Origin of the sequence: Enterococcus sp. DIV2453a, from assembly GCF_050533535.1 — a bacterium.
GTDB lineage: Bacteria > Bacillota > Bacilli > Lactobacillales > Enterococcaceae > Enterococcus > Enterococcus faecalis.
Map to the genome: position 1 here is coordinate 676,372 of NZ_CP172899.1, position 115,343 is coordinate 791,714.

General features: G+C 37.0%; 117 protein-coding genes, 1 tRNA gene, 1 pseudogene, 1 riboswitch and 2 other annotated features. Of the genes and pseudogenes, 85 read left to right on the forward strand and 34 right to left on the reverse strand.

Going from position 1 to position 115,343, the window contains the following annotated elements; translation table 11 throughout:
* Positions 1–87: 87 nt before the first annotated feature.
* On the reverse strand, positions 88–978 hold the full coding sequence (locus tag IGK03_RS03365; protein ID WP_202334782.1) for a ring-cleaving dioxygenase: 891 nt from the start codon (positions 976–978) through the stop codon (positions 88–90).
* 165 nt (positions 979–1,143) lie between these two features.
* Between IGK03_RS03365 and queA the strand changes: the two genes are divergently transcribed.
* Positions 1,144–2,175: a tRNA preQ1(34) S-adenosylmethionine ribosyltransferase-isomerase QueA gene (queA, locus tag IGK03_RS03370; protein WP_033624856.1), complete on the forward strand. Its 1,032-nt coding sequence runs from the start codon at positions 1,144–1,146 to the stop codon at positions 2,173–2,175.
* A gap of 344 nt (positions 2,176–2,519) precedes the next feature.
* On the opposite strand, the gene IGK03_RS03375 is transcribed toward queA, so the two are convergent.
* Positions 2,520–2,825, reverse strand: a complete 306-nt coding sequence (locus IGK03_RS03375; RefSeq protein ID WP_002355748.1) for a helix-turn-helix transcriptional regulator — start codon at positions 2,823–2,825, stop codon at positions 2,520–2,522.
* Positions 2,826–3,647: 822 nt separating this feature from the next.
* On the opposite strand from IGK03_RS03375, the gene IGK03_RS03380 reads away from it, so the two are divergent.
* Together IGK03_RS03380 and IGK03_RS03385 are read left to right on the forward strand one after the other, a co-directional pair.
* A complete protein-coding gene (locus IGK03_RS03380; RefSeq protein ID WP_002358801.1) occupies positions 3,648–6,293 on the forward strand; it encodes a calcium-translocating P-type ATPase, PMCA-type in 2,646 nt (881 codons plus the stop codon).
* 333 nt (positions 6,294–6,626) lie between these two features.
* Positions 6,627–8,633: a KUP/HAK/KT family potassium transporter gene (locus IGK03_RS03385; protein ID WP_002381294.1), complete on the forward strand. Its 2,007-nt coding sequence runs from the start codon at positions 6,627–6,629 to the stop codon at positions 8,631–8,633.
* 69 nt (positions 8,634–8,702) lie between these two features.
* Here IGK03_RS03385 and IGK03_RS03390 read toward each other — a convergent pair whose 3' ends face one another.
* Positions 8,703–9,401: a helix-turn-helix domain-containing protein gene (locus IGK03_RS03390; protein ID WP_430602468.1), complete on the reverse strand. Its 699-nt coding sequence runs from the start codon at positions 9,399–9,401 to the stop codon at positions 8,703–8,705.
* 126 nt (positions 9,402–9,527) lie between these two features.
* On the opposite strand from IGK03_RS03390, the gene IGK03_RS03395 reads away from it, so the two are divergent.
* The 17 genes from IGK03_RS03395 (at position 9,528) to IGK03_RS03475 (ending at position 30,782) form a co-directional block, all read left to right on the forward strand.
* Complete coding sequence (locus IGK03_RS03395) at positions 9,528–11,672, forward strand: heavy metal translocating P-type ATPase (protein ID WP_202334785.1); 2,145 nt, start codon at positions 9,528–9,530, stop codon at positions 11,670–11,672.
* Positions 11,673–11,795: 123 nt separating this feature from the next.
* Positions 11,796–13,220 (forward strand): helix-turn-helix domain-containing protein, encoded by a 1,425-nt coding sequence (locus tag IGK03_RS03400; RefSeq protein WP_202334786.1) that lies wholly within the window; start codon positions 11,796–11,798, stop codon positions 13,218–13,220.
* A 68-nt stretch (positions 13,221–13,288) separates the two neighbouring features.
* On the forward strand, positions 13,289–14,200 hold the full coding sequence (locus tag IGK03_RS03405) for an aldo/keto reductase (protein WP_002355754.1): 912 nt from the start codon (positions 13,289–13,291) through the stop codon (positions 14,198–14,200).
* A gap of 188 nt (positions 14,201–14,388) precedes the next feature.
* Positions 14,389–17,037: a DNA polymerase I gene (gene polA / locus IGK03_RS03410; RefSeq protein WP_002355755.1), complete on the forward strand. Its 2,649-nt coding sequence runs from the start codon at positions 14,389–14,391 to the stop codon at positions 17,035–17,037.
* Positions 17,038–17,136: 99 nt separating this feature from the next.
* On the forward strand, positions 17,137–17,979 hold the full coding sequence (gene mutM / locus IGK03_RS03415) for a DNA-formamidopyrimidine glycosylase (RefSeq protein ID WP_010713835.1): 843 nt from the start codon (positions 17,137–17,139) through the stop codon (positions 17,977–17,979).
* Positions 17,976–18,560 carry a dephospho-CoA kinase gene (coaE, locus tag IGK03_RS03420; protein ID WP_430602470.1) on the forward strand — a complete coding sequence of 195 codons (585 nt, stop codon included), beginning with the start codon at positions 17,976–17,978 and terminating at the stop codon, positions 18,558–18,560. Before mutM ends, coaE begins: the two co-directional genes overlap by 4 nt.
* Before the next feature lie 194 nt (positions 18,561–18,754).
* The gene (nrdR, locus tag IGK03_RS03425) at positions 18,755–19,237 is read left to right on the forward strand and encodes a transcriptional regulator NrdR (protein ID WP_002381296.1); all 483 of its coding nucleotides are present in this window, start codon (positions 18,755–18,757) and stop codon (positions 19,235–19,237) included.
* A 15-nt stretch (positions 19,238–19,252) separates the two neighbouring features.
* Positions 19,253–20,662: a replication initiation and membrane attachment family protein gene (locus IGK03_RS03430; RefSeq protein WP_010713833.1), complete on the forward strand. Its 1,410-nt coding sequence runs from the start codon at positions 19,253–19,255 to the stop codon at positions 20,660–20,662.
* Positions 20,662–21,591: a primosomal protein DnaI gene (gene dnaI, locus IGK03_RS03435; RefSeq protein WP_002355760.1), complete on the forward strand. Its 930-nt coding sequence runs from the start codon at positions 20,662–20,664 to the stop codon at positions 21,589–21,591. Before IGK03_RS03430 ends, dnaI begins: the two co-directional genes overlap by 1 nt.
* Positions 21,592–21,672: 81 nt before the next feature.
* On the forward strand, positions 21,673–22,881 hold the full coding sequence (locus IGK03_RS03440) for a hypothetical protein (protein WP_002390400.1): 1,209 nt from the start codon (positions 21,673–21,675) through the stop codon (positions 22,879–22,881).
* A 13-nt stretch (positions 22,882–22,894) separates the two neighbouring features.
* Positions 22,895–23,158, forward strand: a complete 264-nt coding sequence (locus IGK03_RS03445) for a hypothetical protein (RefSeq protein WP_430602612.1) — start codon at positions 22,895–22,897, stop codon at positions 23,156–23,158.
* Positions 23,159–23,171: 13 nt separating this feature from the next.
* Complete coding sequence (locus IGK03_RS03450) at positions 23,172–24,692, forward strand: membrane protein (RefSeq protein ID WP_033595124.1); 1,521 nt, start codon at positions 23,172–23,174, stop codon at positions 24,690–24,692.
* A complete protein-coding gene (locus IGK03_RS03455) occupies positions 24,682–26,265 on the forward strand; it encodes a hypothetical protein (protein WP_002355763.1) in 1,584 nt (527 codons plus the stop codon). The genes IGK03_RS03450 and IGK03_RS03455 overlap by 11 nt, the downstream gene beginning before the upstream one ends.
* Positions 26,262–27,524, forward strand: a complete 1,263-nt coding sequence (locus IGK03_RS03460; RefSeq protein ID WP_002355764.1) for a glycosyltransferase — start codon at positions 26,262–26,264, stop codon at positions 27,522–27,524. The genes IGK03_RS03455 and IGK03_RS03460 overlap by 4 nt, the downstream gene beginning before the upstream one ends.
* A 14-nt stretch (positions 27,525–27,538) precedes the next feature.
* A complete protein-coding gene (locus tag IGK03_RS03465; RefSeq protein ID WP_002373524.1) occupies positions 27,539–29,605 on the forward strand; it encodes a cellulose biosynthesis cyclic di-GMP-binding regulatory protein BcsB in 2,067 nt (688 codons plus the stop codon).
* On the forward strand, positions 29,595–30,455 hold the full coding sequence (locus IGK03_RS03470; protein WP_002385041.1) for a hypothetical protein: 861 nt from the start codon (positions 29,595–29,597) through the stop codon (positions 30,453–30,455). The genes IGK03_RS03465 and IGK03_RS03470 overlap by 11 nt, the downstream gene beginning before the upstream one ends.
* Positions 30,456–30,470: 15 nt before the next feature.
* Complete coding sequence (locus IGK03_RS03475; RefSeq protein WP_002366283.1) at positions 30,471–30,782, forward strand: hypothetical protein; 312 nt, start codon at positions 30,471–30,473, stop codon at positions 30,780–30,782.
* A gap of 46 nt (positions 30,783–30,828) precedes the next feature.
* Here the strand turns inward: IGK03_RS03475 and IGK03_RS03480 are convergent, their stop codons facing one another.
* Genes IGK03_RS03480 through IGK03_RS03490 form a run of 3 tightly spaced genes read right to left on the reverse strand, consistent with a single transcriptional unit; the run spans position 30,829 to position 34,177 of the window.
* Complete coding sequence (locus IGK03_RS03480; RefSeq protein ID WP_002355768.1) at positions 30,829–31,983, reverse strand: pyridoxal phosphate-dependent aminotransferase; 1,155 nt, start codon at positions 31,981–31,983, stop codon at positions 30,829–30,831.
* A gap of 15 nt (positions 31,984–31,998) precedes the next feature.
* On the reverse strand, positions 31,999–32,721 hold the full coding sequence (locus IGK03_RS03485) for an amino acid ABC transporter ATP-binding protein (protein WP_002355769.1): 723 nt from the start codon (positions 32,719–32,721) through the stop codon (positions 31,999–32,001).
* On the reverse strand, positions 32,714–34,177 hold the full coding sequence (locus tag IGK03_RS03490; RefSeq protein ID WP_016617483.1) for an ABC transporter permease subunit: 1,464 nt from the start codon (positions 34,175–34,177) through the stop codon (positions 32,714–32,716). The genes IGK03_RS03485 and IGK03_RS03490 overlap by 8 nt, the downstream gene beginning before the upstream one ends.
* Before the next feature lie 170 nt (positions 34,178–34,347).
* Between IGK03_RS03490 and IGK03_RS03495 the strand changes: the two genes are divergently transcribed.
* The 5 genes from IGK03_RS03495 (at position 34,348) to adhE (ending at position 40,539) form a co-directional block, all read left to right on the forward strand.
* Positions 34,348–35,454, forward strand: coding sequence for an iron-containing alcohol dehydrogenase family protein (locus IGK03_RS03495; protein WP_002358821.1), 1,107 nt, complete (start codon positions 34,348–34,350; stop codon positions 35,452–35,454).
* Between the two features lie 158 nt (positions 35,455–35,612).
* Complete coding sequence (tgt, locus tag IGK03_RS03500) at positions 35,613–36,758, forward strand: tRNA guanosine(34) transglycosylase Tgt (protein ID WP_002355772.1); 1,146 nt, start codon at positions 35,613–35,615, stop codon at positions 36,756–36,758.
* Between the two features lie 60 nt (positions 36,759–36,818).
* Positions 36,819–37,217, forward strand: coding sequence for a preprotein translocase subunit YajC (yajC, locus tag IGK03_RS03505; RefSeq protein WP_002383336.1), 399 nt, complete (start codon positions 36,819–36,821; stop codon positions 37,215–37,217).
* 261 nt (positions 37,218–37,478) lie between these two features.
* Positions 37,479–37,784, forward strand: coding sequence for a post-transcriptional regulator (locus IGK03_RS03510; RefSeq protein ID WP_002355774.1), 306 nt, complete (start codon positions 37,479–37,481; stop codon positions 37,782–37,784).
* Between the two features lie 157 nt (positions 37,785–37,941).
* Positions 37,942–40,539, forward strand: coding sequence for a bifunctional acetaldehyde-CoA/alcohol dehydrogenase (adhE, locus tag IGK03_RS03515; RefSeq protein WP_002388933.1), 2,598 nt, complete (start codon positions 37,942–37,944; stop codon positions 40,537–40,539).
* A 44-nt stretch (positions 40,540–40,583) separates the two neighbouring features.
* Here the strand turns inward: adhE and fni are convergent, their stop codons facing one another.
* From fni to IGK03_RS03545, 6 genes are all read right to left on the reverse strand, one after another.
* The gene (gene fni, locus IGK03_RS03520; protein ID WP_002381302.1) at positions 40,584–41,627 is read right to left on the reverse strand and encodes a type 2 isopentenyl-diphosphate Delta-isomerase; all 1,044 of its coding nucleotides are present in this window, start codon (positions 41,625–41,627) and stop codon (positions 40,584–40,586) included.
* Positions 41,611–42,717: a phosphomevalonate kinase gene (locus IGK03_RS03525; RefSeq protein WP_002355777.1), complete on the reverse strand. Its 1,107-nt coding sequence runs from the start codon at positions 42,715–42,717 to the stop codon at positions 41,611–41,613. Before IGK03_RS03525 ends, fni begins: the two co-directional genes overlap by 17 nt.
* Before the next feature lie 2 nt (positions 42,718–42,719).
* Entirely contained in the window at positions 42,720–43,715 is a 996-nt protein-coding gene (gene mvaD / locus IGK03_RS03530; RefSeq protein WP_002358822.1) for a diphosphomevalonate decarboxylase, read from the reverse strand.
* Positions 43,715–44,659 carry a mevalonate kinase gene (gene mvk / locus IGK03_RS03535; protein ID WP_010828617.1) on the reverse strand — a complete coding sequence of 315 codons (945 nt, stop codon included), beginning with the start codon at positions 44,657–44,659 and terminating at the stop codon, positions 43,715–43,717. Before mvk ends, mvaD begins: the two co-directional genes overlap by 1 nt.
* 269 nt (positions 44,660–44,928) lie before the next feature.
* The gene (locus IGK03_RS03540) at positions 44,929–45,564 is read right to left on the reverse strand and encodes a pentapeptide repeat-containing protein (protein WP_002355781.1); all 636 of its coding nucleotides are present in this window, start codon (positions 45,562–45,564) and stop codon (positions 44,929–44,931) included.
* Positions 45,561–46,634: an FUSC family protein gene (locus IGK03_RS03545; RefSeq protein WP_002355782.1), complete on the reverse strand. Its 1,074-nt coding sequence runs from the start codon at positions 46,632–46,634 to the stop codon at positions 45,561–45,563. The genes IGK03_RS03540 and IGK03_RS03545 overlap by 4 nt, the downstream gene beginning before the upstream one ends.
* A 243-nt stretch (positions 46,635–46,877) precedes the next feature.
* Between IGK03_RS03545 and opp1A the strand changes: the two genes are divergently transcribed.
* Entirely contained in the window at positions 46,878–48,548 is a 1,671-nt protein-coding gene (opp1A, locus tag IGK03_RS03550) for an oligopeptide ABC transporter substrate-binding protein Opp1A (protein ID WP_010816372.1), read from the forward strand.
* Positions 48,549–48,626: 78 nt separating this feature from the next.
* Here opp1A and IGK03_RS03555 read toward each other — a convergent pair whose 3' ends face one another.
* Positions 48,627–48,977, reverse strand: coding sequence for a DUF3899 domain-containing protein (locus tag IGK03_RS03555; protein WP_002355784.1), 351 nt, complete (start codon positions 48,975–48,977; stop codon positions 48,627–48,629).
* Positions 48,978–49,067: 90 nt separating this feature from the next.
* Here IGK03_RS03555 and opp1B point away from each other — a divergent pair, with 90 nt between their 5' ends.
* From opp1B to rplT, 8 genes are all read left to right on the forward strand, one after another.
* Positions 49,068–50,009: an oligopeptide ABC transporter permease Opp1B gene (gene opp1B / locus IGK03_RS03560; protein ID WP_002381304.1), complete on the forward strand. Its 942-nt coding sequence runs from the start codon at positions 49,068–49,070 to the stop codon at positions 50,007–50,009.
* On the forward strand, positions 50,009–51,061 hold the full coding sequence (opp1C, locus tag IGK03_RS03565) for an oligopeptide ABC transporter permease Opp1C (RefSeq protein ID WP_002355787.1): 1,053 nt from the start codon (positions 50,009–50,011) through the stop codon (positions 51,059–51,061). Before opp1B ends, opp1C begins: the two co-directional genes overlap by 1 nt.
* Positions 51,062–51,070: 9 nt before the next feature.
* On the forward strand, positions 51,071–52,129 hold the full coding sequence (gene opp1D, locus IGK03_RS03570) for an oligopeptide ABC transporter ATP-binding protein Opp1D (protein WP_002355794.1): 1,059 nt from the start codon (positions 51,071–51,073) through the stop codon (positions 52,127–52,129).
* Entirely contained in the window at positions 52,129–53,085 is a 957-nt protein-coding gene (gene opp1F, locus IGK03_RS03575; protein ID WP_002355795.1) for an oligopeptide ABC transporter ATP-binding protein Opp1F, read from the forward strand. Before opp1D ends, opp1F begins: the two co-directional genes overlap by 1 nt.
* A gap of 40 nt (positions 53,086–53,125) precedes the next feature.
* Positions 53,126–54,196, forward strand: coding sequence for an RNA-guided endonuclease TnpB family protein (locus tag IGK03_RS03580; RefSeq protein WP_010775667.1), 1,071 nt, complete (start codon positions 53,126–53,128; stop codon positions 54,194–54,196).
* 213 nt (positions 54,197–54,409) lie between these two features.
* Positions 54,410–54,541, forward strand: a sequence feature (ribosomal protein L20 leader region).
* Between the two features lie 54 nt (positions 54,542–54,595).
* On the forward strand, positions 54,596–55,117 hold the full coding sequence (infC, locus tag IGK03_RS03585; RefSeq protein WP_002355797.1) for a translation initiation factor IF-3: 522 nt from the start codon (positions 54,596–54,598) through the stop codon (positions 55,115–55,117).
* Between the two features lie 113 nt (positions 55,118–55,230).
* Positions 55,231–55,431 (forward strand): 50S ribosomal protein L35, encoded by a 201-nt coding sequence (gene rpmI, locus IGK03_RS03590; RefSeq protein ID WP_002355798.1) that lies wholly within the window; start codon positions 55,231–55,233, stop codon positions 55,429–55,431.
* Positions 55,432–55,491: 60 nt separating this feature from the next.
* Positions 55,492–55,851: a 50S ribosomal protein L20 gene (gene rplT, locus IGK03_RS03595; protein ID WP_002355799.1), complete on the forward strand. Its 360-nt coding sequence runs from the start codon at positions 55,492–55,494 to the stop codon at positions 55,849–55,851.
* Positions 55,852–55,898: 47 nt separating this feature from the next.
* Here rplT and IGK03_RS03600 read toward each other — a convergent pair whose 3' ends face one another.
* Complete coding sequence (locus IGK03_RS03600; protein ID WP_002393469.1) at positions 55,899–56,279, reverse strand: MmcQ/YjbR family DNA-binding protein; 381 nt, start codon at positions 56,277–56,279, stop codon at positions 55,899–55,901.
* A 67-nt stretch (positions 56,280–56,346) separates the two neighbouring features.
* Here IGK03_RS03600 and IGK03_RS03605 point away from each other — a divergent pair, with 67 nt between their 5' ends.
* From IGK03_RS03605 to IGK03_RS03615, 3 genes are all read left to right on the forward strand, one after another.
* On the forward strand, positions 56,347–56,706 hold the full coding sequence (locus IGK03_RS03605) for a DUF1304 domain-containing protein (RefSeq protein ID WP_002370721.1): 360 nt from the start codon (positions 56,347–56,349) through the stop codon (positions 56,704–56,706).
* A 65-nt stretch (positions 56,707–56,771) separates the two neighbouring features.
* Positions 56,772–57,266, forward strand: coding sequence for a GNAT family N-acetyltransferase (locus IGK03_RS03610; protein ID WP_002368164.1), 495 nt, complete (start codon positions 56,772–56,774; stop codon positions 57,264–57,266).
* A gap of 17 nt (positions 57,267–57,283) precedes the next feature.
* Positions 57,284–57,799: a GrpB family protein gene (locus IGK03_RS03615; RefSeq protein WP_010775668.1), complete on the forward strand. Its 516-nt coding sequence runs from the start codon at positions 57,284–57,286 to the stop codon at positions 57,797–57,799.
* 15 nt (positions 57,800–57,814) lie between these two features.
* Here IGK03_RS03615 and IGK03_RS03620 read toward each other — a convergent pair whose 3' ends face one another.
* Both IGK03_RS03620 and IGK03_RS03625 read right to left on the reverse strand, forming a co-directional pair.
* Positions 57,815–58,990, reverse strand: a complete 1,176-nt coding sequence (locus IGK03_RS03620; protein ID WP_010775669.1) for a SulP family inorganic anion transporter — start codon at positions 58,988–58,990, stop codon at positions 57,815–57,817.
* Between the two features lie 110 nt (positions 58,991–59,100).
* A complete protein-coding gene (locus tag IGK03_RS03625; protein ID WP_002383354.1) occupies positions 59,101–60,129 on the reverse strand; it encodes a YeiH family protein in 1,029 nt (342 codons plus the stop codon).
* A gap of 112 nt (positions 60,130–60,241) precedes the next feature.
* On the opposite strand from IGK03_RS03625, the gene IGK03_RS03630 reads away from it, so the two are divergent.
* The 9 genes from IGK03_RS03630 to IGK03_RS03670 all read left to right on the forward strand — a co-directional run bounded on the left by IGK03_RS03630 (position 60,242) and on the right by IGK03_RS03670 (position 69,271).
* Positions 60,242–61,072, forward strand: coding sequence for a LysR family transcriptional regulator (locus tag IGK03_RS03630; RefSeq protein ID WP_002361368.1), 831 nt, complete (start codon positions 60,242–60,244; stop codon positions 61,070–61,072).
* A 64-nt stretch (positions 61,073–61,136) separates the two neighbouring features.
* A complete protein-coding gene (locus IGK03_RS03635) occupies positions 61,137–62,009 on the forward strand; it encodes a VOC family protein (protein ID WP_430602474.1) in 873 nt (290 codons plus the stop codon).
* A 274-nt stretch (positions 62,010–62,283) separates the two neighbouring features.
* Positions 62,284–62,508, forward strand: coding sequence for a hypothetical protein (locus IGK03_RS03640; protein ID WP_002355808.1), 225 nt, complete (start codon positions 62,284–62,286; stop codon positions 62,506–62,508).
* 88 nt (positions 62,509–62,596) lie between these two features.
* Positions 62,597–63,271, forward strand: coding sequence for a two-component system response regulator SapR (sapR, locus tag IGK03_RS03645; RefSeq protein WP_002355809.1), 675 nt, complete (start codon positions 62,597–62,599; stop codon positions 63,269–63,271).
* A gap of 13 nt (positions 63,272–63,284) precedes the next feature.
* Entirely contained in the window at positions 63,285–64,310 is a 1,026-nt protein-coding gene (gene sapS / locus IGK03_RS03650; protein ID WP_002361370.1) for a two-component system sensor histidine kinase SapS, read from the forward strand.
* Between the two features lie 147 nt (positions 64,311–64,457).
* Positions 64,458–65,321 carry a GRP family sugar transporter gene (locus tag IGK03_RS03655; RefSeq protein ID WP_002355811.1) on the forward strand — a complete coding sequence of 288 codons (864 nt, stop codon included), beginning with the start codon at positions 64,458–64,460 and terminating at the stop codon, positions 65,319–65,321.
* 40 nt (positions 65,322–65,361) lie between these two features.
* A complete protein-coding gene (locus IGK03_RS03660; RefSeq protein WP_002361373.1) occupies positions 65,362–66,753 on the forward strand; it encodes an amino acid permease in 1,392 nt (463 codons plus the stop codon).
* A 187-nt stretch (positions 66,754–66,940) separates the two neighbouring features.
* Positions 66,941–68,950 (forward strand): methionine--tRNA ligase, encoded by a 2,010-nt coding sequence (gene metG / locus IGK03_RS03665; protein ID WP_002355813.1) that lies wholly within the window; start codon positions 66,941–66,943, stop codon positions 68,948–68,950.
* A gap of 99 nt (positions 68,951–69,049) precedes the next feature.
* The gene (locus IGK03_RS03670; protein ID WP_002366304.1) at positions 69,050–69,271 is read left to right on the forward strand and encodes a hypothetical protein; all 222 of its coding nucleotides are present in this window, start codon (positions 69,050–69,052) and stop codon (positions 69,269–69,271) included.
* A 58-nt stretch (positions 69,272–69,329) separates the two neighbouring features.
* On the opposite strand, the gene IGK03_RS03675 is transcribed toward IGK03_RS03670, so the two are convergent.
* Together IGK03_RS03675 and IGK03_RS03680 are read right to left on the reverse strand one after the other, a co-directional pair.
* Entirely contained in the window at positions 69,330–69,935 is a 606-nt protein-coding gene (locus IGK03_RS03675; RefSeq protein WP_002383359.1) for a hypothetical protein, read from the reverse strand.
* Positions 69,936–70,055: 120 nt separating this feature from the next.
* Positions 70,056–72,278, reverse strand: coding sequence for a HelD family protein (locus IGK03_RS03680; protein ID WP_430602477.1), 2,223 nt, complete (start codon positions 72,276–72,278; stop codon positions 70,056–70,058).
* Positions 72,279–72,412: 134 nt separating this feature from the next.
* On the opposite strand from IGK03_RS03680, the gene IGK03_RS03685 reads away from it, so the two are divergent.
* The 4 genes from IGK03_RS03685 to IGK03_RS03700 all read left to right on the forward strand — a co-directional run bounded on the left by IGK03_RS03685 (position 72,413) and on the right by IGK03_RS03700 (position 75,414).
* Complete coding sequence (locus IGK03_RS03685; RefSeq protein WP_002358846.1) at positions 72,413–73,183, forward strand: TatD family hydrolase; 771 nt, start codon at positions 72,413–72,415, stop codon at positions 73,181–73,183.
* Positions 73,180–73,764, forward strand: a complete 585-nt coding sequence (rnmV, locus tag IGK03_RS03690; RefSeq protein WP_002383361.1) for a ribonuclease M5 — start codon at positions 73,180–73,182, stop codon at positions 73,762–73,764. Before IGK03_RS03685 ends, rnmV begins: the two co-directional genes overlap by 4 nt.
* A gap of 18 nt (positions 73,765–73,782) precedes the next feature.
* A complete protein-coding gene (gene rsmA / locus IGK03_RS03695; protein WP_002358849.1) occupies positions 73,783–74,670 on the forward strand; it encodes a 16S rRNA (adenine(1518)-N(6)/adenine(1519)-N(6))-dimethyltransferase RsmA in 888 nt (295 codons plus the stop codon).
* Between the two features lie 126 nt (positions 74,671–74,796).
* Positions 74,797–75,414, forward strand: a complete 618-nt coding sequence (locus IGK03_RS03700) for a hypothetical protein (protein ID WP_002355821.1) — start codon at positions 74,797–74,799, stop codon at positions 75,412–75,414.
* Between the two features lie 50 nt (positions 75,415–75,464).
* Here the strand turns inward: IGK03_RS03700 and IGK03_RS03705 are convergent, their stop codons facing one another.
* Entirely contained in the window at positions 75,465–76,568 is a 1,104-nt protein-coding gene (locus IGK03_RS03705; RefSeq protein WP_002355822.1) for an ABC transporter ATP-binding protein, read from the reverse strand.
* Between the two features lie 185 nt (positions 76,569–76,753).
* Between IGK03_RS03705 and mgsA the strand changes: the two genes are divergently transcribed.
* Together mgsA and IGK03_RS03715 are read left to right on the forward strand one after the other, a co-directional pair.
* Complete coding sequence (gene mgsA, locus IGK03_RS03710; RefSeq protein WP_002355823.1) at positions 76,754–77,176, forward strand: methylglyoxal synthase; 423 nt, start codon at positions 76,754–76,756, stop codon at positions 77,174–77,176.
* Between the two features lie 66 nt (positions 77,177–77,242).
* Positions 77,243–77,410: riboswitch (THF riboswitch) on the forward strand.
* A 30-nt stretch (positions 77,411–77,440) separates the two neighbouring features.
* Positions 77,441–77,989 carry a folate family ECF transporter S component gene (locus IGK03_RS03715; protein ID WP_002385065.1) on the forward strand — a complete coding sequence of 183 codons (549 nt, stop codon included), beginning with the start codon at positions 77,441–77,443 and terminating at the stop codon, positions 77,987–77,989.
* Between the two features lie 51 nt (positions 77,990–78,040).
* Here the strand turns inward: IGK03_RS03715 and IGK03_RS03720 are convergent, their stop codons facing one another.
* Both IGK03_RS03720 and IGK03_RS03725 read right to left on the reverse strand, forming a co-directional pair.
* Positions 78,041–79,807 carry an ABC transporter ATP-binding protein gene (locus IGK03_RS03720; protein ID WP_002355825.1) on the reverse strand — a complete coding sequence of 589 codons (1,767 nt, stop codon included), beginning with the start codon at positions 79,805–79,807 and terminating at the stop codon, positions 78,041–78,043.
* The gene (locus IGK03_RS03725) at positions 79,797–81,524 is read right to left on the reverse strand and encodes an ABC transporter ATP-binding protein (protein ID WP_033624867.1); all 1,728 of its coding nucleotides are present in this window, start codon (positions 81,522–81,524) and stop codon (positions 79,797–79,799) included. Before IGK03_RS03725 ends, IGK03_RS03720 begins: the two co-directional genes overlap by 11 nt.
* A 125-nt stretch (positions 81,525–81,649) precedes the next feature.
* Between IGK03_RS03725 and IGK03_RS03730 the strand changes: the two genes are divergently transcribed.
* From IGK03_RS03730 to IGK03_RS03740, 3 genes are all read left to right on the forward strand, one after another.
* Positions 81,650–82,417: a putative ABC transporter permease gene (locus tag IGK03_RS03730; protein WP_002387023.1), complete on the forward strand. Its 768-nt coding sequence runs from the start codon at positions 81,650–81,652 to the stop codon at positions 82,415–82,417.
* 248 nt (positions 82,418–82,665) lie between these two features.
* Positions 82,666–83,886, forward strand: a complete 1,221-nt coding sequence (locus IGK03_RS03735; protein ID WP_002397936.1) for a 3D domain-containing protein — start codon at positions 82,666–82,668, stop codon at positions 83,884–83,886.
* Between the two features lie 96 nt (positions 83,887–83,982).
* Positions 83,983–84,546 (forward strand): GNAT family N-acetyltransferase, encoded by a 564-nt coding sequence (locus IGK03_RS03740; protein ID WP_002355832.1) that lies wholly within the window; start codon positions 83,983–83,985, stop codon positions 84,544–84,546.
* Between the two features lie 45 nt (positions 84,547–84,591).
* Here IGK03_RS03740 and IGK03_RS03745 read toward each other — a convergent pair whose 3' ends face one another.
* Together IGK03_RS03745 and IGK03_RS03750 are read right to left on the reverse strand one after the other, a co-directional pair.
* Positions 84,592–85,116 carry an LURP-one-related/scramblase family protein gene (locus IGK03_RS03745; RefSeq protein ID WP_002355833.1) on the reverse strand — a complete coding sequence of 175 codons (525 nt, stop codon included), beginning with the start codon at positions 85,114–85,116 and terminating at the stop codon, positions 84,592–84,594.
* Between the two features lie 51 nt (positions 85,117–85,167).
* Entirely contained in the window at positions 85,168–86,037 is an 870-nt protein-coding gene (locus IGK03_RS03750) for a Cof-type HAD-IIB family hydrolase (protein WP_002383369.1), read from the reverse strand.
* 133 nt (positions 86,038–86,170) lie between these two features.
* Here IGK03_RS03750 and IGK03_RS03755 point away from each other — a divergent pair, with 133 nt between their 5' ends.
* From IGK03_RS03755 to IGK03_RS03775, 5 genes are all read left to right on the forward strand, one after another.
* Positions 86,171–86,851: a uracil-DNA glycosylase gene (locus tag IGK03_RS03755; protein ID WP_002363309.1), complete on the forward strand. Its 681-nt coding sequence runs from the start codon at positions 86,171–86,173 to the stop codon at positions 86,849–86,851.
* 155 nt (positions 86,852–87,006) lie between these two features.
* On the forward strand, positions 87,007–87,990 hold the full coding sequence (pta, locus tag IGK03_RS03760; RefSeq protein ID WP_430602479.1) for a phosphate acetyltransferase: 984 nt from the start codon (positions 87,007–87,009) through the stop codon (positions 87,988–87,990).
* A gap of 141 nt (positions 87,991–88,131) precedes the next feature.
* Positions 88,132–88,626, forward strand: a complete 495-nt coding sequence (tsaE, locus tag IGK03_RS03765) for a tRNA (adenosine(37)-N6)-threonylcarbamoyltransferase complex ATPase subunit type 1 TsaE (RefSeq protein WP_002387026.1) — start codon at positions 88,132–88,134, stop codon at positions 88,624–88,626.
* Positions 88,619–89,140, forward strand: a complete 522-nt coding sequence (locus tag IGK03_RS03770) for a GNAT family N-acetyltransferase (RefSeq protein ID WP_002383374.1) — start codon at positions 88,619–88,621, stop codon at positions 89,138–89,140. The genes tsaE and IGK03_RS03770 overlap by 8 nt, the downstream gene beginning before the upstream one ends.
* 169 nt (positions 89,141–89,309) lie before the next feature.
* Positions 89,310–89,519 (forward strand): hypothetical protein, encoded by a 210-nt coding sequence (locus IGK03_RS03775; RefSeq protein ID WP_002368185.1) that lies wholly within the window; start codon positions 89,310–89,312, stop codon positions 89,517–89,519.
* A 73-nt stretch (positions 89,520–89,592) separates the two neighbouring features.
* Here IGK03_RS03775 and bopD read toward each other — a convergent pair whose 3' ends face one another.
* From bopD to IGK03_RS03795, 4 genes are read right to left on the reverse strand one after another with little or no spacing between them, the layout of a single operon-like run.
* Positions 89,593–90,603, reverse strand: coding sequence for a LacI family transcriptional regulator BopD (bopD, locus tag IGK03_RS03780; protein WP_002358859.1), 1,011 nt, complete (start codon positions 90,601–90,603; stop codon positions 89,593–89,595).
* 23 nt (positions 90,604–90,626) lie between these two features.
* Positions 90,627–91,634 (reverse strand): aldose epimerase family protein, encoded by a 1,008-nt coding sequence (locus IGK03_RS03785; RefSeq protein WP_049095722.1) that lies wholly within the window; start codon positions 91,632–91,634, stop codon positions 90,627–90,629.
* On the reverse strand, positions 91,624–92,292 hold the full coding sequence (gene pgmB, locus IGK03_RS03790; RefSeq protein WP_002355844.1) for a beta-phosphoglucomutase: 669 nt from the start codon (positions 92,290–92,292) through the stop codon (positions 91,624–91,626). The genes IGK03_RS03785 and pgmB overlap by 11 nt, the downstream gene beginning before the upstream one ends.
* Positions 92,285–94,579, reverse strand: a complete 2,295-nt coding sequence (locus IGK03_RS03795; protein WP_430602482.1) for a glycoside hydrolase family 65 protein — start codon at positions 94,577–94,579, stop codon at positions 92,285–92,287. The genes pgmB and IGK03_RS03795 overlap by 8 nt, the downstream gene beginning before the upstream one ends.
* A 280-nt stretch (positions 94,580–94,859) precedes the next feature.
* Between IGK03_RS03795 and IGK03_RS03800 the strand changes: the two genes are divergently transcribed.
* Together IGK03_RS03800 and mapP are read left to right on the forward strand one after the other, a co-directional pair.
* On the forward strand, positions 94,860–97,028 hold the full coding sequence (locus IGK03_RS03800) for a PTS transporter subunit IIBC (protein WP_016617468.1): 2,169 nt from the start codon (positions 94,860–94,862) through the stop codon (positions 97,026–97,028).
* A gap of 214 nt (positions 97,029–97,242) precedes the next feature.
* Complete coding sequence (gene mapP / locus IGK03_RS03805; RefSeq protein ID WP_033624871.1) at positions 97,243–98,067, forward strand: maltose 6'-phosphate phosphatase; 825 nt, start codon at positions 97,243–97,245, stop codon at positions 98,065–98,067.
* Between the two features lie 59 nt (positions 98,068–98,126).
* Here mapP and proC read toward each other — a convergent pair whose 3' ends face one another.
* Positions 98,127–98,942: a pyrroline-5-carboxylate reductase gene (gene proC / locus IGK03_RS03810; RefSeq protein WP_033624872.1), complete on the reverse strand. Its 816-nt coding sequence runs from the start codon at positions 98,940–98,942 to the stop codon at positions 98,127–98,129.
* Positions 98,943–99,068: 126 nt separating this feature from the next.
* Here proC and IGK03_RS03815 point away from each other — a divergent pair, with 126 nt between their 5' ends.
* The 6 genes and pseudogenes from IGK03_RS03815 (at position 99,069) to IGK03_RS03840 (ending at position 103,824) form a co-directional block, all read left to right on the forward strand.
* Positions 99,069–100,031: a helix-turn-helix domain-containing protein gene (locus tag IGK03_RS03815; RefSeq protein WP_033624873.1), complete on the forward strand. Its 963-nt coding sequence runs from the start codon at positions 99,069–99,071 to the stop codon at positions 100,029–100,031.
* Positions 100,012–100,311, forward strand: coding sequence for a hypothetical protein (locus IGK03_RS03820; protein WP_010816380.1), 300 nt, complete (start codon positions 100,012–100,014; stop codon positions 100,309–100,311). The genes IGK03_RS03815 and IGK03_RS03820 overlap by 20 nt, the downstream gene beginning before the upstream one ends.
* The gene (locus IGK03_RS03825) at positions 100,304–100,645 is read left to right on the forward strand and encodes a nucleotide pyrophosphohydrolase (RefSeq protein ID WP_033624874.1); all 342 of its coding nucleotides are present in this window, start codon (positions 100,304–100,306) and stop codon (positions 100,643–100,645) included. The genes IGK03_RS03820 and IGK03_RS03825 overlap by 8 nt, the downstream gene beginning before the upstream one ends.
* A 268-nt stretch (positions 100,646–100,913) precedes the next feature.
* Positions 100,914–101,114: pseudogene (locus IGK03_RS03830) on the forward strand (MerR family transcriptional regulator); the annotation flags it as partial.
* Between the two features lie 144 nt (positions 101,115–101,258).
* Complete coding sequence (locus IGK03_RS03835) at positions 101,259–101,690, forward strand: VOC family protein (RefSeq protein ID WP_025187508.1); 432 nt, start codon at positions 101,259–101,261, stop codon at positions 101,688–101,690.
* A gap of 241 nt (positions 101,691–101,931) precedes the next feature.
* Positions 101,932–103,824: a TPM domain-containing protein gene (locus IGK03_RS03840; RefSeq protein ID WP_002419353.1), complete on the forward strand. Its 1,893-nt coding sequence runs from the start codon at positions 101,932–101,934 to the stop codon at positions 103,822–103,824.
* Positions 103,825–103,911: 87 nt separating this feature from the next.
* Here IGK03_RS03840 and IGK03_RS03845 read toward each other — a convergent pair.
* Positions 103,912–103,985, reverse strand: a tRNA-Arg gene (locus tag IGK03_RS03845).
* Between the two features lie 172 nt (positions 103,986–104,157).
* Positions 104,158–104,233: a sequence feature (ribosomal protein L21 leader region), on the forward strand.
* Positions 104,234–104,252: 19 nt separating this feature from the next.
* Here IGK03_RS03845 and rplU point away from each other — a divergent pair.
* From rplU to rpmA, 3 genes are read left to right on the forward strand one after another with little or no spacing between them, the layout of a single operon-like run.
* Positions 104,253–104,561: a 50S ribosomal protein L21 gene (gene rplU, locus IGK03_RS03850; protein WP_002355866.1), complete on the forward strand. Its 309-nt coding sequence runs from the start codon at positions 104,253–104,255 to the stop codon at positions 104,559–104,561.
* 32 nt (positions 104,562–104,593) lie between these two features.
* Positions 104,594–104,938: a ribosomal-processing cysteine protease Prp gene (locus IGK03_RS03855; protein WP_002355867.1), complete on the forward strand. Its 345-nt coding sequence runs from the start codon at positions 104,594–104,596 to the stop codon at positions 104,936–104,938.
* A gap of 12 nt (positions 104,939–104,950) precedes the next feature.
* Positions 104,951–105,238 carry a 50S ribosomal protein L27 gene (gene rpmA / locus IGK03_RS03860; RefSeq protein ID WP_002355868.1) on the forward strand — a complete coding sequence of 96 codons (288 nt, stop codon included), beginning with the start codon at positions 104,951–104,953 and terminating at the stop codon, positions 105,236–105,238.
* Positions 105,239–105,325: 87 nt separating this feature from the next.
* On the opposite strand, the gene IGK03_RS03865 is transcribed toward rpmA, so the two are convergent.
* The 4 genes from IGK03_RS03865 to IGK03_RS03880 form a co-directional block, all read right to left on the reverse strand.
* A complete protein-coding gene (locus IGK03_RS03865; RefSeq protein ID WP_002390381.1) occupies positions 105,326–106,480 on the reverse strand; it encodes a site-specific integrase in 1,155 nt (384 codons plus the stop codon).
* A gap of 65 nt (positions 106,481–106,545) precedes the next feature.
* Positions 106,546–107,013, reverse strand: coding sequence for a hypothetical protein (locus tag IGK03_RS03870; RefSeq protein WP_002366325.1), 468 nt, complete (start codon positions 107,011–107,013; stop codon positions 106,546–106,548).
* Positions 107,014–107,054: 41 nt separating this feature from the next.
* Entirely contained in the window at positions 107,055–107,510 is a 456-nt protein-coding gene (locus tag IGK03_RS03875) for an ImmA/IrrE family metallo-endopeptidase (RefSeq protein ID WP_002364671.1), read from the reverse strand.
* Between the two features lie 35 nt (positions 107,511–107,545).
* Entirely contained in the window at positions 107,546–107,971 is a 426-nt protein-coding gene (locus IGK03_RS03880) for a helix-turn-helix domain-containing protein (RefSeq protein ID WP_002363332.1), read from the reverse strand.
* A gap of 234 nt (positions 107,972–108,205) precedes the next feature.
* Here IGK03_RS03880 and IGK03_RS03885 point away from each other — a divergent pair, with 234 nt between their 5' ends.
* From IGK03_RS03885 to IGK03_RS03895, 3 genes are read left to right on the forward strand one after another with little or no spacing between them, the layout of a single operon-like run.
* A complete protein-coding gene (locus IGK03_RS03885; RefSeq protein ID WP_002363333.1) occupies positions 108,206–108,406 on the forward strand; it encodes a helix-turn-helix domain-containing protein in 201 nt (66 codons plus the stop codon).
* Positions 108,407–108,418: 12 nt separating this feature from the next.
* Positions 108,419–108,703 (forward strand): hypothetical protein, encoded by a 285-nt coding sequence (locus IGK03_RS03890; RefSeq protein WP_002363334.1) that lies wholly within the window; start codon positions 108,419–108,421, stop codon positions 108,701–108,703.
* A 14-nt stretch (positions 108,704–108,717) separates the two neighbouring features.
* Positions 108,718–109,440: a Rha family transcriptional regulator gene (locus tag IGK03_RS03895; RefSeq protein WP_002366327.1), complete on the forward strand. Its 723-nt coding sequence runs from the start codon at positions 108,718–108,720 to the stop codon at positions 109,438–109,440.
* A 33-nt stretch (positions 109,441–109,473) separates the two neighbouring features.
* Here IGK03_RS03895 and IGK03_RS03900 read toward each other — a convergent pair whose 3' ends face one another.
* A complete protein-coding gene (locus tag IGK03_RS03900) occupies positions 109,474–109,656 on the reverse strand; it encodes a YegP family protein (protein ID WP_002364224.1) in 183 nt (60 codons plus the stop codon).
* Positions 109,657–109,708: 52 nt separating this feature from the next.
* Here IGK03_RS03900 and IGK03_RS03905 point away from each other — a divergent pair, with 52 nt between their 5' ends.
* The 11 genes from IGK03_RS03905 to IGK03_RS03955 all read left to right on the forward strand — a co-directional run bounded on the left by IGK03_RS03905 (position 109,709) and on the right by IGK03_RS03955 (position 115,217).
* Complete coding sequence (locus IGK03_RS03905) at positions 109,709–109,885, forward strand: hypothetical protein (RefSeq protein WP_164982051.1); 177 nt, start codon at positions 109,709–109,711, stop codon at positions 109,883–109,885.
* 6 nt (positions 109,886–109,891) lie between these two features.
* Positions 109,892–110,065 carry a hypothetical protein gene (locus IGK03_RS03910; RefSeq protein WP_002366328.1) on the forward strand — a complete coding sequence of 58 codons (174 nt, stop codon included), beginning with the start codon at positions 109,892–109,894 and terminating at the stop codon, positions 110,063–110,065.
* Positions 110,066–110,121: 56 nt separating this feature from the next.
* Positions 110,122–110,445, forward strand: a complete 324-nt coding sequence (locus IGK03_RS03915) for a hypothetical protein (RefSeq protein WP_002366329.1) — start codon at positions 110,122–110,124, stop codon at positions 110,443–110,445.
* Positions 110,445–110,672 (forward strand): hypothetical protein, encoded by a 228-nt coding sequence (locus tag IGK03_RS03920; RefSeq protein ID WP_085443376.1) that lies wholly within the window; start codon positions 110,445–110,447, stop codon positions 110,670–110,672. Before IGK03_RS03915 ends, IGK03_RS03920 begins: the two co-directional genes overlap by 1 nt.
* Positions 110,673–110,769: 97 nt before the next feature.
* Positions 110,770–111,711, forward strand: coding sequence for a YqaJ viral recombinase family protein (locus IGK03_RS03925; RefSeq protein ID WP_085443377.1), 942 nt, complete (start codon positions 110,770–110,772; stop codon positions 111,709–111,711).
* A 2-nt stretch (positions 111,712–111,713) separates the two neighbouring features.
* Positions 111,714–112,604 (forward strand): recombinase RecT, encoded by an 891-nt coding sequence (locus IGK03_RS03930; RefSeq protein WP_002366336.1) that lies wholly within the window; start codon positions 111,714–111,716, stop codon positions 112,602–112,604.
* A gap of 13 nt (positions 112,605–112,617) precedes the next feature.
* Positions 112,618–113,577: a Lin1244/Lin1753 domain-containing protein gene (locus IGK03_RS03935; protein ID WP_002366337.1), complete on the forward strand. Its 960-nt coding sequence runs from the start codon at positions 112,618–112,620 to the stop codon at positions 113,575–113,577.
* Positions 113,578–113,580: 3 nt separating this feature from the next.
* Complete coding sequence (locus tag IGK03_RS03940) at positions 113,581–113,880, forward strand: MazG-like family protein (protein ID WP_002366338.1); 300 nt, start codon at positions 113,581–113,583, stop codon at positions 113,878–113,880.
* A gap of 8 nt (positions 113,881–113,888) precedes the next feature.
* On the forward strand, positions 113,889–114,323 hold the full coding sequence (locus tag IGK03_RS03945) for a RusA family crossover junction endodeoxyribonuclease (protein ID WP_002366339.1): 435 nt from the start codon (positions 113,889–113,891) through the stop codon (positions 114,321–114,323).
* Complete coding sequence (locus IGK03_RS03950) at positions 114,320–115,081, forward strand: hypothetical protein (RefSeq protein WP_002366340.1); 762 nt, start codon at positions 114,320–114,322, stop codon at positions 115,079–115,081. Before IGK03_RS03945 ends, IGK03_RS03950 begins: the two co-directional genes overlap by 4 nt.
* Positions 115,074–115,217: a hypothetical protein gene (locus IGK03_RS03955; RefSeq protein ID WP_002382585.1), complete on the forward strand. Its 144-nt coding sequence runs from the start codon at positions 115,074–115,076 to the stop codon at positions 115,215–115,217. The genes IGK03_RS03950 and IGK03_RS03955 overlap by 8 nt, the downstream gene beginning before the upstream one ends.
* Positions 115,218–115,343: the final 126 nt, after the last annotated feature.

Sequence of the window (115,343 nt, forward strand, 5' to 3'; positions counted from 1 at the left end):
CAAACATTCAAACATAGGGGAAGAGAGACGGACGTAATTTTGTCACCGATTATTACGTCCGTCTTCCGTTGTTTTCTAAAGCGTTGGTTACATGTCTTTGTAGAGGTTGGCTTCAATTGCAGTCCGTTTTGGTTCTAAAAAAGGCGGTAAAGCCAATGTTTCCCCTAAATGTTCCAGAGGCTCATCCAATGTAAAGCCAGGAGTCAAAGTAGCAAATTCAACCCGATTCCCGCCTGGTTCACGAATGTATAAACTTTTAAAATATCCACGACTTACATACATTTCAATTTCCCAGCCTTGTGCTAAAGCGCGCGTGTGTAGTTCTTGTAATGTTTCATCATCAGCCACAGAAAAAGCAATATGATCCATACTGCCACGCCCCATTCGGCTTGTTTTATCCGACGTTGTTTGATGAACAGAAAAGCTTTCCGTCTCACTTAAAATAATCGTATTGCCAACTGCTTGCCAACCAAGAAATGTTTCAAAAAAGGCCAAGGTTTTTTCAGAATCTGGCACATGAAATTCAGTAGAGGCCAAACCGATAATTTGAACCGCTGCTGGAATGTCGTTAGAAACAACGAGTGTTTCTTTTAATGGATTTTCAGGAACTTCTGTCAGGATAATATGCGTATCATCTGGATCACTGAAATGTAGGCTCTTTTCTTTTTTGTTAAATGGAATTTTGTTTTCTGTTAAACGTTGTTCCCAAAAGGAAAGGCTGTTTTGGGGAATTTTTAAGCCAATCGTGGCTAAATAATTTTTTTCTTCATAGCGGTTGCCTAATAAGGGCACGATAAAAAAAGTTACTAAGCTTCCCGGCGTGCCTTGATAATCGCCATAAAAATAATGAGGCATGCGATTGTTGTCTTGATTGACGGTATTTTTGACAAAACGTAAGCCTAACAATTTTGTATAGAATGATTGGTTTTCTTGACCATGACGCGCTAATAGTGAAACATGATGAAATTGAGCATGCATTTTGAGTTCCTCCTCTAAATAACTATGTATACTTACTTAAAGTAAGTATAGTGCTTCTGACATTTTTTGACAACTATTTAGTTTGATTCAGAAGGCTGACATAGCCAGAAACAAGAAAAAGTGTTAGAATAACCAAGATAAAAACTAGTAGAAAGAGTGACGGAAATGCTAAGTACAGAAGATTTTGATTTTGATTTACCAGAAGAATTAATTGCTCAAACCCCACTAAAAGATCGCGCTAGTTCACGATTATTAGTTGTAAATAAAGAAACAGGGGACATGGAGGATAAACATTTCCATGATATTCTTGATGAATTACAGCCTGGGGATGCATTAGTCATGAATAATACACGGGTACTGCCGGCCCGTTTATATGGAGAAAAAACTGAAACAGGCGGTCATTTGGAAGTTTTACTTTTAACAAATACAGAAGGCGATACATGGGAAACCTTGATTAAACCCGCGAAACGTGCAAAAGTCGGCACGGAAATTCAATTTGGCGATGGTCGCCTAAAAGCGGTGGTTAAAGAAGAGTTGGAACATGGTGGTCGAATCATTGAATTTAAATATGATGGTATTTTCTTAGAAATTTTAGAATCGTTAGGAGAAATGCCATTGCCGCCATATATCAAAGAACGTCTAGATGACCCAGATCGTTATCAAACGGTTTATGCTGAAGAAAATGGTTCAGCTGCAGCACCAACAGCGGGTTTGCATTTTACAAAAGAACTATTAGAAGAGATCAAAGCAAAAGGTGTTCATCTCGTTTATTTAACTTTACATGTCGGTTTAGGAACATTCCGTCCCGTGAGCGTTGATAATATAGAAGAACATCATATGCATAGCGAATTCTATCGTTTAACTGAAGAAGCGGCTAAGCAATTAAATGAAGTACGCCAAGCAGGCGGTCGGATTGTTGCGGTTGGAACAACTTCTATTCGTACGTTGGAAACAATTGGCACAAAATTTAATGGTGAAATCCAGGCTGACAGTGGCTGGACCGATATTTTTATCACACCAGGGTATCAATTTAAAGTCGTAGAGGCTTTTTCAACGAACTTCCATTTACCAAAATCTACGTTAGTGATGCTTGTGAGTGCCTTTGCAGGAAAAGACTTAACATTGGCTGCTTACCAACATGCAATTGAGGAAAAATATCGTTTCTTTAGTTTTGGCGATGCAATGTTTATTAAATAAGCGACACTTTGTGAGCAGAATACTTGGGATTGAAACAAAAATATATTATGATAAACACGTGATTTTTGGAATCACAGTAAAGGTGTGCTTTATTTTTTCTTCCCCTGTAAATAATAAAGTTAGAAACCAAAACGCTACTAGAGTAAAAATGCTTAGTAGACAATCTTAGAATAAAAAGAACGACGCAACCAAGGTTGCGCCGTTCTTTTTTTATGTAAGAAAAGATTAATTATTGAAACAACAATACGAAGAAGTGCTTTCTTCGTATTGCCGGTACTAAGTTGTACCTCGGCAACTCCAAGTACAATCAGAAAAATTGTCTTGTTAAGTACAGCTTATACTGTTTAGGCTTCTTGTTCTACATCGTCATTCAGTGTTTCTTTGAAGGTGAACACATCATCAATGGTTACGCCAAAGACGTTCGCGATGTCATGCGCAAGAAGTAATGAAGGATTGTACTTGTTTCGTTCCAGTTGAATAATTGTTTGTCGAGAGACACCGACTCGATTGGCCAAATCTTGCTGGGTCATACGAGCCATAGCACGATAAACATGAATTGAACTTTCAAACGAAGATTTTTTCTTTTTTCGCATAGCATTCCCTCCTTTAAAAGAAGATAAAATAGAATGTGCACCTTGAATATAACACATATGATTATTTGATACAAATATATTTTATTGCCTGAAAGAAAAAACCGAGCTTAAATTTAAGCTCGGCCTTGTTAACGGGAAGACATCAATTGGTTGAATAAGTGTTTACATTTCGCGATACATGTAAAGCAAAAGGTGAACGTGATGTGGTGAAACTAAAACCTTGTTTTCATACAGTTTCGACGCTTGGATGGTGGATAACTTGCGTTAGGTGATAACAGATAGGGTAAATGCTTTATAGAAACTCCATCCTTCTATAACCTTTCCCTATTTTCCGATACGAGTTATCACTAACAATTACTCTACACGTATTGTTTACAGGTGAATCTTGCAATTCTAACAACTTTGAGTTTACCGATTTTTATCTACTGAGAAAATCTTCAACCAATTGATTTGCATGTCCTCCTTACACTTAAATAATAGCACCTTTTGGAAGCGTTTGCAAGTTATAACGCTTATTAATAAGATTAAATATAATATTTTTCTGGTTATTTTATAACATGTAAAATAAATAATCGTGCGAACCAAATAACATTGTATTTTTTGTTGTTTTTGTGTTGAATATATAGAAATAAACTATTTTTTTATCAGACAAAATGAAAAAAATGTCCATTGCTTTTTGGCTGAATTCGTTTCTTTTTTCATAAAATTCCCATAATCAAATAGAAACATTGCTGTAGCAACAACGAAAATACCAGTTTTTTCTGGACATATGAGAGAACGCTAAGCCAAAGATGAAAAAAGTTGCGTGTTCAAAAAAAATCATGTTATATTTAATAGAGACACTATTATATAGGAAGAAAAAATTAGAGGGGGAATAGGATGGAAGCTTACAAGCAAACTGTCGATACTGTCACAAAAGAAGTTTCAGTCAATACTGAAACTGGTTTAACACAACAAGAGGCCCAACAACGGCTGAAAGAAAATGGCCGCAATCAATTTGAAGAGGCTAAGAAGGATTCTGTGTTAAAGAAATTTATTCACAGTTTATCTGATTTTACAACGATTATTTTATTAGTTGCTGCGGCAATTTCGTTTTATACAGCAATCGTAACAGAACATGGCGAATATTTTGAAGGAATCTTAATTATTGCAATTGTGATTATCAATGCTGTTTTGGCCATTGTTCAAGAAGGAAATGCTGAAAAATCTCTGGCGGCTTTACAAGACATGAACAAGCAAAGTAGTGCAGTCTTACGAGATGGCAAGGTAATCGAAGTCGATGCTGAAGAACTAGTAGTAGGAGATGTTCTAGTTCTTGAAGCTGGTTCAATGATTACAGCCGATGCACGACTTATTCAAGCTTCTCAAATGCGCGTAGAAGAGTCAGCACTAACAGGTGAAAGTGAACCTGTTGAAAAAGATCCTACATACGTGGGGCATGACGATGATGGCTTAGGAGATCAAATAAATATGATTTTCAAAGGCTGTACCGTTGTGAATGGCCGCGGACGAGCAGTAGTAACTGCAACAGGAATGAATACGGAAATGGGTAAAATTGCTGGGTTACTGAATAACAGCGATCAGCAAAAAACACCATTACAAAAACGCTTGAATCAATTAGGCAAACGTATTAGTTTGTTAGCCTTAGGGGCTGCGGCAATTGTTTTCATTATTGGTGAACTGCAAGGAGAACCGCTTCTTGAAATGTTTATGACAGCCGTTTCCTTAGCGGTGGCAGCTGTACCAGAAACACTAACCGTGATTGTAACGTTAACCTTAGCATATGGTGTTCAAAAAATGGCTAAGAAACATGCGATTATTCGTCGATTGCCAGCAGTAGAAACGCTAGGAACTGCGAATGTTATCTGTTCTGATAAGACAGGAACACTGACACAAAATAAAATGCGCGTCCGCCGAGTATGGCATCGTGGTGATGAAGTAACGGATACGGAAGATGCCATGACCGATGAAGCCATGGAAGTATTGAAAATGGCTGCTTTATGTACAGATGTCATTGTGGAAAAAGAAGGCGATGAACTAACTGTTACAGGGAATCCGACAGAAGCGGCAATTGTTCGTGCTGTCGAAGAAAATTATCATACTAAAGAAGAACTTGAAGAAAAATATCCTCGTATTGGTGAAATTCCCTTTGATTCAGAACGAAAAATGATGACTACGGTCCATCAATGGGGGAAAAAGTACATCTCAATTACTAAAGGAGCCTTTGATGTGTTACTACCACGTTTTGGTTTCGGAGATGTCGATCAAGCGGCTATTGTTAATGATCGTTTCGGAAAACGAGCGTTACGAGTTATTGCTGTCGGTTATGCCGTATATGATGAACCACCCAAGGAAATTACATCAGAGGCTTTAGAAAAAAATCTTCGCTTGTTAGGCTTAATTGGCATGATTGATCCACCACGTCCAGAAAGTAAGGGCGCCATTGCTCGTGCGAAAAAAGCTGGAATTAAAACAGTCATGATTACTGGTGATCACGTGGTAACAGCCAGTGCAATTGCTAAAGAATTAGGAATTTTAAAAGATAAAAGTGAAGCCTTATCTGGTTCAGAACTGAAAAAAATGAGTGATGAAGAATTAGATAAACGTGTTAAAGATTTATCCGTTTATGCACGTGTAACCCCTGAAGATAAAATTCGAATTGTTCAATCATGGCAACGTTCTGGCGCTGTTGTAGCAATGACCGGAGATGGCGTGAATGATGCGCCAGCCTTGAAAGCTAGTGATGTCGGTTGCGCAATGGGGATTACTGGAACAGATGTGGCCCAAGGCGCTTCAGATATGATTTTGACGGACGATAACTTTGCAACTATTGTTGATGCGGTTGCACAAGGACGTGCCGTGTACCGAAATATTCGTAAAGCCATTAACTTCTTGTTAAGCTGTAATATTTCTGAGATTTTTATTGTTTTAATTGCCATGTTACTTGGTTGGGGTGCGCCATTTACTGCAGTTCAACTGTTGTTTGTTAACGTGGTCGCAGATGGGTTACCTGGTTTTGCATTAGGAAAAGAACCAGCGGAAAAAGGAATTATGGATGAGGCACCAATCCCTAAAAACGAAGGGATTTTTGCACGAGGCTTATGGCAAAAGATTGGGATTAATGCAGCAGTGTTCACAGTCATTACTTTGTTTGGTTTTTACCTAGGTGCTTTTGTACCAGGTGTTTCAGCCTATGTTTCAAACAGCTATGAAGTTGGACAAACAGTGGCATTTTTAATCTTAGCTTATTCCTCTATCTTACATGTCTTTAATGTTCGTAGTGCGAACTCTGTTTTCCGTGTAAAATTATCAAGCAACAAGTCGCTCTTTGAAATGGTCGTTTTAGCATTACTAATTACCACAACCATTGCTTTATTACCATTCACACAAGAACTATTTGGATTAGTGCATATTAGTTTAAATCATTGGATGTTAGCAATTTTCCTATCCTTTGTGCCAATTTTCGTCAATGAAATGATTAAGTTCCATTTCTCTGAAGTTGAAGAGGAAGAAGAAGTGATTTAAATTTAACAGGAATAAAAGAAGCTACTTTTGTTCAGAAAATTATCTTAATAGTTAGCAAGTGGGGCAGCAGTCGTTTCGACTGCTGCCCCACTTATTTTTGATTTTCCTTTTTTCAAAATAGGTGGGTTTCTTATCTAAGATGAACATTCTCTAATAAAAAGACTTGCTAAACGATTTAAAACGTATTATAGTGAGTAGCATCGTTAGTCAAAAAGCGCTTTTTGACTAATGAAAAAGATATATAAAACGTTATATAATAAAGAGTTTTAAAAGTTTTTATGGAGCTGTTGGTTAAACTAAACGAAGTCATTTCTTTTGTAGGAGGAAAGTATTGTGTTACACAAAGCAGAGGGGTTTGATCGTCGGAAATTTACGATGGCAGGGATCTTAGTTGCCATGGGCGTTGTCTATGGAGATATTGGAACGAGCCCTTTATATGTAATGAAAGCCATTGTAGGAGATAATGGTGGCTTGGCACGGGTTTCTGAATCGTTTATTTTAGGTTCGGTCTCGTTAATTTTTTGGACATTGACTATCTTAACCACGATTAAATATGTTGTTATTGCTTTAAATGCTGATAACCATGGAGAAGGTGGGATTTTCTCTCTTTATACATTGGTTCGTAAAAAAAGTAAGTATTTGATTATTCCCGCAATGATTGGCGGCGCCGCTTTACTGGCTGATGGCGTTTTGACCCCGGCTGTGACAGTGACGACAGCGATTGAAGGCTTACGGGGGATTCCAGCATTTTTTGAACGTTTTGGCAATGACCAAACGATTATAGTGGTTATTACGTTGACGATTATTTTAATTCTTTTTTCTGTTCAACGATTTGGAACAGAATTGGTCGGGAAAGCTTTTGGGCCGATTATGTTCTTGTGGTTTACTTTTTTAGGCATCATTGGTTTAATGAATTTTAGCCAAGATTGGACGGTTATTCGTGCATTAAATCCATATTATGCTTTGCAATTACTAGTCAGTCCAGAAAATAAATTAGGTCTATTTATTTTAGGGAATATTTTCTTGGCTACAACTGGTGCTGAAGCTTTATATTCTGATTTAGGGCATGTAGGAAAAATGAATATCCGCATTAGCTGGCCGTATATTAAGATTTGTTTGATTCTTAATTATTTAGGGCAAGCTGCGTGGTTGTTAACGGTCAAAGAAAACCCTGAAATGCAGGCATTAGCTGAAATTAACCCATTTTTCCAAATGATTCCACGAGGTATTCTCGTATTTGGCGTTGTTTTTGCAACAATCGCCGCAGTGATTGCTTCGCAAGCGTTAATATCAGGTTCGTATACTTTAGTTTCTGAAGCGATTAAATTGAAGTTATTACCAAGACTTAAAATTATTTATCCTGGGAGCAATATCGGTCAAATGTATATTCCAGCGGTAAATTTAATTTTGTGGTTAGCTTGTTCAGCAATCGTGCTGGCTTTTAGAACATCGACACACATGGAAGCTGCGTATGGTCTATCGATTACGATTACGATGTTAATGACAACCATTTTATTGTTGTTTTATCTTTTGGATAAAATTCCAGCTTGGTCTGCGTATCTAATTTCCTTGTTCTTTGCTGCCATTGAAGTTGTCTTTTTCTTTTCAAGTGCTGCGAAGTTTTTCCATGGTGGATATGTTGCTGTGGGAATGGCAGTCTTCTTGTTATGCATCATGATTATTTGGGAACGCGGCAACGAGATTAAAGAAGCAACGGCGGAACAAGTGTCGTTGGAAAAATATGTACCACAACTTAAAGCTTTGAAAGAAGATACATCTGTACCAATGTATCAAACCAACGTGGTCTTTTTAACCTCCGATCGAGTGGATGGCGAAATTAATCGTAATATTATTTATTCGATTTTGGACAAACAACCAAAACGAGCGAATGTTTATTGGTTTGTTAATGTTCAGGTAACAGATGAACCCTTTACTCAAGAATATTCTGTTGATATGTTAGGGACTGATTTTATTGTGCAAGTTCAGCTATATTTAGGCTTCCATATTTCTCAAGAAGTGAATGTATATTTAAGACAAATTGTTCATGACTTGATGAAAACAGGCCGCTTGCCAAAACAGCCACAACGTTATTCATTAACGCCAGGAAGAGAAGTTGGCGATTTCCAATTTGTATTAATTCAAGAAGAATTATCTAACGTTTCTGAACTGAAAAAATGGGATCGACAAATTATGCAGGCAAAATTAGCTATCAAAAACTTAACTACCTCTCCTGAAAGTTGGTTTGGCTTGGAATACAGTGAAGTCAAATATGAATCCGTTCCTTTAATCATTGGTCCACAACGGAAAACGCACTTAGTTGAACGAAAGAATCGTTCATAAATAGAAGAAATTTAACTAAAAGATTGAGCCTAAGTCCTTGAGATACATGGCTCAATCTTTTTTGTAGAATCAGAGTAAATACTGTAATTCCACAAAGAATTCATTTAAAAGTGTTTGGTCTTTAAAGGAATTCATTCGCTTAAAGATGGCCAGTAAGACTTCTTTTTGTGGTTCAGTTAATTGATCTACTTTTAACAAAGGAAGAAAAGCGATAATCAGAGAATAATCCAATTCTGGATTTTGAGAATGTGTAAATAATTCATGGAGTTCTGACAAAATAAACGGATGATAATAAGATTGGTCAGACTGTTCTTCTGCAGTTGTTGGTTCATAAATAGAAATACTCTCTCGGGAATGAGAGGGGGCTTCTACTGTTAAAGGAAAAGCATAAAAGGACTGCTGTAACTTTTGCGCTTGAATCATAATTTTTAAGGAATCGTGATAGGATAGCTGTTCTTTAGATAAACGTACCATCAACTGAGTAAAAAAAGGTGGTTTTAGCAGTTGTTTATTTTGAAAATTTTCTTTTAATAGCTGGCGCACAAATCGATAAAAATCACCATAAAGTAGCCAATCTACTGTTGTGTCACAGGCTTTAGCGATTTTTTTTAAGTATCGTTTATTGGGTAAATTCAAACCTAATTCCCAGTTACTAATTGTACTTCCACTAGATAAACCAATTTTATTGGCTAAATAACGTAAAGTGTACTTCTTCTTTTTTCGAGCTTCACGCATGCGCGCCCCGACTTGCTTTGTAGTAATTTTCATTGAAACACTCCTTTTGTAATAAATATGAGGATAAGGTGTTCTTAAAATATACATACGCAAAATTCGGCTCTTTTTTTTTTCTAAACTAAAAAAAGTAATTATTTCTAACAATTTTCATCTTGTGCTATGCTTAAGATGAAAATACTTAAGAAGAGAAGGGATCATATGTCAGCAAAACATAATCATGAACAACACCAGGAAAAACAGCCAACAGTGTCCCACGATAAAATGAATCACATGAATCATGATATGGCGCATGAACAAATGGCTATGTCACACCAACATGAAGGAATGAAGGGAATGGACCATTCAATGCATATGGGGAATTTTAAACAAAAATTCTGGCTGTCATTGATTTTAGCTATTCCGATTATTGTTCTTTCACCAATGATGGGTTTTCAATTACCTTTTCAATTTACTTTTCCAGGTTCTGATTGGTTGGTCTTAATTTTAGCAACTGTGCTATTTTTTTATGGTGGACAACCATTTTTAAGTGGCGCTAAAATGGAATTACAGCAAAAGAGTCCAGCAATGATGACTTTAATTGCGATGGGGATTTCGGTATCATATTTTTACAGCTTATATGCGTTTTACATGAATCATTTTACGAATCAGGCCCACGTGATGGACTTTTTCTGGGAATTAGCCACTCTGATTGTTATTATGCTTTTAGGCCATTGGATTGAAATGAATGCTATTTCTAATGCTGGTGATGCCTTGAAAAAAATGGCTGAACTGTTACCTGACACAGTCAAACGAATGACTGAACATGGGGAAGAAGAAATTCCTTTGCAAGATGTTCAAGAAGGCGATCGCTTGATTGTTCGTTCGGGAGATAAAATTCCGACAGATGGTAAAATTTTGAAAGGAAGCACAACAGTCGACGAATCGATGGTTACAGGGGAATCAAAAACAGTAGAAAAAAACATTGGTGACTCCGTGATTGGTGGAGCAGTCAATGGCAACGGAATGATTGAAATTTCAGTAACTGGCACGGGTGAAAATAGTTACCTGTCAAAAGTTATGGAGATGGTTAAACAAGCGCAGTCGGAAAAATCAAGACTAGAATCCATTTCAGACCGTGTAGCCAAGTGGTTATTCTATATTGCCTTATTCGTAGGTGTGTTAGCATTTATCGGTTGGTTACTCGTAACGAAAGATTTGTCTCTAGCATTTGAACGAATGGTTACAGTTTTTATTATTGCCTGTCCCCATGCGTTAGGCTTAGCAATTCCTTTAGTGATTGCTAGAAGTACCTCCATTGCTGCTAAAAATGGCTTACTTTTAAAAAATCGGAATGCATTAGAACAAGCCAATAAGGTTGAATATGTGTTGCTGGATAAAACTGGAACTTTAACAGAAGGACAATTTACAGTTATTGGCTTAGAATTAATGAGTAAGCAGTTTACTAGAGAAGAAGCACTTAAATATATTGGGGCATTGGAAAAAAATGCAAATCATCCGTTGGCAATTGGAATCATGAACTATTTAAATAAACAAGCCGTTCAACCTTATGAAGCCCATAATCTGCAAGCTTTATCAGGCGTAGGACTGGTTGCTACTGTTCAAAACCAAGAAGTCAAAATAGTCAATGAAAAAGAAGTTGCACGGTTACAGTTAACCTTCGATGAAACAATTAAAACAAACTATCAAGAGCAAGGAAATACCTTGAGCTATTTAATCATCGCTGGTCAATTAGTCGCACTGCTTGCTTTAGGAGATAAAGTCAAACCAGAAGCTAAAACATTTATTGCAGAGTTACAAGCGCAAGGAATTACGCCAGTCATGTTAACAGGGGATAATCAAACAGCTGCCAGTGCAGTTGCTAATTATTTAGGAATGAAGGAATACTACGCAGAGCTCTTACCAGAAGATAAAGAAAAAATTGTGCAACAGTATCTTACTGAGGGGCATCAGGTCATGATGGTAGGAGACGGTATTAACGATGCACCAAGTTTAGCCCGTGCTTCAATCGGCATTGCGATAGGCGCTGGTACAGATGTAGCGATTGATTCGGCAGATGTTGTACTGACGGATAGTGATCCTAAAGATATTTTAAGGTTCTTAGATTTAGCCAAACAAACACGACGTAAAATGATCCAAAATCTTTGGTGGGGAGCTGGGTACAATATTGTCGCCATTCCTTTAGCGGCTGGGGTTCTTGCACCAATTGGGATTGTTTTAAATCCAGCTGTAGGTGCTGTCTTGATGTCATTAAGTACAATTATTGTAGCAGCAAATGCTATGACACTGCATATTTCAAAAAAATAATTCGATATAATTGTAGAGAGCGGAAAGTAATCAATACTTTTTGTTCTCTATTTTTTTCTTCTTAAAAAAATTTTTGCCTTATTTGACGTATTCTTATAACAAGGGAGTGAAAGGGGACGATATATGGATTTCAAGGAATTATTGTCTTTTGAACATAAAAATATGTTGGAATTGTTGGATTTACTGCAACAAGAGCAGACATTTTCTGTTTTGATGGCTGCAGAAAAACTAAAGGTGAGCGACAAAACCATCCATTGTTACATTCAACGTTTTGAAAAAAAGCAGGAAACGTTTAAGATAGAAGGGCTTTGTAAGATTTATACAACGACCAAAGGAATTGTAAAATATCGTGAATTATGCGTTTGTGGCTTGGCTCGATTTAGACAAAAATTTTGTTATTTTATTCCCGAATTTTATATTTTACGTTGTCTAATTGAAGAGCGAATCAATTATGTGCAATTGACCCAGGTATTGGGATTACAGGAATCAACTCTTCGGAAGAAACTTTCTAATATTCGACGTTGGCTAGTTAATTTTGATATTATTGTACGTCAAAAACATTACGATTTAACTGGCAATGAATGGCAAATTCGACAGTTAATCCTTTGTTTTTATTTGTTTTTTCAAGAAAGCTGTCTGGAAGAAAACAGAGAAATGACTCGGAAAATCATTACCTTTTTTGAGTTGGATTTAAATGTAGCACAACAGAATCATCTTAGTTGGCTAATTTATATTTGGGAGAAACGATATAGAGGCGGGCATGAAATTTCAGTGCCAAATGCTAATTTATTTCAACAAACAAGTGCTTTTTTTTATTTATTTCGTGTGGAAGTGTTGAGCACTTCTTTTATGTCTCTTAAAGAACAAAAAGCGTTATTTGTGATTCTTGAAGCACATTTTGGTGGTTGTTTTGGCAAGAGAGCGCGAAAGTATTTTATTCATGAGCAAATGAAAATAGAAAGTTTATGCTTAAAAACAGCTATTTTTATTATGAAAGAAATTAGGAGAAATTTTACACAACATCATTTTAATTATCAAGAAATTCATTTATGTCGATTTTTAAGTACGCATATGAATAGTTTATTAGACGGACAAGCATGGTTGCCAGCTCATAAACAGGAACAAACACTTGCTGCTCGTTATCAACAAACCTGGCACAGATTACAAAAACTTATTAGGCTTTTAAAACGCCTATATCCAGTCTTTACTTCAGTAAAAGAACGGGAATTGACGAGTTGCTATTTTTATCACATCCTAGATTTATTTGACCCGATTTTATATGAAAAAAAATATATTATTTGCCTATTGACGGACTTTCCTCCAGAAAAGGAACAAGCGTTGGGACAATCTATAAAAAGCTATTTCAGTGAAAAAAAGAATATTACAATTATTTATGGAAAACCAACGTATCAACTTCACCAAGCACATCTAGTAATCGTCAATCATTTGTTTCAGATGAACGTAGCGCTTTCTTCTGAGACAGTTGTTTATTTGCCAGAGGAATTATCTCCTGCTTTTTTTGAAAAAGTCGAAGCGAATCTATCGTAAGAAGTCCAATTTTGTCTAAATAGTGTTAAAATGAAGAAGTAAGAGGAATGGATGAGGAGGATATTAAAATGAAACAACTGCAATTTGGTACAAGTGACGAAACAGTTTCTTCGGTTATCTTAGGATGTATGCGCTTAAATGGTGCTGAAAATCCTCAACAGGTAATTGAAACTGCTTATGATCATGGCATTACATTTTTTGATCACGCCGACATTTATGGTGGCGGCGACTGCGAAACCATTTTTGGTAAGGCCTTAAAAGAAAGTACCATTCGTCGTGAAGATATTTTTATACAAACGAAATGTGGGATTCGTCAAGGCTTTTTTGACTTTTCAAAAGCACATATTTTAGAAGCGGTTGAAGGGAGTTTACAGCGTTTAGGTGTAGATTCAGTCGATGCATTATTGTTGCATCGTCCAGATACTTTAGTAGAACCAGAAGAAGTAGCTGAAGCTTTTCATTTATTAGAAAAACAAGGGAAAGTTCGCTATTTTGGTGTAAGTAACCAAACGCCAGGACAAATTGAACTTTTAAAAACAGCTGTTAAACAACCATTATTAGCCAATCAATTACAATTTGGCATCAAGCATACTGGCATGGTGGATCAAGGCTTACAAACAAATATGGAAATATCAGGAAGCATTGATTATGATCATGGTATTTTAGATTATTCACGGTTGAAACAAATGACTATTCAAGCATGGTCACCGTACCAATATGGTTATTTTGAAGGTGTCTTTATTGGAAATGAAAAATTCCCTGAGTTAAATCAAAAATTAAGCGAATTGGCTGAAAAATATCAAACAACGCCAACTGGCTTAGCCAGCAGCTGGATTCTGCGCCACCCTGCTAATATGCAAGTCATCGCAGGAAGTATGAATCTTGGTAGAATTGAAGAAATTGCTAAAGCAGCAGACATTGTGATTAGTCGCGAAGATTGGTACGATATTTATCGTGCAGCGGGAAATGTTTTGCCGTAAAAAAGATTCTCATACTTGTGAAGATCCAGCGTGTATTGCTGATTGATTTTGGTATTTGATATAGTTGTCACTAAGGAACTATGTCAAATACCTTTTTCTTTCATTCTGCAATCGCCGTCTACTGCAAATTCTGTAGTTTTTTGTTAAAATAGAAAGGAAACTAGTTTGCTAAAGATGAGGGGAAAAAAATGACCAAAAAAAAATTATTACTCGTTGATGGAAACAGTGTAGCCTTTCGTGCATTTTTTGCGCTACATAACTCATTAGAACGATTCAAAAATAAGAACGGCTTGCATACAAATGCTATTTATGCATTTAACAATATGTTTGAAAATGTAATGCAAAAAGAAATGCCTACTCATGTTTTAGTCGCTTTTGATGCAGGGAAAACCACATTCAGAACAGAATTTTATTCAGAATATAAAGCCGGACGTTCAAAAACACCGGGGGAATTTAAAGAACAAATGCCGTATATTCGTGAACTTTTAGAAGGTTTAGGCGTAAAATATTATGAACTACCTAACTATGAAGCAGATGATATTATTGGTACATTAGCCAACAAAGTTGATAAAGATGAATTTGATGTTGTTGTGTTATCAGGGGACCGAGATTTGACGCAATTAGCGACGGACACTGTCAAAGTAGATATCACTGTTAAAGGAGTTAGCGATATTGAATCATATACGCCTGAGCATATTGCTGAAAAATATGATGGGTTAACGCCTAAGCAAATTATTGATATGAAAGGGTTGGCTGGCGACACGTCGGATAACATTCCAGGTGTAACGAAAATCGGTGAGAAAACCGCGATTAAGCTGTTAAAACAATATGGCTCAGTTGAAGGGGTTTATGAGAATATCGATGAAATGAAAAAAAGCAAAATGAAAGAAAACTTGATTAATGATAAAGAGCAAGCCTTTCTTTCTAAACGTTTAGCGACAATTGAAGTCAATGCACCAGTCGAAGTCAATGTGGAAGACTTGGCATATGAAGGGAAAAACTTAGAAAAATTGGTTCCTTTTTATAAAGAAATGGACTTTAAACAATTTTTAGCTAAGTTGGACATTACAGAAGAACCTGTTGAAATGGAAGATATTTTATTTGAAGTAGTCGAAGATCAGTTAACCAATGAAATGTTTACAGACGATATGGCTCTTTATGTTGAGATGATGGAAGATAACTATCATACGTCACCGATTGTCGGCCTTGCTTGGGGCAACAACAAGAAGATTTATACCACGAATAATTTAGCTGTTTTTGAAAGTCAGCCATTTATCGATTGGTTGATGGATGAGACACGTAAAAAAAATGTCTATGATGCAAAACGGACGTACGTTGCACTAAATCGCTATGTAGGAAAAATGACAGGGATTGCCTTTGATGTTTTATTGGCTGCTTATTTACTTGATACCAATGACAATAACGCTGATATTGAAGGTGTAGCACAACATTACGGATATGATGCGATTCAATCTGATGAAGCGATTTATGGAAAAGGGGCCAAAAAAGGCTTGCCAGAGGACGAAGAAGTTTTCTTTGGTCATTTAGCACGTAAGATTAAAGCAATTCAATTTTTAACAAGCAAATTAGATAGCGAATTAACAGAAAAGAATCAAGCTGATTTATTCTATAAAATGGAATTACCACTTTCTCGTATTTTAGGCGATATGGAAATAACTGGTATCCGTGTTGATGCCACGCGCTTAAAAGAAATGCAAGTAGAATTTTCAGAACGTCTGAAAGAAATCGAAGAAAAAATCTATGCAGAAGCTGGCGAAGAATTTAATTTGAATTCACCTAAACAATTAGGCGTTATTTTATTTGAAAAAATGGGCTTACCTGTGATCAAAAAGACGAAAACCGGCTATTCAACAGCGGTAGATGTTTTAGAACAACTAAAAGAACAAGCACCAATTGTGGCAGATATTTTAACTTATCGTCAAATTGCCAAAATTCAATCGACCTATGTTGAAGGACTCTTAAAAGTAATTCAGCCAGATAATAAAATTCATACTCGGTATGTACAAACACTGACACAAACAGGACGATTAAGCTCAGTAGATCCCAATTTACAAAACATTCCTATCCGTTTAGAAGAAGGCCGAAAAATTAGAGAAGCCTTCGTACCAAGAGAGGATAATTGGTTGATTTTCTCTTCTGATTACTCTCAAATTGAGTTACGTGTGCTCGCGCATATTTCTAATGATGAGCATTTAAAAGAAGCGTTTGTGGAAGGACAAGATATCCATGCCAGCACTGCAATGCGAGTTTTCGGTGTTGAAAAAGCAGAAGATGTCACACCTAACATGCGTCGTCAAGCTAAAGCAGTGAATTTTGGAATTGTCTATGGTATCAGTGATTATGGCTTGTCCCAAAACTTAGGCATTACTAGGAAGCAAGCACAACAATATATTGACACCTATTTTGAAAAATATCCAGGCGTGAAGCAGTATATGGAAGAGATAGTCCGCGATGCCAAAGACAAAGGCTATGTGGAAACATTGTATCATCGCCGTCGTTATTTAAGTGATATTAATTCAAGAAACTTTAATCTACGTTCGTTCGCTGAACGTACAGCGATTAATACACCGATTCAGGGAAGTGCCGCAGATATTTTAAAAATTGCGATGATTGAAATGGCGCGTCGTTTAAAAGAAGAAAAATTACAAGCGACAATGTTATTACAAGTGCACGATGAATTAGTTTTTGAAGTACCAGAATCAGAATTAGAACAATTAAATCAACTCGTCAAAGAAGTGATGGAGCACGCAGTTTCCTTACATGTGCCACTTATCACCGATAGCAGTTGGGGAAAAACATGGTATGAAGCAAAATAATAGCTTACCCATTAAGAACGATGAATAAAATAAGGATAAGTAGGATCTGGACGTTGATATCTAAGCGTTCAGACCTCTTTATATAAAGGAGCAAAAATAATGCCAGAATTACCAGAAGTAGAAACAGTGCGAAAAGGACTTGAAAAACTTGTTGTAGGAAAAACCATTCAAGAAGTCATTGTTTTTTGGCCAAGAATTATTGAATCACCAGAAGTTGATGTATTTCAAGGTCAATTAGCTGGTCAAACGATTGAAGGGATTGAGCGAAGAGGAAAATTTCTGATTTTTAAATTGTCTGATAATGATATGATTTCTCACTTACGGATGGAAGGAAAATATGAGTTTCATCAGGCTGATGATGAAATTGCCAAACATACCCATGTAATGTTTACTTTTACAGATGGCACGCAATTACGTTATTTAGATGTACGGAAATTTGGCCGTATGACATTGGTTCCTAAGAATCAAGGTCATCAATATAAAGGGATTTTAGCTTTGGGCCCAGAGCCAACACCAGACGTTTTTCAATTAGCTGCTTTTCAACAAGGATTGAAAAAGCATCATAAGGCAATTAAGCCATTACTGTTAGATCAAAAGCTAGTGACGGGCTTGGGGAATATTTACGTAGATGAAGCACTTTGGCAAGCGCAAATCCATCCAGAACAACCAGCAGATTCCTTAAAACCTGCGGAAGTTGCTACGTTGTATCAAGCAATCATTGACGTCTTGGCACGCGCTGTTGAAGCAGGTGGAACCACCATTCGCACCTATCTAAACGCGTTAGGAGAAGCAGGGACTTTTCAAGTAGCGTTGAATGTCTATGGGCAAACAGGCTTACCTTGCAATCGTTGTGGTACGCCAATTGTTAAAACAAAAGTGGCACAACGTGGTACGCATTATTGTCCACAATGCCAACAATTGAAAGGTCGTCGATTGAAATGACAAAAGTTTTAGGCATTACAGGAGGGATTGCGACAGGTAAAAGTACGGTTGTTGCTCTTTTTAAAAAAGCGGGTTATCCAATTGTTGACGGCGACATTATCGCCCGAGAAATTGTTGCAAAAGGGCAACCAGCCTTAGCCGCAATCGTTGAAACTTTCGGACCAGAAATAGTATTAACAACTGGTGAATTGGATCGGAAAAAGTTAGGACAATTAATTTTCGCTAGTCCTCAAAAAAGAGAGCTGTTAAATGAAACGCTGAAACCTTTTTTAAGAAAAGAAATTTTACGTCAAATTGAAGAAGCTAAAAAGAAAGCCGCCCTGGTTATTGTTGATATTCCTCTGCTTTATGAAGCTCATTATGAGGCGATCATGGATCAAGTTGCTGTGGTATATGTACCAGAAAAGATTCAAAAAGAGCGTCTGATGGCCCGAAACCAATTAACAGAAGAAGAAGCGCAACAACGAATTGCTAGCCAATGGCCGATTGAAATGAAAAAAGAACGAGCAGATATCGTGTTTGATAACCAAGGAACTAGAGAAGAAACGGAACAGCAAGTGAAGAAGTGGCTAGAGAAATAAACTGGAAAGAAGTGAATATTTTTTAAATGGCGTAAAATGTTTTGAAAATTTCAGAAAAAACAGTGAAAGTCTTTGTTTTTATTAAAGAATGGCAAAGATTCAACTAAGAACCAGTTCTAAAGACCTAGTAATAGCGCAATTTCATGTTATAATATAGGCAACAAAAATTATACAGAATAGAAGAGGTGAACGTTATGCGTTGTCCAAGATGTCATCATAATAATTCCCGTGTTATTGATAGCCGTCAAGCAGATGATGGACGTGCAATTCGCCGTCGTCGTGAATGTGAAAATTGCAGTTATCGGTTCACTACATTTGAAAGAATTGAAGCGGCGCCATTACTTGTAATCAAGAAAAATGGGGATCGTGAAGAATTTAATCGTGATAAAATTTTGCGTGGGCTCATTCGCTCTGCGGAAAAAAGACCTGTTGCTATGGAACAAATGGTTCAAATTGTCGATAATGTTGAAAATCGAGTGCGTAGTTTAGGGGAAAATGAAGTCTCTACAACGCTTATCGGTGAATATGTGATGGAAGATTTAGTCAATCTAGATGAAATTGCCTACATCCGCTTTGCGAGTGTTTATCGACAATTCAAAGATATGAGCGTGTTTTTGAAAGAGTTACAGGACATTGTCGACAAAGCAAAATCTTCTTCTCCTGACTCAGAAAATTAAAAAGGAGGTCTTTCTTTGAAAGGAAATCGGCAAAGAATCCAACCAAAAAATATTTTTCAAGCGGTTATTGATTCACCGCTTTCTGATCAAGAGAAAGAGGTTTTAACCTTTTTATATCAACCAATTGTCGGCGCCAATGCGTTTAGTTTATATTGGCTTTTGTTATCTGAAACAACAGATTCAGAGGAGAATGGCTCGCTGTTTCATGCAGATTTAATTAGTTTGCTGGACTTGAGTTGTCAACAATTAGAAGAAGCTTGCTACAAATTAGAAGGCATTGGGTTGCTAGAAACGTATAAAAAAACAGATCGGGAATTAGGAGATTGTTATTTATATTATTTAAAAGCACCTGAAACAGCCGCTCGTTTTTTTAAAGATGAAGTGTTAGCTTTAGTGTTATTTAATCGGGTTGGACAACGGAAATTTGATCAATTAGTGCAAAAGTTCCAACCGCATCCTACCAAAACAGAGGGCTATCAAAATGTTTCCGCTAGCTTTCAAGAGGTTTATGCCTTTAAAGAAGAACAAATTGTTTCCGAAGCGAACCGATTGACAACGATTCAAGAAACTTTTTCTCAACAAGAAAAAGCGAAGAAAATTTCTGTATCAACAGATTCTTTTGATTGGCACTATTTTGTGGAAGGTTTGCACCGCTTAGGTTTACAATTGCCTGAAGATGAGGCTAGTTTTCAAGAAGAAGTCTATGTTTTTCATCAATTATATGGCATCAATGAGTTAGATATGGTAGACTTTGCTTCGAAATCATTTGACTATTATACAAGTCGAATTTTGCCTAAGGAATTAGTGCGAACGATTCATCAAGCGTTTGATCCTGATAAAAAACCACAACCAACAAACATAGTGACAAACAAGCAAGTACAATTGACGGTGGAAGAGCAACAAACGTATCGATATAACGCATTAAAAATGAATGGTTTTTCTGAACTGGATATTCAAATGATTATGGATAGTGAAAAGAATCCGCCTATTCAATATTTAGAAGCTTTAAAAAATAGTCGAGGCGGCTATACGACACCACAAGAACGTTCATTAGTGAAATATTTGGTTGCTAAATCAGGCTTACCGACTAGTGTGATTAATATTTTGATTAACTATGTTTACAATATTCAACAACAACCGACTTTAAAAGCGGAGTATGTGAATCGAATTGCGAATGAATGGGGACAAAGTGGCATTCATTCACCAGAAAAAGCAATTGAACATGTCAGAGAATTGGCTAAACAAAGCCAAAACAAACAAAAACAGCGACAACAAAATTATTCAGGGAAACGCCAAACTGTTCGACAAGAGCGATTGCCAGAATGGGCCGATCAGCCAAACGATGAAACAAAACTTTCCCCAGAAGAACAAGCCGAGTTAGATCGACAAATTCAAGAATTTTTAAACCAAGGAGGTGACCAATGATGGAAGACGTAGGAAAAGAAATGTCAAAAATTATCCAGAAGCGTGACATCAATGAACGATATGAAGAGCTAGTTAACGAAGTATTGAAAGATCAAGATGTTCAAGCCTTTATACAAGCAAACCGAGAGCGTTTAACCGATGAAGATATTCGTAAAAGTTATGCTAAGCTGTATGAATTTGTTCAAGAAAAAAAGAAATTTCAATTAAACGATCCGGCAATGATTGCCCCCGGCTATGAGCCAAGATTAATGTTGAATTTTCATTACATTGATGTAACATATGTCCCAACGGCTGATTTAATCGCCCGTCAGAAGGAAGAAGAAATTCGTAATCGAGTAAGGGCAATGGACATGCCAAAAGATGTCCGAGAAGCAAATTTACGAGATTTCGATCCATCTTCTCAAGGTCGAGCCAAAGCGTTAGCAGAAGCAATGCAATTTTTAAGAGAATATCCTGCGACACCAAAAGAATTTCATAAAGGGCTCTATTTACAAGGCCCCTTCGGTGTAGGAAAATCTTTCTTATTAGGTGCGATGGCTAATGCTTTAGCAGAACGTGGATTTACTACGACAATTGTTCATTTTCCAACATTTACAGTAGAAATGAAGCAAGCCATTGGTCGCGATCAAGTTGGTGAAAAGCTCGATGCAGTAAAAAAATCCCCTATATTAATGATTGATGACATTGGTGCGGAATCCATGACTAGTTGGATTCGTGACGACGTTTTAAGCGTAATCTTGCAATACCGAATGCAAGAACAATTAGTTACTTTTTTCTCTTCCAATCTAGATTTAAAAGCTTTAGAAGAGCATTTAACCGTGACGCAACGAGGAGAACAAGAGCCGCTAAAAGCCAGACGAATTATGGAACGTGTGCGTTATCTGTCAAAAGAGATTACGATGACAGGAAATGATCGACGAAACGGTTAAAGCAATCCTTTTATTTTTATGGATTGCTTTTTTTCTTGCGCTTGAAGAGGTAGCGTAAGTTTCGCAAAAACAAGTACTTTTGTGTACACTGACAATAAAGAAGTGAGGAAAAGAGGCGTAACAATGAAGAGAAAACTTTGGATTTTTATTGGGGTATTCGTGGTGCTTCTGGGAGGATATTTTCTTTTGTTTAGAGAAAAATCCTATAAAGTAGAGGTGGAAAAAGTGAATCCAAAAATTCAACGCTTAATGTCGACAGACAAACAACATTTTTTAACAAAACATGAATTTCACACAAAAGAAACCGCTGAACGCAAAGATTTGTTGAAATTTTTTATTGAAACCCGGCTCAAAACAGACGGCGGTTTTTTAACCAATTATTTACCAGATGCTGAACGCAAAGATGTCGCCACAGGACATGAGTTGCTAAGTGAGTCTTCGGGTCTATATTTGCGTAATTTAGCTTTTGATACGCAGGGACGTTTTGATAATTTTTACAAGCAGACGAAAGACACCTTTTACGACGGCGTCCAATTTAGTTACCGAATTGACGAGCAAGGCAATAAATACAATGTCAATGCCTCGATTGATGATTTACGGATCATTCGTTCATTAATTGAAGCAGGGGGGCATTTTAAAACAGATCAGTATGATCAAGAAATTAAAAAATTAGGCAAGAGTTTTATGGAAACCTCTATGAAAGATAATATTCTAATTGATTTTTACGATAGTAAATCAAAACAACAGTCTTCAGAAACTTCTTTGTTTTATATTGACTTAATTACGCTGGGTTATCTATACAAAGAATTTGGGATTTCAGCAGACTACTTGCAGTATCATTACCAATTAATAGACGATGGCTATATTTCTGATGATTTACCTCTTTATCAAACGAAGTTTAATCATCAAACAAATAAATACGAAAACAACGGAACACTTAATATTATTGAATCTTTATTAACGATTGTCCATTTAAGTGAAGTGGGTATGGCGAAGCAGACTAGTATTGATTTTGTGCGAAAACAAGTTCAGCAAGGAACGCTTTTTAACTCGTATGATTTAAATGGATCGCCCGTGGATAAAAATCAATCTGCAGCTAGTTATGCGATAGCGGCTTTAATTGGTGTTGCCGAAAATGACAAAGAGTTGTATCGTGCGGCAATTACAGTACTTAATAATTTTCAAATTATGGATTCAAGCAGTCCGATTTATGGAGGATTTGGTGATAAAGTTACGAAACAAGTCTATTCCTATAATAACTTAATGGCTCTTTTGGCCTATGATTTCTAGATGAGGTGAAAGCATGGAAAAGATCAAAAAACACATGAACTCGGCTTTTAAATGGTTGAGTCGTTATATTTCTCCAAGTCTTTTGGCCGTTTTAGGGATTGGGTTAGTGACAAGCATTTTGTTATTTGTTTATCCGATTAATGGCTTGGGAGATAATGGCGAGTATTTTCGTGTGTTAAATTCAAGCAGTCCGATTTATGGAGGATTTGGTGATAAAGTTACGAAACAAGTCTATTCCTATAATAACTTAATGGCTCTTTTGGCCTATGATTTCTAGATGAGGTGAAAGCATGGAAAAGATCAAAAAACACATGAACTCGGCTTTTAAATGGTTGAGTCGTTATATTTCTCCAAGTCTTTTGGCCGTTTTAGGGATTGGGTTAGTGACAAGCATTTTGTTATTTGTTTATCCGATTAATGGCTTGGGAGATAATGGCGAGTATTTTCGTGTGTTAAATTCAAATAGTCTTTATCGTGTCAATGGTGATAGCTACGACAATGTGGCCTATTTTGTTAAGGACTTTTCAATTATGCGTTATTTTAATGAAACAACGACGCACTTTGTTTCCACTCAACAATTTTTCATCACCATTGCCATTTGGCTTAATAAACTTTTTTATAGTCAAACACTTTTCGATATTCGTTTCTTAGGTTTCGTTTATCTTAGTTGTTTTTTAGTGTCAATTTATATTCTGGTACGAGGCTTAACCGAAGGCGTATCTTTGAAAAAAAGTTATCTTATCTCCTTGTTGGTTATTTTCATCTTGGGGGATACCTCCTATACGATTTATTTTAATTCCTTTTATACAGAAGCGACGAGTTTTTTACTTTCTGTGAGTGTCTTAGCATTTTCAGTCTATTTTTATCGGGTGACGAAACCACGAACTTGGCTCAGAAGAATAGTTTTGGTTATCTTGGCACAAGCAGTAGTACTTTTAATAGGGACAACACGCCAAGAATATTTGCTGATTATTGGTGTAATTATTGCTGGATTAGGATTTTTTGTCTACTTGTCACAACGTTATCAACGATTGTCAATGACGGCCTTTTTAATTGCGTTGATTGGTTTTACAACGTTAGCAGCTTTTATCGTTCCTAACGATATCTATGAACGTGATGTCTACCACAGCATGACGCGCGGTGTAATGAAGGATAGTAAGGTTCCAGATAAACGGATGTCAGAGGGCGGAATCAACCCGCAATATGGGTTGCAAAAGGGACGTTCCTACTTTGAAGAATACAGTCCTGTATCACCAACTTCTGAACAAATGAAAAAAGATTTTTTTGATAAAACGAGTTTTGGATGGGTGTTATTGAATTATTTAAATTATCCATCTGAATTATGGCAAGGACTGAATTCAGCGGTCCCAAATGTTTACTTAGTAAAGCCTAATAATGTGGGGAATTTTGAGAAAACGACGGGGCGTGCACCGCTGGAACAATCTAAATTTTTTATGGTGTATAACCGTATTAAAGCCAGTTTTTTCCCTAAAAACTTTGCTTTCTATCTATTATTAGGCGTGATTCTGTTTGGTTTATATGGCGTTGGTTTATACAGAGGAATCAAGAGAAACGAACCCAGATTAGTTTTTCGCTTCTTTTTAATGACAGGAATTTATCTAAATTTATTAGTTGTTTTCATTTCAACAATTATTATTGATGGGGATAGTGACTTAGTACGTCATTTGTTTTTAGTCTCAGTATTTTTAGATTTTCTCTTGTTACAAATTGTTTCTGATGTTATTGGTAAACGAATGTGGCAAGATACAACACCACAAGTCATTGGGGAGGTAGAGGGAATTGAAAAATAAACAATATCTTATTGGCTGGGTGTGTTTCTTACTCTTTTTCGTTTTTTGTGGCTTTGCCAAACCGGCGCTGGCTGCACCAAGTAAACATGTCTTACTTGTCTATGACAGCTTGAATATTGCTGGGAAAAAAGAAAATGATGTGGATGCTTTACAACGAGTGTTGACGAGTTTTGGAGTAGAAGTTCAGAGTGTGGCGGTATCAGATTATGTGCCTGGCGAATTGCTAAATGATGGCTATGACAGTTTGATTTCTATGGTGAATTGGCCTGAACAAGCCGGCGTTATTGCCTCTGATTTTCTAGCAGATCGAGTTCATTTTAAAGGTAAACAATTACACATTGGTCGAAACATGCGTGACGATGAAAAACAATATTTTAGCGGTACATGGAAAGAATTAAGTCATCGTCAATATCGGTTAGAAGATGAAAAAAACCGCTTTTCTCAAGTATTGCCTTTTCAAGATCAATCAGTTGTGCTGGAAAATACGCAAGGTCAGACAGTTGGTCGATTAAAAACACAAGAATTAGCACCAGAAGAATATCCATTTGGTGTAATTGAGAATGGGCATGCTTTTCTCCCAATGTTTGAACGCAAAGGCGCTGTTTTTTTAGAAAGCTTGGACGTAATTAGTCAATGGCTGGAAAGTGAAAAAATGTCACGGCCGTTTTTGACGATTTCTGATTTTAACCCGTTAAGAGATATGTCTGTGGCAACCTATTTGCAAGAAGAATTAGTTAAAACCACGTATCCTTATATTTTATCCAGTACGAGCGTTTCACAAAACAATACGATTTTACCTTATAAACTATTTACGAATGCGTTACGTGCGTTTGCTTCGACGGGGGTTATTTTCTTAGAAACACCGGTCGTTAACAATGTTGATTTAAATGACCAACGTGCCTTGAAACAATTGATGGAGCAGCAGATTAGTTTATTGGTCGACAGACATGTCTATCCAGTAGGCATTTCTGCTCCAGGATACTGGAATCAAGACCTTCAATACCAAGAGGATGGTCTAGCAATTAGTGATACAGTGATTCTAAGAGAAAATCCGCCGATTGAACGCGTTTTTTATCGGAACCAAACGGGAGAATCAATCACTTATAAGAATGCTTTGTTTGATTTACCGTATGATTATTTATCGGGGATTGAATGGACGGATAAAGATAATCCGAATGACTATCGATTTCCAATGCCGACCACCATTAGTTTTTCATTTCCAAATTCTAAAAAAGAAGTGGATCATCTAATTCAAGAAGTCAAGGAAGCACCAATAGTGTTTAGTGTTTCAGAAGCGGATCAACATTTCACTGTTCAAACACAAACGCAGAAAATCGAATTTCGGAATAATCGGTTCTTCTTAAACAATCAAATTGTCAATGGTTTGGCTGATACAGGGGCCTCAACAGTTGAAAAACAACGATTTACAGGGTTATTTTCATTCTTTTTCAGTATCACAAACAATATTTTGATTGGCGTTGTCACGCTGACTTTAATCATCCTGATTATTTTGTTTATGATTGGACGAAAGAATTATCGGTCGAAATATATTAATAAGGAGGAAGACAAATGACCATTGCTGACATTGTAATGTTAACAGCAACTATCATTATTTGGAGTCTACTAATTGTAAATATTCTCTTAGTTATTTTTGGCTATGTTTATTATTTAAAAACAGATCCTGTCGCACCGCCACCTGTAGAGGACGAAGACGCGCCGTTTGTTTCAATTATGGTGCCGGCCCATAATGAAGGAATTGTCATTGTGCGGACAGTTGAAGCGTTATTGAATTTTAATTATCCGCAAGATCGCTATGAAATTATTGTGATTAATGACAACTCAAGTGATAATAGTGCTGAGCTTTTAGCGAACGTCCAAAAAAAGGCGGTTAATCGAAATTTGCAGATTATTAATACAGACAATATAACAGGTGGGAAAGGTAAGTCTAATGCCTTAAACATTGGTTTCAAGCAAGCCAAGGGGGACGTGATTGCCATTTATGATGCAGACAATACACCTGAACCGAATGCACTCCGTTATTTAGTTGGAGAGTTAATCGCTAGTGAGGAATACGGCGCGGTTATTGGTAAATTTAGAACGAGAAATCGCAATGCAAGCCTGTTGACACGCTTTATTAATATCGAAACACTGGCCTTTCAATGGATGGCACAAGCCGGTCGTTTTCAATTATTTAAGTTATGCACGATTCCTGGCACAAATTTCATTGTTCGTCGCAGTATTATTGAAGCCATTGGCGGCTGGGATGACAAAGCGTTAGCCGAAGATACAGAAATCAGCTTTCGCATCTATATGATGGGCTATAAAATTAAGTTTCAACCAAAAGCAGTGACGTGGGAGCAAGAGCCGCAAACTTTGTCAGTTTGGTTCCGGCAACGGACGCGATGGGTCAAAGGCAATATTTATGTTATTGTTAAAAATGCTAAATTATTGTTTAATCCTAAAGCGAGTCGGATTCGTTTTGATATTTTATATTTCTTGTCCATTTATTTTCTCTTAATGACATCGCTCGTTTTGTCAGACATCATGTTAGTTTTATCAATGTCTGGTTACTTAACAACGACCCTGCAAGGATTTAGCAATTCCTTATGGTTGTTAGCGATTTTGTTATTTATTTTCAGTACTTTTGTCAGTATTACGACCGAAAAAGGCGAAATGACTTTAGAGAATATCTTAATTATTGCCTTGATGTATATTACATACAGTCAGATGTGGCTAGTAGTCGCCGCTTATGGCATGGTGATGTATATTAAAGAAAATGTTTTTCATAAACAAACACAAACAAAATGGTACAAAACTGAACGATTTAAATAAGGAGGAAACGTGCAATGAAACAAAAAACAGTCACTTTAATAGGGTTGTTCTTTCTGGCAATTCTGATTGGTGTCGCAAGTCCGACCGTATACGCCGAAAACAAAGAACAAGACAACCATACCTTTACACAACCTTTTCAAAATAAAACAATCTCTTTAACAGGTACTTCTGTCCGTAGCACCATGTATTTTACAAAAATTGATTATTGGGACGTAAAAAAAGCATCATTCAATATGACCTACCAAATCACACAATTAAAAAATAATCAGACCTCAGATTTAACTGTGGCAGTTAATGGTGTGAAGTTTTATTCTTGGCGTCCTGAAAATACAACTGGTATTCAACAAAAGACGATTGAAATCCCTTTGGAACTGATTAAAGAGACAAATACATTGACTGTTGAGGGCCAAATTATTAATCAGGCAGGAAACGACATGTATAATTTAATTGAAACTCCGGCAAATTGGTTAACGATGTATGAAGGATCTAACGTAAACTTCCAATACGATTTACAATTACCAGAGAATACAATTCATTCTTTTTATAATCATTTTGTGGGAGCAGACACGATTGCGAATAAACACAGTGTTATTTTGACACCAGAAAATGCATCGGAAAAAGAATTAGCTGCAGCGACCCATGCGTTAGCTGGTGCTGCTCGTTTGATTACTACCTCAGAAGAATTGTTGCCAATGGCTTCTTTGAACAAAGAACAGTCAGCACCCTATCAGTTGATTATTGCCAGCTATGATAAATTACCAGATCAGTATAAAAGTCAAATTGATAGCAAACGCGTGGAGGACCAGGCTGTCTTAAAATTTTTCAATCAACCAGATAAGCATGTTTTAGTAGCTACTTCTAAAGATGAGGACTTACTTGTTCGTGCGGGACGTTATTTAGCCAATTATGAATTAATGACCCAAACAGATAAAGAAGAGACAACAGTTGATGAGAATACCGATACATTTAGTTCAACTTTAGAATTTGATGGTAATTATCCATTAACCTCAACGGGGGACAAGCTAGAAGGGGCCTATCACCAAGAACAAACGTACTTTGTCAATTTACCAGTGGATCGAAACAATGCCAATGGCAGTCGCGTGCATTTACATTTTAAATACGCTGAAAACTTAGATTTTGATTCTTCTTTAGTGACGGTTTACGCCAATGATAAACCAATTGGCAGCAAGAAATTAACCGCTGCTCGTGCGAACGGTGATGAATTAAATCTCGAATTTCCAAAGAACTTAGAAATTGCTGATAGTTTTGTTTTAAAAGTTGCTTTTGATTTGAATGTTAAATCACCAGAAGTTTTACGAAATGGTCAGACTCCATGGGCCTTTATTGAAAATAATTCGAATGCATTTATTCAAACAGAAGAACTGAATGACATATTATTTAACAACTATCCGAACATTTTTATCAGAAGCCGTTCTTTTGCTGATTTAGCGATTTTATTACCAGAAAAAATGGACGACAACTATTTTAAAGTGTTGACCAATTTATTTAACTTAATTGGTAATTATGCCGAAAGTAATGTCGGTGAGATTACGTATTATAAAAAAGCGCCTAAAAATGCGGCATTAGAAAATCATAACTTGATTATTTTTGGTACGCCTAAGGATAATCCGATGATTCGTAAGTTAAACGATCAGTTGTATTTCCATTATGATAAGGACTTCACACGTTTTGTTTCAAACGAGAAACTGAGTATCGAAAAAGATTATGGTAAACAAATCGGTACGGCGCAGCTAATGTTTTCTCCATATAATGCGAAAGCCGCGGCGTTAATCTTAACAGGAGCTAAATCACAAGGTGTCTTTTTAGCCTCTACACAAGTGAATACAGAGAAGAATACTTCTATGTACAAAGGAGATGCCATTGTGGTCGATCCGAACTATCGTCGCTATGATTATCGTTTCAAAAAACGTGTAAGCAACGTTAGCAACGAATCATTAGGTAAACGAATTGTCAATAATCATAAATTAATGATTTATCTATTTGTCTTCTTAATTGGTATGACCATTATTGGATTAAGTGCGTTCTTCATCGTGAAGAAGAATTTGAAAGGTGGGGAATAGAGTGAATCAAAAACGAGTGACCTTACTTTTGGATTTAACTTTGTTGGTAGGAATTGTTTTGGTTGTCGGCACAACCATCTTTATGGCCTTAGGAACGAATGATTTCTTTGTGGACTTAAGTTGTCTATTAATTTCAGTTATCTTAATTATTGTTACCTATTTTGTAGGAATTACAGCGGGGTTAACATTTTCGCTTATATTTATTTTTCTACAATTGACTTATGTTGTATATCAGTATGTCTATCATGATTTGTTTAGCTATGGCTCATTATTTTGGCTAATCATGCCGCCACTCTACTGTTTAACAATCTATGCAGTGACTTATCAAATTCGTACGATTGAAGAAGAAAATATTCGCTTACGTAAAGAAACTTCACGGTTAAATGCGTTAGATGCAGTAACTAATTTAAGAACAGCAAAAATGTACGAGGAAGGATTCGATTTATTTTCTGATATTTCTACACGTTATGAAGCGCCGTTATATTTAGTCGTAATCCGAGTGGCCTATTGGGAAAGTATTCGTAACTTATTAAGTCCTGAACAAAAGAATGAATTGCTACAAATCGTGACAGCGGCGATTAAAGAGACAACGGATGATCGCTTCTTACCATACTTTATCGACGGCACACCGCCGACTTGGGCGTTATTAATTTTCCGCGATGGGGATGACGGATACACTACTAGAAAAGAATTCAAACAACAAGCTCAAGAGAAATTTGCCCATTCTGAAACCTTAAGAAATATTACTTTGACATTACAAGTTTCCTATACCAAATATGATCCTGCCGAATTTAACAACGCTTCAGAATTTTTAGGGGATGGAATTAATTCTCTTCAATATGATGTTTAAAAAGGAGGCAAACAAATGACTGAAAAAATTGCTGTTTTTACAGGGAAATTAGCAGAGGCTGGTGTGTTAAATGAGACGCAGCCATTGTCAATGCGATTACATTTAGAAAATATCCAAGCAGAAAGTGATCCAGAATCCATTGTTCCCTTATTTTCTCATGGGGTAATTTTAAACATACTTGTTGAACAGTTAGAGGAAAGTATCCCACTGTCTCACTTGAAAAAAGGAACCAAAGTCCGTTTCACAGTCGTGGGCTTGCCACCGATGACTATGTCGATTCCACCGCATGTTGGTGGGCAAGCGATTGAATTGATAGAAGAAATCTAAAAAGCTTCTGCATTAGCTATGATTATTAGCTAATGCAGAAGCTTTTTTATTCAAAGGTCATTCTTTCAATTCGATCGAACGCTTCCTTTAATAAATCTAAATTTTGTGTTGCGGCTAAGCGAATGTACTCATCGCCCGTTGTTTCACCAAATGCTTTTCCAGGAATCACTAATACCTGTGTCTCTTTTAAAAGCTTTTCCACAAAAGGGACGGAAGTTAGTCCAGTTTTTTGAATATTAATGAAGGCGTAAATACTTCCTTTGACTGGATGAAGCGAAAGGAAAGGGATCTTTGCTACTCGTTGGGCCACATACTCTAAACGTGTTTGGAACACTTCAACGATTGGGTCTACAAATTCGTCAAAATGTTGTAACGCATAGATTCCTGCTTGCTGTGACAACGTAGGCGCAGAATACGTAACGCCTTCATTAATTAATTTGGCTACTTCGTTAATATAGTCTGGGGCAATCATATAACCAATACGCCAACCAGTCATTGCAAAGGCTTTTGAAAAGCTACCAAAAGTGATAGTATTTTCTGGAGCAAACGTAGCCATGGGAGTAAACGTTTCTTGGAAACAAAAGGCTTCATAAACTTCATCTGAAAGAATGTATAAGTTGTGTTCAATCGCTACCTGTGCAATTTCTCTGAAAGTTTCTTCAGAGAAAACAGCGCCTGTCGGGTTATTCGGTGAATTAAGAATAATCGCTTTGGTTTTAGGCGTGATTTTTTCTTTCAAAAGAGCTACATCAATTTGGAAACCATCTTCTTCATAGGTTGGCAAAAAGACCGGAACGCCATCTGCTAAAAGAACTTGGTCTTTATAAGGAGAGAAGTAAGGTTCATGAATAATCACTTCATCTCCAGGATTTAGAATCACTTGTAAGGCAAGGTACATTCCATGCAGAGCGCCAACTGTGGCCCGGACTTGATTCGGTTGAAAAGATAATTGATAATGTGACTGATAAAACTGAATGACCGCCTCAATGAATGCCTCGCTACCATCAGAAGCGGTATATTTTGTATGCCCGTTTTTGGCATCGTTAGCTGCTTGTTCGATAATCCGCTCATCGGTAATTAAGTCAGGGTCGCCAATCGATAAATCGATTAAATTTGGGGTCTTTTTCGCCAATGTTGCAATATCCATGAGTAAATTTTCAGTAGGTTGTTGGTAACGTGTTGCGATATTCTTGCGATCCATACCAGGTGCTCCTTTTTATAAAACTTTTCTTAGAAAATCTTGTGTTCTTGGGTTTTGTGGCGCATCAAAAATTTCTTCAGGTGTGCCTTCTTCTTGAATAATTCCTGCATCCATAAAAATGACACGGTCCGCGACTTCTTTTGCGAAACCCATTTCGTGGGTAACCACTACCATTGTCATCCCTTCAATAGCTAAATTTTTCATAACGGATAGCACTTCGCCCACCATTTCAGGGTCTAAGGCAGAAGTTGGTTCATCGAACAGCATCACGTCAGGGCGCATGGCTAAAGCACGAGCAATCGCTACCCGTTGTTGTTGCCCACCAGAAAGTTGAGCGGGATAATTTTCTTTTTTATCTGATAAACCAACTTGTTCCAGTAAAGAAAGAGCATGTTCTGTGGCTTCAGCAGCGGCTTCTTTTTTTACTTTAACAGGACTAATCGTTAAGTTTTCCAAGACATTTTTATGCGGGAAAAGATTGAAATTTTGGAATACCATTCCCATTTTTTGACGAAGTTGATCAATGTTGGTATTTTTATCTAATAAATTTTTTCCTTCAAATTCAACGCTGCCACCAGTTGGTGTTTCTAATAAGTTCAAGCAACGTAAAAAAGTACTTTTACCACTGCCAGAAGGGCCAATAATTACGACAACTTCACCAGCTTCAATTTCTAAGTCAATTCCTTTAAGTACTTCATTTTTTCCGAATGTTTTCTGTAAGTTTTTAATGTTAATCACTAGTACTCATTCTCCTTTCAGCAACACCTAATAGACGTGAGATAGTAAAGGTTAGGACGAAATAAATCAACGATACAATTAAGTAAGGTAGGAAGGGTTTAAAACTTGCTCCTTGAACGTTGCCAGCTTGGAAAATTAGTTCTGAAACACCAATGACTGAAACAACGGAAGATTCTTTAATTACTGTAACAAATTCATTGCCTAACGCTGGTAAAATATTTTTAATAGCTTGTGGGAAAATGATGTATCGCATTGCTTGGTTTTGATTCATTCCCAAAGAACGAGCAGCTTCCAATTGTCCTTTATTAACCGCCTGAATACCAGCACGAATAATTTCTGCTACATATGCACCACTGTTTAAAGAAAGAGCAATACAACCAGCTGCTACTTTTGATAAGTCTAAACCAAGAACGCCTGTCCCGAAATAGACAATAAAAATTTGAACAAGCAAAGGAGTGCCACGAACATATTCAATATAAGCAATGGCAATGCCACGTAAAATTTTGGAATTGGCTAACTTCATTAAGGCAAGTAATGCCCCTAAAATGGCACCAAACAAAACACCAATGAAAGCTAGGAAAATGGTATAGCCCGCACCGTTAAGGTAGAACTTTCCATACTTTTGTAAAAAGCTTTGATCTTTTTGGAACATTAATTGATTGGCTTCTTTTTTATAACCGTCCATTAATTTTTGATCATTAATTTGTTTAATAGAGGCATTTACTTTCTCCGTCAAAACGGGCGCATCTTTAGGAAAAGCAACGGCAGTATCTTTTGAGCCTTTTTCAAAGGTAACATCAGCAAAAGATAAATCCTCATTTTGAGAAACATAGGCTTCGCCAACCGGTTCTTCCATAACGACTGCATCTAATTTATTATTTTTTAGATTCATAATTAAATCTGGAATTTTTTGAAGAGAAGTAGGGACAGCACCGGTTAATTCGGTTTTAATTAATTCTTCTTGTGTCGTTTGCTTTTGGGCACCTGCACGAATGCCTTCGAAATCTTTAGTGGAATGAAATTTATCTTTGTCTTCTTTCCGAACAATGACTCTTTGTTGAACGTTCATATATGGTTGAGAAAAAGCTACTTCTTTTAATCGTTCAGGCGTTGGCGACATGCCAGAGATGACCATGTCAATCTTGCCAGTTTTTAAGGCCCCTAACAGAGCATCGAAGCCTAGTTCTTCGATTTTTAATTTAACGCCTAAATCGTCGGCAATTTTTTGAGCAATAGAAATATCAAAACCAACAATTTTATCTTCACCATCTACTTTTGCATGAAATTCATAAGGGGCATAGTCTGCGGATAAGCCGACAACTAGTTCTCCCTTTTGGATGATTTTGTCATAGACTGGATCGGTTTCGGCTGCAAAAGTTTCTTTAATAGGTAATAATGAGAGCAACAAGAATAAAATTGGTAAAATCGTCTGTAGCCATTTTTTACATTTGGTCATTTGCGTAAACTCCTTTTTGTATTATTTTTATAAATATTCAAAAAAAGCGAATAAATGTATAAAAATTTATTGTGTTATGATGTGGTTTATCATATCATAGAATATGTAAAAGGAAAAGTAGTAGAGTTGAAAAAATACAACTTTTTCAAAAAAATTTTCAAAAGTCAAAAATGAAGGGGATTTTCAAGATGGAACAATCATTAATTGTGAGAGGGACACCACAAGAGTATCTTTGCGAAATTGGTTCGTGGGAATTATTAGAAGGACAACTATTATGCAGAAATATTCATCGTGTATTCATTTTACACGGGACTGAGTCATGGCAAGCGGCAAAACCGTATTTTCCGACGTTTCAAAAAGTAACAGCTGTTTTTGAAAACTATGGAGGTGTTTGTACAGATCAACGTGTGCAAGAGTTAGAAGCGCAAGTGCTGGACAATCATTTAGAGGCCATCGTCGCTGTTGGTGGAGGAAAAGTGGCCGACTTGGGCAAAGCCTTAGCACACAAAATGGCGTTACCGGTAATTATTTTGCCCACTTTAGCAGCTACTTGTGCACCGTGCACGCCATTGAGTGTAATGTATCGAGAAGATGGAGCAATGGAACGATATGACGTTTTTCCGCAAGCAAACGCTTTGGTGTTGGTAGAACCAAGAGTGTTATTGCATTCGCCTCGGTCCTTAATGGTGGCAGGTATTGGGGATACATTAGCTAAATGGTACGAAGCAGATGCAATTATTTCGCAGTTAGATGTCCAAGTGTTACCTATTCAAGTTTCTCATTTTGCCGCGGAAAAATGTCGCGATATTTTGTTAAATGAAAGTATCAATGCTTTAAAAGCGATGGAAGAGCAACAATTAAATCAATCGTTTATTGATGTCATCGAAACAAATTTAATTATTGGTGGAATGGTGGGTGGCTTTGGCGATGATTATGGTCGGACAGCGGGTGCCCATTCCATTCATGATGCACTAACTTTGCTACCAGCTAGCCATCGACAATTGCATGGAAACAAAGTGGCGTATGGTGTGTTTGTTCAATTAGCCATTGAAGAGAAATGGCAAGAAATCGCTGAATTGATTCCTTTCTATCACCAACTAGGTTTGCCTATTTCTTTAAAAGAAATGGAGATGGACTTAACTGAAGCCGAGTATCAAGAAGTAGCAGAACGTGCTTGTATAGAAGGCGAAACGATTCATTATATGAAACAAAAAATTACCCCTGAAATTGTGAAAACAGCGATGCAAGATTTAGAAAAATATACAGCGACAAAATAAGTGCCAAACAGCAACTAGCTCATTTGAATTATTTGAACTAGTTGCTGTTTTTTAAGGATCCTTTTTTGAAAAAAGAAACCTTGAGAAATCCTTGCAAATTCAATAAAAAAAAAGTATGATGATGGGAGGACAAATTATAGTAGAAAGTAGGGAAATGAATGACGGAACCAGCCATTCGTTATCGTTTAATCAAAAAAGATAAACACACAGGTGCGCGTTTAGGTGAATTAATTACTCCTCACGGCACATTTCCAACACCAATGTTTATGCCGGTAGGTACACTTGCGACAGTTAAAACAATGTCACCAGAAGAATTAAAAGAAATGGGTGCCGGTGTTATTTTAAGTAATACTTACCATTTATGGTTACGCCCAGGTGAAGATTTAGTCGAAGAAGCAGGCGGTTTACACAAATTTATGAACTGGGATCAACCTATTTTAACTGATTCAGGTGGCTTCCAAGTCTTCTCATTAAGTGATATGCGGAAAATCGAAGAAGAAGGTGTGCATTTTAGAAATCATTTAAATGGTTCAAAAATGTTCCTTTCTCCAGAAAAAGCGATCAATATTCAAAATAAATTAGGATCAGATATTATGATGAGCTTTGATGAATGTCCACCATTTGATGAAAGCTATGAGTATGTCAAACGCTCGATTGAACGGACTTCTCGTTGGGCTGAGCGTGGCTTAAAAGCCCATGCGAATCCTGATAGACAGGGATTATTCGGTATTGTTCAAGGTGCGGGATTTGAAGATTTACGTCGTCAAAGTGCCAAAGATTTAGTGAGTATGGATTTTCCTGGCTATTCGATTGGTGGCTTATCTGTTGGTGAGTCTAAGGAAGAAATGAACCGAGTCTTAGACTTTACGACACCGTTAATTCCTGAAAATAAACCACGTTACTTAATGGGTGTGGGTGCCCCTGATTCATTAATTGATGGAGTGATTCGTGGGATTGACATGTTTGATTGTGTGCTACCAACACGTATTGCGCGCAATGGTACTTGTATGACTTCACAAGGTCGCTTGGTTGTTAAAAATGCCCAATATGCAAGAGATTTTCGTCCGCTTGATGAAAAATGTGATTGTTATGTTTGTCGTAATTATACGCGGGCCTATATTCGTCATTTGATTAAATGTGATGAAACATTCGGAATCCGTTTAACATCGTATCATAATTTATACTTCTTGTTAGACTTAATGAAAAATGTCCGTCAAGCAATTATGGACGACAATTTATTAGAATTCCGACAAGCGTTTTTTGAAGAATATGGCTTTAATAAAGCGAATGCAAAAAGTTTCTAAAAATTAGAGGAAAAAACTAGTTCTTCAAGCATTTTTTTGATACAGTTAGTAGTGTGAATAATGCAGAGTGAGGTGAAACAAATGGGTGGCGGATTTACAATGATTTTTACATTAGTCCTTTTAGGAGGAATGATGTTTTTCATGACACGTTCTCAAAAGAAACAACAACAAGAACGTCAAAAACAACTAAACGCAATGAAAACTGGCGATAGTGTTGTCACAATTGGTGGTTTACATGGTGTTTTAAGTGAAATCAACGAAAAAACAGTTTTAATCGATTGCGAAGGTATTGTCTTAGAATTTGACCGTGCAGCAATTCGAACTGTAACACCTGGAACTGCTGTTACAAATGATTCAGCAGTAACTAGTGTACCAGTCACAGAAGTTGAAGAGACAGTCACAGAAGAAGTAACTGAAGTTCCTGAAACATCAGATCCTTCAAAAGAAAAGAAAGACTAAACGATTCAACTAATTCATTTAATGGTTAAAGAGAGCGGAACAGGCTTTTCAAAGGCGAAACTGTGACCAGTAGTCACACGAGAAAGCCAATAAGAAGAGATAATTCCTATTCCGCTCGTGTCGTTTATCTTAAAATGTAGGACTAGGAAGGTAGGTCATTTGGACTTACGTCCTAAGTCCTTTTTAACTATTAAGTTTACAAAAAAGGTTCCTTTTTATAGTGTTGGAAGATAGTTAAAAAGTGAGCAATCTTTCGCTTGGTTGGAAGGAGAAGAGCCCATGACAAAGGAAAAATTAAGTTGGTTACAACAAAAAATGCTCAATAAAAGTATTAAAAAGAAGTGCCAAAATTTTCGTGAACTAGGTTATTCTTCCATCAACGAAGAAGATTTATTGACTTATTTACTCACCTATCGTTGGAAAAAACAAACCCATTTATCTGTCAAAGACTGTCGCAAAGACATTCAGAAGGTTAAGCCGAATGAATTTTTTGACTATCAACAATTATTGGCACAGACATCAAAAAATCCTTTAAGGGACTGGCATGATATTGAAGACTTATTCTAGAAAAAAGAATAGGTCTTTTTTTTTGAGATAAAAAAAATTATAAATAGTTGTGAAAAATATCACAAAAACTATTTACAAGATTCATTTTATGTTGTATGATGTGAATGTGAAATAGTTAACAAAGTTTTTTTAAAATGAAACTCTTAGGAGGATGAACATGGTTAAAACAGTAAAAAAAGAAAAGACAGAAACGGTTGATGTTTCATCAATGATTGATGAATTAGCAACAAAAGCGAATGTCGCTTTAAAAGCAATGGAAGATTTTACACAAGAACAAGTAGATCACATTGTCCATCAAATGGCGATGGCGGCGTTAGACCAACATATGCCTTTAGCAAAAATGGCTGTCGAAGAAACTGGCCGTGGAATCTATGAAGATAAAGCAATCAAAAATATGTATGCATCTGAATACATTTGGAATAATATTAAACATGATAAAACAGTGGGTGTAATTAACAAAGACGAACAAACCGGTTTAATGGAAATTGCTGAGCCAGTTGGCGTGGTATGTGGGGTCACACCAACAACAAACCCAACGTCAACAACTATTTTTAAATCACTAATTGCCTTAAAAACAAGAAATCCAATTGTTTTTGCTTTCCATCCTAGCGCACAAAAATGTTCGGCAGAAGCGGCACGTATTGTACGGGATGCGGCGATTGCAGCAGGTGCACCAGAAAATTGTATTCAATGGATTGAACAACCATCGATTGATGCAACATCTGCTTTGATGAATCATCCAGGGATTGCCATTGTTTTAGCAACTGGTGGCGCAGGCATGGTAAAATCTGCGTATTCAACAGGTAAACCAGCACTAGGCGTTGGTCCTGGGAACGTACCAGCTTATATTGAAAAAACGGCTAAAGTAAAACGTGCGGTTAATGATTTAATTGTTTCAAAATCATTTGATAATGGAATGATTTGTGCTTCTGAGCAAGCGGTCATTGTGGATAAAGAAATTTATGCTTCTGTCAAAGCTGAGTTTGAAGCACACAATGTTTACTTCGTGAAACCGAATGAATTACAAAAACTAGAAGATGCAGTGATGAATGAAGGCAAATACGCAGTAAATCCAGCGATTGTCGGTAACTCTGCAGAAAAAATTGCTGAATTAGCAGGAATTAGCGTACCAAAAGGCACAAAAATTTTAGTCGCTGAATTAGAAGGTGCAGGTCCAGAATATCCATTATCAAGAGAAAAATTATCGCCAGTTTTAGCAATGATGAAATCAAACAATGCAGAGCATGCTTTTGAACTATGTGAAGCGATGTTAAACTTAGGTGGTTTAGGACATACAGCAGTAATTCATACAGAAGATGAAGAGTTACAAGTTGCTTTTGGTTTACGTATGAAAGCTTGTCGTATTTTAGTGAATACTCCATCAGCAGAAGGCGGTATCGGTAACATTTATAACGAAATGATTCCATCCTTAACACTTGGTTGTGGTTCATACGGGAAAAACTCTGTTTCTAAAAACGTATCAGCCATTAACTTAATTAATATTAAAACGGTAGCGAAACGGAGAAATAATATGCAATGGTTTAAATTACCTCCAAAAATTTTCTTTGAAAAAAATTCTTTACAATATCTACAAAAAATGGAAAATGTTGAACGTGTCATGTTAGTTTGTGACCCAGGTATGGTTCAATTTGGCTATGCAGATATCGTACGTAAAGAGCTACAAAAACGTAAAAATGATGTGAAAATCGAAGTATTTTCTGATGTTGAACCAAACCCATCAACAAATACTGTTTATGCAGGTACCAAAATGATGGTTGATTTCCAACCAGATACAGTGATTGCCTTGGGTGGCGGTTCTGCAATGGACGCGGCGAAAGGCATGTGGATGTTCTATGAACACCCAGATACAGAGTTCTTTGGTGCAAAACAAAAATTCTTAGATATCCGCAAACGGACATATAAAATTGCCAAACCAGAAAAAACACAATTTGTTTGTATACCAACTACTTCAGGAACTGGTTCAGAAGTTACACCATTTGCCGTTATTACTGATAGTGAAACACACGTGAAATATCCGTTAGCAGACTATGCGTTAACACCAGATGTAGCGATTGTTGATCCACAGTTCGTAATGTCTGTGCCAGCTTCAGTCACTGCAGACACAGGTATGGATGTTTTAACACATGCTATTGAATCTTATGTTTCCGTGATGGCTTCAGATTACACACGTGGTTTAAGTTTACAAGCAATCAAGTTAGTTTTCGATCATTTAGAAAATTCAGTGAAACGTCCAGATATGGAATCTCGCGAAAAAATGCATAATGCATCAACCATGGCAGGGATGGCATTTGCCAATGCATTCTTAGGTATTTGTCACTCTATTGCTCATAAAATTGGTGGGGAATATGGCATTCCACATGGTCGTACAAATGCGATTTTATTACCACATATTATTCGTTACAATGCGAAAGATCCATCAAAACACGCAATGTTCCCTAAATATGATTACTTCCGCGCCGATACTGATTATGCAGACATTGCAAAATTCTTAGGCTTAAAAGGAAATACTACCGCAGAATTAGTAGAAGCTTTAGCAACAGCAGTAGCAGACTTAGGTAAATCAGTCGGAATTGACATGAACTTGAAAGCCCAAGGTGTCTCACAAGAAACATTAGACACAACGGTTGATCGTATGGCAGAACTTGCATATGAAGACCAATGTACAACTGCAAATCCGAAAGAACCATTAATTAGTGAACTAAAACAAATTATCTTAGATGCTTATGTAGGATAAAAGAACTCAAATAAAGAGACCAGAACATTAATGTTCTGGTCTCTTTAACGTTTTGCGAAAACAGTGCTGTCGATACCACGGTTATGACACCAATTAACTAAAACTGGATCGAGGATAAGTGCGGTACTCGTCAATTCTTCTGTCGTCTTTTTTCCTAAAAGAGTATAAAGCATTTTCACTTCTTCTTGCCATTGCTGTACAAGGGCTAGGGTATTTTCTAAACCATTTTTACTCATAAGGGAAGCTAAGATAGTCCCAGCAACTCCCATGCTTTTGGCACCTAAAGCGAGTCCTTTGACAATATCAAGAGAGTTACGCACACCGCCAGAGCCGAGAATAGTTAGTTTCTTTTGCCAATTTTGTGATTCCAGAAGAGAGATGACCGTTGATTGCCCCCAATCATCTAAGAAAGAAAGTTCTCGTTTTTTCCGCCGGGCATTTTCAATTTGTGTAAAACTCGTTCCGCCTTGGCCGCTCACATCCGCTGCTTGAACGCCGATAGAGGTGAGTTTTTCTAAGGTTTCTTGGCTCATGCCAAAGCCAACCTCTTTGACAATGACAGGCACTTCTACGGCCTGTACGATAGCTTCAATTTTGGTTAGCCAATTAGTGAAATCACGATCTCCTTCAGGCATGACCAATTCTTGGGGCACATTTACATGGATTTGTAAGGCATTCGCTTGAAATAAATCAAGCGCTCGCTTTGCTTCTTCCACACCCAAGCCTGCACCAATATTGGCAAAAATGAGTCCATCTGGGTTTTCTTTTCGCATAATTTGATACGTATCCGCTAAACTAGCATCTTTTAACGCTGCCGAGACAGATCCTGTCGCAACTAAGAGGCCAGTTTCTTTGGCAATAATGCCTAATTGCTGATTAATTTCTTTTGCACGCTGACTACCACCTGTCATTGCATTGACATAAAAAGGTTGGGGAAGCTGAAAAGAAAGAAACGAAGTGGAAATATCTACTTCGTTAACAGCGGATTCAGCAAACGATTGGTGAACAAAACGCACACGATCAAAGTCATTACTTTTTTCTTTGTGGAACGCTTTAGCTAATGATAGATGTTCATCTTTTCGATTCATGCTTCTCCTTACACTCCTTTTGACCATAGGTATAGACGTGAAGTGGCAGTGGGGTAATTCCGTCTTTTTCCCAAGCAGTCATTAATGGTAAAATCCCAGATTTTTGGCGGAAAATTACAATCCCACAATCGCCCCCGCCAGCGCCAGAAGATTTCGCAGCTCCTGTATAAGATTCAGCCAAATCACAAAGATTTTTCAAGGCTTCTGTTTCGATTACCACACCAGTCAGTGAAGATAATTCGGCGAGCAATTGGCGATTTTTAGTAATTTGTTTTTGAATAACAGAAATTTTTCCTGTGTTAAAGCCATTAATCATTGTTTCGACACAAAGCCGACTTTTCATTAAGAACTGCTCATAAGCCGCTTGTTTTTCTTCTTTTGATTGATGGACTCGATCAACTAAGTCTGAAGTGGACGCAGGACTACCTGTCCAACCAATTAGTAAACGTAGTTGTTTCGGTACTTTTAACGGAAAAATCATTAATTCAGGCCAGTCCATTGCTAACAAATCAGTTAATGTTTCAGTGGCTACTTTTTGATTGACCCAATCATGATCGAAGGTTGAAAAGGCAATCCAGCCCCCGTAACAGCTGGCGGCGATATCTCCGCAAGAACCATTTCCTTGAACGGCTAAGTGAGCTAATGCTGATAATTTGAAAATTTCCTCATTTTCCAAACCTAAATCATAAAAAATATTCAAGGCTTTGACAGTTCCAACGGTTACCGCACCGCTTGAACCAAGACCGTATTTTCGTCCATTTGAACTATCTAATTCACTCGTCACTTTTAAATGATAAAATGACAATTCTTTGTTTTGCTCTTGCGCATATTTTTCAGTTAGATGAATCGCCGCTAAAACATAATGAAAAGGATTTTCGCGAATATCTAATACAAGCTCACCATTTCGGCGTGTCCAACGAATAGGTAAAGAGCTGTATTGTGCAGATTGAATACTGCCTTCATCTGTTGTTTCTTCGACAGTTACAGTTACGAATTGATCCACAGCAACGATAATGGCAGGGTGGCCAGGTTCAACAACGGCATATTCTCCTGCAATAAATAACTTTCCTGGCGTAGTAACTTCAATCATGCTTATTTATCCATTCCTTTCGTTTCAAACAATTCAATTCCGGGACCAGCAAAAGCTGGGACTAACTGCTCTTTTGAAAAATGTTCACTTAAAAATGTTTTTAATGCTTCTAAGTTTTTCTTTTCGACTAAGACCTTGACATTCGGACCTGCATCCATTGTAAAGTAGCAAGGAATTCCTTTGGCCCGTGCTTGGCGAACTAAAGCCATCGCTTGTAAGCTGCCTGGGGACCAGTAAGTAAATGGAGGGACAGCGCCTAAGGTTGTTCCATGCATCCTTAACCCATTGGCTTCAATGATTTCTCCTAAACGAGGGAAGTCTTTTGTTTTAATTGCTTCATGAACTTGGGATAAATCTTTTTCCACATTGTCCAACCAACCTTGATAAAAGCTAGAAGTTTCTACTGTTCGTTTCATTCCATCACGGCTGGAAACATCTTTTTCGCCATCATTAATTAAGATAAAGAGCATGGCCAATTCGTTTTCCCAATTATTGGCTGGAATATTTTCAGCAAACGACGTTTCATCAGAGTGGCCTTTGTTCCATTGAGCAAAACCACCAAAAATACTACGACAAGCAGAACCTGAACCACGTCGCGCTAAACGGGATAAGTCTTTTGCTGAAAGATTTAATCCTAAGGCTACGTTACAGGCCCCAGCTAAAGCAGCTAGACCACTCGCTGAAGAAGCCAAACCAGCTGCAGTAGGCACAAAATTTTGACTTTCCACTTTTGCAAACCAAGTACAATCGGCTTGTTGACGAACAAGGTTCAAAAATTCTTTGACTTTTTTTGTTTGTTTTTCGTTTTGCAAGGTACCATCTAAAATAAATACATCTTCTGAATAATGGGCATCAAATGTCACAGTTGTTTCTGTGTAAAAGGCATCTAATGTTAATGATAAACTACTATTCATTGGTAAAATGTATTCTTCATTGGCTTTTCCCCAATATTTAATCAGAGCAATATTTGTATGCGCTCGTGCTTTTCCTGAAAGCATTACTTTTTCACCTCTAATGATTGAATCCATGTAGCAACAGCTCCATTTTCTTCTAAAGTCTGTGCAATGGTTTGTGCGGTCTTTTTATTATCTGTTAAGGCAATCATACAGCCACCGCGACCGCCGCCGGTTAATTTTGCTCCTAGAGCGCCATGTTCTAGAGAGAGAGCCACTAGTCGATCCAGCATATCGTTGCTGACGGTTAATTGCTGGAGTTGCTCTTGCGCTAACGTCATTAGCTGACCTAATTTTTGTTTATCATCTTGTAAAATTGCCTGCTTCGCTTCTTTAGTAAAAGAACCTAATTGTTTCATTGTTTCAGCGATTGCTGTGGGATTATTTTGAGCTAGCTGCGCAATGTCTTTCACTGCTTCACGTGTTTGACCTTTAATTCCCGTATCAGCTACTACTAAGTAGGCATTAGATAAATTCATCGAGAAATGTGTGGGCGGAAATCCTCTAGTAAAAAATAAGGGATCAGCGCCGCTTGTTGCTGCGGCATCGATACCACTAGGATTGCCATGAGCAATTTTCTCACTTAAGGAAACAAGCTCAAACAATTCTTGATATGTATAAGCGTAATCAAAATAATCAAAAAGGCTTCGAACGATGGCCACAGCGGTTGCTGCGCTTGAGCCCATTCCTCGTTCAGCGGGAATCGTACTTGTTAAGGTCAAAGTGCCTTTAACTGTATCTTCCTTTAAAAAATGTAAGGTTTGCTGAACAACTTCCTTGATATTTGCTAGCTCTTGGGGCACGTCTTCAAGCAATCCTGTAAAATATGCACAATCAATCTGCATAGTTTTTGCCGGGGTAAAGACGGCTGTGATTTCTGTCGCTTGAAAAGGAAAGGCGATTGCTGGTTCGCCGTAAACAACGGCGTGTTCCCCCATTAAAATGATTTTTCCCGTCGCTTGACCGAGGCCTTGTTTTTTTATATTCATTCACTGACATTCCTTTTGAGTAGAATCGAGTATAGGACAAAAGACGTTCTTGGATTAGAAGAACGTTTGTCATAATCTCTTCATGATTTATAGGAAATGATTCCAAAAGTTTCTCTTGTTCCAAAAAAAGAGATTGCTTAACCTAAGATAGTTTACCTAAAAATAAGGCACAAGTAAAATGGTTCCGTTGGTTTTTCCAAAAAATTAATAACAATTTAATAAGAAAGAACCGACAGAACCAGTTATTCGGCTATTTTTTTAAAATTTTCTTAGGTAATCACCAAACCAAGGGCACTTGCCAAATAAATGGCTTGTTCAGGGGTGACTTTAAGACCTGATAAATAGTTTGGTGAGAAAGTCAAGCGTTCAAAGGTGTTTTGGGAAAAATCCAATCCTTTTAAAGAAGTATTTAACCAATTACTTTCGGTTAAATCGCAAGCTTCTAGAAGGAGTTTCTTCCAGGTGACCTCGAAAAATTCACTTTCGACTAAACGTGTCTGATTAAAGTGAACAAGATTAAAATTTGCAAAACGAAAAGAAGCATAATCGGCTTTGCAATCCTCAAACAGACAATCTTTTAAATAGCTATCTGCAAAATTCGTTCCTGTCAAATTGCAACGAAGGAAAGTCACTCGATGAAAACTGCCAGACAGCCATTCGACGTTAGAAAAATCGCAAGCTTCAAAACGCACATTACTACAATCAAAAGAAGCAAACTGGCCATTTGCTAATGAAAGATGATCGAAAACAGCATCCCGAAAGACTAAGTTACGAACTTCTTGATTCGGTAAATCAATCTGCTGATACAAATGATTTTCTAAGATTGCCTCATCTTCTAATTGACAGTTCGTTAATAGAGGAAGTTGTTCTGGCAAATTTGGTGGCAAGGGATAAGTTATTTTCATAAAACGCCTCTTTCTTCTTGTTGATTTTCAAAGGTTTCATCAATTGAGTAGGCCCGATTATAGAAACGTAGCGCAGTTGTGAAAACATAAGCGCCGGCAAAACCAAGTAAACTACCTAACACAATCCCGACTAATCGATAGTTTAAAAGATTACTAATGACTTGCTGTCGTGCAAGATTTGATAATAATAAGGACATCGGGGTAATAAAAAAGCTGGCAATCGCATAGTTTCTGTTAATGAATCCTTCAAAAGCTGCATATAGAATACTAATGATACCGATTGTTTGTAAAGGTGTAAAGGGAATCATTAATAAAATTGCAGAAAGCAACAAACCAAGACTCGTACCTAGAATCCGTTGCACATTTCGCTGCATCACAGAATGTAAATTTTCCCCTTGTAAAATGGCTGCGCAAGTAAACGTCATCCAATAGGCATTGACTAAATGAAGCGATTGACTTAAATAAGCCGCTAAAAATAAAATGGCCGCATAATGCAAAGCATCTAATAAAGAAGCGGGATCGATATAAAGTCGTTCTTGAAGAGACATCCGTTTTTGAAAAACGTAGGGGCGCTTGTCGATGAAATGAAGCACAATGCCCATGATAATGCCGGTCACTACTCCTAAAAGAACAAAACTGGCCATGATGGGAATCTTATGTAAAGGAAAATTGTTGCTTGTTCCCATTGCGGTTGACATGATAACTAACAAAGCACCAGGCTTCTCAATGCCATACAATCTAAAAAGTAAGCGTGCAAGAAAAGCGACGATGGCAATTGTAATGGGAATCAACCAAGGTACATGGTGACTTAGCATTCCTAAGCTGTTGCCCAGAACAATAAAAAAGCCAACAATATTCAGTCTGCGCAATAATTGGGGCAAAGGAAGCGGCTGATAATAAATAAACGTATAAATGCCCATCGAGCCAAAGGTCCCAATGAGTAAATTATTGGAAAAATAACCAATTAATAATGGAATTGCCATACAAATTGCGACACCAACTAACCGAAATAATTCGTCATTTGCTTTATCAATAGCAAACAAATCCTTTAAAAACGTAGAATTTTTCATATTTTGTCACTCCTTTACTTCCTAATTTACCATAATGTTTAGAAAACTGACAAAAGAATTGCAATAAAAGACAGGAAGAAAAAGAGTGGTTTCTGATAGGAAGAGAAGAAAAATTAAAAAAAGTTAACATTTTGACTTGCAATTTTAATATGAAAAATGTAAGATATATTCCATAGCAATAAATAATTATTAAATTCTGATTTTTCAGAAAATACAGATTGTATTATTTTAGGAGGCAACACTATGAAATTGAAAAAGTCATTAACATTCGGTGTGATTACATTATTTAGCGTAACAACTTTAGCGGCTTGTGGAGGCGGCGGAACGTCAGATAGCTCAAGCGCGTCTGGTGGCGGTAAGGCAAGTGGCGAACAAGTTTTACGTGTCACAGAACAACAAGAAATGCCAACAGCTGATTTATCACTAGCAACAGACAGAATTAGTTTTATTGCATTAAATAATGTATATGAAGGAATTTATCGTTTAGACAAAGATAACAAAGTCCAACCTGCAGGTGCAGCGGAAAAAGCAGAAGTTTCTGAAGATGGACTAACATACAAAATTAAATTAAATAAAGATGCAAAATGGTCAGACGGTAAACCAGTGACTGCTAATGACTATGTTTACGGATGGCAACGAACAGTTGATCCAGCGACAGCTTCTGAATATGCTTATCTGTATGCCTCTGTAAAAAATGGTGATGCCATTGCTAAAGGGGAAAAAGATAAATCAGAATTAGGAATTAAAGCAGTCAGTGATACAGAATTAGAAATCACTTTAGAAAAAGCAACACCATACTTTGATTACTTATTAGCTTTCCCATCATTCTTCCCGCAACGTCAAGATATTGTGGAAAAATATGGTAAAAATTATGCATCAAACAGCGAAAGTGCTGTCTACAATGGTCCATTCGTCTTAGACGGCTTTGATGGTCCTGGTACAGATACAAAATGGTCATTCAAGAAAAACGATCAATATTGGGATAAAGACACAGTGAAACTGGACTCAGTAGATGTGAATGTTGTGAAAGAATCACCAACCGCGTTGAACTTGTTCCAAGATGGACAAACAGACGATGTCGTTCTTTCTGGTGAATTAGCTCAACAAATGGCCAATGACCCAGCTTTTGTTAGTCAAAAAGAAGCATCAACACAATATATGGAACTAAATCAACGTGATGAAAAATCACCATTTAGAAATGCGAACTTACGTAAAGCAATTTCTTACTCAATCGACCGTAAAGCGTTAGTTGAATCAATCTTAGGGGATGGTTCTATCGAGCCAAACGGTTTAGTACCAGCAGATATGGCAAAAGACCCAAGTGGCGGCAAAGACTTTGCTAAAGAAGCAGGTAGTCAAATTGAATATGATACGAAAAAAGCTAAAGAATACTGGGAAAAAGCGAAAAAAGAATTGGGGATTTCAACCTTAACAATGGATATTCTTTCTTCAGATGCAGATTCTTCTAAGAAAACAGTTGAATTTGTTCAAGGGTCAATTCAAGATGCTTTAGATGGTGTGAAGGTAACGGTTAGTCCGGTTCCATTCTCCGTTCGTTTAGATCGTTCAAACAAAGGCGACTTTGATGCAGTAATCGGTGGTTGGAGTGCTGACTATGCTGATCCAAGTAGTTTCTTAGACTTATTTGCTTCAGATAACTCATATAACCGTGGACGTTATAACAATCCAGAGTTTGACAAGTTAGTGAAAGCTGCAAGTAGTGCAGATGCGACAAATCCTGAAAAACGTTGGGATGATATGTTAAATGCAGAGAAAACGATTATGGGAGACATGGGTGTGGTACCATTATTCCAAAAATCAGAAGCGCATTTACGTGCTGAAAAAGTCAAAGATGTCGCAGTTCATCCTGCTGGCGCAACGTATGACTACAAATGGGCATACATTTCAGAATAACCTGACAAAAGATCGATAGCAAACAAAAAAGGACCTTTGCCATGGAATAAAAGGCAACGGTCCTCTTGCTATCTTGTCTTAGACCAAGTAAAATAGTAGAAAGCCTAAAGACAGAATCAGTAAGATGCCCCCAGTTTTTAGCCAGAAAGAGCGATGTGCATCGCCAATGACTGAAAGCGGGATAAACTCTTTCGGTTCATTTTTCTTTTTAAAACGAAACGCGTTTTTCATTGAGCGCTGAAAGTTATCGAAAAAGCCAGAGGACATAATCCATAAAGCAATGCCGATAATTAAAAAGAAAAGCGAAACGATAAAGAAGGTATCTGATAATGAGGAGGTAGTGATAGGTTCTTTACTTATTAATAAGTAAAGAAAAATGCCGATACTGGAAATAACGGCTGTAATAATTGGCCATTTAAAAGTTTTCATGTGTTCACCCTATCTATTATTGTGGTCTATCTAGTCATTACTTTAACGAAAATAACTGAGGAAGTCAAAAAAATCTCGGAGGTGTCATTATTGAATAGTTTTGGAAAATATTTTCTTAAACGGATCTTTTTCATGATTATCACTTTGTGGTTAATCGCAACGATTACGTTTTTCTTAATGCAATTATTACCAGGTACGCCTTATACCAACCAAGAAAAACTTAGTCCAGAAACAATCGCTATGTTGAATAAACAATCTGGCTTAGATAAACCAGTGATTGTTCAATACGGAATTTACTTAAAGAACCTGGTAACAGGAGACTTTGGTATTTCATTCCAATTTAAAAACCAACCTGTTGCTAAGTTATTAGCTGGTCGAATTGGGCCATCCCTTCAACTGGGAGGACAAGCGATTATCTTTGGTACGTTAGTCGGTATTTTATTGGGGATTATCGCAGCGATGCGTCAAAATACTTGGGTAGATACGTTGGCAACATTGTTAGCCATTTTAGGTCGTTCTATTCCAAACTTTGTTTTCGCGGTATTATTACAATACATTTTTGCAATGAAATTAAGAATCTTACCAATTGCTATGTGGAATGGTTTTGCCTACACAATTTTACCAACTATTGCCTTGGCAATGAGTCCAATGGCCGATTCGGCTAGGTTTATTCGAACCGAGATGGTAGAGGTCTTGCATAGTGATTATGTCGAATTAGCCAAAGCAAAAGGCTTGAGTCGCTGGCAAGTTGCATTCCGCCACGGGTTAAGAAACAGTTTAATTCCATTGATTACCTTATTAGGACCTTTAGCCGTTGGTTTAATGACAGGTTCTTTAGTAGTAGAAAATATTTTTGCCATCCCTGGAATTGGGGAACAGTTTGTAAAATCAATTATGACAAACGACTATCCAACAATTATGGCAGTAACTATTTTGTATTCAACAATGTTAGTTGTTGTAATTCTGATTGTTGACTTACTTTATGGTTTAATTGATCCAAGAATTCGCGTATCAGGAGGTGCAAAAGGCTAATGGAAACAGTCAATAAAAATAATCTACCACAAGCGATTAAAGATATTCCGGCAGATGAGTTTCAGCCTCTAAACACTTCAACTCTAAAAGAAAGAGAGCGTATTGCCACACCGTCTTTAAGTTTCTTACAAGACTCATGGCGTCGTTTGAAAAAGAATAAAGCTGCAGTTATCTCAATGAGTTTCTTAGCAGTTATTATCTTTATCTCTATTATTACCATTTGGGTTTCACCACATAACCCAACGAAACAAAATGTTTCTTACATTAACTTACCACCACGAATTCCTGGCTTGGAAAGCGTGAATGGTTTAAATGGTAAAACAACAGTTGCTGGTCAATTAGTTGATAAATATGCACAAGCAAACGTTCCAGATAACGTAAACTTTTATCTAGGAACAGATGGTTTAGGTCGTGATGTCCTAAGTCGTTTATTTATGGGAACACGTATTTCCTTATTAATTGCGTTTATCGCGGCAATTCTAGATATTACGATTGGGGTAACGTATGGACTGATTTCCGGGTTAGTCGGCGGTCGTGTCGATACAGTAATGCAACGTATTTTAGAAGTTCTTTCTGGTATTCCTAACTTAGTTGTTATGATCTTGATGCTAACAGTCTTTGATCCAGGGATTGTTTCGATTGTTTTGGCCATGGTTATTACAAACTGGATATCAATGGCCAGGATTGTGCGAGCCCAGACCATGAAACTAAAAGATCAAGAGTTTGTCATGGCAGCAGAAACATTGGGCGAATCTCGTTGGAAAATTGCTATTAAACATATTTTACCGAATATCTCAAGTGTCATTATTGTCCAAATGATGTTCAGTATCCCATCGGCAATTTTCTTTGAAGCGTTCCTAAGTTTTATTGGGTTAGGCTTACGTCCACCAACCGCATCTTTAGGAACCTTGTTAAACGAAGGATACAAAACTTTCCGTTTCCTTCCATATTTAATGTGGATTCCAGCGGCAACACTTTCAGTTATCATGATTTGTTTCAACTTGTTAGCTGATGGTTTACGTGATGCATTTGATCCTAAGATGAAAGAGTAAGAGTGGTGAATGACTATGGAAAAAGTATTAGAAGTTAAAGACTTAAGAATCTCCTTTGATACATTTGCAGGTAAAGTCAACGCCATTCGTGGTGTGAGTTTTGATCTTTATAAAGGTGAAACGTTAGCCATCGTAGGTGAATCAGGGAGTGGTAAATCTGTTACAACCCGCAGTATTATGCGTTTGTTGAGCAGTAATGCCAATATTGATAACGGGGAAATTTTGTTTAAAGGACAAGATATTGTTCATAAAACAGAAAAACAAATGCAAGCCATTCGTGGTAAAGAAATCGCAATGATTTTCCAAGATCCGATGACTTCATTAGACCCAACGATGCCAATTGGCAAACAAGTGGCGGAATCATTAATCAAACATAATAAAGTCTCAAAAAAAGAAGGCTTAGCGCAAGCATTAGAATTACTAAAATTAGTCGGCATTCCTAATGCTGAAAAACGTTTGAAAAACTATCCACACCAATTTTCTGGTGGGCAACGTCAACGGATTGTCATTGCAATTGCTTTAATTTGTTATCCCGAAGTTCTAATTGCAGATGAACCAACTACAGCGTTGGATGTAACCATCCAAGCACAAATTTTAGAGTTATTAAAAGATTTACAAGAAAAAATTAGCACTTCGATTATTTTCATTACCCATGATTTAGGGGTAGTAGCGAACGTGGCTGACCGTGTCGCTGTCATGTACGGTGGACGTCTGGTTGAAGTGGGAACAGCAGAAGAAATTTTCTATAATCCACAACATCCATATACTTGGGGACTTTTAGGGTCAATGCCAACGATGGAAGGAACAGAAGACAAACTTTATGCGATTCCAGGTTCACCTCCAGATTTATTAGATCCACCAACTGGAGATGCCTTCTATCCACGGAATGAGTTTGCTTTAAAAATTGATACAGAAAAAGAACCACCTTATTTTGAAGTATCACCGACACACAAAGCAGCAACGTGGTTATTAGCACCACAAGCACCAAAAGTTACGCCTCCAGCAGAGATTGTTCGTCGTTGGGCAATTTATGCAGAGCGTCAAAAAAATCCAGGAGGTAGTAATTAATGGCAGAAGAGAAAAAAGTCCTATTAGAAGTCACTGGTTTGAAACAGTATTTCAATGTTGGTCGTAAAGACGAAGTAAAAGCCATTGATGACATTAGTTTTCATATTTATGAAGGCGAAACCTTTGGATTAGTTGGCGAATCAGGAAGTGGAAAATCAACAACTGGTCGCAGTGTCATTCGTTTATATGATCCAACTGCTGGTGAAATTCTTTTCGATGGAAAAGACATTAGCAAAATTAAATCAAAAGCGGACATGCAAGCATTCCGCCGCGATGTTCAAATGATCTTCCAAGATCCATATGCTTCATTGAATCCAAGAATGAAAGTCAATGATATTATTGCTGAAGGAATCGATGTCAATGGATTAGCTAAAACACCAAAAGAGCGGGAAGAAAAAGTCAATGAACTTTTAAAAACGGTGGGATTAAATCCAAGTCACAGTACGCGTTATCCTCATGAGTTTTCTGGTGGGCAACGTCAACGGATCGGGATTGCTCGTGCTTTAGCGGTTAATCCACGTTTCATTATCTGTGATGAGCCGATTTCGGCTTTGGATGTGTCGATTCAAGCTCAAGTAGTAAACTTATTACAAGATTTACAAAAAGAACAAGGCTTAACTTACTTGTTTATCGCACATGACTTATCGATGGTAAAACATATCAGTGACCGAATTGGCGTAATGCACAGTGGGAAATTATTGGAAATGGGCACAAGTGATGATGTCTATAATTTCGGCGTTCATCCTTATACAGAAAGTTTGCTTTCTGCGATACCATTACCAGATCCAGACTATGAACGCACACGTAAACGGATCGTTTACCAGCCTGCAGCGGCAGATGGAAAAGATCGTGAGCTCCGTGAAATTCTCAATGGACACTATGTTTATTGTGCTGAAGACGAAGTTGCAATGTACCGTGAAAAAATTGAAGAGAAGAAAAGAAAAGCTGGTTTATAACCAGCTTCTTTTCTAACTATCTTGGTAGGGTGGTTATGAGATGAAGGCTCTGAAAGCTTATAAATACAGACTTTATCCAACCTCAAAACAAGAAGAGTTTATTCAAAAAACATTTTCTTGTGTTCGCTTGGTGTATAATTTAATGTTACAAGACCGGATTGATATCTACAAAGAGATGCGAAAAAATCCTCAACAAACGTTTAAAATGCCAACGCCAGCTAAATATAAGAAACAATACCCTGTCCTCAGAGAAGTTGATAGTTTAGCCTTGGCAAATGCACAAGTTTATTTGGATCGAGCCTTTAAAAATTTTTATCGGGAAAAAGGGATGGGCTTTCCAAAAAAGAAAAAGAAAGAAACGGTGCATTCCTACACTACGAACAATCAACATGGCACGGTCAAAATTTTGGATAATCGTTATTTGAAAGTACCTAAATTGAAATCTTTAATTAAAATGAAGGTACACCGCCAACCGCTGGGGGAGATAAAATCTGTAACTATTTCTATGAGTGCGAGTCACAATTATTATGTTTCCATTTTGTGTGAAGCGCCGATTGAAACGAAAACAAAGCAACAAAAAATGGTGGGAATTTGTAGCAGTAGGGAAAAATTTGCGCTGCTTTCGAATGGTGAAAGCTTCGAAAAAAGCTATTGTTCAAAGCATTTAAAGCAAAAATTACGTCAAGAAGAACGAAAATTAAACAAGCGTAAAATGATTGCTTTGGAAAAAGGTGTCGATCTTTCGCAAGCAAAAAATTATCAAAAACAAAAAATAAAAGTCGCAAAAATTCGCGAAAAAATAGCCAACCAACGAATGGATATTTTAAACAAAATTACAACGGAATTGGTTTCAAGTTACGATGTTATTTGTATTGAAAAAGCCCATCACAGTAATGAACGGCCGCCAAAACATGATCGTTCTGAACTGGCTTGGTCTTTATTTTTAGCTAAACTGTTGTATAAAGCACAATGGTATGGCAAAGAACTCATTTGTATTGAGTCAGAGGAGATCGAAACAGAGTTGTCTTTTTCTGAAAGTACAGAAAATTCAGAGTATCTTAGAAGCCAAAAAATCTTAGAACGTGGCTTGTCTAAACGAGAAACCTTATAAATAGAAGAACTGTAGGGACTACAGGGATCGCCTAGGGGATAGAAAGTGTACACCATGTGTTGAACCATTTGTTTCTAGGAAGTCACATTGGGACAGTCCACTAATTATTAATAATCAAAATACGAGTTCAAACGAATCTAGTGCTAGATTCGTTTTTTTTTGAGGAAATATGTTGACAACTAGGATAAACTAAGGTAAACTAGTGAAGTTGAGAAATGAAAGCAGAAGCACCCGCTTCTCGCCTTAGTTGAGTATATCGCTGGGCTAGATAAAGTATTCCTTATTTTTTTAAGTAAGGCAGACTGTTGGCGGGTTCTGGATAGGAACCTGTTTTTTTATTGCATTTAGCAAACAAAGCAGACTTCCGTTAGGATTTTCTCTTAAAAATTTTGGAGGTGAATGACCATAGCAAAGGATATGATGGTTAACGACGGCATTCGTGCACGCGAGTTACGTTTGATCGGACAAGATGGTGAACAATTAGGTGTAAAAACCAAAGCAGAAGCATTACAAATCGCTGAATCTGCAAACTTGGATTTAGTACTTGTAGCGCCAGGAGCGAAACCACCAGTTGCGCGAATTATGGATTATGGAAAATTCCGTTTCGAACAACAAAAGAAAGAGCGTGAAGCTCGCAAGAAACAAAAAGTGATCAACGTCAAAGAAGTTCGTTTAAGTCCAACAATTGACGTAAATGACTTCAATACAAAACTTCGTAATGCGCGTAAGTTCTTAGAAAAAGGAGACAAAGTGAAAGCTTCTATCCGTTTCAAAGGCCGTGCCATTACCCATAAAGAGATTGGTCAGAAAGTTCTTGATCGCTTAGCTGAAGAAACTGCGGACATCGCCACAGTGGAACAAAAAGCGAAAATGGACGGACGCAGCATGTTTCTAACGCTGGCACCGAAAAACGACAAGTAAACGAAGAGACCGAGCATTCGGACTTTTGGTAATTTCTACAAGAAGGATATTCGACAGTTGTGACTGTTAGAGTCTTTCACTTGAAGCAAAGATTTTGAGGAGGAAAATTAGTCATGCCAAAACAAAAAACACACCGCGGATTAGCAAAACGTGTAAAACGTACTGGTGGAGGCGGCTTAAAACGTGGCCGTGCCTTTACATCTCACCGTTTCCACGGTAAAACTAAAAAACAACGCCGTCAATTGCGTAAAGCAAGCATGGTTGCAAAAGGCGATTACAAACGTATCCGCCAACAATTAGCAAGAATGAAATAAAACAACTCGGTGACTTTTAGATTACCGTCAAGAGAAACAAGATATTAGGAGGAATTCAACATGGCACGTGTTAAAGGTGGAACAGTAACCCGTAAACGTCGTAAAAAAGTCCTTAAGTTAGCGAAAGGCTACTACGGATCAAAACATACTTTATTTAAATCAGCAAAAGAACAAGTAATGAACTCTTATTACTATGCATTCAGAGACCGTCGTCAAAAGAAACGTGACTTCCGTAAATTATGGATTGCACGTATCAACGCGGCAGCTCGCATGAATGGCTTAAGCTATTCTAAATTAATGCACGGTTTGAAATTGGCAGAGATTGATATCAACCGCAAAATGTTAGCTGACTTAGCCGTTAACGATGCAGCAGCATTTACAGCGTTAGCTGAACAAGCAAAAGACGCTTTAAGCAAATAAGCTTAAATAATCTTTCACACCCTACTCATTGAGTAGGGTGTTTTTTTTTAATAACTCCGTTGGTAACTTTCATCTATAAATGAAAAAACTTGTGAGAGCGGAATTTCTTCAGAAAGACTTAACCAATGCTCTTTATTCATATGATAGGCAGGAAAATAGCCAGGTTGGTTCTTTAATAAGGCAATCAATTCAGGCGCAAGTTTAACGGTTAAAATAGTGAGCTGCTTATTCTCGGTAGCGCCGAGCAGTTGTGCATCCAGTGGCATAATTAAAGCAAACCATTTTGCATTTCTAGGATGACGAAAGACGAGATAGTCTGGGTGTTTTTCAAAAGGGAAATCGGGCGTTATCTGATAACGTTCTTGGATATAGGCGCTAATAGTTTCTTGAAAAGTCATAGGTTTCTTCCTTTCGTTAAGGCTAGGCATATCTATTTACATCATAGCAAAAATTACATAAAATTACTTCGTTCAAAGGAATGGGAGGAGGGAGCAGATGACATTAATTTCAACAATTTTAGTAACCTTGGTGGCTGTAGAATTTTTCTACATTATGTATTTAGAAACGATTGTACCAACATCTGAGACAACAAGCCGTGTTTTTAAAATGGATAAGCAAGAGTTACAAAGAAAATCAGTGACTACATTGTTTAAAAATCAAGGAATCTATAATGGACTAATCGGTGCAGGACTTATTTATAGTGTCTATTTTGCGCAAGCAACGATGGAAATGACAAAATTTTTATTGATTTATATTATTTTAGTGGCGGCGTACGGTAGCTTAACTAGTGATAAAAAAATCATTTTAACACAAGGCGGTTTAGCTATCGTGGCTTTGCTTAGTTTACTTGTTTAGCCATCAGAGTTAATAGAGAGACAGTCAAATCGACAGAAAAAACACGGTAGATTTGACTATTTTTTATAGAATTGAGAGAGACAAAATGTGGTATACTTTGTTTATTAGATAGGGAGGAATTAAAAATGCTGAACCAAAAAGAAGTAAAAAAAACCGATTATCCTCAATTAATTTCTCTATGGCGTTCTTCAGTAGAAGCTACCCATTTGTTTTTGAGTCAGGCAGATATTGATAAAATCGAAGTGGTTTTACCTGATTATTTTCAACAAGTTCAATTAAGTATGTGGTTAAATGAAGAACAGAAATGCGTGGGGTTTAGTGGAACAAACCAACAAACTTTGGAAATGTTATTTATTGACCCAGTCTATTTTCGTAAAGGCTATGGTGGAGAAATTATCAAAAAGTTAATAGAGCAAGAATCAATTGTCTTTGTTGATGCTAATAAACAAAATGAAGGGGCAGTGAAGTTCTATCAATCTCAAGGGTTTCAAGTAATTGGTGAATCAAAGGAAGATCCTCAAGGAAATCCGTTTCCTATTTTACATATGAAACGGATATAGAAAAGAGGGAAGAAATCATGCGGGTAATCGTTACTGAATACCAACCAGCCTGGGTGGAACAGTTTGAAGAAGAAGCCCAAGCGTTGAAACAGATTCTAAAGGAAAATTGTCTTAAAATTGAACATATCGGTAGTACCTCTGTGCCTAATTTAGCAGCCAAACCAATTATTGATTTTTTGATCATTGTTGAAGAAATTGAAAAAGTAGACCTGTTACAAGGGGAATTTGAAAGAATCGGTTATGAATATATGGGGGAATTTGGGCTATCAGGACGTCGTTATTTACGAAAAGGCCCGATAAAAAGAACACATCATGTGCATATTTATCAGTTTGACAATACGCAAGAAATTTTGCGCCATCTTGCTTTTCGAAATTATTTACGAGAAAATCCGGCAATTGCTACAACCTATGGTACATTAAAAAAGCAATTGGCCCAAGCACACCCCGATAGCATTGATAAATATATGGATGGCAAAGATGCGTTCATTAAGAAAATAGAAAAAGAAGCGTTGAAGAAATATTGGGAAAAATAAAAAAAGTTGCTAAAGCTAGCAACTTTTTTTTGGTTCTTTTTTGAAAAAATGATAAAGAAGACCACTTAAAAGAACACCTAGAATAATTCCAATAGCTAAATTATGCGTATAGACGATCACACCCACTGTCACGAGTAAAATAACAATTTCAGTAACTTCAAAAGTTCGGAAAAGCTGCAAACTTTCCCAATCAAAGGTGTCGACTGCCACCGTCATCATGATCCCAATCAATGCAGCTGTAGGAATGGCTACCATCACGGATTTAAAAACAAAAATGAATAGAAGGAGGGTAATACCTGAAATCAAAGTAGAAAGCCGTTTTCGTCCTCCAGATTTAACATTAATGACCGCTTGCCCGATCATCGCACAGCCAGCTTGGCCACCAAAAAAGCCGGTAATTATATTAGCGAATCCTTGCGCCTTAACTTCTCGTTGGCTATCACTTTGGCTCGCTGTCATTTTGTCCACAATGGGGATCGTCAATAAAGATTCAATTAACCCGACCATTGCTAAGGCAACAGAGCTAGGTAAAATAATCCACAACGTTTCTAAGTTGACGGGTACATTAGGCCAACGGATCGCTGGATGAAACTGACTCATTTCACCAAGATCACCTACCGTTTGTAAATGACCTTTTAAAAAATAGGACAGGATAGTCATGAATAAAATAACAATTAAAGCAGGAGGCACAATTGTAATAAACTTAGGTAATAGATAAATAAGTAAGATACTACAGATAATCATGCCGTAGGACCACAGTGTTTGATGAGGCAATTGTTGTACTTGCGCCATGAAAATTAAAATGGCTAACGCATTGACGAATCCGTACATCACTGTCTTGGGAATAAAGCGCATTAATTTATGGATACCTAAATAACCTAAAATAAATTGTAGAAAGCCTGTTAAAATAGTCGCAGCAAGCATGTATGACAAACCGTGTGCTTGAATTAAGCCTGCAAGGACTAAGGCCATTGAACCAGCAGACGCCGAGACCATTGCCGGACGGCCGCCCGTAAAAGTAATCACAAGTAAAGTAACAGCTGAAGCAAACACTGCAGAAAGCGGGTGAACACCAGCAATAATCGCAAACCCGATTACTTCTGGTAAAATGGCGACAGAAGAAACGAGACCGGCAAATAGATCATTTCGTTCATTGCCTAACCATTCGCTTTTTTTAATACTAAATAACATCGAAAAACTCCTTTAAGTTAATAAAACCTTTAAGTTAATAAAACCTTATTCATAATAGCATGAATAAGCTGAAATAAAAAAGTTTGACGTGTTAACGTCAAACTTTTTTATTAGAACTGTAGCAGTGCCAACAACAAAATGGCTAGGACGACTTGAACAGTTCCTACTGATAAACCATAGATTAAGAAACGTTTGCCTTCTTGGAAAAACTTTTTAAAATCGAGTCGTAACCCGATTGCTGCCAAGGCAGTAATTTCAAACCAAGAACTAAAGAAATGAGCAGTCTCACTGATCACGACGGGGAAATGAATCAAACTATTAAAGACACAGGCAATGAAAAAGCCAACTACATACCAAGGTAGGGCACTGCTTTTTTTGGTGACTTCTACCAACTCAGCCTCTGATTCTGCCGTCTTACTTTGCTTGAAACGTCCAAATAAATAGACAACTGCTACGAGTAGGACAATCCGCATAATTTTAAAGAGCATCGCAAGTTGAACTGCGTTCTCATTGACCATATTGGCACTGGCGACAACCTGACCAACTGATTGTAAAGTCCCTCCGATTAGTGCGCTACGAGCCAACAAATTGGTACCATAGAGAATCCCACTTAAAATGGGTAAGGTCAACATTAAAACGGTACCTAATAAGTTTACTAAAGTAATGATTTGGCCTTTTTCTTCCTCATCTGCTTGAATTGCTGGAGCAATCGAAGCAATGGCAGAGGATCCACAAACGGCATTACCACCAGCCATCAATAAAGACATATTATCAGAAAAAGCCAGTTTTTTACCGATCAAATAGGCAAAAATAATGGTCAGCGACATTTGAATGAGAATAAATGCGACACCTTGTAAGCCAATTTGGGCAATCGTTTGAAAGGTCACGGTGGTTCCCAATAAAACAACAGAAAATTCTAGTAATTTACTTTCGGCTACTTTGGTTCCGCGATTTAAATTGGCACCGCGAACAAAGGTATTTCCCAAAAAGATTCCTAGTAAAATAGCTATCGTTGCGGCGCCTAAGCTAGGTAACCAGATGGCAAAAAACTTGCTAAGGCAGGCGACAAGGAAAGCTGTTAGCAAGCCGGGAAGAATTTGTAATAAAGATTGGATATAATCATTTTCTGAATTTTTCATTGAAAAAATCTCTCTTTCTTGTTCATTACTTCCAGTATAACGAAATTTTTTACATTTGAGAAATAAATAGTTAAAATAATATTTATAATAGAAAGTTATCGAAAGGATACCTATGTTTAAATTATTAAAGACGTTTCAAATTGTATATGAGCAAATGAACTTTTCCAAAGCAGCTACCTGCTTATATATCTCACAACCAGCCGTTTCTAATCAAATCAAACAATTAGAAGAAGAATTAGGCTGTTCATTGTTTTTAAGAAATGGTCGACAAGATGTAGTCCCTACTAGGCAAGCGGAAGTCTTGTATAATCGTTTGCTAAATTTAGCTGATGATTGGCAAGAAACATTAACAGCTCTTCATCAGGCGAGATTACCTAAAGAAACTTGCCGAATTGCTGCATCTAATACTTTTGCAGTTTATTATTTGCCGCAACTGATGCAACATTTACAGACAAAGTATGCAACGATCAATTTTGTTTTAGAAATGAACAATTCAGAAGAAGTAGTGGAAAAAGTTGAAAAACATCAAGTTGATTTTGGCTTTATCGAAAAACCATTAATTACGAAAGGCGCCTCTCGTGAAGAAATTATTCAGGATCAATTGGTTTTAGCTGGGGACCCTGCCAATCAGAATTGGTTGGTGCGTGAAAAGGATTCTGGGGTCTTTCATTATACCCAACAGTATTTAGAAGAAAGTAATCAAAGCCCAACACTCATGACGGTTAAAAATAATGAAATGATTGTTAAAATGTTGGAATTGGGCATGGGGCAATCGTTGCTTTCAAGAAAAGCGATTACTGAAAAAATTCCTTTCCAAACGTTAGGTGAAAAGTACTGGCGTTCCTTTTATTTTTTGACACGGGGACATTTAAAATCCTCCTTGCTTCAAGAAGTAAAACAAGCAATTTATCGATTCTATCAGACGGAAATGAATAAATACTAAAACGTTCTCTTTGTTTATTTATCAATCTTTGACTACACTAAAGAAAACGAAGGAGGGAACCACAATGCCTAAATTTTCACCTTGTTTATGGTTTGACACACAAGCGGAAGAAGCTGCTAACTTCTATACAACAATCTTTGAAAAAGGTGCGATTCTAAGTAAAACGAACTACGTTAATGAGGAGCACCAACCTCAAGGAACATCATTAATGACCATTGAATTTACCTTGGCGAACCAAACAATCATTGGTTTAAATGGCGGACCAGAATTTTCCTTTACGCCAGCTAGTTCATTTTTTGTTGAATGTACAACATTACCACAAACAGAAACGTTGTGGAAAAATTTAACAACAGATGGACAGATATTGATGCCTTTTGGGGAATATCCTTTTAGTCGTTTATATGGTTGGGTAGTGGACAAATTTGGTGTCTCTTGGCAAGTGTCTTTTTCAGGAAAAGAACAAACAATTGTACCAACCTTTATGTTTGCTAATGAAAAATATGGCGAAGCAGCCAAAGCTCTATCAGAATGGTTGGCGATTTTCGGTCCAGGCGAAATAATTGAAAAAGTTGAATATGAAGATGGGAACATTGCGCAAGCACTTTTCACATTACAGGAGCAACCGTTTCGAGTAATGGATGCACGAGATAAACATGACTTTGATTTTACCATGGCTTTCTCCATTTATATTGATTGTGAAAATCAGGAGGAAATAGATCGGCTATGGCAACAAGTGACTGCTAAAGGGAAAGAATGGCCGTGTGGCTGGATGGAAGATCAATTTGGAGTCAGTTGGCAAACAGGCAATCCTGAACTGAAACGTTATTTATCTGACTCAAATCCAGCTAGAGCAAATGAAGTGACCAAAAAATTGTACCAAATGAAAAAAATAGATTTAAACCAGTTAAAAGAAGTGTATGACAAATATAATCATTAGAAAAACTGAGGTTGTCTGATCCACTACACTTTGGTACGTTGGTATCAATTCCAATACATGGAACATACTAGAGTTGAAGGACTTGTCTTTTAAGGATCAAGACCTTCAACTCTTAAAAAAGGCTCGATTCTTGCGAGTTCCAAAGAAGCCACTTCTATTCTGTTGTTTATCTTAATGGTTAGGACTCTGCCGATTTTTTTATAAGATTATGCTATAATTAAGAGTAGTAAATTATTGAAGGAAAAATGAAAAGTCCAAAATAGGAAGTGGTAAAATGATTGAGTTAATTGTGTTGTTAACAGTTTTTACTTATGGAACGAACTTTGTTTTATATCTTATTTTGAAAAATAAAAAGTCCATGCCAATTGTCGAAAAAGCTTCTATTGTATTAGGAATCAATATGTCTGTGTTATTATTAGATGGTATTTTTGCTTTTGTTGGTAAATTCATCATGTTATCAGAATGGGAATTATTAGCGCCTATTTTTGAAATAGTGTAAAAATCATCATAAAGTCCTATATCCAAAAAGAATGAAGTTTGTTAGGATAAGAAAGATGAAAATTTAGAAATAAAAGAGGTGGGATTGCATGGCTAAAATCATGATTGTCGAAGATGAAACAACCATTCGAGAATTAATTAGCGAGGAATTACAAAAATGGCAATTTGAAACGATTGGAACAACCGATTTTAATGATGTATTGGATGATTTTCAAGAGGAGAATCCTCAATTAGTCTTGATGGATATTAATTTACCTGTGTACGACGGGTACTATTGGTGTCAAAAAATTCGTGAAGTTTCTAAAGTACCAATTATTTTTATTTCGAGTCGTAGTACCAATATGGATATGATTATGGCGATGAACATGGGCGCGGATGATTTTGTTACAAAACCGTTCCAGATAGATGTTTTAATTGCTAAAATCAATGCTTTGTTGCGCCGCTCTTATAACTATTCCGATACGGATAGTGAAGTGCTTTCACATAATGGCATTACTTTAAATGTGGACAATGGACGAATGGAAATCAAAGGCGAAATGATCGATTTAAGTAAAAATGAATACCGATTACTGTATCTTTTAATGAAAAAGCACGGAAAAATTTTAACACGTGAAAAACTATTGCGCGCTTTATGGGATGATGAACGTTTTGTGGATGACAATACGTTGACGGTAAATATCAATCGTTTACGAAAAAAAATTGAGCAAGCAGGGATTGCTGGCTATATTGAAACCAAAGTGGGCGTCGGTTATATGGTGCCCTAGATAGGAGTAGACAATGACCATTCTAAAGTATTTAAAAGATCGCTGGTTATTACTAATTGGTTGGTTATTTTTTCTGTTCTTAACTTGTTTTATTTTATGGTTGGCTCCTAATGTCCGCTTAGATTGGACAGTGGTTGGCTATATCTTTTTACTGCAAAGTGTTTTTTTATCGCTATTTTTAACAATTGATTATTATTTAAAACGTAAGTGGTGGCTTTCGTTGGCAACGGAAAAAGAGCCGCCTTCTTTACAAGAATATTTGAATACAGCAGAAAAAGAAGAAGAACTACTTGTCCAAACGTATATTAACGGTTTATTGCAAGAGCACCAACAAACCATGCAGCAAGCAATTAACAACCAACAGGACCAAAAAGATTACATTGACTCTTGGGTTCATGAAATCAAAGTCCCCCTAGCGGCTATCACGTTACTGGTACAATCCGTCGAAGATGATATTCCAGAGAAAAAATATTATCTATTGGAAAATGAGTTAGGGAAAATTGATGAATATGTCGAGCAAGTCCTATATTATGCTAGACTGGACAGCTTTTCTCGAGATTATTTACTCCAAGAATATTCTTTAAAAGAAATTGTGCAATCTGTTGTTCGTACGCAAGCAAATTATTTTATCCAAAAAAGATTGCAATTCTCAATTGAAGGGGAAGATGAAGCGGTTTTAACCGACCGAAAATGGGTCATTTTTATTTTCCGCCAATTATTAAGTAATGCAGTCAAGTATACGCCAGAAGGCGGCACGATTACGGTCCTAATTTCCAAAAATAAACAAGGTATTTATTTATCTTTAAAAGATTCTGGGATTGGCATTCCGACACAAGATCAACGACGCATTTTCGATAAAGGATTTACTGGTGAAAACGGGCGAAAAAGCGAACAGCATTCGACTGGTCTTGGCCTGTATTTGGCCCATAGCTTAGCGAAAAAGTTAGGTCATGATTTAACAGTCGAATCGACAGAAGGGCAAGGTACGACGATGACATTGTTTTTCCCTTCCCTCAGTTATTATAATGAAGTGAAATAAAAAGTAGGTCTATCAGCAAACTAAAGAGGTGATAGGCCTTTTTTTATTTATTAAAACTTTCTTGCTAACTTCTCTTACTCTTCTTAGTTGTTTAGAAAACGTTTTTATTGTTAGAATGAAATGAAATAAATTTGTTAGGAGAATATTATGAGTTTACTTATCGCTTTAGTGCCCATGATTGCGTGGGGCAGTATTGGTTTAGTCAGCGGTAAAATTGGTGGAAGCGCCAATCAACAAACGTTAGGTATGACAATCGGCGCATTACTATTTTCAATTGTTGTCTTTTTTGTTATCCAGCCTACGTTGACGACAGCCACATTAATTGTTGGATTTATATCTGGTTTATTCTGGAGTTTGGGACAGAATCAACAATTTCATAGCATGAAATATATGGGCGTTTCAGTTGGCTTACCAATTTCAACTGGGATGCAGTTAGTTGTTAATACCGTTGCAGGGGCTGTTTTTTTCCATGAATGGACAAAAACAAAAGACTTTGTTGTAGGCTTTATCGCTTTAGCCTTTTTAGTTTTTGGGGTGTATTTAACAGCTCGACAAGATGATGATAGTCAACCGAAAACCTCAAACAGTATGTTAGATTTTAATAAAGGGATTCGGGCGTTGATTTTCTCAACAGTTGGGTATGGCGTCTATACCATCATTATTAATGCCACTGGTTTAGATCCGTGGGGAATTATTTTGCCACAAAGTATTGGTATGTTAGTGGGGGCTAGTTTCTTTGCCTTCAAAAAAGTCAAAGTTGATCGTTTTGTTTGGATGAATATGACGACGGGTCTGCTTTGGGGCTTAGGAAATATTTGTATGTTATTAACCATGCGTGAAATTGGCTTAGCTATTAGCTTCTCTTTATCACAAATGGGGATTATTATTTCGACTCTTGGAGGCATCTTCCTTTTAGGAGAAAGAAAATCAAAAAAAGAAATGTTTTATGTTATTTTTGGTTGCATTTTTGTTATTCTAGGTGGTATTCTTTTAGGGTATATGAAAGCGTAAATAGTTTATTTACGCTTATTTTTTTTACGGGGGTAAACACATGTCTATTTTTAGAAAAAAAGAAATCACTGTGCCTGTCAATGACAGTGGTGGGATGAAAAAAAATCTTAAGACGATGGACTTAATTTTTCTAGGAATTGGGGCTGTAGTAGGAACAGGGATTTTTGTTGTGACAGGTGTCGCAGCGGAACGCTATGCAGGTCCAGGGCTCGTCTTATCATTTCTGGTAGCAGCAGCCGCGATTATTTTATCTGGTTTATGTTATGCAGAATTTGCATCGCGTATTCCGGTCATTGGCGGGCCGTATGCCTACATGTATGTGGTCTTTGGAGAAATTGTGGCTTGGATGACTGGTTGGATGATTATTTGTGAGTTTTTCTTGGCGGTTTCATCCGTTGCTTCAGGTTGGTCAGGCTATGTCCATGGCTTTTTGGATAGCTTAGGTTTTTCTTTGCCGCAAGCGTTAAGTGGCGCTTATAATCCAACAAATGGTACATATATTGATTTGATTGCCATGTTGGTCGTTGTAGCCGTAACTTTTTGGGTATCTTTAGAAGCGAAAACAGCGTTACGTTTAAATAACTTAATGGTTTTCGTGAAGTTTGGGATTATTTTATTATTTGTTCTCGTGGGAATCTTTTATGTGAAACCAACGAACTGGCAACCATTTATTCCTTATGGTTTTTCAGGCGTTTTCAGTGGTGCTGCCTTAGTTTTCTTTGCCTTTCTAGGGTTTGATGCGGTTAGCATGGCCGCGGAGGAAGTGAAGAATCCGAAAAAAGATATTCCAAAAGGGATTATTGGTTCCATTATTATTTCAACATTGTTATATATTGTTGTTACGTTAGTTTTAACTGGGATTGTTCCATTTACGGATTTAGGGGTCAAGGATCCGGTGGCTTTTGCGATGCGCTTCATTAATCATGGCGCAATTGCGACAATCATTTCAGTTGGTGCTATTTTAACCTTATTAACAGTGACGATTGCGATGATGTATAGTTTAGCCCGTGTGATTTATGCGATTAGTAAAGATGGATTATTGCCGCAGTTTATGAGCAAAATCGATGAGAAGCGGCACACACCTAAGAATGCAACCTATGTAGCTGGATTTTTAGCAATGGTTTTTGCTGGTGTTGTTCCAATGGAGATGTTGGCTGAACTTACAAATATCGTGACACTCTTTTATCTGATGTTTCTCGCTTTAGGAATTATCAAATTACGGACAATGAAAGGAGAACCGCAAGCAGGTGAATTTAAAGTACCGCTTGTGCCGGTTCTACCATTAATTTCAATCGTGGTTTGCGCCGCTCTGATGTTCCAATTGTCTTTAGCTACTTGGCAAGTATTTGGCGTAGCCGTAGTGATTGGTTTGGCTATTTATTTCTTTTATGGACGTCACCATAGTATCGTTCGTTTCGAGACAAAAGAATAAAAATGAACGAAAAAAGAGAGGAATACTTGTCAAATAGACAGGTGTTTCTCTCTTTTCTTTCTGGCATTTTCTTCATTTTCAAGAGAAAACCGACAAGAAATATAGTTTAATAATGTCTAATTATGGTATACTGTTTAGGAGTAAATCCTGAGGGTTTAGGAAAATGACTAAAGGAGGTTTTTTCTGTATGTCACAGAAAGAAACATTTTATATTACCACCCCAATTTATTACCCAAGTGGGAAGTTACATATTGGGAATTCATATACAACAATCGCCTGCGATGCAATGGCCCGTTACAAGCGTTTAATGGGTTTTGATGTATTTTATTTAACAGGTGTGGATGAACATGGCCAAAAAATTGAAAAAAAAGCTGCTGAGTTGAATGTGACACCAAAAGAGTACGTTGATAAAATGGCAGCAGATGTTCAAAAATTATGGAAAACATTAGATATCAGCTATGATAAATTTATTCGGACAACGGATGATTATCACATGGCAGCCGTGCAACAAATTTTTGATCGTTTAGTAGAACAAGGAGATATCTACCTTGGAGAGTATGAAGGTTGGTATTCAGTTTCTGATGAAGAATTTTTCACTGAAACACAATTAGCTGAAGTATATCGTGACGATGAAGGCAATGTCATTGGTGGGAAAGCACCAAGTGGTCACGAAGTCGAATTAGTTAAAGAAGAATCCTATTTCTTCCGCATGAGTAAATATGCGGATCGCTTGGTACAATATTACGAAGAACATCCAGAATTTATTCAACCAGAATCTCGTAAAAATGAGATGCTAAATAACTTCATCAAACCGGGATTAGAAGATTTAGCCGTTTCAAGAACGACTTTTTCTTGGGGAATTCCATTAAAAAATGATCCAAAACATGTGGTTTACGTATGGATTGATGCGTTGTCAAACTATATTACAGCACTAGGTTACGGCTCAGAAGATGATTCATTATTCCAAAAATATTGGCCTGCGAACGTGCAAATGGTTGGGAAAGAAATCGTGCGTTTCCATACGATTTATTGGCCAATTATGTTAATGGCCTTGGATTTACCATTACCGAAAAAAGTCTTTGGACATGGTTGGTTATTGATGAAAGACGGAAAAATGTCTAAATCTAAAGGAAATGTTGTTTACCCTGAAATGTTAGTAGAACGCTACGGTCTAGATGCGTTACGTTATTATTTATTACGAGCAATTCCATTTGGTAGTGATGGCGTCTTTACACCAGAAGATTTCGTTTCTCGCTTAAATTATGATTTAGCTAATGACTTAGGAAACTTGTTGAATCGAACAATTGCGATGATTAATAAATATTGTGATGGCAAAGTACCAGCCTATGCTTCAAAAGTTACCCCATTTGATAGTGAACTATCGACAACTGCGGCGAATGTTATTGGAAAATATCATGAAGCAATGGAAAAAATGGAATTTAATACGGCCATTGCAGAAATCTGGACGCTAGTTTCTCGTGCAAATAAATATATTGATGAAACAGCGCCTTGGGTATTGGCTAAAGAAGAAGAGAAACGCAACGAATTAGAAAGTGTCATGATCCATTTAGCGGAAAGCTTACGAATTGTGGCAATTTTATTGCAACCAGTCATGACAGAAACACCAGGGAAAATTTTCGAACAATTGGGCTTAGATCCAGAAACAATGAACATGGAAAATATTCATTTTGGTGAGTTCCCAACAGACGTAACAGTAACAAGTAAAGGAACACCTATTTTCCCACGTTTAGAAATTGAAACAGAAGTAACGTATATTCAAAAGAAAATGTCCCAAAGCGAAAGTGCTACAGAAGAGGATATTAAATGGAATCCAGAAGAAACAACGTTAGTTTCAACGAAAGAAAAACAAATTAAGTACGATGATTTCGATAAAGTGGAATTAAAAGTTGCCGAAGTTATTGACTGCAAAAAAGTCAAAGGAGCAGATAAATTATTGCAATTCCGTTTAGATGCTGGAGATGAAAACCATCGTCAAATTCTTTCAGGTATTGCTGAATTTTATCCAGATCCAGCTGCGCTAATTGGCAAAAAAGTAGTTATTGTGGCTAACTTAAAACCAAGAAAAATGCGTGGTCAAATTAGCCAAGGAATGATTCTTTCAGCTGAATCACCAGAAGGTAAACTTCAAATTGTTGAAGCACCAAAAGAAATGCCAAATGGTGCAGGAATCGCATAAAAGCATAAGTAGTAAAGATAAAAGGTGAATTGTAACCTTTTATCTTTACTACTTTTTTTGTATACTAGAAGAAAAGTGATTTGATGTGGGGGAAGTTTGATGGCTTATCATACTTATGAATTTTTAAAAAGACGTAAAAATGATCCAAAATGGAGAAAGGCCTATACATCTGCTAGGAATAAACGTATTATTGGTGCTTTAGTTACGATAAATATAATTATTTGGGGCTTTGTTTTGTGGAAAAAAATAGAAAGTGGCGATATAGAAGTAAATAATATTATCGACGTCCTAAAATCGAAAATCAACGAATTTTTAAATTAAAAGAATCGAAGAAAAGCCTAGAAAAAATCATTTGCGATTTTTCCTAGGCTTTTCTATTTTAGAGTTTCACTTTTTTAGGTATTCGTTTTTTACCAAAACGGCCTTTCGTTAGGCGACTTGGTAAAATGATCAGTAAGAGTGAAAAAGGGACACTGATAATTTGCCACGTGAGTAAGCGGCCTAAGCTATTATTTTTATAGAGCCACTCTAATATAAAATGCAGCCCTAAAATACTTAACAAAGCCAAGCCTGTCAGGAAATAAGGCGTTGATACCCAGTCGGTCGTTTTCAAGAGACTAAAACCTAAAGGAATTAGATAAAAGTAAGCACTTGTTAAAGTAATACGCCAACTTTTCATAACGGTGCCTAAATTAATTATAAAAAAAAGTAAAGATAGGACTAAAGCAAAAGGTGGAAACAAAGCCACTAACGCCGAATAGATGGTTCCCCAGACGAGCATTAAGGGACCTTTAACAATAGCGGCAATAAGTGTAAACAAGCCAATTAGGAGTAACTGCTGTGTCAGTGAGCCAAAGGTTAGCAAGCCAAATAAAATAAGCAGTAGCCAGTGCCAAATGGTTTGGTTTTGTTGTTTTCGCTCAATAGTTACATTTTTTTGGATAGAGGTTTTTAAAAAATTTTCTAAATCAGGTGATTGTTTCACCTTATCACGCTCCTCTCAACTTAAGAGACAACAAACGAGTAGGTCTGCTAATTAAAAAGCAGTACCTACTCGTCTATTATAAGTGGTTTTTCTAAAAATAAAATCCGCCTTAAGTCTCAGTTACTGGGCTGCCAAGTAAGGTGTAAACCATTCAGAAAGTGTGCCGGTATAAGGTAAAACGACCCGTTTCATTCCACGAGAAATAGCAGTATACAGGATTTTTTTATCTCGTTTATTGTCGGAATAACGATTAACATTTGGGTTATGAAGAATTACATTATCAAATTCTAGACCTTTTGCCATATCAATTGATAAAACTTGCAGTGACGGATGTTCTTCCAATGAAAGAGAAGCACTAAGTTCTTTTGTTAATTGTTCTTTTTCTGCAAAAGTTTTAGTAATAATGGCGGTGCTTTCTTTCGGATCAAAAGTTGCAATGGAAGTGACGATTGCTTTAAGATAGTCAGACGCAGAGTCACAAGGAATAAATGTCGGCTTTTCTCCATCATGCCGGATGGGCACAATGGTTAATTGCTCTGGTTGAGTGCCTAATGTTTGGAAGAGTCGTGTAATTTCTTTACTTGAACGATAGCTGTTTAATAATTGATAGGTTCCAACAGAACGGCTGGTTTCGTTAACCAATAAATTATGGGCTTCAGAAAATTCAATGGCTGTATTAAAAATGGCTTGATTTTCATCACCAGCTAAAGTAAAACTAGCTTTAGGGAAAAGTGTCAGCAGTAATAATAATTGGGCTTCTGTATAATCTTGGACTTCATCGACTAGGATAAAAGCCATTTGCTGGTTGGCGAGGTTTTCAATAAATGCATGTTTCACCAAAATAAGGGCCACAATTTCATCGGCTGTGAAAACAGCTGTCTCTTTTTGATACGATTTTTCAGTGAATAAAGAATAAAACGTTTCAAAAAAGGCCCATTGATCTAGCCAAGCATCATTTTTGATAGCGGCAGTGACAGAGCGATATTTTTTCTTCAAACGTTTTAAAGCAAAATCAGCCAGATGTTTTTCATTATCTTCGGTAATCACTGTGCCAAAATAACGAACTTGTTCAGCTTCTGTTAAATCTTGGAATTGATCCAACATTTTTTTAGAATGGGCTTGTTTTAATAAGTACCGTGTCCAAAGACTGGTTAACTTTTCTTTTGTGGCTGAAATTCGTTGGCGAATACTCAAGTCAGCTGGTGTTTCTTGATAAAGTTTAAAAATTGTTTCTGAAGTAAATAAGGTCTGCTTTTTAAAAGTTAAAGGACGGAAAAAATGTGGCTGCACAACCGCTTTTTCAGGATTGCTTAAAAGAAACGTTGCAAATTCTTTTGAACGAATAACGTGCTCTTGCTCCGTTGCCTCAGAGCGAGTAATGCGTTCGAAATAGTCCGTTTCTTCTTCCATTGGCCATGCTTCTTTGGTAGTGAAGCGCAAAAATTGTAAAAGAGTCAAATTCAAGGGATTTCGTTCGCCTAAATTCGGTAAAACTTGAGAAATATAATCAATAAATGTTGAATTTGGTGAAAGTAATAAAATATTATCCGCTGTAATTTCTGCTCGATGTTGATAAAGTAAATAAGCAATCCGTTGCATAATCGCAGACGTTTTCCCACTACCAGCAATCCCGTTGACTAGTAGGAGTGGCTGCGTTTCGTCACGAATTATTTGATTCTGTTCTTGTTGAATGGTTGTCGTAATGTCCTTCATATAAGGAGAAGCATCTTCTTCTAAAGAATGCAATAACACATCATCTTGAATCGCAATGGTTGTGTCAAAATAGTTGATTAATTGATCTTTTTCAATAATTAACTGTCTTTTCAAATCAAGTTGTACAGGAATGGTTTGTTGATGTGCCATGTAGGCTGTTTTTCCTAAAACATTGTCATAAAATAACGAAGCAATCGGTGAGCGCCAATCGTGAATGCGCGTTTCTTCTTCTAAAGAAGTAAAATCGTTTACGCCAATATAAAAGTTTTCTGGCTCTTCAGGGCTGTCTTCAAAAGTCACGCCAATTTTGCCAAAATAAGGAACTTGTAATAGGCGTTTCACTTTGTCTAAATTTTTAGCCGTTGCTTCATTTTTTAAGTTCCACTGATCAATTTCACGGTTCTTCATTTCCAACATGGCAAACGTTTCTAGATTATCGGCATAACTATCAAAATTCAGCTTAGAATCGCGACCAAATTCCTCTAGCATATGTTTGCCATCTTTCATTGTGTTCGCCAATTGCTCTTCGTAAACTTTTTTAGCCGCTTGCAGCTCATGATAAACCGTTGTTAAATGCTGTTGTTCATAAATTTTTTCATCGGTCATGGAGATTCCTCCTTTTAATAACATGACTGAATAGTATACGTTACTTTTAGCATAAATGCAAGCGCTGTTTATGAGGAAATGGCGAATCTTGTCGCCTAGTCATTCAGATTTTTCAAGAAATATGATAAAGTAGAGAGGAGATAAAGGAGGCAATCATAATGATTTTTGATACACATACACATTTGAATGCAGAACAATTTAATGATGATATTCCAGAAACGATTGCACATGCCCAAGAATTGGGTGTTACAGAGATGGCCGTGGTCGGTTTTGATGAACCAACGATTGAAAAATCTCTTTTACTTAGTCAGGAATATGCCAATATTTATAGTATCATTGGTTGGCATCCAACAGAAGCGGGTAGCTATACGCCAGAGGTTGAACGACGATTACAAGAACAATTAACGTTGCCAAAAATTGTCGCATTAGGTGAAATCGGTCTTGATTATTACTGGATGGAGGATCCTAAAGAGGTGCAAGAAAAAGTTTTTCGCCGTCAAATTGCGATTGCTCGGGAAATGAATTTACCGTTTAGTGTGCATACGAGAGAGGCACTAGAAGATACCTATCGAATTTTAAAAGATGAAAAAATTTCAGATATTGGTGGAATCATGCATAGTTTCAGTGGCGATGCTGAGTGGATGAAGAAATTTTTAGATTTAGGTCTGCATATTTCTTTTAGTGGAGTCGTAACGTTTAAAAAGGCATTGGATGTTCAAGAAGCGGCGATGGCGGTACCACTAGAAAGAATGTTGGTGGAAACAGATGCACCCTATTTAGCTCCCGTTCCTTATCGTGGTAAACGGAATGAACCAGGCTATACACGATACGTAGTGGAAAAAATTGCTGAATTGCGTCAACTAACCTTTGAAGAAGTGGCAGAACAAACGAGAGTCAACGCTCATCGCTTGTTTCGGATAGATAAATGAAGGAAAAAATGAAAGTTGCAGAAATCATTGTCGTTGAAGGAAAAGACGACACACGCCGCATTCAAGAGGTAGTTACAGCAGATACGATTGAAACGATTGGCTCTGCTATCAATGATGAAATTTTGACACAAATTGAACACGCACAAGAAACGAGAGGCGTGATTATTTTTACAGATCCAGACTATTCGGGCGAAAAAATTCGTAAAACAATAATGGAAGTCGTTCCTGATGCAAAGCATGCTTTTTTATCAAGAAAAGTTGCAGTGCCTAAAAAAAATGGCGGTAGCCTAGGGGTTGAACATGCTAGTGATGAAGCAATTATTGAAGCCTTAAAAAAAGTCGTAACACCTGTTCAAGCTGATGAAGACTATCAAGAAATTCCTAGACAAACACTAGTTGAATATGGTTTAATAGCGGGAGCAAATGCCAAAAAATACCGTGAATTATTAGGAGATGACCTAAGAATTGGCTATACAAATAGCAAACAGTTAGTCAAACGGTTAAGCATGTTTCGGATTACAGAAGCAGAATTGAAAGAAAGCATGACACGTATTTTAAAAGAACTTGCAAACGAAGAATAACTACATGGAGGAACAAGCGTGACGGACTATAAAGAAATTGCCACACCATCCAGAACCAAAGAAATACTAAAAAAACATGGATTTTCATTTAAAAAGAGTTTAGGTCAAAATTTTTTGACAGAGCCTAATATTTTAAGAAAAATTGTAGAAACAGCGGGAATTAATCAGCAGACAAATGTTGTCGAAGTCGGGCCTGGAATTGGTGCATTAACAGAGCAATTAGCGATGAACGCAGCACAAGTTGTGGCTTTTGAGATTGATGATCGCTTGATTCCTGTCTTAGCGGATACCTTAAGTCGCTATGATAATGTGACAGTGGTTCATCAGGATGTTTTAAAAGCTGATTTGGTCGAGACAACCAACCAAGTTTTTCAAGAGAAGTATCCGATTAAAGTGGTAGCTAACCTACCTTACTATATTACTACGCCAATTATGATGCATTTTTTAGAATCTTCTTTAGATGTAGCCGAAATGGTTGTGATGATGCAAAAAGAGGTCGCTGATCGAATTGCTGCTAAACCAGGAACGAAAGCTTATGGCTCATTATCAATTGCTGTCCAATATTTTATGGAAGCAAGTGTCGCCTTTATTGTGCCAAAAACAGTTTTTGTGCCGCAACCCAATGTTGACTCGGCGATTATTAAATTGACGCGCCGTGCTACACCAGCGGTGACAGTGACCAATGAAAAAGAATTTTTCAAATTAACCAAAGCCAGTTTCCAATTAAGACGCAAAACATTGTGGAATAACTTAACGCATTTTTATGGGAAAGATGAACAAACGGTAGCTTGGCTAAAAGAGAGCCTAGCTGAAGCAGAAATTGATCCTTCTAGACGTGGTGAAACATTGTCTTTAGAAGAATTCGCTCGTCTAAGTAATGCTCTAGAAAAAAATAAACCAGTATAAAAAAGAACTTTCTGTTATTTATGAGAAATAACAGAAAGTTCTTTTATGTGTCTTGACACATTGCGGCTGTTCAGCTACACTTGAGAAAAACAAAAGGTGTCATGACACCTTCAGGAGGCAGTTTTAATGAAAACAAACTCAGTAAAACGTTTAACAATTTCAGCACTTTTAATTGCAATGGGGATTATCATTCCAATGGTTATGCCAAGAATTACCATTGGTCCAGCCAGTTTTACGTTAGCAAGTCACGTCCCAGTTTTTATTGCCATGTTTATTTCTCCAGTGGTGGCAATTGCGGTTAGTCTAGGAACAGGTTTTGGTTTTTTCTTATCCGCAACACCGATTATTGCTTTGCGGGCCTTATCTCATTTGATTTTTGCAGTCATTGGCGCAGTGATTTTACAAAAGCATCCAGAAATTTTAATCAATAAAGAGGGGAAATTCACTTTATTAAATGGGAAATTACAGTTGTTTAACGTGGGAATTGGAGTGATTCATTCCGCTGCCGAGCTAGTGGTTGTTTCTGTATTTTACACAATGGGCAACTTGCCAGGAACCTATTATACAGCCGGCTTCATGTATTCTATTTTTCTTTTGATGGGCGTTGGTGGATTAATTCATAGTTTGGTGGATTTCAGTATTGCCTACTTTTTAGCAAGTACCTTAAGTAAACATGTAGATATTCCAACTTTTACAGAAGCAAAACAACCCAAAGTGATAAAGAAGAAGGTTAAATTAGCATAAAGAGAAACAATCGAGGCATCCGTCATTGCGACGGATGCCTCGAGATTTTTTTATTTAATGACTTCTTCTGTTTGAGGGTCGAAGAAATGTCCTTTGTTAATATCAAAAGCTAAGTCAATCATTTCACCAGGATGGTGGAAGTCACGAGCATCTACTTTTGAGATAAACTCTGTATCACCAATTTTTGTATAAAGCATGGATTCAGCCCCTAATAATTCAGAAACAACGACTTCAGATTTAATCACCGCATCTTTCATTGCCGTTAAAGCCACTTGTTCGCTATGAATATCTTCTGGACGAATACCGAAAATTAATTCTTTGCCTTCATAACCATGTTCAACAAGCTCTTTGTTTCTTCCTTCAGGAATTGCTAGTTTTAAGCCATGTTGGTTAGAAATAACCCCATTGTTTAAGGTAACTTTGAAGAAATTCATGGCAGGTGAGCCGATGAACCCAGCTACGAACATATTTTTTGGTGTATTGTAAACTTCTTTTGGTGAACCAATTTGTTGAATAAAGCCATCTTTCATAATTACGATTCGATCAGCCATGGTCATCGCTTCGGTTTGGTCATGTGTCACATAAATTGTCGTAGTTTCTAAACGTTGGTGTAGTTTAGCGATTTCAGCACGCATGGCTACACGTAATTTTGCATCCAAGTTTGATAAAGGTTCATCCATTAAAAAGACTTTGGCATCACGGACAATTGCCCGGCCAAGTGCAACACGTTGGCGTTGTCCACCAGAAAGCGCCGCAGGTTTACGTTGTAAGTACTCTGTTAAGCCCAGAATATCCGCAGCATTTTCCACCCGTTTTTTAATTTCAGCTTTATCATATTTTCTTAGTTTTAAACCAAAAGCCATGTTATCAAAAACAGTCATATGCGGATAAAGCGCATAGTTTTGGAAAACCATGGCAATATCACGATCTTTCGGTGCAACGTCATTCATGACTTTGTCCCCAATTGATAATTCACCTTCAGTAATATCTTCTAAGCCAGCAATCATTCGCAATGTTGTTGATTTACCGCAACCAGAAGGTCCGACAAAGACGATAAATTCACGGTCTGTAATTTCTAAGTTAAAATCTGTAACAGAATAATGTTCTGCATTGTCATATTTTTTATACACATTTCTAAGCGCCATTTCCACCATTTGATACGTCACTCTTTTCTTTTTGATTTGTTACTCATAGTTTAAATGAAAACGCTATCTTTCAGCAAGGGAGAGTTGCACAAGAAAAAGAAGACTTTTTCGTCAAGGTGACAAAGGGCAAACACTCTCAGCGGATTTATCGATAAACTTTTGTTATAATATAACAAAGACAGGAGTTGGATAACATGAAAATCGCTTTAATCGCTCATGATCGTAAAAAAACATTAATGATCAAACTAGCAACCGCTTATAAACATATTTTAGAAAAACATGAATTGTATGCAACGGGAACGACAGGCATGAAAGTGATGGAAGCAACTGGCTTACCCGTGCATTGCTTTAAATCGGGGCCATTAGGTGGGGATCAACAGATTGGTGCAATGATATCAGAAGACAACATTGATTTAGTTATTTTTTTAAGAGATCCTCTTTCCGCGCAACCGCATGAACCAGACGTGACGGCTTTGATTCGTCTAAGTGATGTCTATGAAATTCCTTTAGCGACCAATATCGGCAGTGCTGAAATTCTTTTGAGAGGTGTCGAGGCGGGGTTTGCGGACTTCCGTGAGGTCATCCATGAAGGGGATCGTCGACCGTTAGCTTTTTAGAGAACCTTAATGGTTATTTTGACTATTTTGTGGTATATTTTATGAGGACTTTTGTCCAAATAAAATAACAGAGTAGGAGACAAAGCGTTAAGTGCTAAAAGGATGGGATGTTGCCTTTTGGACGAAGAACATAAACAGTGTGTTGCTAGAAAGCAAAGGTTCTTACTTTGCTTATCATCAGAACAACACGTTCAGCTTTTTAATGTTCGCGGTTTTGTTTTCGCATTCGCTGCATGGTTCGTCATGTAGCAGCTCTTAGAGGAGATGCTAAAAATGACAAAGAAAAAATTTGGCACAAAATCCATTGCGTTAATGGGCGTACTCATTGCGGTGGTCGTTGTCTTTTCACGCTTTTTTGCGTATGAAACAACGTTTTTAAAAATCAGTTTCACGTTTATCCCAGAATCATTGATTGGGATGATTTTCGGACCTTTTTGGGCTGGAATCGGCACGGCGGTGGCTGATGTGGTAGGAATGTTGCTTTTTCCAAAGGCAGGCTATTTTCCTGGGTTTACTTTAAATGCCTTTTTGGCTGGTGCTATTTATGGTTATTTCTATTATAAGAAAGAAATGACATGGCAACGAGTGATTTTGGCGACATTGTTGGTCACCGTTTTAATTAATATCATTTTAACTCCTTTGTGGTTAAGTTTAATGTATGGCGTCAATCTAGCAAATTTTGCTTGGTGGGTACCACGCTTAATTAAAACAGTTATTTTCTTTCCTATTCAAGTAATTGCCACTTATTATTTAGGCAATAAAATTCCCTTTAAACGTTTATTTGGAAAACCATTATCTGAATTAGATCAATAAATTTAAAATTAAAAGAGTCACTTTTCATCATCCCAGAAAAGTGACTCTTTTTTATTGTGCTTTTTGATTAAACTGCGCTTCGTAAAGGTCACGATAATAACCCTGTTCTTTTTGCAATAATTCGTCATGGGTGCCAATTTCAACCACTTGACCATTATCCATAACTAGAATTTTTTCAGCACTTTTGATTGTTGCTAAGCGATGGGCAATAACAAAACTGGTCCGGCCAGTCATCATTTGTAAAAAAGCATCCTGAATTTTTTGTTCGGTCAATGTATCAACTGAACTGGTCGCTTCATCTAAAATAAGCATCGGCGGATTACTAATCATCGTGCGTGCAATGGTCATTAATTGTCGTTGTCCTTCAGAAATTTTAACGCCTTGGGAACCAATCTCGGTATCTAGTCCTTGAGGTAAACGCATGACGAAATCAAAAATATGGGCTTTTTTCATGGCTTCTATAATTTCTTCGTCAGAGGCTTCAGGATTCCCGTACGTTAAATTTTCCCGAATGGAACTATCGAATAGCCAAGTATCTTGGAGAACCATACCAAAACTTTTTCGTAAGCTGTCCCGAGTAATTTGAGTAATGTCGTGAGTATCGACCGTAATTTGGCCACGGTCGACCTCGTAAAAGCGCATTAACAAATTCACTAATGTTGATTTACCCGCACCAGTTCGCCCAACAATGGCAATTGTTTCTCCTGGTTCAGCAATTAAATTAAAGTTTTCGATTAAAGGTCGCGTCGGCGTGTAAGAAAAATCAACGTCTTTAAATTCAACACGGCCTCGCGCTTCTTTCAAAACAATTGCGTTCGGGGCATCAGGACGTTCAACTGGTTGATCCATCATATCAAAGGTACGTTCCAATCCAGCTAAGGCGGCTTGGATTTGGTTGGTGATTCCTGAGAGTTCAATAAAAGGTTTAGAAAATTGACTAGAGTAAATAGTGAAACTGGAAATAACACCAACTGTGACTAAAGGATTGCCACTTAAAACTAACAAGCCACCGACTAATCCAATCGATAAGTAAGATAAATGGTCGATAAATCGAGAAAGTGGGTTGGTTAAGGAGGAAGAAAACTGAGCCTTCTGTCCTTTTTCATACAACGTTTGATTCAATGCTTCAAATGTTTCTTGCGTAGCTTGTTCTTGTTGAAAGGCTTTAACAATTTTTTGGTTGCCAACCATTTCTGAAACGAAGCCGGAAATTTCACCAACAATCGTTTGTTGTGCAGCAAAGTTTTTTTGTGAAGCTTTTGCAACAAGCCAGTTTACAATAAAAATAATCGGCGTACTGATAAGAACCACTAATGTGAGCAGGGGACTTAGCCGAATCATAAAGAGCAAAGCAACAACGACGGTGGCCATGCCAGAAAATAATTGGTTGAAGACAGCCGAGCAAGCCATTGAAATATTGTCAATATCGTTGGTAAAGCGACTGACGATATTTCCGTGTGACGTTTGGTCATAATAACTTAACGGTAATTGATTTAAATGGGCAAAGGCGTCTTTTCTCAGCTGTGTGGTCGATAAATAAGACACGCGATTACCGAGACGTTGAATCAGCCATTGACTTAGAACGGTTACGAGTAAAATCCCTGCTAATAAACCTAAAATTTTGATGAGTTGCGCAGCATTGACTTGTCCTTTACCAACCATTGTATCAACGGATTTACCTATATAATAAGTCATGAGGACAGTCGAAAAACCACTGAGAATTCCTAGAATTAAGGCGCCGATAATTTCTTTTGGATAGCGTAGTAAATACGGCTTAAAACGTGAGAAGGCACCAAAATGAATTTTTTTAGTTTGCATGGGTATCCTCCTCCTGTGACGCAACGATTTCTTGATACTCTTTAGAAGAAGTAAGTAATTCTTCGTGGGTGCCAAGGCCAGCGACTTTTCCACTATCTAGGACTAAAATTTGATTCGCCGTTGCAATCGAACTCACGCGTTGTGAAATTAAAATAACGGTTGTCTCTGCTCGTTCTTTTTGTAAAGCACGGCGCAGATTCAAATCTGTTTGATAGTCGAGGGCACTCAAGGAATCATCTAAAATAAGTAAATGCGGTTTCCTAATCAAGGCACGGGCAATGGTCAACCGTTGTCTTTGTCCACCAGAAAAGTTTTTTCCGCCTTCGTTAACAGGCGTGTCTAACCCTTGGTCTAATTGTTCAACAAATTCTTTACATTGGGCGATAGCTAATGCTTCCCAACAGTCTTCATCAGTTGCATTTGGTTTGCCCCATTGTAAGTTTTCTCGAATAGTCCCTGTAAATAAGACGGCAGTTTGTGGAACACTTGCAACTTGTTGGCGTAAAGTAAAGAGCGGCCAATCGCGCACATTTACACCATTAATAAAAAGGTTTCCTGCACTCACATCATAAAATCTGGGAATGAGTTGGGTTAAGGTACTTTTCCCGCTGCCGGTAGGTCCCGTGATGCCGAGAATTGAGCCTTTAGGAATCGTAAAATTGATATTTTCCAAAGCCAAACCGGCCTCTGGTTCATAGCGAAAATCTACATGGTCAAAGGTAATATCACCAAATTGTGGAGATGTTTTTGCTGATTCTGGTGTATCTGTTAACTGGCTTTCTACAGTTAAAACCTCATTGACACGGTTTGCGGAAGCGGCGGCTCGCGTAAAAATTACCACGAGATTAGAAGCAACAATTAAAGCGAGCATCATTTGATTCATATAATTGATCAATGCTAAAACTTCCCCTTGTTGCAAGGAACCAAAAGAAACTTTTAAGCCACTAAAATAAAGTAAAAATAAAATTCCAACATTCATAATCAAAGTGGTTAAAGGCGTTAATAAAGCAGAGACATTCGATACACGAATGTAAATATCGCCTAAATCATCTGAAGCTTTATCAATATGTCGTTGCTCTGTTTCCTTTCTAGCAAACGCACGGATTACACGGACACCGCTTAAATTTTGACTAATTTGACGGTTTAACCGATCCAAATATTCTTGGACTTTTTGATATAAAGGCACAGTCACTTTAATGATAATAAAGAGAATAAGGCTAAAAATTGGTAAAAGTAATAGGAAAAGAAAGCCCATCTGCACATCAATGTAAAAAGCCATGACCACAGAACCGATACTTAAAAAAGGTGTCCGAATGACCAACCGAATAAACATCGCTAAAGCCAATTGAAGCTGGTTGATATCGTTTGTGATCCGGGTGATGAGGGTATCTGTACCAAAACTATTCAATTCTTTGTGTGAAAGCTGATTAATTTTCTTCATTAATTGATTTCTTAGCTCCGTCCCAAAACCTTGCGAAGCGACTGAAGCATAGTATTGACAAATCATGACAAAAAATAAACCAACTAACGACATAACAAGCATCCAGAGGGCCATTTCTATGACAGTCTGTCGGTCGTTTTGACGAATACCGACATCGACTAAGTGAGCCATGAATAAGGGCAAGACTAACTCGAAACAAGCTTCTAAAAATTTGAAGACTGGACCGAGGATAATTTGTTTTCGATAATTTTTTGCGTATTTCAATAAACCAAACATAAGATTCCTCCCTTTGCTGCTCTCATTGTAGCCTAATCTTTCAATGAAAGAAAGTTGTTCGCTACATTTTCTCAACTTCTGTTAAAATAGAAGAAAAGCGCAAAGAAGTGGAGTGTGACAGAAACGTGGAAAAAATGAGTCAGGTTATTTTGTTGTTTTTTATTTATTCCTTTATCGGCTGGTTATGGGAAACAGTGTATTGTTCATTAAAAGCCAAAAAATTTGTTTATCGAGGATTTTTGGTAGGGCCCTATTGTCCTATTTATGGATTTGGGGTCTTAAGCGTTCTCTATTTTGTGGAACCCTTCGAGAACAATCTCTTGGTATTGTATGTCGGATCGGCTGTTTTAGTGACGATTTTAGAATATGTCACTAGTTATGGCTTGGAAAAACTGTTCCATGCCTCTTGGTGGGATTATCATGATGTACCTTTTAATTTAAACGGTCGTGTGGCTTTACCGGTTTCTCTTTTTTGGGGATTGGGGTGTGTCTTGATTGTCAAAGTTATTCAACCAGAAATCGCCAAAGTTGTCAGCTTTTTACAAGCAACCTTTGGCAACTACTTAGCCCTTTGCATAGTGATTGTAATGGGGCTTGACTTAATTTATACGTTGCTGAACATGCAAGGTTTCAAAAAACTTATTACCGAGATGGGCCAAACGTTGGAAACGAACCAACAAGAATTTAAGCAACGGTTGAACACAAAAATGGAAATCGCTACAGCTGATTGGCAGAAGTTAAAAGAACGAACCAAAAAAGAGCATTTCCAAAATCGGTTAAATTTCCAACAACGTCGTTTTATTAACAATTACCCAAAACTAACTTTAAAAAACATTAAAAATTCCAAAGAAGTTCGGCATCTCTTAGAAGATTTGAAGAAAAAGGGCCAATAATTAACAAAAAATATTACAAAATATTTCAATCAATGGTCTAATGAGATGAAAAAAAGAAAAATCGTCAAAAGCTAGTTTTTAAGGCGTCTTAAGAAATTCTTAAAGAATTGAGATAGAAATGGACTAATGAATAAACGCAGGATAAAAAAAGAGTTGCATTTAAATTGTAATAAATTGTAACATGATTGAAATAAAACAAGCCCTCCTGACTAGTATAATGAGTAGGTGTTTTAGATAAGTTAGGAAAGGTGTTGGATTTAGTGAAGGTTAAAAAGTTGATACCATTTTTAACAACAATGATGCTTATCAATTTTGGACTTCCAGTCGCTGCTGCAGCAGAATCACTTGATTCATTGCAAGAAAAAGAAGCGCAAGCGAAACAATCTGGGGAGTTAATTAGTAAAGAAATCAATTCAGCCTTAGACGATGTAAATGCTAAATATGCGGAAATCGAACGTTTAAAAACGCAAATTTCAAAAGCGGAAGATACGTTGAAAACTTCGAAAGAGGAAATAGAAAAAACAGAAAAAAATATTTCTCGTCGTAAAGAAGCTGTTGGCGATCGTATGAAGGATATTCAATTAAATGGCGACCAACGTACTTGGCAAGCCTTATTAGATGCAGAAAATTTATCAGATTTCTTTAATCGGGCCTACGCCATGACCGTTTTACAAAACTTTGAACGGGAAAAGATTGAAAGCTTAACTAGCGAAAAAGAAAAGTTAGCTGCATTACAAGAAAAAGTTGAAAATACGCAAACAACTTTAAAGCAAAATGAAGAGAAATTACAAGTTGAAGCTTCTTCAATGAATAATAAAGTCTCTGAGTTAAAAGAAAAAATGGCGAATAATGAAGAATTATTGGCTCAAATTTCGACAGACAAACAGAAAGAGCAACAACGCTTAGTCAGCGAAAAAGCAGCAGCTGAGGCACAGAAAAAACGTGCGGCAGAAACTGCCAAAGCAGAAGCAGCGAAGAAACAAGCAGCTGCCGACAAACAAGCGCAAGCAGATGCGGCGGCTAAACTAGAAGCCAAAGCTGCTGAAGAGTCAAGCAGTCAAGCATCAAGCTCTTCTACAAGTACGGAAAGCAGTAGCACTGAATCTTCAAGTTCTGCTAGTTCATCCGAATCGTCATCAACGCCAGAATCATCGACAGGCGAATCATCAACACCAGGAACTGGCTCTGGTCGTGTGCTTCAGATGGAATCAACTGCTTATTCTTGGCGCGAAGCTGGTGCAAGTAATCTAAGTGCTACTGGTATTGACTTAAGTAAAGAAAGCAATGTAGTTGCAGTCGATCCAAGTGTAATTCCTCTAGGTTCATTAGTGAAAGTCTCTGGTTATGGCTTTGCTATTGCTGGAGATACAGGTGGCGCTATTCAAGGAAATATTATTGATGTTCATTTTGATTCAGTAGACCAATGCCGTCTTTGGGGACGACGTCAGGTTACAGTAGAAATTCAATAATAAATTTGTTATACTAAAGACAAGATAAAAGGAATTGGCTAAGTCAGTAATGATAGTAGCCAGTTCTTTTTTAGTTAAATGTAAAGGAGAATTACAATGATTCGCTCGGCAACAAAAGAAGACGGTCAAGCGATTGCTCGGCTGGTCTTAGTCATTTTAAAAGATATGGAGTTACCAATTTTAGAAGAAGTCTCAGAAGAACAAATGATTGACCTATTAGCAGAGGCAACGGCGTATCCAACCTATCGCTATGGCTATCAACGAATTTTAGTTTATGAACATGCAGGTGAAGTTGCAGGGATTGCTGTCGGCTATCCTGCGGAAGATGAAAAGATTATTGATGAACCTTTAAGAGAAGTCTTTAAAAAACATGGCTTAGCAGAAGATGTTCGGCTATTTATTGAAGAAGAAACCTTGCCTAATGAATGGTATTTAGACACGATTTCTGTGGATGAACGTTTCCGCGGAATGGGCATTGGTTCTAAGTTATTAGATGCTTTACCTGAAGTAGCCAAAGCTAGCGGGAAGCAAGCCTTGGGTCTAAATGTTGACTTTGACAATCCTGGGGCGAGAAAGTTATACGCAAGCAAAGGCTTTAAAGATGTCACAACAATGACTATTAGTGGTCACTTATACAATCATATGCAAAAAGAAGTGTAAAAATAACGAAGCTAAAGTCAATCACTTTAGCTTCGTTATTTTTCATTAATCCGTTAAAGGATCAAAATCTAATCCAAAATCATCGGAAGTTTTTTGTTTTTTCTTATTATATAACCAGTAGTCAAGGACAGCTGCTATACAGATGCACAACGGTGCGTCCTCATCATTGGCAACAGTTAAAACAAAATAGTCGCCTGTACAAAGCATGGTTTTATCCATTGACATGATTTTTTTATGGACTTGATAAATTGAATATTGGTGCGCTTTGATATCCCCAACAACTGCCCAGTGAAGGCCTTGAACATAATAGAAATCAGCATTCAAATTGAACAGTTTCCGTAGAGTACCCACTTTTTCAAAACGCTGATATAACTCAAATCGTGTACCAAAAGTCCAAGAAACTTGTTTAATACTGGCTAAAATTTCTCCGTTCATTGCATATAAAGAAAGCGCATCTCCTCGTGTGCCCCAGCGCCCCACCAATAGAAAAAGTGAACGGCCTGCTTGGTCTTTCACGATGGTTCGCGTAACTTTTCCTAACTGTTGTTCTTGAATAAAAAATTCAGACACGACACGATCTCCTTTCTATATATAAATGAGTGCTGTAACTGGTAGTGCTTATTACAAATCTTCTCTTATTGCACGCAGGATGGCTTCGCCAACACCATTTTCTAAATTAGTGGCTGTTTCATATTTAGCGTATTCTTTTAATTCCAGTTCGGCATTGCCCATTGCAAAACTTACCCCAGCCCATTGAATCATGCTGACGTCATTTAAATTATCACCAATAGTCATGACTTGTTCAGCGGGAATCCCACGTTCTTTAGCGACGCGCGCAACCGCAATCCCTTTTTGTGCTAGGCGGTGGTTAATTTCAATATTATTAAGCGCAGAAGAGGTAACAACCAAATCATCTAGTTCTTCTACTTCCATCCCAGCAGGACCTAATACTTTCGGCCCATCCATACTGAAGCCAATAATTTTAAGGACTTCAATCGAATCATCTTTTAAAATGTCGTCTAAACGATCAACATAGGTAATATGCAATAAAGATAGGTGTGCTGAAGCCATGGCGATCGCCACTTTATAAGTTAAATGGGGCATGGATTCTGCAATATGAGCGGCAAAGTTTTCAATTCTTTTTTCTTGATGTTCAGAAAAAATACCTTTATTTGTAGAGATTTCATAGTAAACATTGTGTTGACTCAAAATAGTTAGTACTTCTGTTACTGTTTCTTTTTCGATCCCAGCCGTGAAAAGTGAGTGTCCATCTTTGTCGAACACTTGGGCGCCGTTTAAAGTAATCATAGCGCAGTCAATTCCAGCTTCTTCTAACGCGGGTTTCGCTTCGGTATATGCGCGGCCAGTAGCAACCATAAATTCGATTCCTAAACGTTCCGCTTCGCGAATTGCTGAAGCGTTATCATTTGTGATGCTCATTTTTGCATCTAAAAGTGTTCCATCCATATCTGAAGCAATTAATTTAATCATCGATTCTCTACACCTCATTATCTATTTAAAGCTTACCTATAGTTTACCACGTTTTTCCAAGAGAAAGTACCCAGAAATTTCTTGTCAGGTTTGGAGAAATTCGTTATGCTTAGAGAGCGAAGGAGTGAGCATTATGAAAGAAATTATTCACAATAGTTGGCAAACCGTTTTATCTGCTGAATTTGAAAAACCGTATTATCAAGAATTGCGGGAATTTTTGAAAAAAGAATATCAGACACAAACGATTTATCCAGATATGTATCATTTATTTTCAGCGTTAGAACTAACCCCTTTTGAAGAAGTAAAAGTAGTAATTTTGGGACAAGACCCATATCATGGACCCAATCAAGCACACGGACTAAGTTTCTCTGTCCAGCCAGGTGTGAAAGTGCCGCCATCTCTTGCGAATATTTACAAAGAATTACAAGCTGATTTAGGGTACCAACCCGTCAACCATGGCTTTTTAGAAAGCTGGGCCAAACAAGGCGTGTTATTATTAAATACTGTGTTGACCGTTCGGGCAGGTCAAGCCTATTCCCATCGAGGTAAAGGGTGGGAGCAACTGACAGATGTCATTATCGAAAAGTTGAATGAGCGTGAAAAACCCGTTGTTTTCATTTTATGGGGACGTCCAGCTCAAGAAAAAATTAAAATGATTGATACGACTCGGCATGTGATTATCAAATCGCCACATCCAAGTCCATTGTCAGCGCATCGTGGTTTTTTTGGCTCACGTCCGTTTTCTCAAGCGAATGCTGCTCTAGAACGTTTAGGGGAAACGCCGATTGATTGGCAACTTCCTGAAACAGTGTAGTGTAACAGTGTATGCTGTTATAGTGTAGAAGAGTTAGTTTGTGAAAAGTTTATCGGATTATTGGTTTTTTTGACTAATACAGCTAGAAAAAACTGTTATTTTCTTTGAGAATAGTGTATGATGGATTTTGTAAATATAAAACTGGAGGGTTTATCGTGGAATTATTCGATAGCTTAAAATTTAAAGTCGTACGCCGTAATATCAAAATTGTTTTCCCTGAAGCAACAGATCCTAGAATCTTAGGTGCTGCTGCCCGCTTAAAATCTGATGAATTAGTAGAACCAATCTTAATTGGTGATCCAACAGATATCGCAAATGCTGCTATGGCTCGTGGAATCAACACATCAAACTTTATTATTATCAGCCCAAATGATTATGAAAAATGGGATGAAATGGTCGAAGCATTTGTTGAACGCCGTAATGGAAAAGCTACTAAAGAAGATGCTGAAAAAATTTTAAAAGATGTCAACTATTTCGGTACTATGTTAACTTACATGGGTATTGCTGATGGTATGGTTAGTGGTGCTATCCACTCAACAGGTGATACAGTTCGTCCTGCGTTACAAATCATTAAAACAAAACCAGGCGTAAGCCGTACAAGTGGTGCCTTCTTAATGATTCGTGGTCGTGACCAAGAAAGATATTTATTCTCAGACTGCGCGATTAACGTGAACCCAACTGCACAAGAATTAGCTGAAATTGCTGTTGATAGTGCCAAAACAGCTGAATTATTTGACATTGAACCAAAAGTTTCATTGTTAAGTTTTTCAACAAAAGGTTCTGCAAAAGCACCAGAAGTAACAAAAGTTGCTGAAGCTACAAAAATTGCGCAAGAATTAGCACCTGAATATGCGATTGATGGTGAATTACAATTTGATGCTTCTTATGTATCTTCTGTTGCACAATTAAAAGCGCCCAACTCAAAAGTTGCTGGAGAAGCAACAGTCTTTGTATTCCCAGATTTACAATCAGGAAATATTGGCTACAAAATTGCTCAACGTTTAGGTAACTTTGAAGCAATTGGCCCAATCTTACAAGGATTGAACAAACCAGTTTCTGATTTATCACGTGGTGCAAACGAAGAAGATGTTTATAAATTATCAATCATTACAGCTGCTCAAACATTAATGAACGACTAATTAACTATGTCGAAGCATGATAAATAAGCAAAGTAGAAGTTGAGGTTCCCAGGACACTTGGGCCTCAACTTTATTTTTTTGAAGCTGCCACTAGTCAACTTATTGAATTTTCGGTATACTTTCATACATAGATTCTTGCAGATGGGAGGCAAAAAAATGAACATTGTCCTGAACAATCCATTGGAAACAGAAGCAATTGCTAAAATCATTGGACAAAAGGCACAAGCTGGTGATGTAATTGTCCTGACTGGTGATTTAGGGGCCGGTAAGACGACAATGACGAAAGGGATTGCTTTAGGATTAGGCATTTCCCAAATGATTAAAAGTCCCACCTATACGATTATCCGCGAATATCCACAAGGACGACTTCCGTTATACCATATGGATGTTTACCGTGTTGAAGAGGGTGCGGATGAATTAGGGTTAGATGAGTATTTTGAAGGAGATGGGCTATCCGTTGTAGAATGGGGCAGCTTGATTGAAGAAGAATTGCCAGAAGATTATTTAGAAATTATTTTAAATAAAGATTCTCAAGAAGCTGACAAGAGAGTTCTTGAATTCCGTGGAACTGGTCCATTGGCAGAAGAAAGAATAGCAGAGATTCTGAAAACGTGGGAGGCTCGCGAATATGACTGAACAAACATTTTCTATTCGAGAAGCAGTGCCTACTGATGCGGATCAATTACTATCTGTGATGTCAAAAATTGGGAGTGAAACGCCCTATTTGGTAATGGATGAGCGAGGAATGGCCATGTCGACAACAGAATTGGCTGAAAATCTAGCAACACTCTATGAATCACCAAATAATGTTTTATTGGTGGCATTAGCGGGAAAAGCGATCATTGGGACCGCTTCTGTGTCTGCTTCTTCTAAAAAGCGGATGGAGCATATTGGTGAAATTGGCATTAGTATTTTAAAAGAGTACTGGGGCTATGGACTGGGCAGTATCCTGATGGAAGAACTTATTCGCTGGGCGCATGAAAGTCATGTTATTCGTCGCTTGGAATTAACGGTACAGGATCGCAATCAACGAGCGATTCACGTCTATAAAAAATTAGGGTTTGAAACAGAAGCAATTATGCCTCGAGGCGCCAAAACAGACCAAGGTGAATTTTTAGATGTTCATTTAATGCGTTTGCTGATTGATTAATTATTGGTTAATAATTTTAATTTCTTAAATAATCGAACGATAATTGCATGAAAAAACAAAATTTTCGCAATTATCGTTTGTTTCATATTTATTTTTCTGATATTTTTGTTATAATTATAGAAGAATTTAACGAAAAAATGAAAATTTATTTTGGGAAGGAATGTAAGAAATGGCGAAGGCAACGAAAATGAATGTTAACTATCGAGAGTCGATCTTGGATCGTGCGTATCGTTTAGAGCTAATAAAAAAAGACGAATATGTAAAACATCAAGAAAAATTATCATTATTAAATGAAAAATTGTCTGACGGGGAACCAGCTCAATTTGATGCAAAAGAAGAAACGTTTTGGAAAAAAATTTCGCAAAAAGTTATTTTATAAAAGTAATACATACGAATAAGAGCGTACACATAGAAAGAAGCGTAAGCAGTTTAACACTGCTTACGCTTCTTTTTTAATGAATAGGAATAACTGTTTCACGCTTAATTAATTTGTGAGGAATAACGAGACGGACACCATTCGTCAATTCTTCGTGGATTAATTCATATAATTTTTTCATCGCCATTCGACCTAATTCTGACGTGTCGATGTCAATGCTTGTTAGATAAGGATGTGTCAATGTTGAAAAGATTGAGTTGTTAAAACTAATAATGGATAACGTTTCAGGAACTTGATAACCATAGATTTGCGCAAGTTGCATCGTCCGCAAAGCAAAGATATCATCAATCACCACCAACGCCGTGGCATTATTTTGATGAAGGATATCATCGAAAGCCATGTAATCTTCAGGTTTTTCTAACGCAACGCTTGGTAAAACAGTTAATCCTTGCATCATCATTGCTTTTTGATAACCAAAGTAACGTTCAAAGTACAAACTTTCATGCGTTGTATTGGTCACAAATAAAATATTTTTATGGCCGTTTTCAATTAAAAATTCCGTCGCTTGTTTCCCTAATAATTGATTATCATTATCCACGTAAACTATTTCCGTTTCATGTTGGTAAGGTTGACCAATTAAAGTAAAGGGAATGTTATTTTCATATAAGTAATCAATGACGGGGTCCTTACTATCTGAATACACAAGAATAAAACCGTCCACTTGCTTTTGAAGATGCATTCTTTTAACGTTTTCCAATAGTACATCAAAACTTTTGGCAGTTGCAATAGCAGTAGTCATATCATAAAGACGGGCTTCCTCGTTGATGGCTTCCATAATTTCTAAATAAAATGGATTCCCTAACCGTTCTTTCGAATCTAAAGGAGGTAAAATTACGCCAATGGCACTTGAAATTCGTTTACCCAAATTCCGTGCCGTCATATTTGGCACATAGCCTAAGTCATCCATGACTTTTCGCACTTTCTTTTTTGTCGATTCAGAAATACTTGGATGATCGTTAATGACACGCGAAACGGTTGAAGTTGCAACCCCCGCTTTCTTAGCGACATCTTTTACTGTAATTGCCATTTTTGCCACGCCTTTCTTAGTGATTATAGAAGGTTAAATTGATAAACCGTTTGGTAGGTTTGTTTTTTATTAGCTGGTAATAAAATAGAGCCCCACTGAGGATGATGAACAATGTCTGGATACTCTTGTGGTTCAATTGCTAAGCCATAGTTTGAATGCATCGCTTGTCCATTAATAGAAAATGGAGCCTCAAAACCAGTCGTAGAAAATAATACCATACTTTGGTTCGTTGTTGCTATCGTCATTTTTCTTCCAGAAGTAGGTTCTTGTAAGGATAATTGTGGCTGTCTTAAGTCAGAGCCAACTAAGGGGAAAACATCATCTAACCCAGTTGGATAGCGTTGGAGGATTGTTTCGATAGGTGTCAGTTCATTAAAACGTATGGATAGTTCAGAAGCTGGTAAAATCCGTCCAGTAGGCAGCTTATTATCGTCTAATTCTAACATACCTTGACAGTTCAAAGATAGCAAATGTGACAGAATGTCTAACTTTCCATCGCCAGATAAATTAAAGTAGGCGTGGTTTGTAGGATTAAAAAGTGTTTCCTGTTTACTCCGTCCAGTACTGATCATTCGTAAATGATTATCCTCTAGCTGGTAGGTGATGGTGGCCTCAATTGGTCCAGGATAGCCAGAAAGGGTGTCGGTTAAATGAAAGGAAACGCCAATGATATCCTTTTTTTCAAAGGGCTCGACTGTCCAATATTGAAAAGACCACCCCTTTGAGCCACCATGGATATGATGACCGTCGCTGTTTTGTTCTAATATTCCATTTTGCCAATGGCCATTACGTATGCGTCCAGCAACTGGTCCAACAGTGGCGCCAAAAAAGCTTTGATCCTTTAATACATCTTGATACGAATCATACGATAAAAGGATATTTTCCCAATGATTATTTTTGGTTGGCATCAAAAGTTGATGGAGGCGCGCGCCATAATTGAGAAGAACGACTTCTAAAAAGTCGTTCTTCAAAGTAATTTTTTTTAAGTTTGTGTTTGGAATATCGGTTACGGTGATACGATTATCCTTCATGATCAAGCCACACTTTTTTTAAGTAATCAAACGTTAAAGCGCTCGTCTCTGGCACGATGGGCAACCCTTCGCCTAACTCTTCTTTGCGGCCAACGCCAACAGGTTGCGCTCCGCTAGCAAGAATCGCTTGAATCCCAGCTTTGGCATCTTCAATGCCAAGACATTCTGCTGGTGTCAAATCAATTTCTTTCGCAGCTAAAATGAAAATATCTGGAGCGGGTTTACCTGCCTGGACGTCTGCTGGATTAGCAATGGCATCAAAAAGGGGCGTCAATTGCATTTTTTCTAAAAGAAAAGGCCCATTTTTACTTGCAGAAGCCAAGGCGATTTTAATATTGGCTTCACGTAATTCCGTTAATAAAGAAAGAATTCCTGGGTAGACATCTTCAGGTGTAATCGCTTGGATCATTTCCAAGTAATAATCGTTTTTCCGTTGCGCTAACTGGGCAAATTCTTCAGAAGAAAACGTGCCTTCTTTTTTTCCGTATTTTAACAGTAACTGCAGAGAATCTTCACGGCTTACACCTTTCAATTGTTCGTTGAAAACACGGTCAATGGAAATTCCAATTTCGTTCCCTAATTTTTTCCAAGCGTGGTAATGAAATTCTGCTGTATCAGTAATAACGCCATCTAAATCAAACAAAACGCCTTTAAACATGAACTTCTTCCTTTCTGATCGGTAAAACTAATCGATCTTTTAATGTGTATTTTTGATCGTAAACAGTTAATGGAATTGCAGGGCCGTCGAGTAAAGTGAAGGCCACTTGGTCTGCTGCAACTTCAACAAATAGTAAACGATTCCGGTAATTAATGTGGAACGAGTAGGCTGTCCATGTCGCTGGTAAAAAGGGTGCAAATTTTAGTTGTTGATGGTCCGTTTTCATTTGGGCAAAACCTTGCACAATAGCTAGCCAACTACCAGTCATTGAGGTAATGTGTAAGCCATCTTCTGTATCATTATTGTAATTATCTAAGTCAAGGCGCGCTGTTCGTTGATACATTTCCACTGCTTTTTCTTCCATGCCTAATTCAGCAGCTAATACAGCATGAATGCTTGGTGAAAGGGAAGATTCATGGACAGTCATTGGTTCGTAAAAATTAAAGTTCCGGCGTTTTTCTTCTAAAGAAAAGGCGTCATTGAAGAAATAAATTCCTTGAAGAACATCGGCTTGTTTAATGAAACAAGACCGCAAAATTTTATCCCATGACCAATGTTGGTTTAAAGGCAGCTCACTAAGTGGTAAATCAGAAACTGGCATTAAATCTTTATCTAAGAAAGTGTCATGTTGTACAAAAATGCCTAATTCGTTATCCACTGGGAAGTACATATTTTCTACAATGTCTGCCCATTTAGCTAATTCGTCGTCTGCAATTTTGAACGTTGTTTCTTCTTGGAATTTTAAATAAGACTCACGGGTGTAACGTAGAACCCACGCAGCGATGGTATTGGTATACCAGTTATTGTTGATATTATTTTCATATTCATTTGGCCCCGTTACGCCATGAATCATATATTGTTTATGACGTTGGGAGAAGTGGACCCGATCTGCCCAAAAACGAGCGATTGCCACAAGTACTTCTAGACCAGCATCTTTGAGATAGTCTTCGTCTCCTGTATAGTTGACATAATTATAAATCGCATAAGCAATCGCACCATTTCTGTGAATCTCTTCAAAAGTGATTTCCCATTCGTTATGACATTCCACACCAGTAAAAGTAACCATTGGGTAAAGCGCACCCTTTAACCCTTGTTGTTGGGCATTATGAATGGCTTGAGGCAATTGATTGTGGCGATATTTCAGTAGATTTTTAGTAACTTCGGGCTTAGCCAACGCCAAGTAAAGTGGGACAGCATATGCTTCAGTATCCCAATATGTGGCACCACCATATTTTTCGCCAGTAAAGCCTTTTGGTCCGATATTTAAACGATCGTCTTCACCATAGTAGGTTGAGAAAAGTTGGAAAAGATTAAAACGGATGCCTTGTTGGGCTTCGTCATCTCCTTCAATAACAACATCAGCTAATTGCCAACGTTTTGCCCAAGCGGCAGCTTGCCCAGCTTTTGCTTCAGGGTACAAGGTAGTCATTTCTGCAAATAATTCGTTTACTCGTGTGATTTGTTGCGTTTCTGGCACATCACGACTGGTAACGACAAGCACTTCTTTTGTGATGGCGGTCGTTTCGCCTTCGTTTAAAGACACTGTCAATTCTGCGGTTAAAGCCAAGGGCTGTTGTGTATATGTAGGCACAACAGAGGCTCCATCGATGAAATGGCGCATGCCTGCAGTCACTGTAAAACGCTCTATTTCAAAGTTGTTAGGAATGGTCTTAGTCGTAACAAAGCCAAGTGTTTCTTGCGTTTCAATAGCTATTTCTTCCCAAAAATGTTCTTCATAATTGCTGTCTTCATTTTGAACATCGCCATCCAATTTTGAGTGAAGAGTGATTGTGCCTGTACCTTCCAGCATTTCAATTGTTAAGTGGATGTAAGCCGCTTCTTTTTTTTCTAAGCTTAAAAAACGTTCAAAAGAGAAGCGCACTTTGTTCTTCGGTGTTTGGATGGTGAATTGCCGAGAAAGGACCCCATTTTGCATGTCTAATTCTAAAGAAAAATCTTCGTAAGGTGTAGTGGCTAAATCAATTGTTTGTCCATCAATTTGTAAGTCCATTGCGATGAAATTAATTGCGTTAATCACTTTGCCGAAATATTCAGGATAACCATTTTTCCACCAACCAACACGTGTTTTGTCTGGATACCAAACACCTGCTAAATAGGTTCCTTGATGGTGGTCGCCAGAATAGTGTTCTTCAAAATTTCCCCGCATCCCCATATAGCCATTGCCAATGCTCGTTAATGATTCTTGTAAACGTAAATTTTCTTTATCTAAGTGTGTAGTACGGATTTTCCAAGGATCAATTTGGAATAAACGTTTGATTTGTTTCATGAGAATCCCCCTCAGTGATTTTATTGATAGGTCTATCATAAACGCAACCGATTGCATTAGTCAATAGTCAATGCTTAAAAAGTGTAATCTTATGAATAAAAGCTGAAACAAAGGTAGGATAGAAGGAGCTTTATTTGCTTTATTAAAAGACAAAATAAAAAAGGATTAAGTAGTAGGGAGTTGTTTTCCACAATATTTTTGAAATTAAAGCATTTACAAAAAGGAAACAGGAGTATATAATGGCAACATAACGAAACCGATTGCGTAAGGAGTGGCAGGAATGAAAAAAATGTTTAGTTTTGAGTTTTGGCAAAAATTCGGGAAAGCTTTAATGGTCGTTGTGGCAGTAATGCCCGCAGCGGGTTTAATGATTAGTATTGGGAAATCGCTTCCCTTAATCGATCCTAATTTAGGTTTGTTAGTAACAACAGGCGGAGTTCTGGAGAGTATCGGTTGGGCAATTATTGGCAACTTACATTTACTATTTGCGTTAGCAATAGGTGGCAGTTGGGCCAAAGATCGTGCAGGTGGCGCATTTGCAGCGGGGATTTCTTTTGTTTTAATCAATCGTATTACTGGAGCCATTTTTGGTGTAACAAATGAAATGTTGGCAGATGAACAAGCTTTCACGCATACCTTATTTGGCACCAAGATTATGGTGAAGGGATTCTTTACAAGTGTCTTAGAAGCTCCGGCATTAAATATGGGTGTTTTTGTAGGGATTATTGCTGGTTTTGTCGGTGCGATGGCTTACAACAAGTATTACAATTATCGGAAATTACCAGATGCGCTATCATTTTTTAATGGTAAACGGTTTGTCCCATTTGTCGTTATTTTGTGGTCAACAATTGTCTCAATTGTATTAGCACTTATTTGGCCAAATATTCAAGCGGGAATTAATAATTTTGGGTTATGGATTGCGCAATCTCAAGACAGTGCACCTATTTTAGCGCCATTCTTATATGGAACGTTGGAACGTTTGTTATTACCTTTTGGGTTACATCATATGTTGACGATTCCAATCAACTATACACAATTAGGTGGAACGTATGAAATTTTATCTGGCGCACAAGCTGGAACCCAAGTCTTTGGTCAAGATCCTTTATGGTTGGCTTGGGCAACAGACTTAGTGAATCTTAAAGGCGCTGGTGATATGAGCAAGTATCAGTTTGTCTTAGAAAATTGGACACCAGCTCGATTCAAAGTTGGCCAAATGATTGGTTCTTCAGGGATTTTAATGGGGATGGCTTTGGCGATGTATCGTAATGTCGATGCAGATAAAAAAGCTAAATATAAATCAATGTATTTTTCTGCTGCTTTAGCTGTTTTCTTAACTGGTGTGACAGAGCCGCTAGAATTCATGTTTATGTTTGCTGCAGTGCCGCTTTATGTAATTTATGCGGTGATCCAAGGTGCTGCTTTTGCAATGGCTGATATTTTACCATTGCGTGTGCATTCGTTTGGAAATATTGAATTGTTAACAAGAACACCGCTAGCAATAAAAGCTGGTTTAGGTGGCGATTTAATCAATTTTGTTTTAATGGTCATCATTTTTGGTGTTGTCACTTATTTCTTAGCGAATTTCTTAATTAAAAAATTTAATTACGCAACACCTGGAAGAAATGGAAACTATGACAATGATAACGGCGAAGAAATCGCATCTGGTGCGGCTGGTTCAGGCGTCGTCGATCAGCAAATCGCGCAAATTGTCTACTTACTTGGTGGTAAACAAAATATCAAAGAAGTTGATGCGTGTATGACACGCTTACGTGTCAGTGTAAAGGATCGAGAAAAAGTCGGTTCGGAAGAGGCGTGGAAACGGGCAGGCGCAATGGGCTTGATTGTGAAAGATAATGGCGTTCAAGCCGTTTATGGACCAAAAGCCGATGTTTTAAAATCCGATATTGAAGATTTACTAGCTTCCGGCGTTGACATTCCAGAACCAGTTATAGCAGAAAGTACAACAGGAGTGCCAGCAACGAATTTCTTAGGTAAGAAAAAAGATTTCGTGGCTGTGGCGACAGGGGAAGTTATTCCAATGGCGCAAGTCAATGATCCTGTCTTTTCACAAAAAATGATGGGGGATGGATTTGCAGTTAAGCCTCTAGAAGGAGAGGTGGTGGCACCAATTTCGGGGAAAGTCCTAAGTGTTTTCCCAAGCAAACATGCGATTGGGCTACAAACAGAAGAAGGCATCGAAGTACTTGTCCATATGGGGATTGATACAGTTGAAATGGCAACTCCTGCTTTTGAATCTTTTGTTAAAGAAGGACAATCATTGAAAGCTGGGACGAAACTAGCTAAAATGAACTTGGATGTGATTGAACAAGCTGGCAAAGAAACAACGATTATTGTCGCCTTTACAAATAGCGACAAAGTGGAACAAGTAGTTATTAATCAACTAGGAACCACCACTGCGGGGACTGTGATCGGACAGATTGAAATTTAAATGATTAGGTATGAGGTCGGGACAGAACCGTTTAACTCCGAGAAATAAGAAGGAATTTCCGGAAATTGCTTTTTAATTTTTGGATAATTTCGGCTTATTTCCGAAGGAGTTGGTTCTGTTCCCGCCGTTTATCAGGTTTTGCGCGTGAAGCAAAAATCCAAAGTGATTTTTGTCCCACTCACAGACCTAATCACATGTAAGAGAAGGTGAAAAGATGAATCTTTTAACAATCAATACTCATAGCTGGTTAGAAGAAGAACCATTAAAAAAATTAGAGGAGATTGCCAAGGTGATTTTATCTTCTGAAAGTGAAATAATTGCCTTACAAGAAGTGAATCAGAAAGTCGCTTCCAAGAAAGTGCCGTTAGAACAGTTAACTACTTTTTGTCCCGTAGCGACCCAAACACCGGTCCATGAAGATAATTTTGCATATCTAATCGTTCAATATCTAGCTGAAAAAGGCCAACACTATTATTGGAGTTGGGAAATGAGCCACATTGGTTATGCTATTTATGAAGAAGGGAACGCACTACTTTCGAAATGTCCGTTGACTAGTGAAGCTCTCCTTATTTCAGAAAGCCAAGAACCAACGAATTATCGAACAAGAAAAATCTTAGTAGCGGAGACAGAGAGTTCAAAAGGTACGCTTACTGTTGTCTCTGGTCACTTTTCTTGGTGGGAAACACCCTGTACAGGTTTTGCCTATGAATGGCTACAATTAGAGAAATACTTAGCGACGGGGCAACAACCGTTAGTCATTTTAGGCGATTTAAACAACCCAGCTGGTACAGCTGGCTATCAATTAGTGGAAAATAGTTACTTGCCGATTCAAGATGCATTTGTTGTAGCGGAAGAAACAAGCGGTGAAGCGACAGTAGAGAAAAAAATAGATGGCTGGGAAGAAAATGAAGCAGCCTTGCGGATTGACTACGCATTTGTTCCAAAACAGTGGCACGTACGAAAATATGAAGTAATTTTTGATGGTAGGAAAACACCGATAGTCAGTGATCATTTTGGCTTACTCATTCAACTAAAATAAGAAAAAGCGCTGAATTTTCAGCGCTTTTTCTTATTTATTCGCTCATGTAACTATTCTTCTCAGTCTTGTTTGGCTAATTCTTGATCCCGAAGGATGGTGGCCTCAATCCCTTTGATGACTGTTGAAATAAACGCATTGTTTTCTAATTCGACAATCCCAGCAACCGTGGTTCCACCAGGAGAACTGACTTGGTCGATTAAAGTCCAAGGATTCTCTGTGCTATTTGCCAAAGTTTGAGCGCTGCCTAGTACAGCTTGTGTGGCAATTTCTAAGGCTAACTCTTTGTTCATACCATTTTTAACGGCTGCTCGGGCAATCGAATCAATAAATAAGAAAGCATACGCAGGAGTGCTACCTGCAATAGCAGTAAAAATCGAAAAATACTGTTCCTCTAATTCCCAGGCTTGGCCAACTGCTCGAAACAACGATAAAACAGTCTGGATGTCTTCAGGGGATGCAAAAGCGTTGCCACAAACAGCTGCTGCACCTGCGCCAATCAATGCATTCATATTGGGCATCACACGAACGAGACGGAGCGGTTGGGTAGTCTCAAACAGTTGATACAATTCTGCAATAGTCGTACCTGCTGCAATGGAAACAATTAACGGTTGCTTGTCTAAAATTGCTTCTTTCGCTTCAAGTAAAGCTGCTTGAACGAATTGCGGTTTCACCGCTAAAATAACTAAGTCAGCTACTGTAATAGCTTCTTGAGGCGAAGCAACCGCATGTGCACCAATTTCTTGTGCAAAAGCGGCGGTTTTTTTGACTTGAATATCATAAAAATAAAGGTTTTCTGCGGCAATAAATTGCTTTTTTAGCGCACCTTTGGCAATGGCGGATGCCATATTTCCAGCACCGATAAAACTAATTTTCATAAAAAATTCCTCCTAAAAACTGTTGAATCTCTTTTTTCGTGTTACCATGTATCTAGTATAGAAGGAAACGCCAAAGAAAAAAATAGAGGGAGTAAAGTAAAAAGTGTTGTATTATGAGGTGATTAATTGGCAAGCAAAGAAGAACAATATGCAGCATTTTATCAGTTTTTAGAGACCTTAGATTGTTATTTAACCACTACCAATTCTCTTGAGAATGAAGTAGCGCAATTTAAGGAAAATTCGCATCGAGAAATTGCGGGCTTTATGCTGGCATCTTCGGAAACCATTGACGTTCCGAAAGGATTTATTCGGATGCTCTATTGTTTAGAGCAAGATGGCAATGCTTATTTGGATCAACAAAGGTGTTCGTTTTCGGCTGGCCAAGTCATGATTGTCAATGAGGCCACCTCGGTTAGCTATCAGGGGCAAGGGATGTCTATGATTATATTTTATTTTAAAAAGCACTATTTTCTTGATACGCTCTTAAATCAGCTGGCGGAAGAACCAGTCATGTATCGTTTTTTTACAGAAATTGCTAGCAGTGAATTTGAAAACATTCCTCGATATTTCGTTTTTGCCAGCCAGCCAAATTCGGATGTTCACGTCTATTCGCTATTATTACTGAAACAAATTGTGAAAATGGCCTATTTTAATAATAAAGTGACCAAAGCGGCCTTTGTTTTGCTAGTGGTGGAACTAGGTCAACTGCCTAGAGAAGCTTTAAAGATGCAAGATAATTATTTGTCGAATCATCAACGTGTTGAGGTGATTTTAGCGTATATTGAGCAACAGATTGCGCATGTCACTTTAGCAGAAGTCGCCGCTAAATTTCATTTTCATCCGAATTACTTATCGAATTTTTTAAAAGACAAAACAAACAAAACGTTTACGGAAATTGTCTTAGCCTACCGAATCCAATTGGCGAAAAACTACTTGAAGCAAACAGATTTATCGATTCAAACGATTGTTGAACGAATCGGCTATCAAGACAAAGCCTTTTTTTATAAACGTTTTAAAGAAGAAATGGGCATGACCCCAAAACAATATCGACAGAAAGAGGGAATGACAGATGTACGAAGAAGTCTTTGAAGAATTTCAGTTAACTGTAGTAGAATTACCAATCGAATTTGTTGATGATTTGCCTGTCTATCGCGGACACTTAAAAGAATTAACGTTTCTTTCAGCGGAAGCCTCTTCACGAAAAAAACTTTACCAACAGCTTTTACAGGCTTATTTATTGTATAGAGAAGAGAATCAAGCAGTTGTTGAAGAGGAAAAAATAACTTCCTCATTATTGTCTACAGAACAGTTATTAAAATACTATGATGGTGAAACGTTCGATGGGTTTCAGTTGCCATCAAATGAATAAGAAAGCAGGGGAACAGATGGATATAATGGAAAAAATTAATCAATTTCGTGATGAAAGAAATTGGCGCCCCCACCATAATGAAAAAGATTTGGCGCTCTCAATTTGTTTAGAAGCGGCAGAATTGTTAGAACTTTTTCAATGGAAAACAGCAGAAGAAGGCATCAAACAAGAAGAACGAATCAAAGAAGAATTGGCTGATGTTCTCATTTACTCCTACATGATGGCTGATAATTTAGGGTTTGATTTGGACGAAATTATCGAAGAAAAGTTGAAGAAAAATGCGGTGAAATATCCAGTGCCACAACGAGATACAAACAGGACTTCAAAAAAATAAGTTGTGACCGATTTTTTGGAACGGAAACAGTGTTTAGTTTCAAGAAATTGGGATTTATGTTAATTAATACTAGTCGAGCTTTTGAATTGAACTAGTCTCGCTGTCTATCTTGATCCTTAGAGCTAGTAAGTTAAGGCATTTCGAATTTTATCCAGTTATAGCAATTGCTAAGTGAACTAATTTGTATTTATATAGAAACTTTTTCATTGACTTTCACATGGTGTCAAGGTTTATGATAAGAATATCAATTGAATGAAAAGGAGACTCTATGTATCAAATTGGGCAATTTGCCAAGTTAATGGATATTTCCCCACGGATGCTGCGTCATTATGAAAAAGCAGGAATTTTTGTTCCAAATGAAATTGATAAAAAAACAGGATATCGCTATTATAGTGCACATCAAATTCCTTTATTGAAACAAATTTTACTGTTAAGAGATTCAGGGTTTAAAGTTGAAGAGATGGCGGAAACTTTGAGAAAACTTAAGGATGCTTCTTTTTTGGAAACTATTTTGTTAAGAAAACGAGATCAATCGCGACATTTAATTCAAATGGAGGAGCAAAAGATTAAAAAAATTAATCAACAGTTAGTAGCTTTGAAGGAGGAAAAACAAATGATTAAAGGGACAGAAATCGATTTTATTGTTAGTGATAGCCTTAAGGCGCTTGCCTTATATAAAAAGGTGTTTGAAATAGAGGTAGTGGAAGCAACCGAATACCCTATCGGAATGAATGAAGCGGTTTTTCAACTTTATGGCACGAGGTTTCACATGTTAGATGCCAATGAAGAATATGGGTTAAAAGCACCAACCCAAGAACATCCCAATACTATCTGGTTTAATATAACAGTAGAAAATATTGAAGAGACACATCAACTGGCAATGGAAAACGGTTGTCAAGAAGTACAGCCTATTACTGAAATGATGGAAGGAGCGCTCAAAAATTCATTGTTTGTTGATCCGTATGGGTACATGTGGATGCTCCATCAAATCTATCAAGAGTTGAGTTTTGATGAGCGGATTGAGATTTTGGAAAACGAGCTGTAAAAATCACTATTCTTGTGTTTGTTTAACTAGTTATCTGAAAAGAACGTAACGCTTATCAACTAAGCGTTACGTTCTTTTTTTGCGTGTTAACAGAAGTTTAGTTAAAAAGATAAAGATTTGAACGTCTATATTCGGTATACTAACTATTAAGAAAATAAATTTTTAATACAAAAAAATTTATTTAGCTCTGTGGAAAATCAGAGCTAGAATATTCGGTAGGAGTGGAAGGGAGAAAAAATCAGTGTATGGGAAAAATAAAGTAGGGATAAAATTACAAATGAGCGTGGGGGAGTATCGAAAAACAAAAGTAAAAAGTATTATAATGAAGAATTTAGTTTATCTAGCTGTTCTTTTAATAGGGATCTATTTGGGAATGAGTTTCTTAAAACGATTTGAAAGGACTTATTCAGCTCCAACAGACGATGTCGTAGTAAAAATTAATCAAAATCATCTTTTTGTTTCAGATAATGCACAAATTTTGAACGAAGAAGTCATTAATAATGTACAAAAAATTAATCAAGAACTTAGTAAGACGGAAACGAAACCACAACTAATGGTTATCACAGTTGAGCAAGTTCCTGAAAACGAAACGATTGAAAGCTTTACTAATCAAATAGGTAATAAATTAGGTATCGGAAATAAACTTTATAATAATGGAGTGATTTACTTAGTATCTGTCAAAGACAGGCAAGCAAGACTTGAAGTAGGCTATGGGCTTGAAGAGATAATCCCAGATAGTTTAACCGATGAAATAACAGATAGTACCGTGAAAGATTTTTATAAATTAAAGGATTTTAATGCAGGAATACATATTGTCACCACTCGGATTAAGGAACTACTTACTACTGATACTATGTCTAAAACGACCTCGCTACCTAAGATTAGTTTTTTGCAGAAAATTTGGTTATATTTATTAGGAATAGGAAGGTCGTTAAAGCCTTGGCTAATTATAGTTTTTATTATTGTTATGTTGTATTTTTTATGGGAATTACGTAATGCGGGGAAAGAACTTAGTGCCCGCTTGGCTCTAGTTGACATGGCAAATCGCTATAAGGAAGATGTAGCTATGTTTTATAATGGCGGTATTTCCTCTAAGGCAATTGTTTTAGGAGAACAATCAGTTGAATTTAAAGCTGCCAAGGCGCGTTTGGAGAAAAATATTTTATATCCTGAAAATTCGAAAAAAGAGATAATAATTCCCGCATACTATGATATGGATTTTGCATTTGGCGAGGTGACACCAAAGAAATTTATTTATAATTATGTTGCACAGTGGAAAGATTTAAGAAGCTCTTCTATGTGTGCTTGTTTTTGGAAGGTGAATCAACCATGGATCTACTTACCGCGTTTTTGGATAGGTGAAGTGTATTGGGAAAAAGTTCCAGAAACGAAACTGCCTGCGTGTCGGATTAGTGGAATTAATGATAACTTAATACCTGCTTACCTAAAAATTATTTTGTTTCCTCTTTCGATTTTATTAAAACATCCTTTTTTGGTATCGGTGACTCTGATTATTTATGTTCAAGTTAGTTTATCAGAGCAGTCGTTTCCTTCGACAGTTTTCACACTAATCACAGAGATTCTGACATTTTTAGAAGACGAAGACTCTTTAGTACCCATGGTTAGTCTGGTCTATTTTTTGATTCCGGTCTTTTTTTTATTTGGTTATATAAAATCAATAGGTGTTGGCTTACAAAATAGATTGCACCTGGATTCTATGATCCGTAGGTTTTTAAAAGATATCCAGCAAGTAAGTTCAGAAAAATCAAAATCATTAAAACAATTAGCAAACGATTTAGACAACCAGCACTATAAAATTGAAAAAAAATTATTGCGGAAAAAAATTAGAGAGAAAAAGATTACCAACAAAAAAGCTTCAAACTCCTTCTATCCGATAAGATTTATTAAAACTACGTATCCTGAATACTATGATATGCGTTTTGCTTATGGAAATGTGTCTATTGCTAAATTTCTAGCAAGTTCACGTTCTGACAGGCAACTAAAAAAGACCAGTATGTATGTGAATCGTCATGATTGGTGGGTTACAAGCAACGAGGGTTCTTCTGATGATGGCTCCGGTGACAGTTTCGGAGGTGGTAGTTTTGGCGGAGGTGGAGGTACTTCAAGTTGGTAGAAAGTTAAACTAGTTTAGGATGAACTTGGGATAACAAAAGCGCCTCTTAGAAACAAGGGTTTCTAAGAGGCGCTTTTGTTATCGTTACGTCACAGGAGGGATTCGAACCCCCGACCGTCCGCTTAGAAGGCGGATGCTCTATCCTGCTGAGCTACTATGACAATAGTTGTAACACAACAAAGCTAATTATAATGGAAGTAGTGTTAGAAAGTCAATCGGAAATTTAAATAACAGAAGAAGTTTTTTTGGAGAGAGAAAGTGAAGAAAATAGAGAGTTTATATTGACGAGGTTTTCTGGTTCTGTTATTATAGTTAGTGTTGTAATTGTGGTCTCCACAGCTACAACCGCACAGAACAAGTTTTTAAGCATGAGCAATCATCACTTGGGATGGCGAGTCTAAGTCTAGAAGAAGGAGGTGCTGTATAGCATGTACGCAATTATCAAAACTGGTGGTAAACAAGTGAAAGTTGAAGTAGGTCAAGCAATCTACGTTGAAAAATTAAACGTTGAGGCTGGCGAGAAAGTTGTTTTTGACGAAGTTATCTTAGTAGGTGGCGAATCTACAAAAGTTGGTGCGCCAACTGTTGCAGGCGCAACTGTTGAAGGAACTGTTGAAAAACACGGCAAACAAAAGAAAGTCGTGACTTTCCAATACAAACCTAAAAAACACTCTCACCGTAAACAAGGTCACCGTCAACCATATACAAAAGTTATGATCGAAGCAATCAACGCTTAATCTCTCTTGTTGACAGGAAAGAAGGCCTATCAATGATTAAAGGTTCTTTTAAACGAACAGGCTCCGGCCGAATCGTTTCATTCGAATTAACCGGGCATGCTGAAGCGGGTCCTTATGGTAGCGATGTGGTTTGCGCGGCAGTTTCTGCCTTAGCAATCAGCACAGTCAATGGGATTGATGCCTTAGCAGGTTTTGAACCGATTGTGGAAGTTGACGATGTAGAAGGTGGCTACCTTTATGTCGAGATGTTAACAACTGTCAATCAGGAACAAAAAAATATTGCCCAAATTCTATTAGAAAATCTTTTATTAGGTTTACAATCAATAGAGAACGAAAATACTGAATTTATTCAAATAAAAACAATCACTGAGAAATAGGAGGTGCAGACTATGTTATTGACTATGAATTTACAATTATTTGCCCATAAAAAAGGTGGCGGTTCTACATCAAACGGCCGTGACTCTGAATCTAAACGATTAGGCGCTAAAAGTGCTGATGGCCAAACAGTTACAGGTGGTTCAATTTTATACCGTCAACGCGGAACTAAAATTTATCCAGGTGTGAACGTTGGAATCGGTGGCGACGATACGTTATTTGCAAAAGTTGACGGTGTGGTACGTTTCGAACGTAAAGGCCGCGACAAAAAACAAGTATCAGTTTATCCAGTAGCCAACTAGTGTAATAGCTCAAGCCTTTGTTTATCAAAGGTTTGGGCTTTTTTTGTTGGTTTGAAAAATATTTGACCATACTTTTGACCATACTAGTTAAAAGCCGATGTATTTTGATAGTTTTTCGGTAGTTTTTTCTTTTCCATCATTTGTTAGATGTGTATAAGTATCTAAAGTTGTTTTTATGTTTGCATGTCCTAATCGTTCCTGAACTTCTTTATGATCTGCACCAGCATAGTATAATAAAGATGCATGCGTGTGTCTAAATCCGTGAAGCCCAATGTTTGGTAAGTTAGCCTTTTTACGATAAATATTGTATCTATCTGTAATAGCTTGATTTATTGTAAATTCATTTTCTTCATTGGTGAAAATACGTGAGGGTTGTGTATAACCAAGTTTAAGAAGATATTTTTTTTGCTCTAATTTCCATTTTTTTAAGATAGTTATTGTTTTTGCATCTAATATTAGTGTTCTGTTTGATTTTTTTGTTTTTGGAGTATTTGATACATAATAATGGTCAGATTTAGCAATTGTTTTGTTGATTTGTAGTTCACCAGTTTTAATGTTTAAATCGTCCCAAGTAAGAGCTAACAACTCCCCTATCCTACATCCACTAAAAGCTAATAATCTGAATAATGTATAATCTCTTATTGTAATGTAGGTACTTTCACTTTGTTCAATACTTTTTAAAAATATTTGAAGTTGATCTTTTGTATAGAATTTAATTTTCTTTTCTGATGTAATAATATCTTGATTTTTAGGAACTATTACATTAATCACTGGGTTTTGATTGGTAACCCCTATGTTAATAGCGAATTTGAAGACTTGATTCATATAATTTATAAAAAGGGGATATTGTTTTGAACTACCTTTTGAATGCCATGTATTCACGATTTTCTGACAATAAGCAGTTGAAATTTTTGATATTTCAATTTTTCCAAATGAAGGTAGTATGTGTTTTCTGAAGATTATTTCTGTTCGAGAGTAGCTACTTTCTTTTACGGTATTTTTATAATTTTCTAGCCACATAAATGCTACTTCTTGGAATGTTATATTAGTGGAAGAGGGAATGCCATTTTTTTGAATTTCCATTTCTAACCTTGCTAATGCAATTTTAGCCTCTTTTTGAGTGCGAAATCCTCTCTTAGTTGTATACTTCTTTTTTCCAGTTAGCGGATCGGTACCAAGATATGTTTTGAAGTACCATGCTTTTTCACCATTCTTTTTTTTATATTGTTTTATCATTGCCATAAAATTCTCCTTTCGAACATACGTTCTTTTGTATTTTAAAAGAAAAGCCAGAAGGCTAATCTTGATTAATTATTTAAATTATTTACTAATTCATTTCCTGAAACTAATAAATAAATAAGGGTTGCTCCAGAATTTTCCTCACCATCCCATTCGTAAATAGCTTTTATTCTGCCGTAATTGACATCATTACAGGTTACTATCCATCTATTTTTATTATTAATATAATTTAAAGCGACATTCCATGTATCTTTTCCTCGATATTTTAGAGTGTATCCTCTATCTTCACAATCAAGTTGGGTATAAGATATGAGAGTTTGTTCCTGTTTTTCAGTAATAGAAGATACTTCTTTTTCTTGGTTATCATATATTGAGTTAGTCTGATATGTTTCTTCCAAAATAACTGATGACGAGGTTTCTTGATTATTCTCAATTGACGAGCTTTGTCTGTCAGTCTCATATTCGTTTGAGGAATCACATGCCGCTAATACTAAACAAGATAGTAGCATTGAGAAAATAATATTTCTTTTTTTCATAAAACTAAAACTCCTTATTTAATAATAAAATTATTCATGTACTAGTAATAACTATAGTAGCTATTATAGTCTGCTGTTTCTTTCAAATAATCCCAATCAACATAGCGTTCAGCCCATTCAGGAACACCACAACTTTTTAATAAACATTCTCGTGTAGGGTATTCTGCTAGATTAATTCCATGCAGCAACAACTCAACCATAAAAACGTTTGCCTCATATTCGACACCATAGATAGTGAAATTTCTTCCTTGTCTAGTTAAGGTTTGCGTATTAGTGTCATGCCCACAACAATGATGTCCTAGTTCATGGCAACAAGTTTCAAAATTTTCTTGGTCTGTGTTATTGCAATTTAAAATAATAATAGGAATTCGTAAAATATGTGAACGATACCCCATAAATTCCTTACCAAGATCATCATAATCTATATGGATTCCTAAATAGTTTGCTAACTCATAAGGATTTTTTGTATTGAATTTTTTCACATATTTATTTACCATTTTTCTAATATCATTTCTAAACACAATGTCACACCTCACTCGGCTTTGTTGCTACGGTATTTTTTAGGAGTGAATTTCTCTTTGGCAAGAATTTTGGAGCGACGTACGGTTCTTTCTAAAGAATCACGTAATAATTCAGCATCTTCTTCATCGATTTCAACTCCACCGTTTTTCAGAAATGCTAAAGAATTTTCATTGCTAAGTCCATTTATTAAATCTTCTAATATCAGTTGTACATCTTTTTCATCTTTTTTATTGAATTCAAGTGTATCAGTGCGACCTAGTAAGTAATCAGTAGTTACACCGAAATAATCGGCTAATTTTTTTAATGGCTCTATAGAAGGATTTTGTTTATCCCATTTTCCTATTGTTCCATTTGCAATATGAAGTTTACGTTCTAATTCAGCAATAGTGATTTTTCTTTGTGCTGCTAATTGCTTTATTCTATCTTTGGTATTCATTTTAGATTCCTCCAAAAAAATACAAAAATAGATATTTAGCTATTGACAAATAGATAAACGGCTATTATACTGAATGTGTACTTATGAGAGGGTACAAAAAGATAGCAGTTATAGGTGTCAAATAGGCTAAAATATTTATTTAGTATTTAGTTTATTTGCTATGCACTTATAATAGCTAACTATCTATTATTTGTCAACGGTTTTAGTTGAAAATCTATAGGAAGGAGATAAATTATGGTATACGAAAAAATTAAAAAGTTGGCAATTGCTAAAGGTGTTTCAATCTATAGGGTTGAAAGAGATGCAGGTTTGTCTAATGGGGCAATAAGTAAGTGGGGAAAAACTGCTAATCAGACTCCATCATCTGAGAGTCTAAAAAAAGTAGCAAAATATTTCAAAGTATCAATGGAATATCTACTAGAAGATGAAAAATAGGAGGTGTAATTTATGCAGTTAAACATTCCTGATGAAATGGTTCAAAACGAATTAGCAAATAACATTACTTTCATAGTATTAAAAGAAATTGAAAATCGTTTGAATTTATTGTCTAAAACCATTGAATTACCACCATATCCTAACAAATCGCAAGTAAGAAAGATTTTAGAGATTGGCGATGAAAAATTGAATAATTGGATTTCAAAAGGTTTAAAAATTCAACAATGGAGTAATCAGGATATTCGGATTGAACGATCTGAATTACAAAGATTTCTAAAAGAAACTTTTGAAATTTAAAGGAGGAAAAGAAGATGGAAAATCTAGTAATTACGAAAAACCAACAAGCAGTAACAACTAGTTTACAAGTCGCAGAAACGTTTAATAAAAATCATCGTGATGTTTTAGCAGCGATTGATGATTTAAAAGAGGGGGTTGCGGAAAATTACGCAGACCTATTTTACGAAGATAGCTATATTCATCCACAAAACAAACAAAAATATAGACAAATCATTATGAACCGTGATGGATTCACGTTACTAGCAATGGGATTCACTGGTCAAAAAGCTCTTAAGTTTAAACTGAAATATATTGAAGCTTTTAACCAAATGGAGGAACTGCTCAAAACTCAATCAAACTTACCGATTAATAACACAGAATTGTTATTAGAAGCTGCGTTAAAACATGAACGTGGATTGACTCTTGTAAATCAACGTTTAGATAAGCTAGAAACAGAAACAACAATTAATAGAAGCCAACAACGAAAGATACAAGGACTAGTTTCATCAACTGTTATCAAAGTATTAGGTGGCAAAAAAACATCGGCTTATAAGGATTCAAGTATTAAGCAATCAGCATTTAGTAATTGCTATAAACAATTGAAAGCATTATTCGATGTAGCCTCTTATGTAGATATTCCAAAAGTTCGATATGAAGAAGCATTAACTCTAATTCCTAAATGGAAGCCTGACTTGGAATTACAAGCAAGAATTGATATGGCTAATGGAAACGGAGATATGTTTAAAGAAGTGAGTTAGATCAGTAAATAAAAGGATAAGCCTAACTTATCCTCAGTTAAAAGTAGTATCAACAATGATTGCTTTTGGATTCATATCATTCTTAATGGATTCAATGATTTCTAAAACAGAAGATTTGTAGTAGTAAGTTTTGCTTGATGCGATTATTTCATTTTCTTCAGTTTTAATCAAAAAATAGTATTTTTTATCAGAAGCTCGTTTAATCACAAAAAACATTTTTGCACCCCACTTTCAATTGAATTATATCAAAATATAGGAGGTTAACAACATGAAAGCAATTCGAGAAACACGATTGATAGGCGCATTTTTATTGATGATTGTATTAGGAGTATTACTGAAAACCCACTTTTCAATGCCAATACTAGCAACGTTAAGTGCACCTTTCTTTATCCATTGGTTTTTTAACTGGGACGAAGCCAAGTATCAATACTCTAAAAGGAGGTGATAAAAAATGTATGTAGCTGTAGGTGAAGCTAGTAGAGAAACATACGTGACTGGAGAAACCCAAGCAGAAGTCTTTAGAAAATTGCTTGAAGAATATCCATATATTTCATTTGATGAAGGTGTTTATCCAGAAAGGCTAAGCATAGTACAAAAAGAGCCCCAATCGTTTGCAGACGATTAAGGGCAAATATTGAACAAAAAAATTCAAAATTTATTAACTAAGGAGAGTATATCAAAATGAACGATAAAATTCAAAATTTATTAATGGAACTTGTTAAAGAATGTCGAAAAGGAGAAGTTGCTCTCGTTTTAGCAACTGTTGATCCAGAAAGAATGGAACCATCCAGTGTTTTACTTGCAGGTTCTTTGCCTGAACAAGCAATTGCATTTAGTGAATTATTTGAAAAATTTAAAGAAGAAGCACTTGCTCATGATTGTGATTGTCCGCAATGTAAACAAATAAAAGAATCATTTATTGGTGCAGAATCATCTTCAACTAAACAAAACAATGAGGAAAAACTAGATACATTGTTAAAAGATTTTTTACGAGGTGAGTTGTAATGATTGAAGTAAGAGGCTTAGGTAACGACATTTACGAATTAATGCTAGCAAACGCACAGAATAACATTGTCCAATCTGTTCGGACATCTGCATCTTATGGCAATACAAGTTGTGTGGTAAGCAGTAAAGGAGCTACAAAACCATTTTTAGATCAATTACAAATGCAAGGTGTCGATTATATCGAATTGGAAAATGAAAAAATAAAACTATTTTGGGAGGGGTTGTAATGCCTGAATTTGATTCGCTAGGGGCAAGACAAGAGCCACCCGAAGAAAAAGAAGTGTTAGAGCCAACGTGGGAATACGATGAGGAGGAAGACGAAAGATGATTCAATCTACTTTATCCATGAGCTATCAAGAATGGCTTGAAGATAGGCGTAAAGGAATTGGAGGATCAGACGTTGCAACAATCTTAGGCTTGAATCAATATAAATCAGCTTATCAATTATGGCTAGAGAAAACAGGTCAAGTTGAGTTGAAAGATACAGAAAGCGAGCCAGCCTATTGGGGAAATGTTTTAGAAGAAGTTGTTGCGAAAGAGTTCCAAGAAAGAACAGGAAAAAAAGTTCGTCGTAGAAATCAAGTCTTCGAACATTCGCTCCATCCTTTTTTAAGAGCAAATATTGATAGAGAAGTGGTTAGAGAAAATGCCATTCTAGAATGCAAAACTGCAAATCAATTTTTAGCGAAGGAATGGGAAGGAGACGAAGTGCCGCTGAGTTATCTTTGCCAAGTTCAGCATTATATGAATGTTTTGAATAAAGACTATTGTTATATTGCAGTTTTAATTGGTGGTCAGAAATTTATTTGGAAACGAGTAGAACGTGATCAAGAATTAATCGATGTACTGACCGAGCAATTAGTTAATTTTTGGGAAAACAACGTAATCAAAAGCATTGAACCTATTATTGACGGAAGTAAGGCAACAGCTGACTTTTTAAAGGATAAGTATAGCGACATAGAAGAAACGCAAACCACTTTACCTGCTTCATTCGATGAATTGATAGATCAAAAAAATGAAATGAAGAAAACCAAAAAAGAGTTGGATGTAGCTATTAGAAAAATTGAAAATGAAATAAAAAGCGAATTGGGAAAAAGAAATGCAAGCATTGGTATTACCAAAAAACATATTGTTGAGTGGAAGGAAATACCTACTAAAAGATTGAACAGTAAAAAGTTTGCTGAAAAATATCCTCAAATTGCAGAAGATGAAGAAATATATATGGTTACTACGACACGAAGATTAATAGAAAAGGAGATTAAGTAATAATGGCAACAAACGAAACATTAAAAAATCAATTATCACAACAAAATCAAAAACAAGTTCCTGCGAATCAATTAGGTTTAAAAGGATTAATGAATACTCCTACTATGAAGCGGAAATTTGAGGAAGTTCTTCATGAAAATGCTAATGCTTTTATGTCAAATGTCATGACTTTAGTTTCTAATGATAGCTACTTGGCAGAAAGCGAGCCAATGTCTATCTTAAGCGGGGCTTTAACAGCTGCTACATTAAATTTAGGATTAGATAAAAATCTAGGTTATGCCTATCTCGTACCATTTAATACTAAAAATAAGCAGACTGGCAAATGGGAGAGGAAAGCCCAGTTTATTTTAGGATATAAAGGGTATATTCAATTGGCTCAACGATCAGGTAAATATAAAGCATTAAATGTTATTGAAGTCTACGAAGGAGAGTTACTGAGTTGGAACAGGTTAACGGAAGAATTTGAATTTGATCCAAATGGTAGACAATCAGACGATGTAATTGGATATGTTGGATATTTTGAACTATTAAATGGCTTCAAGAAAACTGTTTATTGGACCAAACAAGAAATTGAAGCTCATCGAATTGCAAATAGCAAAGACAAAGAAAAAACAAAATTGAGCGGTGTCTGGGCTACAGATTATAATGCGATGGCTCGTAAAACAGTATTAAGAAATATGTTATCAAAATGGGGAATTTTGTCCATCGAAATGCAAGAAGCGACAACTTCAGATGAAAAAGTTCAACAAATGCAAGAAGATGGAAATATTATTTCCGAAACGGAAGTAGAAGAAAATACTACGATGAAAACAGCAGAAGTAATTAATGAAGCTAATTCAGATTCATTGAATCAAACAGATTTATTTGATACTAAAAATCCACCATTAGAGTAAAGAAGGAGATGTAATGGCAAGACCTGCAAAAGAAGGTTTGGATTATTTTCCTCTTGATGTTGGAATTTTTGAAGACGAAAAAATAGAAGCTATTGCTGGGGAATTTGGTATTAAAGGAGAACTTGCGGTAATCAAACTGCTTTGTGCGATATACAAAAAAGGATATTTCATTTTGTGGGATGATTTATCGCAAGCAACTCTTTTAAAACGCCTGCCTGGAGTAAGTAAGGAAATGCTCAATCAAATAGTGAACCGCTTAGTCTTATGGGGATTTTTTGATAAAGAACTGTTTGACTCGGTCAAGGTGCTTACGAGTGAGAATATCCAAGCGACATTTTTCGAAGCGACAAAAAGACGGAAAACACCAAAACCAACTAAATATATAGTTAATGTCAACAATAACTCTCAAAGTGAAACAGTTAATGCTGACATTAATGCACAAAGTAAAGTAAAGGAAAGTAAAGTAAATAAAAGTAAAGTAAACAAAAAAGAAACAGAAAGTAGCATTAATTCGTCGTCACCTGAAACGTCGGTTGAAAAAGCATTCTTTGAAGAGCCGTTAGGTGAAGAAAAGCTAACGGAGTTAATCCGCTATTATTCACAGAATGTAAGTCCTGCTACTCCTGTTAATATCACTGATTTACAATATGATCTTTCTGATTTCGACGGAGACCTCGAATTATTGAAAGAGGCTGTTAATATCTGTGCTAGAAATAATGAACGAAGATATAGCTATTTTGCTGGTATTTTGAAAAATTGGCGAGCAAATGGTGTAAAAACATATGCTGATTATCTAAATAACGAGAGAGAACGAGCAGATAAAAAAACACAAAATAAGCAATATCAAAATAAACCTGTTCGGCAAGAAAAGGTGCCTGAATGGATGAATCAAGAGAACGGTGAAGAAGAAAAAGTTTCGCCAGAAGAACAAGCTGAATTTGAAAGACAAATGCAAGAATTGTTGGGAGGATAAAACATGGATGAATTAGTTAAATTAGTGGAAGAATGGGCGAAAGAAAAGCGCTTAGATACAGCAGAGCCTGAAAAGCAAATGTTGAAAGTGATTGAGGAAGTCGGAGAAGTTGGCGCTGCATTGGCAAGAAACAACGAAAACGACCTAAGAGATGGTATCGGTGATGTGGTTGTGACGTTAATTATTCTCGCTATGCAAAATAACATGGACTTATACGAATGCTTAAATCAAGCATATAGCGAAATCAAAAATCGCCAAGGGGAAATGGTAAATGGAGTATTCGTCAAAGAAGCCGATTTGTAAGGTTCGAGGTGGAAGATATGCGAATTATTCTACCGATTGAACCAAAGCCACAAAGTCGCCCAAGATTCGCAAGGCGTGGAAATTATGTTCAAACGTACGAAGATCGAGCGATGAGAGCCTATAAACAAAAGGTAAAAGCGTATCTACGAAAGGTAAAACCAGAATTGATTGAAAAAGGGGCTATTTTTGCGCATATTACGTTTTATATCCATCCGCCTAAATCAGCTCTAAGCAATAAACAGAAACGCTTAGAAGTGGAATTAGAGCGGAAATATTGCGACAAAAAGCCTGATTTAGACAACTATTTCAAAGCAGTGACAGATGCTGCCGAAGGTATTTTATATAAAAACGATGGTCAAATTGCTGTGATGGTTTGCCAAAAGTTGTACAGTATGCGACAGCGAACAGAAATTGAAATTATGAGTTTGGAGGAAAAGGAATGACGAAAAACAAACTCAGAGAAACAAAAAGAGCCATTCGTCATAGAATTCTTTTTTTGACTGGTGATGATGAATCGTGGATGAATAATTCAGAAATCGTGGAAGAGGTCCAGAGATTATCAAAACAACTGAATTCTAATCTTATAAACGATAAGCGACCACTACCAAAAATAGATCCCGATAAGCTAACGAAAGAAGAATACCAGCGCTTATTAGACTTAGGTTATCAAGTAAACGATATTAAGAAAGCTCTCGGACTGGGAACAACCACATTTCAAAACTGGCGAAAGGCAAATGGCATAGAAAACATAATTAAGCGAAAAGAAAATAACAAAGTAGAGGAGAACAAACGCATGAAATTTAATTTAAATACAGCAACGTTACTTATTTCAAACAATTTTGGAGTGAAAGCAGAGGAATGTTTAACGATCTCAAAAAGCGGTCTGGCTTTAAGTGGTCCAGTAGTACAACGCTTGAACAAACCAGAATGGGTTCAACTATATTTAGACGAACAAAACAAAGCGTTATTTGTTTTGCCGTGTGAAGCAACTGCAGAAGGTGCAAGAAGTTGTGTAAGTCCTAAAGCAAATAAAAAAACAGGCTATCGAAAAAGCTGGAATGGTCACGTGTTAAGAAAAGCTGCCGAAGTTGGAGGCTTTAACATCGAAACAGATGTTTACCATGTAAAACCAGAAGAAGTGGAAGGACATCCAAACGCTTTAGGATTTGATTTGACAAAGGCGGTCAAAGTGAATGGGTAAAACTAAATCTAAAATCAAAAAGAAAAAACGCCGACTTAAAGAAAAAGCTATCGCAAACGGCACATACAATAAACGAGGTAAAAACGATGACGTGCATAAAATGCAAGGGACAGATGATTGTCTGGGAAAAAGATAGATTCGGTCATGCGAAAGCAATGCCTTGTCCGTTATGCAACAAAAGTGGGCAAGGTGTTGCGAAAAAGTTAGCTGAAATAAAGAAGAAATAAACGAAAGGAGTGGAGGTTTGGTCGACCATAAAGAA

What these genes read in the sequence shown, in the direction of transcription:
- metG (WP_002355813.1), top strand. Translation starts at nt 66,941, where the DNA reads ATGTCACAGAAAGAAACATTTTATATTACCACCCCAATTTATTACCCA.
- IGK03_RS03460 (WP_002355764.1), top strand. Translation starts at nt 26,262, where the DNA reads ATGACCATTGCTGACATTGTAATGTTAACAGCAACTATCATTATTTGG.
- rpmA (WP_002355868.1), top strand. Translation starts at nt 104,951, where the DNA reads ATGTTATTGACTATGAATTTACAATTATTTGCCCATAAAAAAGGTGGC.
- IGK03_RS03925 (WP_085443377.1), top strand. Translation starts at nt 110,770, where the DNA reads ATGATTCAATCTACTTTATCCATGAGCTATCAAGAATGGCTTGAAGAT.
- coaE (WP_430602470.1), top strand. Translation starts at nt 17,976, where the DNA reads ATGACAAAAGTTTTAGGCATTACAGGAGGGATTGCGACAGGTAAAAGT.
- rplU (WP_002355866.1), top strand. Translation starts at nt 104,253, where the DNA reads ATGTACGCAATTATCAAAACTGGTGGTAAACAAGTGAAAGTTGAAGTA.
- IGK03_RS03465 (WP_002373524.1), top strand. Translation starts at nt 27,539, where the DNA reads ATGAAACAAAAAACAGTCACTTTAATAGGGTTGTTCTTTCTGGCAATT.
- IGK03_RS03615 (WP_010775668.1), top strand. Translation starts at nt 57,284, where the DNA reads ATGCGGGTAATCGTTACTGAATACCAACCAGCCTGGGTGGAACAGTTT.
- IGK03_RS03915 (WP_002366329.1), top strand. Translation starts at nt 110,122, where the DNA reads ATGAACGATAAAATTCAAAATTTATTAATGGAACTTGTTAAAGAATGT.
- IGK03_RS03890 (WP_002363334.1), top strand. Translation starts at nt 108,419, where the DNA reads ATGCAGTTAAACATTCCTGATGAAATGGTTCAAAACGAATTAGCAAAT.
- IGK03_RS03800 (WP_016617468.1), top strand. Translation starts at nt 94,860, where the DNA reads ATGAAAAAAATGTTTAGTTTTGAGTTTTGGCAAAAATTCGGGAAAGCT.
- rpmI (WP_002355798.1), top strand. Translation starts at nt 55,231, where the DNA reads ATGCCAAAACAAAAAACACACCGCGGATTAGCAAAACGTGTAAAACGT.
- nrdR (WP_002381296.1), top strand. Translation starts at nt 18,755, where the DNA reads ATGCGTTGTCCAAGATGTCATCATAATAATTCCCGTGTTATTGATAGC.
- IGK03_RS03625 (WP_002383354.1), bottom strand. Translation starts at nt 60,129, where the DNA reads ATGAAAAATTCAGAAAATGATTATATCCAATCTTTATTACAAATTCTT.
- IGK03_RS03640 (WP_002355808.1), top strand. Translation starts at nt 62,284, where the DNA reads ATGATTGAGTTAATTGTGTTGTTAACAGTTTTTACTTATGGAACGAAC.
- IGK03_RS03935 (WP_002366337.1), top strand. Translation starts at nt 112,618, where the DNA reads ATGGCAAGACCTGCAAAAGAAGGTTTGGATTATTTTCCTCTTGATGTT.
- IGK03_RS03525 (WP_002355777.1), bottom strand. Translation starts at nt 42,717, where the DNA reads ATGATTGAAGTTACTACGCCAGGAAAGTTATTTATTGCAGGAGAATAT.
- opp1D (WP_002355794.1), top strand. Translation starts at nt 51,071, where the DNA reads ATGACTATGGAAAAAGTATTAGAAGTTAAAGACTTAAGAATCTCCTTT.
- IGK03_RS03375 (WP_002355748.1), bottom strand. Translation starts at nt 2,825, where the DNA reads ATGTGTTATATTCAAGGTGCACATTCTATTTTATCTTCTTTTAAAGGA.
- IGK03_RS03900 (WP_002364224.1), bottom strand. Translation starts at nt 109,656, where the DNA reads ATGTTTTTTGTGATTAAACGAGCTTCTGATAAAAAATACTATTTTTTG.
- infC (WP_002355797.1), top strand. Translation starts at nt 54,596, where the DNA reads ATGACCATAGCAAAGGATATGATGGTTAACGACGGCATTCGTGCACGC.
- IGK03_RS03445 (WP_430602612.1), top strand. Translation starts at nt 22,895, where the DNA reads ATGGAAAAGATCAAAAAACACATGAACTCGGCTTTTAAATGGTTGAGT.
- opp1C (WP_002355787.1), top strand. Translation starts at nt 50,009, where the DNA reads ATGGAAACAGTCAATAAAAATAATCTACCACAAGCGATTAAAGATATT.
- IGK03_RS03655 (WP_002355811.1), top strand. Translation starts at nt 64,458, where the DNA reads ATGAGTTTACTTATCGCTTTAGTGCCCATGATTGCGTGGGGCAGTATT.
- bopD (WP_002358859.1), bottom strand. Translation starts at nt 90,603, where the DNA reads ATGGCAATTACAGTAAAAGATGTCGCTAAGAAAGCGGGGGTTGCAACT.
- IGK03_RS03750 (WP_002383369.1), bottom strand. Translation starts at nt 86,037, where the DNA reads ATGATTAAATTAATTGCTTCAGATATGGATGGAACACTTTTAGATGCA.
- tsaE (WP_002387026.1), top strand. Translation starts at nt 88,132, where the DNA reads ATGGGAGGCAAAAAAATGAACATTGTCCTGAACAATCCATTGGAAACA.
- IGK03_RS03770 (WP_002383374.1), top strand. Translation starts at nt 88,619, where the DNA reads ATGACTGAACAAACATTTTCTATTCGAGAAGCAGTGCCTACTGATGCG.
- adhE (WP_002388933.1), top strand. Translation starts at nt 37,942, where the DNA reads ATGGTTAAAACAGTAAAAAAAGAAAAGACAGAAACGGTTGATGTTTCA.
- tgt (WP_002355772.1), top strand. Translation starts at nt 35,613, where the DNA reads ATGACGGAACCAGCCATTCGTTATCGTTTAATCAAAAAAGATAAACAC.
- IGK03_RS03725 (WP_033624867.1), bottom strand. Translation starts at nt 81,524, where the DNA reads ATGTTTGGTTTATTGAAATACGCAAAAAATTATCGAAAACAAATTATC.
- IGK03_RS03685 (WP_002358846.1), top strand. Translation starts at nt 72,413, where the DNA reads ATGATTTTTGATACACATACACATTTGAATGCAGAACAATTTAATGAT.
- mutM (WP_010713835.1), top strand. Translation starts at nt 17,137, where the DNA reads ATGCCAGAATTACCAGAAGTAGAAACAGTGCGAAAAGGACTTGAAAAA.
- pgmB (WP_002355844.1), bottom strand. Translation starts at nt 92,292, where the DNA reads ATGTTTAAAGGCGTTTTGTTTGATTTAGATGGCGTTATTACTGATACA.
- IGK03_RS03600 (WP_002393469.1), bottom strand. Translation starts at nt 56,279, where the DNA reads ATGCCTAGCCTTAACGAAAGGAAGAAACCTATGACTTTTCAAGAAACT.
- queA (WP_033624856.1), top strand. Translation starts at nt 1,144, where the DNA reads ATGCTAAGTACAGAAGATTTTGATTTTGATTTACCAGAAGAATTAATT.
- IGK03_RS03705 (WP_002355822.1), bottom strand. Translation starts at nt 76,568, where the DNA reads ATGGTGGAAATGGCGCTTAGAAATGTGTATAAAAAATATGACAATGCA.
- IGK03_RS03775 (WP_002368185.1), top strand. Translation starts at nt 89,310, where the DNA reads ATGGCGAAGGCAACGAAAATGAATGTTAACTATCGAGAGTCGATCTTG.
- IGK03_RS03950 (WP_002366340.1), top strand. Translation starts at nt 114,320, where the DNA reads ATGACGAAAAACAAACTCAGAGAAACAAAAAGAGCCATTCGTCATAGA.
- IGK03_RS03875 (WP_002364671.1), bottom strand. Translation starts at nt 107,510, where the DNA reads ATGGTAAATAAATATGTGAAAAAATTCAATACAAAAAATCCTTATGAG.
- IGK03_RS03865 (WP_002390381.1), bottom strand. Translation starts at nt 106,480, where the DNA reads ATGGCAATGATAAAACAATATAAAAAAAAGAATGGTGAAAAAGCATGG.
- IGK03_RS03895 (WP_002366327.1), top strand. Translation starts at nt 108,718, where the DNA reads ATGGAAAATCTAGTAATTACGAAAAACCAACAAGCAGTAACAACTAGT.
- IGK03_RS03545 (WP_002355782.1), bottom strand. Translation starts at nt 46,634, where the DNA reads ATGAAAAATTCTACGTTTTTAAAGGATTTGTTTGCTATTGATAAAGCA.
- sapR (WP_002355809.1), top strand. Translation starts at nt 62,597, where the DNA reads ATGGCTAAAATCATGATTGTCGAAGATGAAACAACCATTCGAGAATTA.
- IGK03_RS03930 (WP_002366336.1), top strand. Translation starts at nt 111,714, where the DNA reads ATGGCAACAAACGAAACATTAAAAAATCAATTATCACAACAAAATCAA.
- IGK03_RS03480 (WP_002355768.1), bottom strand. Translation starts at nt 31,983, where the DNA reads ATGGATCGCAAGAATATCGCAACACGTTACCAACAACCTACTGAAAAT.
- opp1A (WP_010816372.1), top strand. Translation starts at nt 46,878, where the DNA reads ATGAAATTGAAAAAGTCATTAACATTCGGTGTGATTACATTATTTAGC.
- polA (WP_002355755.1), top strand. Translation starts at nt 14,389, where the DNA reads ATGACCAAAAAAAAATTATTACTCGTTGATGGAAACAGTGTAGCCTTT.
- dnaI (WP_002355760.1), top strand. Translation starts at nt 20,662, where the DNA reads ATGGAAGACGTAGGAAAAGAAATGTCAAAAATTATCCAGAAGCGTGAC.
- IGK03_RS03495 (WP_002358821.1), top strand. Translation starts at nt 34,348, where the DNA reads ATGAAGGGGATTTTCAAGATGGAACAATCATTAATTGTGAGAGGGACA.
- IGK03_RS03630 (WP_002361368.1), top strand. Translation starts at nt 60,242, where the DNA reads ATGTTTAAATTATTAAAGACGTTTCAAATTGTATATGAGCAAATGAAC.
- IGK03_RS03885 (WP_002363333.1), top strand. Translation starts at nt 108,206, where the DNA reads ATGGTATACGAAAAAATTAAAAAGTTGGCAATTGCTAAAGGTGTTTCA.
- IGK03_RS03660 (WP_002361373.1), top strand. Translation starts at nt 65,362, where the DNA reads ATGTCTATTTTTAGAAAAAAAGAAATCACTGTGCCTGTCAATGACAGT.
- proC (WP_033624872.1), bottom strand. Translation starts at nt 98,942, where the DNA reads ATGAAAATTAGTTTTATCGGTGCTGGAAATATGGCATCCGCCATTGCC.
- IGK03_RS03910 (WP_002366328.1), top strand. Translation starts at nt 109,892, where the DNA reads ATGTATGTAGCTGTAGGTGAAGCTAGTAGAGAAACATACGTGACTGGA.
- IGK03_RS03720 (WP_002355825.1), bottom strand. Translation starts at nt 79,807, where the DNA reads ATGCAAACTAAAAAAATTCATTTTGGTGCCTTCTCACGTTTTAAGCCG.
- mvaD (WP_002358822.1), bottom strand. Translation starts at nt 43,715, where the DNA reads ATGCTTTCAGGAAAAGCACGAGCGCATACAAATATTGCTCTGATTAAA.
- IGK03_RS03540 (WP_002355781.1), bottom strand. Translation starts at nt 45,564, where the DNA reads ATGAAAATAACTTATCCCTTGCCACCAAATTTGCCAGAACAACTTCCT.
- IGK03_RS03825 (WP_033624874.1), top strand. Translation starts at nt 100,304, where the DNA reads ATGAATAAGAAAGCAGGGGAACAGATGGATATAATGGAAAAAATTAAT.
- rplT (WP_002355799.1), top strand. Translation starts at nt 55,492, where the DNA reads ATGGCACGTGTTAAAGGTGGAACAGTAACCCGTAAACGTCGTAAAAAA.
- IGK03_RS03785 (WP_049095722.1), bottom strand. Translation starts at nt 91,634, where the DNA reads ATGAAGGATAATCGTATCACCGTAACCGATATTCCAAACACAAACTTA.
- IGK03_RS03920 (WP_085443376.1), top strand. Translation starts at nt 110,445, where the DNA reads ATGATTGAAGTAAGAGGCTTAGGTAACGACATTTACGAATTAATGCTA.
- fni (WP_002381302.1), bottom strand. Translation starts at nt 41,627, where the DNA reads ATGAATCGAAAAGATGAACATCTATCATTAGCTAAAGCGTTCCACAAA.
- sapS (WP_002361370.1), top strand. Translation starts at nt 63,285, where the DNA reads ATGACCATTCTAAAGTATTTAAAAGATCGCTGGTTATTACTAATTGGT.
- IGK03_RS03905 (WP_164982051.1), top strand. Translation starts at nt 109,709, where the DNA reads ATGAAAGCAATTCGAGAAACACGATTGATAGGCGCATTTTTATTGATG.
- IGK03_RS03620 (WP_010775669.1), bottom strand. Translation starts at nt 58,990, where the DNA reads ATGTTATTTAGTATTAAAAAAAGCGAATGGTTAGGCAATGAACGAAAT.
- mgsA (WP_002355823.1), top strand. Translation starts at nt 76,754, where the DNA reads ATGAAAATCGCTTTAATCGCTCATGATCGTAAAAAAACATTAATGATC.
- IGK03_RS03395 (WP_202334785.1), top strand. Translation starts at nt 9,528, where the DNA reads ATGCTTAAGATGAAAATACTTAAGAAGAGAAGGGATCATATGTCAGCA.
- IGK03_RS03365 (WP_202334782.1), bottom strand. Translation starts at nt 978, where the DNA reads ATGCATGCTCAATTTCATCATGTTTCACTATTAGCGCGTCATGGTCAA.
- IGK03_RS03715 (WP_002385065.1), top strand. Translation starts at nt 77,441, where the DNA reads ATGCTAAAAATGACAAAGAAAAAATTTGGCACAAAATCCATTGCGTTA.
- IGK03_RS03390 (WP_430602468.1), bottom strand. Translation starts at nt 9,401, where the DNA reads ATGAAAATTACTACAAAGCAAGTCGGGGCGCGCATGCGTGAAGCTCGA.
- IGK03_RS03580 (WP_010775667.1), top strand. Translation starts at nt 53,126, where the DNA reads ATGAAGGCTCTGAAAGCTTATAAATACAGACTTTATCCAACCTCAAAA.
- mapP (WP_033624871.1), top strand. Translation starts at nt 97,243, where the DNA reads ATGAATCTTTTAACAATCAATACTCATAGCTGGTTAGAAGAAGAACCA.
- IGK03_RS03635 (WP_430602474.1), top strand. Translation starts at nt 61,137, where the DNA reads ATGCCTAAATTTTCACCTTGTTTATGGTTTGACACACAAGCGGAAGAA.
- opp1F (WP_002355795.1), top strand. Translation starts at nt 52,129, where the DNA reads ATGGCAGAAGAGAAAAAAGTCCTATTAGAAGTCACTGGTTTGAAACAG.
- IGK03_RS03475 (WP_002366283.1), top strand. Translation starts at nt 30,471, where the DNA reads ATGACTGAAAAAATTGCTGTTTTTACAGGGAAATTAGCAGAGGCTGGT.
- yajC (WP_002383336.1), top strand. Translation starts at nt 36,819, where the DNA reads ATGCAGAGTGAGGTGAAACAAATGGGTGGCGGATTTACAATGATTTTT.
- IGK03_RS03820 (WP_010816380.1), top strand. Translation starts at nt 100,012, where the DNA reads ATGTACGAAGAAGTCTTTGAAGAATTTCAGTTAACTGTAGTAGAATTA.
- IGK03_RS03700 (WP_002355821.1), top strand. Translation starts at nt 74,797, where the DNA reads ATGAAAACAAACTCAGTAAAACGTTTAACAATTTCAGCACTTTTAATT.
- IGK03_RS03405 (WP_002355754.1), top strand. Translation starts at nt 13,289, where the DNA reads ATGAAACAACTGCAATTTGGTACAAGTGACGAAACAGTTTCTTCGGTT.
- IGK03_RS03400 (WP_202334786.1), top strand. Translation starts at nt 11,796, where the DNA reads ATGGATTTCAAGGAATTATTGTCTTTTGAACATAAAAATATGTTGGAA.
- IGK03_RS03680 (WP_430602477.1), bottom strand. Translation starts at nt 72,278, where the DNA reads ATGTTATTAAAAGGAGGAATCTCCATGACCGATGAAAAAATTTATGAA.
- IGK03_RS03755 (WP_002363309.1), top strand. Translation starts at nt 86,171, where the DNA reads ATGAAAGAAATTATTCACAATAGTTGGCAAACCGTTTTATCTGCTGAA.
- IGK03_RS03490 (WP_016617483.1), bottom strand. Translation starts at nt 34,177, where the DNA reads ATGACCAAATGTAAAAAATGGCTACAGACGATTTTACCAATTTTATTC.
- IGK03_RS03940 (WP_002366338.1), top strand. Translation starts at nt 113,581, where the DNA reads ATGGATGAATTAGTTAAATTAGTGGAAGAATGGGCGAAAGAAAAGCGC.
- IGK03_RS03555 (WP_002355784.1), bottom strand. Translation starts at nt 48,977, where the DNA reads ATGAAAACTTTTAAATGGCCAATTATTACAGCCGTTATTTCCAGTATC.
- rnmV (WP_002383361.1), top strand. Translation starts at nt 73,180, where the DNA reads ATGAAGGAAAAAATGAAAGTTGCAGAAATCATTGTCGTTGAAGGAAAA.
- IGK03_RS03450 (WP_033595124.1), top strand. Translation starts at nt 23,172, where the DNA reads ATGGAAAAGATCAAAAAACACATGAACTCGGCTTTTAAATGGTTGAGT.
- IGK03_RS03795 (WP_430602482.1), bottom strand. Translation starts at nt 94,579, where the DNA reads ATGAAACAAATCAAACGTTTATTCCAAATTGATCCTTGGAAAATCCGT.
- IGK03_RS03855 (WP_002355867.1), top strand. Translation starts at nt 104,594, where the DNA reads ATGATTAAAGGTTCTTTTAAACGAACAGGCTCCGGCCGAATCGTTTCA.
- IGK03_RS03605 (WP_002370721.1), top strand. Translation starts at nt 56,347, where the DNA reads ATGACATTAATTTCAACAATTTTAGTAACCTTGGTGGCTGTAGAATTT.
- IGK03_RS03670 (WP_002366304.1), top strand. Translation starts at nt 69,050, where the DNA reads ATGGCTTATCATACTTATGAATTTTTAAAAAGACGTAAAAATGATCCA.
- IGK03_RS03870 (WP_002366325.1), bottom strand. Translation starts at nt 107,013, where the DNA reads ATGAAAAAAAGAAATATTATTTTCTCAATGCTACTATCTTGTTTAGTA.
- IGK03_RS03955 (WP_002382585.1), top strand. Translation starts at nt 115,074, where the DNA reads ATGGGTAAAACTAAATCTAAAATCAAAAAGAAAAAACGCCGACTTAAA.
- mvk (WP_010828617.1), bottom strand. Translation starts at nt 44,659, where the DNA reads ATGAATATAAAAAAACAAGGCCTCGGTCAAGCGACGGGAAAAATCATT.
- IGK03_RS03880 (WP_002363332.1), bottom strand. Translation starts at nt 107,971, where the DNA reads ATGAATACCAAAGATAGAATAAAGCAATTAGCAGCACAAAGAAAAATC.
- IGK03_RS03380 (WP_002358801.1), top strand. Translation starts at nt 3,648, where the DNA reads ATGGAAGCTTACAAGCAAACTGTCGATACTGTCACAAAAGAAGTTTCA.
- IGK03_RS03740 (WP_002355832.1), top strand. Translation starts at nt 83,983, where the DNA reads ATGATTCGCTCGGCAACAAAAGAAGACGGTCAAGCGATTGCTCGGCTG.
- IGK03_RS03835 (WP_025187508.1), top strand. Translation starts at nt 101,259, where the DNA reads ATGATTAAAGGGACAGAAATCGATTTTATTGTTAGTGATAGCCTTAAG.